This is a genomic window from Chryseobacterium flavum, assembly GCF_003385595.1.
In the GTDB taxonomy this organism is placed as follows: domain Bacteria; phylum Bacteroidota; class Bacteroidia; order Flavobacteriales; family Weeksellaceae; genus Chryseobacterium; species Chryseobacterium flavum.
On the sequence record NZ_QNUE01000009.1, the window covers coordinates 1 to 115,343 of the forward strand.

Annotated in this window: 92 protein-coding genes, 1 tRNA gene and 1 pseudogene (1 of these 94 running past the window's edge); 33 read left to right on the forward strand and 61 right to left on the reverse strand. The window is 36.2% G+C overall.

All coding sequences use genetic code 11. The annotated features are described in order from the left end of the window. From DRF59_RS12205 to DRF59_RS12235, 7 genes and pseudogenes are all read right to left on the reverse strand, one after another. Positions 1-642: pseudogene (locus DRF59_RS12205) on the reverse strand (T9SS type A sorting domain-containing protein); the annotation flags it as partial. 372 nt (positions 643-1,014) lie between these two features. Continuing rightward, positions 1,015-1,410 (reverse strand): hypothetical protein, encoded by a 396-nt coding sequence (locus tag DRF59_RS12210; RefSeq protein WP_115960696.1) that lies wholly within the window; start codon positions 1,408-1,410, stop codon positions 1,015-1,017. Positions 1,411-1,500: 90 nt separating this feature from the next. Then, the gene (bglX, locus tag DRF59_RS12215) at positions 1,501-3,828 is read right to left on the reverse strand and encodes a beta-glucosidase BglX (protein WP_115960260.1); all 2,328 of its coding nucleotides are present in this window, start codon (positions 3,826-3,828) and stop codon (positions 1,501-1,503) included. Positions 3,829-4,040: 212 nt separating this feature from the next. Next, a complete protein-coding gene (locus DRF59_RS12220; RefSeq protein ID WP_115960263.1) occupies positions 4,041-4,736 on the reverse strand; it encodes a carboxylesterase family protein in 696 nt (231 codons plus the stop codon). 84 nt (positions 4,737-4,820) lie between these two features. Next, complete coding sequence (locus tag DRF59_RS12225) at positions 4,821-6,206, reverse strand: glucoamylase family protein (RefSeq protein ID WP_115960266.1); 1,386 nt, start codon at positions 6,204-6,206, stop codon at positions 4,821-4,823. Positions 6,207-6,287: 81 nt separating this feature from the next. Next, positions 6,288-7,757: a RagB/SusD family nutrient uptake outer membrane protein gene (locus tag DRF59_RS12230; protein WP_115960269.1), complete on the reverse strand. Its 1,470-nt coding sequence runs from the start codon at positions 7,755-7,757 to the stop codon at positions 6,288-6,290. 4 nt (positions 7,758-7,761) lie between these two features. Continuing rightward, on the reverse strand, positions 7,762-10,617 hold the full coding sequence (locus DRF59_RS12235) for a SusC/RagA family TonB-linked outer membrane protein (protein WP_115960271.1): 2,856 nt from the start codon (positions 10,615-10,617) through the stop codon (positions 7,762-7,764). Positions 10,618-10,965: 348 nt separating this feature from the next. Between DRF59_RS12235 and DRF59_RS12240 the strand changes: the two genes are divergently transcribed. Next, complete coding sequence (locus DRF59_RS12240; RefSeq protein ID WP_115960699.1) at positions 10,966-11,634, forward strand: DUF4197 family protein; 669 nt, start codon at positions 10,966-10,968, stop codon at positions 11,632-11,634. 42 nt (positions 11,635-11,676) lie between these two features. Beyond that, a complete protein-coding gene (locus tag DRF59_RS12245; RefSeq protein WP_115960274.1) occupies positions 11,677-11,982 on the forward strand; it encodes a DUF493 family protein in 306 nt (101 codons plus the stop codon). A 168-nt stretch (positions 11,983-12,150) separates the two neighbouring features. Here DRF59_RS12245 and DRF59_RS12250 read toward each other — a convergent pair whose 3' ends face one another. The 15 genes from DRF59_RS12250 to DRF59_RS12320 all read right to left on the reverse strand — a co-directional run bounded on the left by DRF59_RS12250 (position 12,151) and on the right by DRF59_RS12320 (position 23,050). Further along, a complete protein-coding gene (locus tag DRF59_RS12250) occupies positions 12,151-12,501 on the reverse strand; it encodes an ArsC/Spx/MgsR family protein (protein ID WP_115960277.1) in 351 nt (116 codons plus the stop codon). A 77-nt stretch (positions 12,502-12,578) separates the two neighbouring features. Beyond that, positions 12,579-13,193 carry a deoxynucleoside kinase gene (locus tag DRF59_RS12255; RefSeq protein WP_115960280.1) on the reverse strand — a complete coding sequence of 205 codons (615 nt, stop codon included), beginning with the start codon at positions 13,191-13,193 and terminating at the stop codon, positions 12,579-12,581. Between the two features lie 23 nt (positions 13,194-13,216). Further along, on the reverse strand, positions 13,217-14,152 hold the full coding sequence (locus tag DRF59_RS12260; protein WP_241505587.1) for a hypothetical protein: 936 nt from the start codon (positions 14,150-14,152) through the stop codon (positions 13,217-13,219). Between the two features lie 284 nt (positions 14,153-14,436). Beyond that, positions 14,437-15,459, reverse strand: a complete 1,023-nt coding sequence (locus tag DRF59_RS12265; protein WP_115960286.1) for a glutaminyl-peptide cyclotransferase — start codon at positions 15,457-15,459, stop codon at positions 14,437-14,439. A 35-nt stretch (positions 15,460-15,494) separates the two neighbouring features. Continuing rightward, positions 15,495-15,878, reverse strand: coding sequence for a VOC family protein (locus DRF59_RS12270; protein ID WP_115960289.1), 384 nt, complete (start codon positions 15,876-15,878; stop codon positions 15,495-15,497). Then, positions 15,875-16,384: a GNAT family N-acetyltransferase gene (locus DRF59_RS12275; RefSeq protein WP_115960292.1), complete on the reverse strand. Its 510-nt coding sequence runs from the start codon at positions 16,382-16,384 to the stop codon at positions 15,875-15,877. The genes DRF59_RS12270 and DRF59_RS12275 overlap by 4 nt, the downstream gene beginning before the upstream one ends. Further along, positions 16,381-16,818 (reverse strand): SRPBCC family protein, encoded by a 438-nt coding sequence (locus tag DRF59_RS12280; RefSeq protein WP_115960295.1) that lies wholly within the window; start codon positions 16,816-16,818, stop codon positions 16,381-16,383. The genes DRF59_RS12275 and DRF59_RS12280 overlap by 4 nt, the downstream gene beginning before the upstream one ends. Before the next feature lie 180 nt (positions 16,819-16,998). Next, complete coding sequence (locus tag DRF59_RS12285; protein ID WP_115960298.1) at positions 16,999-18,612, reverse strand: Na+/H+ antiporter; 1,614 nt, start codon at positions 18,610-18,612, stop codon at positions 16,999-17,001. Positions 18,613-18,739: 127 nt separating this feature from the next. Then, a complete protein-coding gene (locus DRF59_RS12290) occupies positions 18,740-19,744 on the reverse strand; it encodes a bestrophin family protein (RefSeq protein WP_115960301.1) in 1,005 nt (334 codons plus the stop codon). A gap of 59 nt (positions 19,745-19,803) precedes the next feature. Beyond that, on the reverse strand, positions 19,804-20,481 hold the full coding sequence (locus DRF59_RS12295; protein ID WP_115960304.1) for a DUF2490 domain-containing protein: 678 nt from the start codon (positions 20,479-20,481) through the stop codon (positions 19,804-19,806). 110 nt (positions 20,482-20,591) lie between these two features. Next, entirely contained in the window at positions 20,592-20,984 is a 393-nt protein-coding gene (locus DRF59_RS12300; RefSeq protein WP_115960307.1) for a DUF1398 domain-containing protein, read from the reverse strand. A gap of 131 nt (positions 20,985-21,115) precedes the next feature. Continuing rightward, on the reverse strand, positions 21,116-21,565 hold the full coding sequence (locus DRF59_RS12305) for a VOC family protein (RefSeq protein WP_115960310.1): 450 nt from the start codon (positions 21,563-21,565) through the stop codon (positions 21,116-21,118). 55 nt (positions 21,566-21,620) lie between these two features. Further along, entirely contained in the window at positions 21,621-21,992 is a 372-nt protein-coding gene (locus DRF59_RS12310; protein ID WP_115960313.1) for a VOC family protein, read from the reverse strand. 119 nt (positions 21,993-22,111) lie between these two features. Beyond that, positions 22,112-22,582 (reverse strand): hypothetical protein, encoded by a 471-nt coding sequence (locus tag DRF59_RS12315; RefSeq protein WP_115960316.1) that lies wholly within the window; start codon positions 22,580-22,582, stop codon positions 22,112-22,114. A 12-nt stretch (positions 22,583-22,594) separates the two neighbouring features. Next, positions 22,595-23,050, reverse strand: coding sequence for a DUF1569 domain-containing protein (locus DRF59_RS12320; protein ID WP_115960319.1), 456 nt, complete (start codon positions 23,048-23,050; stop codon positions 22,595-22,597). A 234-nt stretch (positions 23,051-23,284) separates the two neighbouring features. On the opposite strand from DRF59_RS12320, the gene DRF59_RS12325 reads away from it, so the two are divergent. Continuing rightward, a complete protein-coding gene (locus tag DRF59_RS12325) occupies positions 23,285-23,794 on the forward strand; it encodes a hypothetical protein (RefSeq protein ID WP_115960322.1) in 510 nt (169 codons plus the stop codon). A gap of 91 nt (positions 23,795-23,885) precedes the next feature. On the opposite strand, the gene DRF59_RS12330 is transcribed toward DRF59_RS12325, so the two are convergent. The 5 genes from DRF59_RS12330 to DRF59_RS12350 form a co-directional block, all read right to left on the reverse strand. Beyond that, on the reverse strand, positions 23,886-25,151 hold the full coding sequence (locus DRF59_RS12330) for an ABC transporter permease (RefSeq protein ID WP_241505580.1): 1,266 nt from the start codon (positions 25,149-25,151) through the stop codon (positions 23,886-23,888). Positions 25,152-25,165: 14 nt separating this feature from the next. Further along, positions 25,166-26,122, reverse strand: coding sequence for an HlyD family secretion protein (locus DRF59_RS12335; protein ID WP_115960705.1), 957 nt, complete (start codon positions 26,120-26,122; stop codon positions 25,166-25,168). Positions 26,123-26,132: 10 nt separating this feature from the next. Continuing rightward, the gene (locus tag DRF59_RS12340; RefSeq protein ID WP_115960325.1) at positions 26,133-27,551 is read right to left on the reverse strand and encodes a TolC family protein; all 1,419 of its coding nucleotides are present in this window, start codon (positions 27,549-27,551) and stop codon (positions 26,133-26,135) included. Positions 27,552-27,883: 332 nt separating this feature from the next. Continuing rightward, positions 27,884-28,372, reverse strand: coding sequence for a serine protease inhibitor ecotin (gene eco, locus DRF59_RS12345; protein ID WP_115960328.1), 489 nt, complete (start codon positions 28,370-28,372; stop codon positions 27,884-27,886). A gap of 43 nt (positions 28,373-28,415) precedes the next feature. Then, positions 28,416-34,292, reverse strand: a complete 5,877-nt coding sequence (locus DRF59_RS12350; protein WP_115960331.1) for an alpha-2-macroglobulin family protein — start codon at positions 34,290-34,292, stop codon at positions 28,416-28,418. An 18-nt stretch (positions 34,293-34,310) separates the two neighbouring features. Here DRF59_RS12350 and DRF59_RS12355 point away from each other — a divergent pair, with 18 nt between their 5' ends. The 3 genes from DRF59_RS12355 to DRF59_RS12365 are packed head-to-tail and all read left to right on the forward strand — an operon-like array spanning position 34,311 to position 36,461. Beyond that, the gene (locus tag DRF59_RS12355) at positions 34,311-35,066 is read left to right on the forward strand and encodes a UbiA prenyltransferase family protein (RefSeq protein WP_115960334.1); all 756 of its coding nucleotides are present in this window, start codon (positions 34,311-34,313) and stop codon (positions 35,064-35,066) included. A gap of 3 nt (positions 35,067-35,069) precedes the next feature. Continuing rightward, positions 35,070-36,149, forward strand: a complete 1,080-nt coding sequence (gene recF, locus DRF59_RS12360) for a DNA replication/repair protein RecF (protein WP_115960337.1) — start codon at positions 35,070-35,072, stop codon at positions 36,147-36,149. 15 nt (positions 36,150-36,164) lie between these two features. Beyond that, entirely contained in the window at positions 36,165-36,461 is a 297-nt protein-coding gene (locus tag DRF59_RS12365; protein WP_115960340.1) for a hypothetical protein, read from the forward strand. Positions 36,462-36,529: 68 nt separating this feature from the next. Here the strand turns inward: DRF59_RS12365 and DRF59_RS12370 are convergent, their stop codons facing one another. From DRF59_RS12370 to DRF59_RS12380, 3 genes are read right to left on the reverse strand one after another with little or no spacing between them, the layout of a single operon-like run. Next, positions 36,530-38,560, reverse strand: a complete 2,031-nt coding sequence (locus DRF59_RS12370; protein ID WP_115960343.1) for a recombinase — start codon at positions 38,558-38,560, stop codon at positions 36,530-36,532. Between the two features lie 13 nt (positions 38,561-38,573). Next, positions 38,574-39,218, reverse strand: a complete 645-nt coding sequence (mtgA, locus tag DRF59_RS12375; RefSeq protein WP_115960346.1) for a monofunctional biosynthetic peptidoglycan transglycosylase — start codon at positions 39,216-39,218, stop codon at positions 38,574-38,576. Positions 39,219-39,264: 46 nt separating this feature from the next. Next, positions 39,265-40,311, reverse strand: a complete 1,047-nt coding sequence (locus DRF59_RS12380) for an ABC transporter substrate-binding protein (RefSeq protein WP_115960349.1) — start codon at positions 40,309-40,311, stop codon at positions 39,265-39,267. Positions 40,312-40,370: 59 nt separating this feature from the next. On the opposite strand from DRF59_RS12380, the gene DRF59_RS12385 reads away from it, so the two are divergent. Next, positions 40,371-40,447, forward strand: a tRNA-Arg gene (locus tag DRF59_RS12385). 240 nt (positions 40,448-40,687) lie between these two features. Here DRF59_RS12385 and DRF59_RS12390 read toward each other — a convergent pair. From DRF59_RS12390 to DRF59_RS12400, 3 genes are all read right to left on the reverse strand, one after another. Then, positions 40,688-41,182, reverse strand: a complete 495-nt coding sequence (locus tag DRF59_RS12390; RefSeq protein WP_115960352.1) for a CinA family protein — start codon at positions 41,180-41,182, stop codon at positions 40,688-40,690. A 52-nt stretch (positions 41,183-41,234) separates the two neighbouring features. Continuing rightward, the gene (locus tag DRF59_RS12395; protein WP_241505581.1) at positions 41,235-41,504 is read right to left on the reverse strand and encodes a heme oxygenase; all 270 of its coding nucleotides are present in this window, start codon (positions 41,502-41,504) and stop codon (positions 41,235-41,237) included. A 508-nt stretch (positions 41,505-42,012) separates the two neighbouring features. After that, positions 42,013-42,573, reverse strand: coding sequence for a helix-turn-helix domain-containing protein (locus DRF59_RS12400; protein ID WP_206606744.1), 561 nt, complete (start codon positions 42,571-42,573; stop codon positions 42,013-42,015). Between the two features lie 165 nt (positions 42,574-42,738). Between DRF59_RS12400 and DRF59_RS21195 the strand changes: the two genes are divergently transcribed. The 3 genes from DRF59_RS21195 to DRF59_RS12410 are packed head-to-tail and all read left to right on the forward strand — an operon-like array spanning position 42,739 to position 46,212. After that, entirely contained in the window at positions 42,739-42,870 is a 132-nt protein-coding gene (locus tag DRF59_RS21195; RefSeq protein WP_262510632.1) for a hypothetical protein, read from the forward strand. After that, the gene (locus DRF59_RS12405; RefSeq protein ID WP_115960358.1) at positions 42,871-43,899 is read left to right on the forward strand and encodes a glycoside hydrolase family 130 protein; all 1,029 of its coding nucleotides are present in this window, start codon (positions 42,871-42,873) and stop codon (positions 43,897-43,899) included. 45 nt (positions 43,900-43,944) lie between these two features. After that, a complete protein-coding gene (locus DRF59_RS12410; RefSeq protein ID WP_241505582.1) occupies positions 43,945-46,212 on the forward strand; it encodes a glycosyltransferase in 2,268 nt (755 codons plus the stop codon). A 1,474-nt stretch (positions 46,213-47,686) separates the two neighbouring features. Here the strand turns inward: DRF59_RS12410 and DRF59_RS12415 are convergent. Then, on the reverse strand, positions 47,687-48,784 hold the full coding sequence (locus DRF59_RS12415) for a calcium:proton antiporter (RefSeq protein WP_115960708.1): 1,098 nt from the start codon (positions 48,782-48,784) through the stop codon (positions 47,687-47,689). A 467-nt stretch (positions 48,785-49,251) separates the two neighbouring features. Here DRF59_RS12415 and DRF59_RS12420 point away from each other — a divergent pair, with 467 nt between their 5' ends. The 5 genes from DRF59_RS12420 (at position 49,252) to DRF59_RS12440 (ending at position 51,280) form a co-directional block, all read left to right on the forward strand. Continuing rightward, positions 49,252-49,470 (forward strand): hypothetical protein, encoded by a 219-nt coding sequence (locus DRF59_RS12420; RefSeq protein ID WP_047430084.1) that lies wholly within the window; start codon positions 49,252-49,254, stop codon positions 49,468-49,470. Positions 49,471-49,606: 136 nt separating this feature from the next. Beyond that, positions 49,607-49,945: a cupin domain-containing protein gene (locus DRF59_RS12425; protein WP_047420562.1), complete on the forward strand. Its 339-nt coding sequence runs from the start codon at positions 49,607-49,609 to the stop codon at positions 49,943-49,945. After that, positions 49,938-50,168 carry a hypothetical protein gene (locus DRF59_RS12430; RefSeq protein ID WP_076550606.1) on the forward strand — a complete coding sequence of 77 codons (231 nt, stop codon included), beginning with the start codon at positions 49,938-49,940 and terminating at the stop codon, positions 50,166-50,168. Before DRF59_RS12425 ends, DRF59_RS12430 begins: the two co-directional genes overlap by 8 nt. A 7-nt stretch (positions 50,169-50,175) precedes the next feature. Further along, positions 50,176-50,973, forward strand: a complete 798-nt coding sequence (locus DRF59_RS12435; RefSeq protein WP_123873680.1) for a hypothetical protein — start codon at positions 50,176-50,178, stop codon at positions 50,971-50,973. 43 nt (positions 50,974-51,016) lie between these two features. Next, complete coding sequence (locus DRF59_RS12440) at positions 51,017-51,280, forward strand: heme oxygenase (RefSeq protein ID WP_115960367.1); 264 nt, start codon at positions 51,017-51,019, stop codon at positions 51,278-51,280. Between the two features lie 680 nt (positions 51,281-51,960). On the opposite strand, the gene DRF59_RS12445 is transcribed toward DRF59_RS12440, so the two are convergent. The 5 genes from DRF59_RS12445 to DRF59_RS12465 form a co-directional block, all read right to left on the reverse strand. After that, positions 51,961-54,468, reverse strand: a complete 2,508-nt coding sequence (locus DRF59_RS12445; RefSeq protein WP_115960370.1) for a cation-translocating P-type ATPase — start codon at positions 54,466-54,468, stop codon at positions 51,961-51,963. 281 nt (positions 54,469-54,749) lie between these two features. After that, a complete protein-coding gene (locus tag DRF59_RS12450) occupies positions 54,750-55,271 on the reverse strand; it encodes a hypothetical protein (protein ID WP_115960373.1) in 522 nt (173 codons plus the stop codon). 16 nt (positions 55,272-55,287) lie between these two features. Then, on the reverse strand, positions 55,288-56,160 hold the full coding sequence (locus DRF59_RS12455; protein ID WP_123873681.1) for a C39 family peptidase: 873 nt from the start codon (positions 56,158-56,160) through the stop codon (positions 55,288-55,290). Between the two features lie 73 nt (positions 56,161-56,233). Then, a complete protein-coding gene (locus DRF59_RS12460) occupies positions 56,234-57,220 on the reverse strand; it encodes an HlyD family efflux transporter periplasmic adaptor subunit (RefSeq protein ID WP_206606745.1) in 987 nt (328 codons plus the stop codon). A 280-nt stretch (positions 57,221-57,500) separates the two neighbouring features. After that, positions 57,501-59,720 (reverse strand): peptidase domain-containing ABC transporter, encoded by a 2,220-nt coding sequence (locus DRF59_RS12465; protein ID WP_115960381.1) that lies wholly within the window; start codon positions 59,718-59,720, stop codon positions 57,501-57,503. Positions 59,721-59,831: 111 nt separating this feature from the next. Here DRF59_RS12465 and DRF59_RS12470 point away from each other — a divergent pair, with 111 nt between their 5' ends. Beyond that, positions 59,832-60,560, forward strand: coding sequence for a 2-C-methyl-D-erythritol 4-phosphate cytidylyltransferase (locus tag DRF59_RS12470; RefSeq protein ID WP_123873682.1), 729 nt, complete (start codon positions 59,832-59,834; stop codon positions 60,558-60,560). After that, on the forward strand, positions 60,544-61,740 hold the full coding sequence (locus DRF59_RS12475; protein ID WP_115960387.1) for a LicD family protein: 1,197 nt from the start codon (positions 60,544-60,546) through the stop codon (positions 61,738-61,740). Before DRF59_RS12470 ends, DRF59_RS12475 begins: the two co-directional genes overlap by 17 nt. A 262-nt stretch (positions 61,741-62,002) precedes the next feature. Here DRF59_RS12475 and DRF59_RS12480 read toward each other — a convergent pair whose 3' ends face one another. From DRF59_RS12480 to DRF59_RS12490, 3 genes are all read right to left on the reverse strand, one after another. Next, positions 62,003-62,461 carry a MaoC family dehydratase gene (locus tag DRF59_RS12480; protein ID WP_115960390.1) on the reverse strand — a complete coding sequence of 153 codons (459 nt, stop codon included), beginning with the start codon at positions 62,459-62,461 and terminating at the stop codon, positions 62,003-62,005. A gap of 239 nt (positions 62,462-62,700) precedes the next feature. Beyond that, on the reverse strand, positions 62,701-62,895 hold the full coding sequence (locus DRF59_RS12485) for a cold-shock protein (RefSeq protein WP_115960393.1): 195 nt from the start codon (positions 62,893-62,895) through the stop codon (positions 62,701-62,703). 49 nt (positions 62,896-62,944) lie between these two features. Then, positions 62,945-64,063 (reverse strand): DEAD/DEAH box helicase, encoded by a 1,119-nt coding sequence (locus DRF59_RS12490; RefSeq protein WP_167456678.1) that lies wholly within the window; start codon positions 64,061-64,063, stop codon positions 62,945-62,947. A 431-nt stretch (positions 64,064-64,494) separates the two neighbouring features. On the opposite strand from DRF59_RS12490, the gene DRF59_RS12495 reads away from it, so the two are divergent. Next, positions 64,495-65,448: a beta-1,6-N-acetylglucosaminyltransferase gene (locus tag DRF59_RS12495; RefSeq protein ID WP_241505584.1), complete on the forward strand. Its 954-nt coding sequence runs from the start codon at positions 64,495-64,497 to the stop codon at positions 65,446-65,448. Between the two features lie 143 nt (positions 65,449-65,591). On the opposite strand, the gene DRF59_RS12500 is transcribed toward DRF59_RS12495, so the two are convergent. The 4 genes from DRF59_RS12500 to DRF59_RS12515 all read right to left on the reverse strand — a co-directional run bounded on the left by DRF59_RS12500 (position 65,592) and on the right by DRF59_RS12515 (position 71,323). After that, positions 65,592-66,110: a DUF2911 domain-containing protein gene (locus tag DRF59_RS12500; RefSeq protein WP_115960399.1), complete on the reverse strand. Its 519-nt coding sequence runs from the start codon at positions 66,108-66,110 to the stop codon at positions 65,592-65,594. A gap of 35 nt (positions 66,111-66,145) precedes the next feature. Then, positions 66,146-67,837, reverse strand: a complete 1,692-nt coding sequence (locus tag DRF59_RS12505) for a sodium:solute symporter (RefSeq protein WP_115960402.1) — start codon at positions 67,835-67,837, stop codon at positions 66,146-66,148. Positions 67,838-67,944: 107 nt separating this feature from the next. Then, entirely contained in the window at positions 67,945-70,446 is a 2,502-nt protein-coding gene (locus tag DRF59_RS12510) for a PIG-L family deacetylase (protein WP_115960404.1), read from the reverse strand. A gap of 337 nt (positions 70,447-70,783) precedes the next feature. Next, positions 70,784-71,323 (reverse strand): hypothetical protein, encoded by a 540-nt coding sequence (locus DRF59_RS12515; protein WP_123873683.1) that lies wholly within the window; start codon positions 71,321-71,323, stop codon positions 70,784-70,786. A gap of 482 nt (positions 71,324-71,805) precedes the next feature. On the opposite strand from DRF59_RS12515, the gene DRF59_RS12520 reads away from it, so the two are divergent. From DRF59_RS12520 to DRF59_RS12540, 5 genes are all read left to right on the forward strand, one after another. Further along, a complete protein-coding gene (locus DRF59_RS12520; RefSeq protein ID WP_115960410.1) occupies positions 71,806-72,054 on the forward strand; it encodes a helix-turn-helix domain-containing protein in 249 nt (82 codons plus the stop codon). Positions 72,055-72,244: 190 nt separating this feature from the next. Then, the gene (locus tag DRF59_RS12525) at positions 72,245-72,766 is read left to right on the forward strand and encodes a hypothetical protein (RefSeq protein ID WP_115960413.1); all 522 of its coding nucleotides are present in this window, start codon (positions 72,245-72,247) and stop codon (positions 72,764-72,766) included. Positions 72,767-72,778: 12 nt separating this feature from the next. Continuing rightward, the gene (locus DRF59_RS12530) at positions 72,779-73,591 is read left to right on the forward strand and encodes a hypothetical protein (protein ID WP_115960416.1); all 813 of its coding nucleotides are present in this window, start codon (positions 72,779-72,781) and stop codon (positions 73,589-73,591) included. A 131-nt stretch (positions 73,592-73,722) separates the two neighbouring features. Continuing rightward, positions 73,723-74,583 carry a hypothetical protein gene (locus DRF59_RS12535; RefSeq protein WP_115960419.1) on the forward strand — a complete coding sequence of 287 codons (861 nt, stop codon included), beginning with the start codon at positions 73,723-73,725 and terminating at the stop codon, positions 74,581-74,583. Between the two features lie 120 nt (positions 74,584-74,703). Next, entirely contained in the window at positions 74,704-74,916 is a 213-nt protein-coding gene (locus DRF59_RS12540; RefSeq protein WP_115960422.1) for a hypothetical protein, read from the forward strand. Positions 74,917-74,928: 12 nt separating this feature from the next. On the opposite strand, the gene DRF59_RS12545 is transcribed toward DRF59_RS12540, so the two are convergent. The 4 genes from DRF59_RS12545 to DRF59_RS12560 form a co-directional block, all read right to left on the reverse strand. Further along, on the reverse strand, positions 74,929-75,600 hold the full coding sequence (locus DRF59_RS12545; protein ID WP_115960425.1) for a hypothetical protein: 672 nt from the start codon (positions 75,598-75,600) through the stop codon (positions 74,929-74,931). 81 nt (positions 75,601-75,681) lie between these two features. After that, the gene (locus DRF59_RS12550; RefSeq protein WP_115960428.1) at positions 75,682-77,076 is read right to left on the reverse strand and encodes a hypothetical protein; all 1,395 of its coding nucleotides are present in this window, start codon (positions 77,074-77,076) and stop codon (positions 75,682-75,684) included. Continuing rightward, entirely contained in the window at positions 77,077-77,763 is a 687-nt protein-coding gene (locus DRF59_RS12555) for an ATP-binding cassette domain-containing protein (RefSeq protein ID WP_115960431.1), read from the reverse strand. Between the two features lie 1,003 nt (positions 77,764-78,766). Continuing rightward, positions 78,767-80,536 carry a helix-turn-helix domain-containing protein gene (locus tag DRF59_RS12560; protein ID WP_115960434.1) on the reverse strand — a complete coding sequence of 590 codons (1,770 nt, stop codon included), beginning with the start codon at positions 80,534-80,536 and terminating at the stop codon, positions 78,767-78,769. Between the two features lie 438 nt (positions 80,537-80,974). Between DRF59_RS12560 and DRF59_RS12565 the strand changes: the two genes are divergently transcribed. The 6 genes from DRF59_RS12565 to DRF59_RS12590 all read left to right on the forward strand — a co-directional run bounded on the left by DRF59_RS12565 (position 80,975) and on the right by DRF59_RS12590 (position 92,118). Continuing rightward, complete coding sequence (locus DRF59_RS12565) at positions 80,975-81,526, forward strand: hypothetical protein (protein WP_123873684.1); 552 nt, start codon at positions 80,975-80,977, stop codon at positions 81,524-81,526. 421 nt (positions 81,527-81,947) lie between these two features. Further along, the gene (locus DRF59_RS12570; protein WP_115960441.1) at positions 81,948-82,472 is read left to right on the forward strand and encodes a hypothetical protein; all 525 of its coding nucleotides are present in this window, start codon (positions 81,948-81,950) and stop codon (positions 82,470-82,472) included. A 34-nt stretch (positions 82,473-82,506) separates the two neighbouring features. Further along, entirely contained in the window at positions 82,507-83,913 is a 1,407-nt protein-coding gene (locus DRF59_RS12575; protein WP_115960444.1) for a hypothetical protein, read from the forward strand. 46 nt (positions 83,914-83,959) lie between these two features. Further along, positions 83,960-91,096: a hypothetical protein gene (locus DRF59_RS12580; RefSeq protein ID WP_123873685.1), complete on the forward strand. Its 7,137-nt coding sequence runs from the start codon at positions 83,960-83,962 to the stop codon at positions 91,094-91,096. A gap of 199 nt (positions 91,097-91,295) precedes the next feature. After that, positions 91,296-91,736 (forward strand): helix-turn-helix domain-containing protein, encoded by a 441-nt coding sequence (locus tag DRF59_RS12585; protein WP_115960477.1) that lies wholly within the window; start codon positions 91,296-91,298, stop codon positions 91,734-91,736. A gap of 55 nt (positions 91,737-91,791) precedes the next feature. After that, positions 91,792-92,118, forward strand: coding sequence for a helix-turn-helix domain-containing protein (locus DRF59_RS12590; RefSeq protein ID WP_115960480.1), 327 nt, complete (start codon positions 91,792-91,794; stop codon positions 92,116-92,118). 698 nt (positions 92,119-92,816) lie between these two features. On the opposite strand, the gene DRF59_RS12595 is transcribed toward DRF59_RS12590, so the two are convergent. Genes DRF59_RS12595 through DRF59_RS12605 form a run of 3 tightly spaced genes read right to left on the reverse strand, consistent with a single transcriptional unit; the run spans position 92,817 to position 105,050 of the window. Continuing rightward, a complete protein-coding gene (locus tag DRF59_RS12595) occupies positions 92,817-93,332 on the reverse strand; it encodes a hypothetical protein (protein WP_115960483.1) in 516 nt (171 codons plus the stop codon). Beyond that, the gene (locus tag DRF59_RS12600; RefSeq protein WP_115960485.1) at positions 93,298-103,659 is read right to left on the reverse strand and encodes a SpvB/TcaC N-terminal domain-containing protein; all 10,362 of its coding nucleotides are present in this window, start codon (positions 103,657-103,659) and stop codon (positions 93,298-93,300) included. Before DRF59_RS12600 ends, DRF59_RS12595 begins: the two co-directional genes overlap by 35 nt. An 8-nt stretch (positions 103,660-103,667) precedes the next feature. After that, positions 103,668-105,050, reverse strand: a complete 1,383-nt coding sequence (locus DRF59_RS12605) for a T9SS type A sorting domain-containing protein (RefSeq protein ID WP_115960488.1) — start codon at positions 105,048-105,050, stop codon at positions 103,668-103,670. Between the two features lie 469 nt (positions 105,051-105,519). On the opposite strand from DRF59_RS12605, the gene DRF59_RS12610 reads away from it, so the two are divergent. The 3 genes from DRF59_RS12610 (at position 105,520) to rsgA (ending at position 108,698) form a co-directional block, all read left to right on the forward strand. Next, complete coding sequence (locus DRF59_RS12610; protein WP_115960491.1) at positions 105,520-105,885, forward strand: hypothetical protein; 366 nt, start codon at positions 105,520-105,522, stop codon at positions 105,883-105,885. A 151-nt stretch (positions 105,886-106,036) separates the two neighbouring features. Continuing rightward, entirely contained in the window at positions 106,037-107,155 is a 1,119-nt protein-coding gene (locus DRF59_RS12615; RefSeq protein ID WP_115960494.1) for a DUF4236 domain-containing protein, read from the forward strand. 487 nt (positions 107,156-107,642) lie between these two features. After that, positions 107,643-108,698, forward strand: a complete 1,056-nt coding sequence (gene rsgA, locus DRF59_RS12625; RefSeq protein WP_115960500.1) for a ribosome small subunit-dependent GTPase A — start codon at positions 107,643-107,645, stop codon at positions 108,696-108,698. Positions 108,699-108,862: 164 nt separating this feature from the next. Here the strand turns inward: rsgA and DRF59_RS12630 are convergent, their stop codons facing one another. The 3 genes from DRF59_RS12630 to DRF59_RS12640 form a co-directional block, all read right to left on the reverse strand. Next, positions 108,863-109,645 (reverse strand): GLPGLI family protein, encoded by a 783-nt coding sequence (locus DRF59_RS12630; RefSeq protein WP_115960503.1) that lies wholly within the window; start codon positions 109,643-109,645, stop codon positions 108,863-108,865. Between the two features lie 66 nt (positions 109,646-109,711). Further along, positions 109,712-109,954 carry a hypothetical protein gene (locus DRF59_RS12635; protein ID WP_115960506.1) on the reverse strand — a complete coding sequence of 81 codons (243 nt, stop codon included), beginning with the start codon at positions 109,952-109,954 and terminating at the stop codon, positions 109,712-109,714. Between the two features lie 116 nt (positions 109,955-110,070). Beyond that, positions 110,071-110,643, reverse strand: a complete 573-nt coding sequence (locus DRF59_RS12640) for a hypothetical protein (protein WP_115960509.1) — start codon at positions 110,641-110,643, stop codon at positions 110,071-110,073. Positions 110,644-111,229: 586 nt separating this feature from the next. Between DRF59_RS12640 and DRF59_RS12645 the strand changes: the two genes are divergently transcribed. After that, positions 111,230-111,451, forward strand: coding sequence for a hypothetical protein (locus DRF59_RS12645; protein ID WP_115960512.1), 222 nt, complete (start codon positions 111,230-111,232; stop codon positions 111,449-111,451). A gap of 293 nt (positions 111,452-111,744) precedes the next feature. Here DRF59_RS12645 and DRF59_RS12650 read toward each other — a convergent pair whose 3' ends face one another. The 5 genes from DRF59_RS12650 to DRF59_RS12670 all read right to left on the reverse strand — a co-directional run. Then, positions 111,745-112,098 carry a hypothetical protein gene (locus tag DRF59_RS12650; protein ID WP_115960515.1) on the reverse strand — a complete coding sequence of 118 codons (354 nt, stop codon included), beginning with the start codon at positions 112,096-112,098 and terminating at the stop codon, positions 111,745-111,747. Between the two features lie 27 nt (positions 112,099-112,125). Continuing rightward, complete coding sequence (locus DRF59_RS12655) at positions 112,126-112,419, reverse strand: hypothetical protein (protein ID WP_115960518.1); 294 nt, start codon at positions 112,417-112,419, stop codon at positions 112,126-112,128. 252 nt (positions 112,420-112,671) lie between these two features. Further along, the gene (locus DRF59_RS12660; protein ID WP_115960521.1) at positions 112,672-113,433 is read right to left on the reverse strand and encodes a RusA family crossover junction endodeoxyribonuclease; all 762 of its coding nucleotides are present in this window, start codon (positions 113,431-113,433) and stop codon (positions 112,672-112,674) included. A gap of 3 nt (positions 113,434-113,436) precedes the next feature. Next, the gene (locus DRF59_RS12665) at positions 113,437-114,609 is read right to left on the reverse strand and encodes a UvrD-helicase domain-containing protein (RefSeq protein ID WP_115960524.1); all 1,173 of its coding nucleotides are present in this window, start codon (positions 114,607-114,609) and stop codon (positions 113,437-113,439) included. Continuing rightward, positions 114,587-115,343 carry the end of an ATP-dependent nuclease gene (locus DRF59_RS12670; protein WP_115960527.1) on the reverse strand. Its footprint extends 899 nt past the window's final position, so only the last 757 of its 1,656 coding nucleotides appear in the window; the start codon falls outside the window, past its right edge; its stop codon occupies positions 114,587-114,589. Before DRF59_RS12670 ends, DRF59_RS12665 begins: the two co-directional genes overlap by 23 nt.

The window sequence follows — 115,343 nt, forward strand, 5'->3', positions numbered from 1 at the left end:
CATTTTCTCTACCTCATCCAGGCCTTTTCCTCCTAAAATAAGTTGTGATAGTTCTTTTCCATCTTTATCCAATCTGATGATCCAGGCATCTTTGGAACCATAGCCTTTGGGGGAGTTGTGTACGTTTCCTGCTACAAAAAAGCCTAAGTCAGTAGTCTGGATCACTGCCCTGGCTTCTTCATCTGAAGATGTGCCCAGGGTTTTCTGCCAGAGTTCATCCCCGAATTCATTCAAACGGATCAGCCAGATATCTGAACCACCTTTGGAAGCTTCTTTCTTATCCAGTCCTTTACCTGAATAGGAAGTCCCTGAAATTAAAAATCCACCATCCTGCGTGGCTACTGTTGCGGATAAATAGTCGTGGTTCTGGCCGGAAAAGTATTTCTCCCAGACTTGTTCTCCCTGCTGGTTCAGTTTCACCAGGTGGAAATCATAGCCGTTATTTTGCTTACTTCCCGGAGCCTGAAGCTTGTCGCTTTGAATGCTGCTTCCTGTAATTAAATACTGCTGGTCAATGGTCGTGGTTACCTGGCTCAAAAAATCCTGCGTGGAGGATTTAATGTCTTTCTGCCAGATCGTTTCCTGGGCAGACATACCCAGGGCTGTGCATAACGTCAATGCACCAAGATAAATTTTTTTCATAGGCATTTGAATTTTTTTTGAAAAAATAAATAGTTGAAATTAACGACTGATTTTACCCGCCATTGGAGAATACAGGTATAAATAGTGCACGGAAAAATGTGCGTGTATAGACTTCTTCATGTTAGTGTTTAATTTAAGTACAGTTATTATAATACCACAAAAATAAGTTTTTTAGTTCACAGTAAAAAGATTTATATCATTTTTATCTGCTGTTATTTTTAATCACAAAACCATGTAAATCAGGAAACTTTCTTTACAGGGCAAAGATAGATTCACCATGCGACAGAACTTGTCGTATATTATTCTCATTAATATATACCAACAAAAAAAGCCACCCTTTCGGGTGACTTTTCAATTATTAAAAAACTTATTTTATTGATAAATTACAACATTATCCTTTTTAAGCTGATATCCGCTTTTTTTAAAAGGAACCAGCACATAACCATCTTTTTTCCATGCTTTGGATTTCCCTGCTCTGGTAAGAATTATGCTCTCGGCATCTGTATCCTTAACAAAAACTTCAGCTTTTTTCATATCCTTACTGAAAATAACAGCTGCTATTGAAGTAGAACTTCCTTTCGGTGATACTTCTGTCAGCTTGATCTTCTGTTCAAAAACCCTTACACAGTCTTTTTTAATCTGCGAATAGGTGTAGCCCGCCGAACCTATGCATCCATGAGCATCTCTGTCCCCACCTAATATAGGCGTTTTCTGAGCGAATACCAAAGAACCAAGGAACATTGTACCGAGTAAAATTGTTTTTTTCATGTTTGTTATATTATTATGGTAATTATCGTGGGTATTATTAAAAACCATGCCAAAAAATACACAAAACACTTCTTTGTGAAAAACTTTTACTTATTTTGTCCAGTTAATCTTTGAATGCTTCACCTCATCAGAACTTGTTCCGATCATAATATCAAACTCTCCCGGTTCCCAGTCATACTTTAAATCCCCGTTATAGAATTTCAGACTTTCCGGAGTAATATCAAATGTTACTTTTTTAGATTCTCCTTTCTTCAGGAATATTTTCTGGAACCCTTTCAATTCTTTCACCGGTCTGGTAATACTTCCCACCATATCTCTGATATACAGCTGAACCACTTCTGCTCCGTCATAATTTCCACTGTTGGTTACCGTCACCGATGCCTGAACCGTCTGATTTCCTTTTGGATTGGTATTGGAGATGCTGATATCCGAATAATTGAATTTTGTATAACTTAATCCATATCCGAAAGGATACAGCGGTGTATTGCATTCATCCATATAGTTGGAACGGAACCTTTGATACTCACATTTATCAACAAGCTTCTGATCCAGAGGACGGCCTGTATTTTTAGCATTATAATAAATCGGTACCTGCCCAAGGCTTCTTGGGAATGTCATCGGCAGTTTTCCTGATGGATTTACTTTCCCGAATAATACATCTGCAATTGCATTTCCCGCTTCTGAGCCGGGGAACCATGCGTTTAATATAGCATCAGGCGTGTCTTTAACATTGGTAAGCGCCAACGGACGCCCCGTAAATAAAACCATTGCAATAGGTTTTCCTGTCTTCTTCAGTTCATTTAACAGGTCAACCTGCGACTGGGGAATGGTAATTTCAGTTCTTGAAGAAGATTCTCCGCTCATTTCAGCAGATTCCCCGATAGCAAGAACGATAACATCCGCTTTATTGGCAATATCTACCGCTTCTTTTAATAATTCTTCTTTAGAGCGGTTGTCCCTGTCGGTTTTTTTACCATGTGCAGCATAGATTTCTTCTAATTTTGCATCATAATCAATATTGGCACCTTTTGCAGAAAGGAATTTAACCTCTTTACCATAATTAGCCTGAAGGCCCTGCATCAAATTAACAGAGATGGCATGCTTGGTCGCTACACTCCAGGTTCCGGCCATATTCATTGAATTATTGACCAATGGACCGATTACCGCCACAGTTCCTGACTTCTTCAGGGGAAGTACCTGATTTTCATTTTTCATCAGTACCATCGACTGAGCGGCGACACTTCTTGCAACATTACGGTTTTCCATATTGTACACCTCTTTAGCCGCCAGCTTTGCATTCCCATGTTTATAAGGATTATCGAATAAGCCCAGGTCATATTTTGCTTCAAGAATCCTTCTTGCCGCCATATCAATTTCAGCCTGTGTTACTTTTCCTTCGGATAAAGATTTTTTTAATGTGGTCAAAAATCCTTCTCCTACCATATCCATATCAACTCCTGCTTTCAAAGCCAGGGCAGAAACCTGCTGAAGATCTCCCATACCGTGATCAACCATTTCATTGATCCCCGTATAGTCCGTTACTACAAAACCTTTGAATTTCCACTGGTTTCTCAAAACTTCAGTCTGGAGCCATCTGTTCCCGGTAGCCGGAACTCCGTCCACCTCATTAAATGATGCCATTACCGAAGCTACTCCTGCATCTACAGCTGCTTTATAAGGCGGAAAATATTCATTAAACATCCTTACATGGCTCATATCAACTGTATTGTAATCTCTTCCCGACTCACCTGCTCCGTATAAGGCAAAGTGCTTTACACAGGCTAATATATTGGTTCCGTTAGCCAGGTCTTTACCCTGGTAGCCATACACCATATTTTTGGAGATCTCACTTCCTAAGTACGGATCTTCACCGGAACCTTCAGAAACCCTTCCCCATCTCGGTTCACGGGAAATATCCACCATTGGCGAGAAAGTCCAGTTAATTCCATCTGAAGCAGCTTCCCTGGCCGCTATTCTGGCAGACTGCTGTACGAGGTTCATATCCCATGATGCTGCAAGTCCTAATGGAATCGGGAACGTAGTCTCATAACCATGAATCACATCCATTCCGAAAATCAAAGGAATTTTAAGACGGCTTTTCTCAACAGCCACTTTCTGAACGTTTTTGATTTTCTCAGCTCCTTTTATGTTGAACAATCCGCCAACCAACCCCTGCTCTATTTTTTTACCGATATCTGAGCTTTGAGCCTGCCCTGTGGTAAAATCTCCGGAAGTCGGAAGGTTAAGCTGACCGATCTTCTCATCTAAGGTCATCTTAGATAAAAGATTATCCACAAAAGCTTTCTTTTTTGCCTGATACTGAGGCGTCTGATAAGACTGTACGGGTTTATCCACCATTTCCTGTGCCGAGAATACCGGCGACAATGCCAAGGCAGCGAGTACGATTAGTTTTTTCATAAATCTAACTTCTTATTGTTCTGTTTTATTTAACGTAAAACGTTGTCTTTACTTATTTTTTCTACCAAATATATGTATACTCAGTAACATTCAGATATTTTTTCATTTATTGTCCCTAAAAAAGACAATAATCAAAAATATAAAATTTATTTAATGAATTCAGGTTTAGTATAAAGAATTATTCTTTATCAGACCAATGATCCATCTACTTTTTATTTCTTTTTTGATAACATCCATTCATACAGTTTAGGATCTGAATAAGCTGAATCCCATGAATTATGGTTGTCATTCGGGAAGATCACCAGTTCTGCAGACGGATTAACCGGATGCAGCTTCTGATAAAATTTAAAAGCATTTTCCGGCAATACAATATCATCCATTCCTCCGTGGAATATTTTCATATTCAGATTTTTATACTGCTGGATATTCGCCGTCATTACCTGATCTGTCGGCGCACAGATCGAAGCTACCGCAGCAAACATTTCCGGATGTTCCATGGCCAGTTTTAACGTTCCCCAGCCTCCCATAGAAAGTCCGGTAAGATAAATCCTGGAAGCATCAATTTTATATTTCTTCTGGATTTCCTTTATCAGATGATAGATCGTTACAGTGTCCCACCAAGAATCTGCAGGACATTGCGGAGCCAGAATGGCCACAGGTTCCTTAATCAGATCTTTGTAGGTAAAGGGACTATGTGCTTTTACCATTTCAAGATTATTTCCTCTTTCTCCTGATCCGTGAAGGAAAACAATTAACGGGACATTCCCTTTTACTTTTTGGGGATAATCCAGGATATAGGAAATTTTTTCAGTCCTTTTGATTTCTTTATTAAGTTCAGCTTTTATTTCCTGAGCGTTCATTGATAATGAAAACGGCAGAAGCAAAAAAGGAAGATGTTTTAATTTCATATTGTTTTTCAGGTTTGGGTATTAAATTATTCCGCAGATTTACCTGAAGTTAACTGATAAAATCTGGGGATCTAAATAGTAAGGTTACTTTATTCCATACTTTGCAGACTGAAAGCTTAATTTTTTAAGTCCTTGCTGTATTTCCGGAGCATTCATAAACAGTTTCCAAAGAAATCCTGACCTGTAATTTTCGATCATTGGCGCGATAGTCCCCTGGTCAATAGCCAGATACCTTGGAGTAAACCAGTCATTATAATGGATAGAAGTGGCATCATAAGGGCCTGCAGATCCGATAAACTGAGGTTTTTCAGTATAGATAAACCTTAGAAAGTCCATTGATTCTTTAGGAGTGTAGGGAAAGCTGCTAAGTGCTGCTGTCGGAGTTATAACCCCGTTATCATTAGTAGGCATATGGGCCGTATATCCTGTACTTCCGTTTTCATTCCTTGTATAACCTGCAGTAAGCCCCCAATAATCAGGCCCGAATCCTTTCCATTTTTTTGGGTTTTCGACACAATACTGATAGTCAATAAGGGTCTGATTTTTATTGAGTTCAAAATAATTTTTCACCAGCTTATCCGATAATCCTGTAGGATCAAGACCAATGTATGAGTACTGAGCCCAGAACAGCGGACCTCCATATTCTTCGGCGTAATTATGTTTTACATAAAGAGGAAGTCCGTATTTGGTTTTATCAGTAAGGTAGGTTCCGTTTCTGGTCCAGCCTTTATAATATGTCTCAGCATCTATAGAATAAGTAGGTGAAGAGGCGGCTAAAATATAGGTGATCAGACATTCATTATAACCTTCCAGGGGAAAATTCATTTCCCACTGATATTCAGGTGACCAATGCCAGTACAAAACTTTTTCTCCTCCTTTGGTATACCAGTTCCATTGAATTCCTTTCCACAGTTCATCACATTTTGCCGCTAATGCTTTTTCTTCCGGATTGCCGTTTTTAAAATATTCACGGACCATCAGTATTCCTGAAGTAAGGAAAGCAGTCTCTACAAGATCTCCTCCGTTATCTTTTTTACCAAATGGAACCGTTTTTCCGGTTTCTCCATTGATCCAGTGAGACCATGCTCCTTTATGACGATCTGCTTTCGCCAGAAAATTCATCATATGGGTAAGCCTTTTCACAGCTTCTTTTCTCGGAACAAAACCTCTTTCTACTCCTACAAGAATCGTTGCCAGCCCAAATCCTGAACCTCCGGTAGTAACAACATGCTTATCATTATCAGGATAGATGTTATCTTCATGATACCGCTCTCTGCCCAACATGGAATGAGGCTCTGCATACTCCCAAAAATATTTCAGTGCATCTTTTTGCACCCTGTCCATCAACTGCTCGTCTGTAATATTATTCTGTACCACTGCTTTCTGATCCGGCACTGGTTTAATTTGTGAATTTTTACAGGAAGCGACTGATATTGAAGCTATAGCAACTGATAATACGATCTTTTTCATAATTCAAATAGTTTTAAAATTCATTCCTAAAAGAAGAGGAGAACTCACATTCTCCTCTAAGTTTATCATTCATTTTAATATTTAATATCCCGGATTTTGCTGGGACAATCCTCCGGCTTCCATAATAAAGTCCTGAGGAAGCGGGAATAACTCATGTTTTCCAACCTTGAATACTTTCCCGCCATCAGCTGCCATGGCTGCCTGTGCCTGTCCTGTTCTTACCAGATCAAACCATCTGTCATGTTCAAAGGCCAGCTCCAGTCTTCTTTCTTTCCAGATCGCCGTTCTCACTTCTGACTGGGTAACAGCAGAAGTAGGAGCAATCTGGGCTCTTTGCCTTACCTGATTCAATAATGGTATTGCCGCTGCGGTCTGCCCCAATTCATTAAGTGCCTCAGCTTTCATTAAAAGTACTTCCGCATATCTTAGATAACGGATGTTAACGTCTGTAGATCCAGTGCTTCTGTAATCAGATGAATAGGCTTTATAATTGTAAAACTTATTTTCTACAAAAGGTCCTACATAATAACCATCATATAATGTCATATCTCTATGGATAATTGTAGCATCCCTTCTTTGAGTATCTCCTTCGGCAGTAAATGCATCATATAATCCCTGGGTAGGAGTAGCAAATCCCCAGCCCCAGCCTGTAGTACCTCTGGCTCCTTGTACCTGGCTATATTGCTGGATGGCTCTCCCTGCAGTTCCTCCGCTTCCATTAATCTCAAAAACAGATTCAGCATTATTTTCTCCCGAAACTTTATAGATGTCCTGAAAGACAGGAGTTAGTGAATATCCTGTAACTTTATTACATTCATCAGCTGCCAGCTGCCATTTTTTCTGATAAAGATAAACTTTAGCCAAAAGAGCGTGAGCCGCTCCTACTGAGGCTCTGCCAATATTATTTCCTGTATATGCAGACTTATCAGGCAGGCTTTCAATAGCATCTTTAAGGTCTTTTTCGATAAAAGCATAAATTTCCTCTTTTGTTTTTCTCGTAAGAGTCATTCTCCTATCTTCTTCAACACCGGAAACCGGTACGTGGTCAACTAGCGGAACTCCTCCAAATGAACGCACTAAAGTAAAATACATAAAAGCACGCAGAAACTTAGCTTCTCCTGCCAGCCTTTTACGCAATTCAGGGTCTGCTTTATCCAGAAGGGGAAGATATTTCAATGCTTGATTTGCTCTGTTAATACCCTGATAGTTTGAAGTAAAAAGCTCTTTAAAAGAAGGAGTAGATGGTGTAAAGTTCAATGCATCAAGAATGTCTTTATCTGAACCTGTATCTCCCGGGCTTGATCCCTTATCGGCATCATCTGATACAATTGAAGTTACTCCGATCCAAGCAAAAGTACTCATATCCCAATCAAGGAACTTTGCATAAATAGAAGTTACAAAACTCGTTGCTCCTTCATTATTATTATATACTTCTAAATTACTCTCCGGAATAGCTTCCGTAGGTGATACGTCTATAAAGTCGCTACTGCAGCTTTGGTTTACAGCACCTAAAATTAAAAATGCAGCTGCTATGATATATTTTTTATTCATTGTTTTAAAAATTTAGGTTAACACCAAATACAAAAGATCTTAAAGTAGGGTATGAATCCAATTCAATTCCTGCTCCTTTGTAAGGATCACCTTCCGAATTAGGATCCGCAGGATTATATCCTGACAACTCGGATGAATATCCTGAATATTTCTGGAATACAATAGGATTGATTGCACTTACATACAATTTTACTGATCTCAAATAATCTGTAACATCTCTAAAAGTATATCCTACAGAAATGTTGTTAATTCTAAAATAGTCTCCTTTTTCTAAAAAGAATGTGGAAGCAATCGGAATAGCAGTATTCGGTGCCGGGTTGGCAGCATTGGTATTGCTGGCCGTCCAATAATCATTTGCTACGGAAGCTTCGATATTTTCACCACTGATTCTTTGTGCTTTTTTACCATTATATACACTAAAGCCAAATGCACCATATCCGGTTAGAGCAAAATCCCAATTCTTATAAGTCATTGAAAAATTAACCCCAAGTGTGGATTTTGGAATATACGACCCTACGAAACGTCTGTCTCCTGCATCAGCACTTCCGGTAATACCATTTCCGTTCAGATCCTTGAATTTCATATTTCCGTTTGCATCATACCCGTCAAATTCCCAAAGAAAAAAGCTTCCCAAAGGCTGTCCTACTGTTTGTGCATTAAAGTATTTAGTATCCTGTCCATTTCCTAAATTTCCTCCTACAACTTGCGATACCGGTTTGGAAGTATTCATACTGGTGAGCTCATTCTTATTATAAGAATAGTTTGCACCTACTGAATATGTAAAATCTTCTCCAATTTTATCTGCCCAGTTAAGAGTGATCTCCGCTCCTTTATTTACAACACTTCCCATATGAGAATAGTTCACTTCAGAGATACCTGTTGCCATATATGGTTTTACAGCCAGAATAATATTCGTAGTCTCTCTGTTATATACATCAAATGAACCTGTTAATCTATTATCAAGAATACCGAAATCTAAACCTAATGATGCTTCTTCTGTAACTTCCCATCCTAGTTCAGGATCATATCCTTTGTTTACAGTTACTCCATTACTTACTGCAGAAGTTCCAAAGCCATAATTATAGGTTGCCCCCGATAATAATGGAAGATAATTTAACGGAACCCTCTGATTGGCAATTCTACCCCATCCTCCTCTAAGTTTTAAGGTTCTGAAAAAACCTCCTTTCATAAATTCTTCTTCAGAAATAATCCAGCCAGCACCAAATGATGGGAAGGTTCCCCACTTATGTCCATCTGCAAACTGAGAAGATCCGTCACGTCTTACTGTAGCACTTAAAAGATAACGATTCATAAATTTATACTGCAATCTTCCGAAGTATGAAATTGTAGTATTCCTGTCGCCCTGAATAGATTCAAGAGCCTTAGTTGTATTATCACTGAACAGGTATCCGTAATAGTCCGTATTTAAAGTATTCCAATAATTTGATTGAGCAGGAAGGTTTTTCCTATTCATAACCAATGTACTTAATCCACTGTTCACTGATGCTTCTGTACCCGCAACAATCTCGAAGTCGTGGTTATCTATCTTCTTGGTATAGGTTAAATAATTACTTAATACCCAATTGTAATAATCTATATTTTTATTTGTCAATCTGTTGATTGGTTCTGTAGAAGAATATTGAGCAACTGTCCTTGTAGGATCATTGGCTAACCATATTGCCCTGGTATCCACAAAATTATAGTACTTGGATGTTCCGTATTCACCATTAAACTGTGAAGTAAATTTCAGACCTGAAAAAATATCTGCATCCAATTTCAGACCTCCCTGAAGTATAAAACTTTTAGTTTTTTGGTTATCAAAGAACAGTTGTTGAACCGGGTTTCCAACATTATTGAAGCGACCTCCTGAATAGCTTATATTACCGTTACCATCATAGATTGGCTGTCCCCATTGTCCATTCGGATAATATACAGGTACCAGTGGTGATTGCTTATAAGCCGTAGTGAAAATACCTAATGATTTTGGAGTATCATTGGTAAATGTAGCACTTAAATTCTGTGAAAGACGAATACCTTTAGAAATTCGGTATTCATTATTTGTTCTTACTGTAGTTCTGTTATAGTTCGTTCCCTTCAGAATAGACTGTTCGTCATAATTACTTAAACTAAGGAAATATTTCACAGCATCAGAGGAACCTGAAATAGCTACATTGTGCTGATTATAGATACCGGTTCTGGTAATTTCTTTGAACCAATCTGTATTATAAGGCTGATTAGGATTTAGCAGCCCTTTGCCCTGCGCAGCAAGCCCAATATTATTATAAGGGATAAACTGCTGACTATCGGCCATTTTTACTGTTTTCAAAGGAGTTCTTACCCCAATTAGTCCATCATATGTTACATTTAACTTTCCTTTTCCTGACTTTGTGGTAATAATAATTACACCATTAGCAGCCCTGTTACCATAAATAGCCAATGCAGCTGCATCTTTTAGGATGTCATACGTCAAAATATCATTTGCATTGATATTGTTGATATTATTTGCATACATTCCATCCACTACATATAACGGTGTTCTTCCACCAAGCACTGTACCTAACCCTCTGATATTCACTGTAGGCGTAGATCCCGGCATATCAGAAGCAGTAACCTGCACCCCGGCCGCTTTTCCCTGAATGGCCTGAGAAGCATTTAAAACTTTTGTTTTTGTAACTTCTTCCGCACTGATAGAACTGATGGATGTTGTATTATCTACTTTCTTACGGCTACCATACCCGATCATGACTACTTCGTCAATCTTCTGGACTTTAGTGGAGTCGCTTGTAACCTGCGCATCCACATTCATACCGAAGTACAATACCGCGATGAGGCATGAATACTTTAAATTACTTTGTTTCATATAGTTTCAATTTTATTCGTACAATCAAATTTCAGCAAATGCCTTCTCAGAACAGATTTATATTCTCAAAAAAAGACATTAGTCAAAAATATAAAAAAAACTGAATGCTGTTAAATTATCTTAAAAATTAAAAAAAATTTACATTAGTTTGTACAAAAACAGCCAAAACATTGTATTTTATGACTTTTAAAACAGAATAATTATCAATTCATCATCATATTATTAATAGCGTAAACAGGCTTTTTCAGAAAAAATTCACCAAATAACTCCACTTCGCTTAATATTTTGTTAATATGAGAAATGTATTTACCTTTGGTGCAGTTTTTGAGAAATCAAGAAAAAAGATCAATGAAAAAATATATTGTTGCAGCCGCTATCATTATTGGGACCGGTGCATTTATCACCACATCCGTACAATCCTGTACCACATTGGCTACCTCCGATATGGGACTTTCTATCATTAAAAGAATCCTGCTTAACGGAATAAATAAAGGAATGGGCATTTATGCCAATAAAGAAGCTTTTCTACAGAATAATATGGTGGATAAAGCTCTTCCGAAGGAACTGAGAGATATCAATTCCATGCTTGAGAAAATTGCCCCGTCACTGGTTGCCAAAGAAAGAGATTATATAGCACAGGCCGCAGCATATACCGTCAACACTTCGAGACCCATTCTGGAAGGTGCAGTAAATAACCTGAATGCGCAGGATGTAACGAGAATCATCGAAGGAACAACAGCTACGCAGATTCTTAAAGAAAAAACCTCTCAGCAACTGGTAGCTGCCATCGCTCCGAAAGTGGATGAAAAATTAAATGAATATGGCATCGTTAAAACGATTAATACGGCTTTATCAGGAAGCAACTTCCTGGGAAATCTTTTAGGAGGAGGCAATACAGTTAATGCCGGCGGATTAAGCCAGCTTGCATCCGAACAACTGGTAAACGGACTTTTCAATATTATTGAAGATTATGAACATCAGAACTCCAGGTCTCTTCTGGGACCGTTTGGAAAATAGGAAAAATTTCGCTATATTTATATATTATATTAAGAATTGCAGATGGATATATTACAAGGAAATCAACACGCAAGCCCTGAGGACTTTTATCAGTCTTTAAGGGAAAAACTGGAAGATCACCATGATTTTCCTGAGGATTATTTATTTAAATTCATTATTCCTACAGACCAGTCAAAACTTACTGAAATATACAGGGTTTTTGATGGAATTAAATTTACACTGGGAAACCGTGAAAGTAAGAACGGAAAATACACGGCCTGCAATATCAACGCATTTGTTCTGGATGCAAATCAGGTAGTGAATATTTATAAAGAAGTAGCAAAAATAGAAGGCGTTATTCTGTTGTAAAAAAAATTCGGCTGACCATTAGGTTCAGCCGGGTTTGTTTATATCCATTTTCTTTATGCTTATGAAGACTTTTCAAGATCACCAGATCTGATCTTTACGTATCCAATTATAAATTAATTCAAGCAATATAGAAAGGCTGTTTCAGTGAAACAGCCTTTCAGGTTTTTATTATTTTTCAATAAAGAATTTAACATTTTCAATAGGTCTTCCCATCATAGCTACTGACCCTTTTATAAGAATAGGTCTTTGTATGAGGGACGGGTTTTCTGACAAAATCTTAATCCATTCTTCTTCAGAATAGTTTTTGTCGGCATAATGTTCCAGATACAGTTTATCGGTCTTACGGATAATATGAAAAACACTCTGATTAAGTTTTTTCAGTACTGTTTTAATTTCCAGAACACTTAATGGATCTTCAATAATATTAATGATCTCAAAAGCCACTCCGTTTTCATCAAGATACTCCAATACAGCATTTGATTTAGAGCAATTCCCGTTATGTAATACTTTGACCAGCATTTTAATTTATTTAAATAACTCTTACAAATTTAATAAGAATACGCATGAACTTCTCTTAATGTTATGATAAATGTTAGTTAAAACAGACCATGCAGTTCTGCTTCAATTTTTTCCAGAATAAACCCAAAGTCTTCAGGTTTTTCTACAAAATCAAGATCATCAACTTCAATAATTAAAAGCTTACCTTCTGTATAGTTGGAAATCCATTTCTCATACTTTTGATTCAGTTTGGAAAGGTATTCTATACTGATAGAAGCTTCATATTCACGTCCTCTTTTGTAAATTTTCTTTACCAGATTGGGAACATCAGATTTAAGATAGATCAGCAGATCCGGTGCCGATACAAACGACTTCATTAGATTAAAAACTGATGAATAGTTACTGAAATCCCTGTCTGAAAGAAGTTTCATATCATTTAAGTTCTCTGCAAAAATATGGGCGTCCTCATAAATAGTACGGTCCTGGATAATATTTTTACCACTCTCCCTGATCTCTTTTACCTGTCGGAATCTGCTTCCGAGAAAATAGACCTGCAATGCAAAGCTCCATTTGCTCATATCTGAATAGAAATCTTCCAGATAAGGATTATGATCTACGTCTTCAAATTGTGCATCCCATCCGTAATGCTTGGAAAGCATTGTTGTTAAAGTTGTTTTTCCTGCTCCAATGTTTCCTGTAACCGCAATATGCATATTTTTTCCCTTGTATTTACTGATTAATTGATAAGCTTTTCCACCCCTTCGGCCTGAACTTCGGAAACTTCTTCAAGTAATTTTTCCAATGCAAGATCAGAAGATTTACCCTCCGATGCTTCTTCATCAGGTTTTGCATCAGTACTATCTGCCGGATTTTCAGTAGATTTCAACGGTAGTTCCTGCTGAGATTCCGGTAGTTTTTCCTGTTGGGGCTTCTTTGCCTTTTCAAGGTTGTAAAGATAAAGTTTGTTTCCGCTGATATCAAAATAAGAGAGTATATTTTTATCCACAATTTGCGCTTCCGGATCTTTAAAAATAATATCCATTCCTTTTTCCGGAATATATTGCAAAATTGAATTGTCTGTAATGACTAAAATAATATCGTTTTCCCTTCTGAAACGTTTTCCGTTTTCTATAGCCTCCTCATATAATTTTTCAAATTTCGGGGTATAGATTCTGATGTGTTTTTTTGTTAAAATATAAATTTTATTTTCATAAACCAACAGATCCGTCAGGTCCTCAAAACTGATATCAAAAGGATAAGAATTAATGGTGGTATCATTTCTGAAATTATACTGAATGAGACGTTTTGTACTGTCATCCAATAACCACAACTGCTGCAGATCCTCTGCATATGCCATTCTGATAAAACCAAATTTGGGTTTAAAATCAATACGCTGAATCTCATTCAGATTCTGATCCACAAATTTCATTTCCTGTGCGTTTTCCGAAAACAAAGGTACATTTAACGGATTCTGTACAGATTGTACTTTGTAGGGAACCGTAAGCATCATTTTCCCGATCTGCTTCCCCAGCGAGTCATATTTGGTAAAGCTGAAATCCTTATTTTTATAGATGTATAGATTTCCGTAATCATCTGCAAGCATATCTTTAGCCTCCTTTAATTTCAGAGTATCTAAAGGAAGGACTTTTTGTGCTGCCAACGGGCAGAACACTAAAATCAATATTAAATATATCAGCCTCAAATTGTATAATATTAATGATAATTTTTCCTATCGGAATGTTGGCAATTTACATACTTTTATTCAAAATAAACGTATCTTTTTATAACCTAATGTATTTAACTACAACCTGATAGAGATTAGTTTTTCCAGCACTATATATTTTTCCTAAAAATGGGATCTGTTATATAAGATTTGTCCTTTATTAAATTCCAATTCTTATATAAAAAATAGCGTTCCATGAACAGGAACGCTATGTTGTATCGTTTACCGGTACATTATTTTATCTGAACTTCATAAATCTTCGGCCAGTTTTTACCAGTAACAAGCATATTGTCACCTTTGAAAGCAATTCCGTTCAAAACGTCGTCACTTCCTTTGGTATTCTGTTTGGCAATATCGGTAAAATCAAATGTTCCCACCACTTCTCCGGTTGCCGGATTGATCTTCAGGATTATGGGCTTTTGCCATACATTGGCATAGATGAATCCGTTATGGTATTCCAGCTCATTCAGCTGATCATACGCCTGGGCACTTCCCGCAACAGCTACATATTTAATTAATTTTGAGGGATCATTCGGATCCAGGAAATACAACAGCTTACTTCCATCGGAGGCAATAAGGTTTTTTCCATCATAGGTTAGTCCCCATCCTTCTCCCAGTACATTAGGATAAGCAAATTCCGAAAGTAATTTTAAAGAGTTCTTGTCATATACATAGCCTTTTTTGCTTTGCCATGTCAGCTGATATACTTTATCTCCTACAATTGTACTTCCTTCAGAGAAATCTTCCGGAGCCTGCTTGGTAGATGCAAGAGGAGTAGTTGTTCCCAGGGTATATTTCAGGATTTGTGAAGACCCGTTCTGACCATCACTTTCATAAATGGTATTTCCTTCAATCTGAAAACCCTGAACAAAGTTTTTAGGATCATGCGGATATTCGGCGACGATCTGATAAGAGATATTTTTTTCAGGATTTTTTGCAAAGACATTGATGGTTGCATCCTGGTTTAATACTTCACCTCCTTTTTTCTTAATATTGAACGTCACAGCATTATCTCCCAGGGTAAAAAACTTAGGATCAATCACTAAATCTGATGTTTCCTTATCTCCAAAGCTGATGGTAACGCTTTCTGCATTTTCGGTCACTTCTTTCGGAAGCTCAAGCTTATCTCCGAAGTGATATCCCTTTGTCTCCATTGCATTATTATAATTGCTTAATGTATCAAGAATTTCTTTATCCTTGTTACAAGATGCCAGTAATAAAATCGCTGCGAAACCTGCTATTATATTTTTCTTCATTGATTTTCTAAATATTTCCCCAAAAATAGCAAATTTTATTCCGTATTGCCAATATTATCCACAGATTCACCAAATTGTAATATATAACCATTGTTATCATAGATGGCAAATTCCCTCATCCCCCACTCAAAAGTTTCTATTTCATAGCAGATTTCGGCTTTTGTTTTAAGGTCTTCCCAAAGCTCATCCACATGGTCCACATTAAAATAAAATGAACCTGTAAAACCTATCCCGTGATTTTTTTCATGTTTATTAGGCAGGGAAATCATCATATACACTTCATCTTTTCGAAGAGTAGCCCATCCCCATTCATGATCTCTTCCGGCTAATGTAAAGCCCAGAACACGCATGTAAAACCCAATGGTATCATCAAGATTTTCGGTCCGGAGCATGGGGCGGAGTGCTGTAAATCTTATCATAATTCCTGTAATTCAAAAGTATGTTTATCCATTTTCATGTTGATTGACCGCCATGTATCTTCTGCTATTCTCACCTCGTTTGTAATATGAGGATCTATTATGAATCCTACTTTCTTATAGCATTCAATAGCCCCGTTATTCCAGTCATAAACATTCAGCTCTGCTGTTTGTTTATTAAAATGGCTGAATCCATATTTCAGGAGTTCTTTTACGACTTTCCTGCCATATCCTTTTCCCCTGTTATTTTCATCCCAGATCAATATCCGTCCTAGCAGAAATGTGTTTTCTTTTACATAAATCTGGGCATGTCCTATAGCATTCTGACTTCCTATATCAATTATTTTAAATAATATTCTGTTTTCGTCAGACAGATCTGCTTCCAGTTGTTTTTCATCCAACGGGAACTGATAGGCGGGGCCTGCAAACTGAAGCAGCATTCTCTCATCTTTAATTTTTAAGATCAATTCATGTGCATCTTCAATGCTGAAAGGCAATAATTGAATCATATCTTCTTTTCTAAATATTCTTTCAGGCTCTTCCCTATGATGGTATTCCAGCCTTCTGTAAAACTTTTCTCTGAAAAATTATCTCCCAATTCTTTAAAATTGTCAATTCCATCATGAGTGAGCCTGACCTGTGTTTCATGATCTCCATCCGGAAATAACTCCCAGGTTACAACAGTTTTCAGGGATGAGAAATCCGGATAAGCCCATGTATGTTTCAGTTTCCTGTCCGGAAGTATTTCTAAAATTTCACATTGATGATGGTATTTTCTTTCTTCTCCGGGTTCGTAGAAATTAAATTTTTTTCCTATTGCCGGTTCAAAATCCTGGATATCAAAATACCACAGTTTCATTTCATCCTTATCTGTTAATGCCTGCCAGACTTTCTCTGCCGGTGCATTTATTTTATACTGAACAGTAATGGGTGCATTATTCATTTAATTAATTTTTTGGAATAAGGTTTTATTAAGCAGATTTAAACAAAAAAGCCACAAGATCTCCCTGCATTCTTTAAGAATCAACTTGAGAATATAAAGTTAATCTTAATCTGAACCTCAGCCTAATTCTTTGTTTACTTTTTGTAATAAGTCTCTACAATATTATTGTAAATCGCTCATTTATCCATGTGAGAATCCTGTAATTTTTGCTTCATCAAAATCCAGCTGCATTTCAATTGCCCTCATCACATGATCATCAAATATTTTTTCTTTTTTCATCCTGTGCAGTTCGTTCCTCTGGGCCTGAATAACCTGCCTTAATACCTCTTTATTTTCGTTAATTGCGGTTACATAGTCGCCGGTTGAAGCCATACACTGGACCTTATCCGCCATGAGCATCATTTCATTTTCAAGTTTATGTTTCTGATGGCGCACCAGGCTGTTCTTTTCTGCCAGTTCTGCAAAATCATTATCCAGCTTATGCAAAGCTGTTTCTTTTAGTTTACGCATCAGGATTACTTCCTGTTTTTCTTCCGGAAGCTCACTTCCTGAATCTTTTATTTTCAGTAATTTTAAGATCGGTGCCAGCAATAATCCCTGCCCTACCAACGTGATTAATATAATAACAAACGTTACGAACAAAATAATATTCCGGTGCGGAAATGCTTCTCCATTAGGAAGAAAGGCAGGAATAGAAAGTGCTGCAGCTAATGATACCACTCCTCTCATTGCCGCAAAGCTGATAATAAAGGGCTCCCTCCAGTCCGGTTTGGGAACTTTCAGTCTCAGCTCCTTTGAGCAAAGTCTTGGAAAATACATCAATGCATAACTGTACAAAATCCTTGTTCCGATAATTGCCCCTCCAATCACCACGCTGTAGAATATTCCTTCAGAGAAAGTATAATCTGTCAATCCTTCCACAACAATTGGCAGTTCAAGGCCTATCAGGATAAAGATGATTGTATTCATCAAAAATATAAGAACACTCCAGACATTCCCCGATTGAATTCTTGAAGTATGACTTAAGTAACAATGTGAGTTATAAGACATCAGCAAACCTCCTGCAACTACTGACAGCACTCCTGAAAAATGAAAATGTTCTGCTCCTACATACATGATATAAGGAACAATAAGAGTGATCACCGTATCAATGTTGGAATTAGTAGGAATAACCTTTAGCAATGCTCCAAATAAAAATCCTACGGCAACCCCTACGGCAATTCCTCCGATTGCCATTGTAAAAAAATCCTGAACAGCATCCTTCCAGATGAACTGTCCTGAAATAACTGCTGCCAATGCAAATTTAAAGACGATCAAACTGGATGCATCATTGATAAGGCTTTCTCCTTCCAGAATACTTGTAATTTTCTTAGGAATTTTCATATGTTTCAACACAGAAGTGGCCGCCACAGCATCCGGTGGTGAGTTTACTCCTCCCAAAAGAAATCCCATCGCTACAGTAAGGCCGGGAATAATTGAAGAAGAAAGGTAAGCAACTACAACTGACGTTAAAAATACAAGTCCGAAAGCCATGGAGAATATCTGCTTTCTCCATTTATGGAAATCCTGCCATGAGGTGAACCAGGCTGCTTCAAACAGAATAGGAGGCAGAAAAATAAGAAAGACGAGATCAGGCTCTATCTCAATACGGGGCATTCCTGGAATAAGACTGATCAGTAGTCCTGCAATGACCAGAAAGATAGGATAAGCCACTTTCAGTTTTTGTCCGATCATTACCAATATCATTACAGACAACAGTACTGCAATAGATATTATAACATAACTGTGAATCATTTTGAGTTCGTTTTTTTAAGTGTTATTTTTAATCTGATGAGTAGATCTCCTGAAGATTATGCAGTGCAGATCTCTTTTTAACATTCTCATACCAGGATCCGGTCAGTGAGAAATAATCATCTTTAATTTAAAGTACAATATTATTCTTTGGAGTAATAGCCGGCGGAAGGTCATTCTCATCCAGCATATCTCTCATATCAATTTCAATGGTGCGGCTGATCTGGGTGATCGGAACGTCATTCGGGCTTCCTTCAAAAGGATTAACAGAAGCTTCCCCTACACTGTCCAGCGTGTGAAAGCACCAGGTCACCAGCAGTGAAAACGGAATATTGAACCAAAGCGTCCAGCCTTCCACCATTGTTCCATCTCCCAGTTTGTCAAATTCTTTCAACAATCCGAAGGGTACAAAAACAATAAACAACAATAAAAGATAGGTAGTAATGGAAGAAAAGTTCCTTGGATACGGAAAGTTTTTGATTCTTTCAGCTTTTCCCTGATGGTCTGTAAACTTTACCAGCTGCTGATTGATCTGGATCCATTGAAAATCATTGATCTCTCCTTTCTCATAAGCTTCAGATAATTCCTTACTTTGGGCAGCCATCAGTTGTGTAGCTCTGTTTTTTTTACTTAAGATATATTGAAGTTCTGATCCGGAAAGATATTTTTTCAATTCATCTTCCAGTTTGGTCAGCTTTTCGGGGACATCATACTTTTTGGCGTATTCATCAAACTGTGCCGTATTCATATTTTCCCAGGCTCTCGGCTCACGAAGCTGAAACCGTAATGCAGTCAGCCATGCATAATGCCGGAGAAACATCTCTTTTACAATGTGCGGATTTTTTAAGTTCAGGGAATCTCTCAGAATATATCCGAAACTTCTGCTGTCATTGATGATAGCTCCGTAAATCTGTCTCGCTTCCCAAAGCCTGCTGTAACTGGCATTATTTTTAAATCCTACTATAAAAGCAACGGCTGTTCCCATGATTGCAATGGGCTGCCATGGAACCGAAAGAAATTTCCAGCCAAAGAAATACAAGAAGGTTGGAATGGCTGATAATAAAGTTAAAACATAAATGCTCCGCCTTGTCCAGTTGATGAACTCACGGGCGCCAAATCTCTTTCCTGAATGCATATGTGTTTATTTAATGTGTTACTGATTATTATTATTTTAATCCATTCAGGTATTCAGCATTAATTTTTCGTAAATGGAATATTATTATAAAAACCGATCTGGACCTGTCCCCGGTTTTTATTTTCCTGAATCTGGTTCATATATCCGGCTTCAATCCTCATATTTTTATTGATTACATATCCTAATGCTCCATATACCCGGTTTCTGTCAAAGACAGAGCTGTTAAAATGAAGAAATATTTCATTATAAACAGATGCATATAGTGTTTTCGGCAGCATATCCTTTTGAGTGATCGGGATATTCAGTCCCAGCATATACCGGAATCTCATCCTGAAATCATCCTGCAGAAAACGTTCTTCCAGACGGTAACGGTGCTGAAAGTTAAAACGTCCGAATTTCTGTTTTGTAATAAACTGCTGGAAAATCCTGTGTTCTATATTCTCTTTTTTTTCCCCGTTTACGTAAGGTTGGCTGAGAATAAAACCATAGCCCAATAAAACATTATTGTTGTTTTCTGTCAGGTCATATCCAATTCCTGTACGAATTAACAGCTGCTCCAGATCTCCGGCGGCATCAAAATTCCTGTACTGGATTTCATTATGCAAGTTCAGCTTTTTACTGATCTTATTATTTCCAAAATACATATACCAGGCTCCCAGATCACTCTTTTGTGCAAATGTACATACAGAACCTAATCCTAGAATTGTGACTGCCAGCTTCGTTAACACCTTTCTCATACTTATCAATTACTATTATCTATCACTTTTAACAAAGTTAATATTTTTAATCAATAATCACAAGCAATATTTCAATAGCCGGTAGTTTGTGTAACGTGTGATTTCCTATATCAACCTGGGATATTTTCTATCAGGATTTCGGTTTCATTTGCATCAAAATAGGTACACGTCATCAGGTCCAGGTCCATTTTCCATCCCACAACTCCATTTTCTGCGCAGTCTTTACAAAAAGTCATATAATCTGTTTCTCCCTGCTGATGAAGCTTTAATCTTTCTTTAAAATGTTCAATATCCGCATTTTCAGCAATACTAAGATTTTCATATTTACCTCCGGTATGAGAAGGTTCATTATCAGCATCAAAATATTCTGTATTTCCGTCTGTTACATGGGTTATATAATGAGAGACTCCTAATTTTTTGATCGTCTGAATATATTCAGGAAAATCTGCTCCGCTTTTTACTTTTTGATGAGCGGACCTGATATCTTCAATTGTAAATTTCATCTTATATTTTTTTAGATTTTTCCGTACTGTATTCAAATTTAAAAAAAATTGGAATTGAAGTATATGATCCAATAAAAAACCGGCAATAATCTGCCGGTCTTCTGTAGTATAATATTATAATGCCTCTAGTCTTATGGATGCTGCTGCATTTTTGCAGGATCATCATAGTTTACCATCCAGTTGATCCCGAATTTATCCGTAAACATTCCAAAGTAAGCCCCCCAAAATGTGTCAGCCATTGGCATCGTGATCTGTCCTCCCGCAGAAAGTCCGTTGAATAATTTGTCTGCTTCTTCTTTAGATTCCGCATTGATAGAAACTGAAAAATTATTTCCTTCTTTAAAGTTAGATGACCATTCACCACCGGTATCACTTCCCATTAATACCGTTTCTTTAGAAATCGGGAGCGTTACATGCATGATCTTGTTTTTATCTTCTTCTGAAGTTTCTTTTCCTTCCATTGGAGGCATTTCTCCGAAAGTTCCGATGTACGGATACTCTCCTCCAAAAACTGATTTATAGAAATCGAACGCTTCCCTGCAGTTTCCATTGAATGTTAAATAAACGTTTACTGTTGCCATGATTGTTTTTTTATAGTTAAGTTTTATTTTGTTTTTAAGATCTGTTTTTCACTGATTACCTGTGCTGATCTATTAAAATCATATTACCATCAGGATCTTTAAGGTATATGTGTTCAGGTCCTGAAGTGGACTCGTCGGCCTCTCTTTCAATCTCAATTCCATTCTCTTTTAAATGTTTCTGAATACTTCTTACGTCATCAAAAGAATCAAGGTTTTGAGCATTTTCATCCCATCCCGGATTAAAGGTAAGCATATTTCCGTCAAACATAGCCTGGAACAATCCAATAAGGGTTGATCCGTTTTTCATAATAAGATAATTCTGTTCCGTATTTCCGGCCATGGAGGTAAACCCTAATTTTTCGTAAAAATCCCTGGACTTCTGAAGGTCTTTTACACTTAAGCTGATTGAAAATGCTCCTAATTTCATATTTTCTTGTTTTTAAAGCTAATGCAATGTCTGCAACACCGGATCCGGATCTGAGTTCCGGAAATCCGGAATGAGTGAGATATCGGATAAGTTACACAGAACCATGTGCCTTCATATACTTATTGATTTTTAAGATGGGTTTTAAAGTCAAGGATCCCGTCATAGCTTTTCCAGTTCCCGATCAGTTCAATATACTGTCCTTCTACTTTCTCCGTTTTCTTATTCCATCTGAAAGTATAGATAAATTTTCCTTTAAAAAGGCCGGAATGCTTTCCCTTATTTTCTTCGGCCAGCTCGTATTCTCCGAATACGGTTCCTTTTCTTTTAGCATCCCTATACTTTGTTATGGTAATTTTACCTTCAAATTTGGAATAGTTCGTATCTACGAGCGAGTATCCTGAAACAAAATATTCCTGGTCATTCTTCTTGTTCTGTTCAGAAATATTAATTTTCATTTTCAGGTCCTGCCCTTTATTCCCGATGGTTCCAATATAAGGTTTGCTATTATTCAGCCAGACTGTTGAAATATCAGGCATTTGCGCTGATACGAACTGGGCAACAAGAATAAAGAGTAATAAAAATTTTTTCATAGGTTTGTTTTTTTAAACACCAAATTGTGCCAGGTGATGATTCAGATGTTTGGCAAACATATTGTTCCATTCCTGAGCGTTCAGTTTTCCAAAAGAAAGGGATTCTTTACCATCGAAAGCAGAAGCTCCCAGCTGTTGTGTTTTCTGAATAAAGCCGATCAGCCTGGTTTTTTCTTCTTCAAAGTTTTTTCTCCCTGTAATCAAAAACTGAGGAGCAGTAGGAGAATCTCTGGGATAAGATTTCTCACCCACTACTTTAGGTTTTACAAATGTTTTCAGGATAAATTTGGCAATTGCTCCCGGCTTTTTATGTTTTTCAGGTTCATAGATCATTTCATAAGTTACACAGCAGTGGGCCAGCATCTGGTCAACAGTCATTTTCCCCCACAATCCATGGGTATCTTCCACGAGCTTATTTATCCTATCAATATAGTTCTGAGCATCTTTTGCGTCAAATACGTTTTCCATTTTTTTCTAATTTATCACAGACAAATATATCAGTTTTTTTGTTTGGTTTTATGTACATTTTAAAATACTGTTTACGATTGGTTAATGGCTTTTGGCAAAGAGTATTTCAATCCTGGACAACCCTCTTTTCTTTTTTTATTCCTGTTTTTTTCTATATCTTTAAGAGGCTTATCTTTTTTGAGTAATAACAGAAGGGAATAACAGGAATTTTCCAAACCCTGAAAAAATAAGAAAATGAATGACACAATAGAAGAGGTTTTACTGACTGAAAAAGAAAAACGCCGGCTTATGACAATCCTAATATGGAGATTTTTTATATTTTTCTTTATGATCATTCCTGTTTTAGCCGGATGCAGTTATATTGCTTTTCTGGCAGCTATAAGTTTTATTGAAGGAAAATGGGATCTCTGGAGCTTTATCGTTCTGTTCATGTATTTTATTTTTCTGTTACTGGCGAACAAATATATTTTCGTATTCTATAAAAATGCTTTCAGATACAGAAATATCACATCCAAACAGATTATCAGAACAAATGTTTTGCATATAAAACAAAAATACAGCAGCTCTATGAAATTTCAATTTGAAATTCAAACAGATTATACAACTGTAGACACCAGTAAGGATGTCATTATTTTTAAGGATGTTGATTTCTTCAGCCTGCAGGAAGGATCTACCATATACCTGCATATTTTACCCGGTGTAAAAAGTGAATTTTTAAGAATAACAGACGATCTGATAAAATAACAGTCAGATAGAAACTGCTATACAAATATCAGTAAATCCTGTAGTAAAAAACCATGAATACATTTTTACTATTTATATCAATACAAAATTCTTAATCTTCCTGAATCGTATTTTCTGAAGCTATTTCCTGAGGTTCTGCCTTTTTAAAAATAAGCCAGAGTTTGATCTTTAAAGCAATCCATCCCAGAACAGCATACACAGCCAGAAGAATGCTTAAATGTTTCAGATAAGGAAAAGTAAGCTCTACGGATCCTTTCTGAATCAGTAAAATTTTAAAGGCCTGTAAAAAGGGGGTAAGGGGAATAATATTGGCGATAAACTGAACAAAAGCAGGCATAGCGTTCAAAGGCCATGTGAAACCACTGATGATAAACGCCGGTGAAGCAATTACCATGAGAATCTGGGTTGCCTTTAATGCATCCGGAATTAATATGCTGATGAATACGCCTAAAAACGAAACAGATCCAACAAAAACCGCAGTCAGCAAAATAAAATTGAGTATTCCTTCCGGCATTGGAACCCTGAAAATCATGTGCATGAAATAATAGATCCCTACAATAAGGATAGAAAATACCCAGATAGGAATTACTTTAATCAGCATGGTCGGGAAAGCCCATCTTTTCATTTTAAGATATTCCTTCACAAAAGAGCCTCTTTCAAATTCTGCGGCAAAACTTACAGCCATAGCCAGCAGGATCACCTGTTGCAATACTACAGCGAGCATGGCAGGCCACATAAAAATAAGATAATTTCCGGTGGTGTTGAACAGGGTGATGTAATTGGCTTTGAAAGGTTCATATTGTGTAACAGCTTTTGCAGCAGGCATTCCGGCTTTCTGCAGTGCCTTGATGGAAGCTCCGGCAGAAAAAGTGCCAATCGTAAGCTGAAGTGCCTTGGAAGCAAAGTTAGCCGTCAGAACATTCCCGGTATTGATATACACATTCAGTTCCGGATATTTTTTCTGAAGCATATCTCCTTCAAACCTTGACGGAATAATCACCACGGCGGCCGCTTCATGCCTGATCACTTCATCCTTGATGCTCAGGGGCTCCTGAAGGTATCTGATAATTTTAATGCTTTTATTGTCATCAAGCATTTCCGTCAATTGGTTAGACAAAGGGGTATTATCCCTGTCAACCACCAATACAGGTGTATTCTCAACTTTTCCGCTTTTGTAGACAAACCCCAGCAGCGTAGCATAAAAAACCGGTGCCAGAAAGAACACAGTTCTTAAGGTAGAATTGCCGATAAAAAGTTTGAACTCACGTTTTAAAAGACGGAAAAATTCTTTCATCTGTTTATAGGTATATTTAATAATCCGGGCAGACTTCCATCTTTTAAGGAGATCATCCGGCATGCTGTTTCATATTATTATTTCAGAATCACATTGGCATTAACCAGGATATTTTTAGCCTTATTCATATCTTTAGGCCTTACTTTTATTTCATAAATTGCATCCTGCAGCTGGTAATCCGGATAAGCGGTTGTAATATCCGCATACCTTGTCAGCTGTTTTATGTATACAATATTTCCTTCAAGATTTTCTTTGTTATAAACTACCTGCATAGCTACCTGCTGTCCTTTTTTATATTTTGAAACCGCACTTTCAGGAACAGTGAACCTGAAATAGGTACTTTCCGGAATATATCCGTTAAACAATGCAAAACCGGCTGTTGCCAATTCACCTGTATTCAGGCTGATCGTTTCAACTTCCATATCATTGGTAGCAATAACATAGCGTTCCGAGTAGGCAACATTGGCTTCCTGTAAGGCTCCTTTAGCTTGTGATGCCTGGCCTGCTGCCATTTCCACTTTTTCAAAACGGGTTCCTCTTTTCACATCATCCAGCTCTGCTACCACTGCATCATATTGAGCTTTTGCTCCCTGAAGTTTGGCATATACTTCATCGTGAGCCTGAGGAGACATTAAACTGTCCCGGAACATATTATTAGCCCTTCTGTATGATTTCTGTGCAAATTCGTACTGCTCTTTCAGTCCTTTATATTTTGCCTGAAGCTGTCTCAACTGATCTGCCGTGGCCCCGTTTTTTGCCATTTGTTCCTGCGCCGTAGCTGCGTTTACCGCACCCTGAGCCTGGGCTATTTTGGCAGATACCTCGGGTACATCAAGTAATGCCAGTGTATCTCCCTTCTTTACGGTTTGTCCTTCCGAAACATAGATCTTTAAAATTCTTCCGGTTACTTTTGGCGCAAAAGAAATAACGTCTTTTTTAGTTTTTCCTTCATGTTCTGTTATCTTTTCATTTTTTTTGCCACAGCTCCCTAATAAAACCAGAGCAGCAAAGAGTATTGATATATTTTTATGCATCATTTTAATTTTAAGGGATTAAATAAAATTTGCTGATATCCAGCTCCTGTGTAGACCTCATCAGCTCTATTCCTGCTCTTCTCTGGTTAAAAATTGCATTCTGGTATTCAAGCTCGGCAACTTCCAGATCATTTTCGGCTTCAATAAGCTGAGAAGATTTACTCATTCCGTATCTGAATTCTTTTTCTGCCTGTACCAATGCGTTTTTTGCCAGCTCTTTCTCTTTAGCTTTTAATGAAATCTGTGCGGTAGCAATATCGTAATTGGTCTGGTTATTCGCCAGATTCAGGGTTAACTTCTTCAGTGCATCTTCTTTCTGATTCTGCAACACTTCTTTCCCAACTTTAGCTGTTTCTTCCGCGTGTTTTCCTTCTTTCCCGTCAAAGATTTCCCATTTAAAACCTACTCCTGCAGTAATCAGTGGGAATACATTGATATTATTTGGTCTCCAGTCCAGTTTCCTGCCTTCATATCCCAATAAAGGGACAGCCGGAATAATATTTTCAGAGGATTTGATACGATTCCCGTATAGTCCGATATAGTAGGCGGAAGCCATTAGCTGTACTTTAGGAATCATCCATGTTTTTTCTGCTTTTATTTTATAGTCAGCAGCCGAAATCCCATGTTCAAGGGCCCTGATCTCTGCTCTTTGTTCTATTCCTTTTTCCGGAGAAAGCAGGTCTACAGGAGATAGAACAGGGTCAATCATTCTGAGCCTCTCTTTATCAATACCTGTCAGTATATAAAGCTGGGTAAGGAGCAGTTCTTTTTTTCCTTCATACTCTACTACTTTTGCATTCAGGGTAGCCTGTGCCAGTTCAATTTTCTTATGATCATAGGGCGTAATCAGGCCATAGCCCAATGCTTTATCTGCTGTTTTTTTATTAATATCAAGCCTTTTCTTGCTTTCATCCAGTACTTTTTTAGACTGATGAATCAGTGCCAGCTGATCGTAAGCTCTGGATACCGTTGCTGCTACCTCATCTTTTGTTTTTTCCAAAAGGATATCCTCGGATTTTTTCTTTTCTTCAACTGCTTTTTTCAGGTACTTAACTTTTCCTCCGGAATACAGCAGCATTTTGGCATCAGCTTTAGCTATTCCTGAAAATCCTGAAACATTGAAATTATTATTGAAAGTCCCTTCGGGAATACTGATAAAAGGTGCCAGATTAATTTCCGGTGACGTAAGTCTTGCTGTTCCGTTCAGATATCCTGCTTTTCCGCTCAATTCCAGAGTAGGAAGAAAGATATCTTTCAGTTTGTGTTCATCAAGATCGGTAAGCTTATTTTGGGTGATCTGCATTTTAAGGTTTGAATCCCGTACCATAGCACTATCCAGAAGTTCCTTAAAATCCGGCGCGGACTGAGCCCAGCCAAAAGCAGGAAAAGCAAAAAAACTAAACGTAAAAATCAATAAATTGTTTTTCATGGTTTATGTTTATAACAAATATAGTGCAAAAAATGTTAAGACTCTCACAAATAAGTTAAAGAATTTAACGAAGTGAAAACCAGTTTAAAATATGTTTAAGCTCCCAAATCCCATAAAACAAACACCTGGCAAAATCGTTTAACGAGCAATTAAAATTGAAAAAAACTTAAAAAAAATCTATCTGTTGTTTATTTTTCTTTACATTAACAGAACCCAGAGAAGGCTTTAAAAATTTAAATTGCCTCAAAAAAACAGGTTCATGAGAAGCGATTACCCAAAACAAAAGCTCCCCACATCACTGTGAAGAGCTTTCTATTTATAATAAGCGATTGTTATTGTTGAACTGCTTTTTTCATAACAGCATCGGGACGTAAAACCCTGTAACGTACTTCTATATCTTTCGGAACATAAAACACTAATGGAAGTTTGCTGTTATATCTCACAATTTCCGGCTTAAGTGTCACAAACTTTTTCGTCAGCTTTTTATCCAAACACGCCATTAAAGTACCTCCTGTTTCTCCGTTAGATTCTATTTCATAATAGTTGTATCCCCAACCCTGAAGATCCTGGGTTTTCATTTCTCCCATCAGGAAGTATTTATTACAGTCTAACATTTTTTCAGTACCTACAAAAATTTCTACTTTTAAATCGTTTTCATTTTTTGCAACCGGCAGCTGAATATATACTTGTTTGTATCCTTCTTTAGCTTTTGGGAACATTTCAATCTGTAGTTTTTCAAACTTTTCAGCTTTCTTCTGAGCGAAAGCATTTACCCCTGCCATTAATACCAATCCTGTAATTAAAGTTTTTGAAAATTTCATTGTGTGTGATTTTAAATTTTAATTACTACCCAATAGCCAAAAATCATTCCAAAATCTGAATACCCGTTCCTTTTGTATGTGCATTCATCTGCGGGGCATAATAATTCTGCATGGTTGTAATCCCGTTAGAGAACTTTCCGGAAGCGTTTGCTACCACATCATATTCAAAGACATACTTCCCTTTCGGCATATACTGAATATAGAAATTGGCAGAGGCATCTTTCGTTGACTGATAGTAGCCTAAATTATTTTTCCACTGGTATCCTGATAATGCATCTACCGGTTCAAATCCTGCGGCACGCATATCCTTAATATGAATAAATTCCATTGCCCGGTCTGTATTCAGTATCATTCTTACGGTTACTTTATCTCCTACTTTCAATGGCGTTTCAGCAGAGATTTTCTGAAGCTCCTCCCCATTCACTGTCTTCACTTTTTTATACAGTTCTTTGGTTACGGAAATATAATTCTCCGAAGACTTTATTTTATCAAGATCTTCATAATACTGCCAGAATAATCCTCCCTGAACAATTCCGGGTCCAGGTTTGGTAACTGTAACCGTTGCTAAATCTTTATTGATCATTTCCGCAGTTACCGCAGATTTCACATATCCTGTCGCCTGGATTTGTGGTGCCAGATCTTTTCCTCCCCAGACAATGGTGGCTTTATCACTTTCTGGTCCCGTCCAGGATTTTCCTGAATTTAATAAGGTAAAGATCACTTCTGAAGTACCTCTTGAGCTTCCCCATGAGTTCACCTCTTTCTGGGTGACCAGCCAGATTTTCATCTCTTCAATAAACGCCTGATCTGCAGGTTTTAAGGTATTAAAGGCTTCCAATGCTCCGGCATGGTTCACTACTTTTGAACCAAACCATCCCCAGTCATTCAGATTCTGTTTCCAGTACACTCCCTGAGTTTTTGTACCGGCAGACGTTTCTTTAAGATACGTCATCAGCTTATCAGAGATGTCTTTTAAACCGTAATCATTCATCAGCAATGCGGCACGATGAAGTCCGAAGAAGGTGAAATCTGTAATTTTTGCCGTTTTGGCCTTTTGTTTTACCTGAAGTTTTAATGTGGCACCTTTTCCTTTTAAAGGGTATTGTTTTTCCCAATAGTTTCGGGTATCCAGGTAATCCAGCGCCCAATTGCTCCAGATGTTCTCTTTTTTAACATCTGCATATTTACTGATTTCACTATCTACATACTGAACCAGTTTTGCAATCAGCTCTTTTTGTTCCGTACCCTGATAATCTGTCACATGATCCTTTAACCACAAATTGATTTTTCCAAGGCTTTTGAGGATATATAAAGATGTTCCATATGAACTTGGATATCCGGCATACCAGGAGAACCCGCCATCAGGATTCTGCAGTTTCCTGAAATCATCCCAATCTTTATGTATTGAGTTTCTCATAGTGTTGGTATCAAACAGCAATGACAGTTTCTGCATCTGTTCTTTTTCATTTTTGCTCTCCAGTACCCAAGGGGTTTCTTCCAGCAAAAGTTGTTTCAGTTCCTGATTCTTTTCCAGGTTTGAGTTTAGCAATCCTTTATTCTGATACTCCTCAAAAACCGCTTTCATTTTCGGATTGGCCCGGAATATCTCGGAAGCCAGTACATCGGCAAACCATTTGTTGAAAATTACATCTGCAGAATTATTCTGATCGTTTTTAAGACCCGGAAGCGCAAACATAATTTCCCAGATCGGATTGGTGGTCAGCTCCAGGGTATTGGAAACATTAGAAGCTGTATTGGAGGTATTATTTTTAAGAGATTCTAAAACGAATGTTTTGGTTTCTCCCTCTTTTACAAATACAGGTAATGCATCGGTAACCAGCATCCTGTTTGGTAAAACAGCTATTGCCTGCTGCTCTCCGTCTGAATATGCTCCGGCTTTTGCCACTACTTTTACAATAATGGAAGATATATTATCCGGAACTTTGAGTTTCCAGGTGAGTGCCCCGTTTCCGTTTTCAGTTACATTGAAATTCTGAGTTGCTGATGTCACTCCAAATTGGGAAGAAATATTTTCATTGGTAAAGGCATCCAGAATCTGAAGTTCGGCAGAACCGCTTAATTTTTTATTGGTCAGATTTGATAATTTAGACTGAAGGTTCAGCTCATCTCCTTCTCTTAAAAATCTCGGATAATTTGGAGTAACGGAAAATTCTTTCTGGGTCACCACTTCTTTTTCCAGTGTGGCAGCTCTTGCATCCTTCGTATGGGCAAGGAACATCAGCTTCCATTTTGTCAGCGCTTCCGGAGAAGTAAATTCAAAACTTACATTTCCATCGGCATCGGTTTTCAAATCCGGATAAAAGAATGCCGTTTCATTCAGATTCTGACGCACAGGAACCTTTTCTGTTTTTTCTCCGGCGCCTTCCACATCCGCCACTTCAGCAGCAGCATCCTGGTTGCTTACTTTAGATGCAGACACTACCAAACCTCTGGTTCTTTTTTCAGCTCTTCCCATAGCAGCGGTTTCAATTGCTGCTTCTCTTGCAACGGGTGCCGGAAGAACACCTTCAATCTGTATCCTCTGATTTGTTCCTCCATATAAATTCCCGTCAAACCAGTTAAAGTTTGGTACTTCCACGTAATTTCCGTTAAAATACTTTATTCTTTTCTGATAGCTTTTCTGTAACAGATAACTTCTGATATCATACGATGTAAGAACGGTAAATGGAATGTATAGCTGGCTCCAGTTAAAGCTGTTCACCGCAAACTGATCCAGTGACATATCATACATATTGGCCAGAACTTCAGCATTTATTTTTTCTTTATCATTCCCTGTCACCTTAACCATCCATTTTTCTTTGGAGCCAGGTTCCAGTTTATCCCTGAATGTAATGGTTTCTATTTTCAAAGGCCGTTCCGTATCTTTTATCTTTAAAGTGGCGGTCTGTGTATTCACATCATTATACGCCACTATCTGGAACTGGATATTTAACTGGCTTATTCCTTTATCTTTAGGTATGTCTGCTGTATATTCCAACATTCCTTTTTTCAGCTGATGGCTTTCTGAAACTGTTTTTCCTGAACCATCCTGTACAAATACATTAACGATTGCATCAGGTATGGCAGAGTATACATAAACTTTTGCCTTTTCTCCTCTTGAAACTTCATCCTTTGGTGCTATAACGGTAAGGAATGTTTTCTGTACGGGCTTTAAAGAGTTTTTATCCCAAACACTGAAATACTGGGAAGATTTGATCGTGTCTTTTCCTTCAATATTAAATAACTCCAGCTGATAGTCTCCTGCTTCCAGTTTTCCAAGTTCCAGCTCAGCATTATCCGTTGATGGCTGCTGCCTTTCTGTTATGATCTTTTCTGTTTTCCAGTTTTTGATCTCATCATGCTTGTCAAACAGATCATGCGGGAATTTACTGATAAACTCCTGTTTTGAATATTCAGGACGATTCTGGATCTCTGCTTTAAAGTTATCTCTGAAAATCCTGTCCGGAGCCGAAAGTTTTGAAAGCTTAACCTGATAAGGTTTTTTAAGGATCTGTTCGTTGTAGTTCTTTGTCTCTACTTTTAGCTTAATATTTTCATCGCTGAAAGTATTCTTAATTTCATCAGCTTTAATATAGTGAGAAACAGAAGCTACTTTCAGCTGTGTATTGCCGGATTGTGTTTCACCATTGATATCGGTAACAGAGGCGTTAATCTCATAGTTGTCAATCTGGATTCCTTCCAGCTTTTCATCTTTTTTAAGGTCAAGACGAATAACAAATTCTCCTTTTTCATTGGTTCTGGCTTCTCCTAAAATGGAATTCTCATTGTCATTATCATGCGGGTACCACCAGAAATACTTCCATCTGATATTATGTTTTTTTATTTCATAATTAACGGTAGTATTGCTTAGGGCTACTCCCGAGAACATCATGGCTTTACCTTTCAGTTCAATAGTCTGCCCGTATTTATATTCATCTTTTACAGGATCAAAGGTTACTTCAAATTTGGGTCTTTTGTACTCTTCCACCCTGATGTCTTTGTATCCCTGTGTTTCACCATCTGTTCTCAGGTAGAATGTACCGTTCAATGTTCCTTTCGGGAGGATAAAACTTCCATGGTAAGAACCAAATTCATTGGTGGTAAAATCCTGGGAAGACAATTCCTGACTATTGGCATCCAATAGTGTTATTTTTTGTTTCAGCCCTGAAAGTACAGTCTCTGCCTCTTTATTCAGCTTAGTATTTATCACTTTGAAATATAAAGTCTGCCCGGGACGGTAGATCGCCCTGTCGGTAAAAATCTGGGCTGTAGCCCGGGGTTCCCTGTTAGGATTGTAATCTTCTACATCCCCTCTGTTCCCGTATACCTGCATGATCTGAAAATCATTCGTCTTAGGCTGATGAATCAGAAAAGTCCTGTAATACTGATTATTGGCAGTGGAAGGAAATTTAAATATTCCTTTTTCACTGGTTTTACCTTCCACTTTATTCAGGGTTTTATTGGCCACGAACTCATAAAATGTAAGAGTTTCATTGATGATGGGCTGTCCATTTTCACTTTTAACGAGTTTCAGATCATTCGAAAGCGGATTCCTGTCTGTTTTAGACTGGTAGATGATTTTGTTTCCGGATACCAGAAAATAAAAATTCTGGTTAGGATCAGGCAAAATTTTCGCCTCTTCTCCTGCCACTGAATATTCTGCCACATAAATTCCTGAAGGAAGGGGTTTGATCTCCAGTGACGTTTTATATGTCTGAAAATCTTTTGGATCTGAAAGCTGGAAAGTCTCTTTTCTGACCAGGTTCTTTTTTACTTTTTCAAAGGTATTTCCATATGAGTTCTGAATGTACTGCATAGCTGAAGAAAAGTCTTCTTTTACTTCATAAATATTCAGCGTAAATGCCGTTACATTCTTGTATTCTGCAATAAAATGAATAGGCAGGTTATTCTGGGTCTGCTGTTCGTATTTAATATTCAGCAGCGGATTGGTAATCTGATTTTCTTTATTTTTAATATTTTCAATAAATAACGATTTCGGATATTGTGCTTTAGCCTGAGCAGCCACGGCAAATGCTTCTTTTGCTTTATTTTTGGCAATCAGTTCATTCATAATATCTTCCAAGATCATCACCTTATAATCTCCTTCAACATCTGACTTTGCAAGATTCTGAAGCTGTTCCAGCCTGTCTTTGCATGCATTGAAATTACAGTTCTCCACCAGTTTTTCTTTCATGAAATACAGTTTCGGGTTTCCGTTATTCTGTGCAATAAGTTCGTCAAAAATAGCATTGATTGAAGTACGGTTCTCTGTGAGTTCATTTTTTGTAAACAGGTTATTATCTGATAAAAACCCGATTTTCTGAAGGGCATACCAATCAAATAAAGAGGGAAAATAGTCCAGATCCTTTGTCCCCAGAAACAGGTCTTTGTATTTTACAAGCGCAGTTTTTTTCATGTCCTGCTTCTGTTTGTCAAGCTCCTGATAGGTTTTGGTCAGGTAATTTTTAAAATCCAGTTTACTCCAGGTTTCAATCTGTGAAATATCCTGTGAATTCATATTGGTCCTTCCATTAATCTGCCAGTAATTCTGATTGAAATAATCCAGGAAAAAATTACTTAACAAAACTTTATATACCCACTTATCTTCTCCCTTTAGTTTTTCTTCTACATTCTGAAGTTTGCTGAAAAATTTTGAGGCTGCATCGTTCTTGTCGTCATCAACAGTCTGGTTTACAACACTGAACTCCGCTTTCAGGGAACGGATCAGCTGAAGTGCGTTATTTTCTTTCATGGCCTGGTTTTGTATCTCTAAAATAATGGGAAGATTTGACTTATAGCCTCCTTTCCTGCTGTTTTCAACAATTCTTTTCCATTGGTCTTCATAATATTTCTGTGCAAAGACGGGTGAAAAGCCCAGCATTAAAAGCAAAAGCATAAATATCTTGGAAAATCTTTTCATATATATTAATTTTGATAAATGAACTTCTTAAAAATACTGAAAAAATATATCATAGACAGTCAATTTTATGTCTCTCTTATGGGAACTCTTTTTGCAGTATTTTTCATGAAAGAGCAAAACACATTCCGTTTCCCCACTGTACTGCTAATTTTCATTACGTATTTCAGCGGTTATCTGTATACCAAATATCAATATACCAGACATTTTTATAAAATACTGGTTTTAAATGTCATAGCCGGAATTATCTGTGCCTTCCTGATCATCCATAACCATAATGAAATAAGACTGTTGAAATGGTTTATTATTGTAGTTCTCGGACTTCTTTATAACAGTTTTTTTCTTGAAGTTTACATCCGGAAAATTCCCCTGCTGAAAGTTTTTTATGTAGGGTTGGTCTGGGCCCTGGTCAATTGCTGGCTTACTCTCCCGGAATTCAACATTCCGATTTTCCTGACCAGCTTTTTCTTTATCACAGCCCTGGTACTTCCCTTTGATATCCGGGATATGAATAAGGATACGGTAAAAACCTTCCCTATTCTGATCGGGATTCAAAACACCAGATATATTGCCTATGTTCTTGTTTTTATCAGTTGCCTTATCGGGGCTTTCTATCTTAAAACCGACTATGCTCTTTCATTTTTTTTATCAGGGATAATTACTTGTATTCTTATTTATTTCTCTGATAATAAAAGGGATGACTCCTATTTTTCATTTGGAGTAGAAACTTGTTCGGCACTTCCTTTTTTATTTTTACTAATAATGGAGTATTTTTGACCCATGATTATCAAGAGACTTTCCCTTTACAATTTTAAAAACCATTCGGAGAAAAAATTTGAGTTCTCACCGCAGATCAATTGTTTTGTGGGAAATAATGGTGTGGGAAAAACCAATATTCTGGATGCTCTCCATTATCTGTCCGTTGGAAAAAGCTTTTTGGGAAATACCGATCTCAATAATATTAAAGCCGGAGAAGATTTTTTCTCAATTGATGCTGAAGTAGAGAATGAGGACTGCGATGATATTATCCGGATCACGCAGCCTAAAGAAGCCAAAAAAGTGATCAAAAAAAATGATAAAAGTTATGACAGGCTTGCTGATCATATCGGGTATCTGCCCAGCGTGATGATTTCTCCTTACGATTCCAATCTTATTTCTGATTCAGGGGAAAGCAGACGAAAGTTTCTGGATTCCATGATCTCCCAAACGGATTCTGAATACCTTTTTGACCTGATCCAGTACCAGAAAGCGGTTCAGCAGAGAAATGCCCTCCTGAAGTATTTTGCCAAAAACAGAACCTGGGATAAAGACTCCCTGGAAATCTATGATGACCCGATCACAAAATCCGGAACTAAAATTTTTAATAAAAGAAAAGAATTTGTAGAACAGCTAAACCCTATTGTCCAGAGTTTTTACCATATTATTTCAGGAGGTAAAGAAACGGTTTCTGTTATTTATGAATCTCACCTGCTTGAAAATCCTTTTGAAGAGCTTTTAAGGGAGAGCCTTGAGCGGGACCGCATGCTTACCTATACTTCCAAAGGAATACATAAAGATGACCTGCTCTTTGAAATGGATCGTATCCTGATCAAAAAAACAGGTTCCCAGGGACAGCAGAAATCTTTTCTGATTTCTTTAAAACTGGCTCAGATGAGCCTGGTGAAAGAGCTTACCCATAAAACCCCTATCCTTTTGCTGGATGATATTTTTGATAAGCTGGATGACATCAGGGTATCCCAGCTGATTGAACTGGTGAACCGTGAAAGTTTCGGTCAGATATTCATTACAGATACTCACAGAGAGCGTACCGAAAGTGTGGTAAAAAAGATCAATGAAGAAAGTATAATTTTTGAAATTTAGATCTATACACTTATTATGAAGAATAAAAAAAAACGGGAATATCAGTCCTCGGAACTGGTGAAATCTTTTGCCCGGATATATGGTTTTGAAGATAAACTTATTGCTTTTGAGATCAAAGATTTTCTTGAAGATTATCTTGATGAGAGTTTATTCAATGAAATCAGGAGTGTTAATCTTGAAAAGGGGAATATCATCATCAAAATTGATTCTCCTTTACTAAAACATGATTTCAAAATGCGCAAAAGTTTTTATCTCAAAAAGTTCCAGGATAAATTCGGAGCAGAGAAATTCAGTGATCTCCAGATTTTATAATTGAATAAAAATATAAAAATGCTACCTGTAGAGTAGCATTTTATGTTATAATATATTTCCGCTGTTTATTAATGTTCTTCAGATTTATTGGAAATCGTACTGCTCATCAGATCATCTGCCTTTTTATCCAAACCTGAGCGTAATGGTAAAAAGAATTTCAACGGATGCTTCACAAAATATCTAAAAATCTCCTTGTAGATTTCACTTACCTGTCCGAAATTCATTTTCCTTGAACGGAATGCCAGGAACATGGATAAAGTGAAGCTGATCAAAAAGTTAAAGAAACCGATCAGAAAAACTGTCAGAAAAGAAAGCCAGAAGGTATAGGCATCTACTGAAAAGTCTTTTCCGTACAATCCAAGCGCAAAGTTCCCCGCAGCAAAGGTAATATGCCTGATATCCAGATCAAGCCCGAAAAACATTCCTACCGGCGCTGTAGCTCCCAGGAAAACCCCAAACCAGAAATTTGAAATGATCCCCGGCCAGTTTTTAGCGTAATATTTTGACAATCCTTTGGCAAATTTCTTTCCGAAGAAACTTCTGATCGAAAGGTTTTTTGCAATCCTTTCCGGGATCTGGTAAAACACGGAATTGTTACCTATATTTCCTGAAATGATTCCTGAAATAAAGAGGTAAAAACCTGCAATACTTGCATGAAGAATGGCCTTGGACCGGAAAGGATCAAGATCTTTCAGCAATTTGTCTGACCTGTCAACAGCAAGATTTTGTGAGAAAAAGACATCTAAGCCATAAATAATGGCAAGCGCGATCGGGAAAGCAAGCAATACATTTCCTACAAAAGCAATGAACTGGCTCCGGAACAGTTTGGAAACCAGATGCGCAAATTCTGTATTATTTCTTTTATTATTTCCCTCTTCTGATAAGACTTTGGTCATGGTAGCGGCTGTCATTGCCGGTTGTTTTGTAGCCAGGGTAAAGCCCATCAGGTATATCATGACAAACCCCATCGCATAGTTCATTGAATACAGGAATGCATGGGAAAAATCACTTCCCGGAATATATCCGTACAGCATTTTCAGGACACATAATGCCCCTACAATAATTCCGCCACCACTTGCTTTATAGAACATGGTCATATATTCTTTACGCGTAGAAGTGATATAGTGCGTTCCGGTTTCTGCGGTATGGTTTGTAATAAGATGGGAAATCAGCCTCGTACTGTCATTGATAAGGTCTGCAATATTATTTTTATGGGATTTATAACTTAATATATTAAAGATCAGCTGTTTTGATTTTATGATCACATCTTCATCTGTATCAATCACGAGAAGCTGCACGATCTCATAAATCCTTTCGGTCTGCTGGCGGATTTTCAGCAAAGACTGGTTGATCTTTCCTGAAATACCATATTTGGCTGAGTTTTTAAAAGCAATGTTAACAAATTCCAGACATTGTTCCGCATAAATTTTAATCTGCTTATACCGGCTGTCTCTGGAATGCAGCTGCAGTTCAGGATCATTTGCCAGGTCATCTGCCAGTGTTTCCAGTTCGTTCTGAAGGGCAAGAAACGGGTTGTCAAGATTTCTGTACTGAGGTGCCATTCTTACCACTTCCACTTCCATTGCCATTCCGGTTACCCTCCATGAAAGGATGTTCATAGAGAAGATAAGCTCTTTTTTAACGTTCGGCCTGATGATAAAATCTGAGGCTCCCAAAATCGTTAAGAATTCATCAATCTCATTTTCGGGAAGATTATGGATGTAGGTAAGATCCTTTTTAGGTCTCAGACTTACATTATCAATCATATACCACACCGTTTTCTCATTTTCTACGGGTGGCAGTACTTTATTCAGGATTCTTTTTTTGAGTTCCGGAAAAAATGCATTTTCAGAAAGGATGTTTGCTTCTGTCAGGGACAGGTTAAAAGGTCTTCCTTTGAAAATATTGTGTATGTAGTATCTGAAGTTTTCAGCAAACCCGGGATTACTTCGGAGAAAATTGAGCACAGCTGTAAAATCCGCCCTCTTAATGCTCTCTAAAAACTCTGCAAAAGGTTCTAAAGAAAGGGTTTCGTTCTTAAAAGAAAAATATTTTTTAAGAACTGATTCAAAATTTGTGCTGGAATTAAAGAATTTCATTAGTACAAAGATACTATTTCAAACTCACATTCCTCATCTGTCTCATGATCCAGTTATGTTTCTTTCTCAGATAAGGGCTTGGATTCTTCGGGTCATACTTTTTTGGATTGGGTAATACTGCAGCAATCCAGGCAGCATCCGATGTGCTCAGGTCTTTGGACGATTTTCCAAAATAATATTGGGCAGCTGCTTCTACTCCAAATACACCCTGTCCCATTTCAATGGAATTCAGGTATCTTTCCAGGATAATATCCTTTGTCCACACTTTTTCAATGATAAAGGTATAGACGGCTTCCAGCCCTTTTCTTATCCAGCTTCTGCCCTGCCAGAGAAAGACATTTTTTGCCGTCTGTTGTGAGATGGTGCTCCCGCCTCTTATTTTTTTCCCTTTTTCGTTATACTTCATGGCCTTTTCAATAGCTGTATAATCAAATCCGTTATGATCAAAAAACTTCTGATCTTCGGAAGCAATCACTGCCTTTTTAACGTTATTTCCCATTTCATCATAGGAAATATAATCCCTGCTAAGTTTTCCATACTCCAAAAGTCCACCGATCTGCGTAATGGTAACAGGAGGATTGAAGAACCGGCCCCAGATAATGAAAGCCACATTCAGCAAAAGAATAATGAAGATCAGCTGTTTAATTTTTTTCCACATAACTTTTTTCTAAAAAGGAATTGCAAAAATAAGCAAATAGTCTGAGTTACTGCAATTCTTTCATGTAGGTCAGCTGATAACCCGGAAGAAGTTCAGGATGAAAGATCTTTATATAATCCTTCAGGATGAGGTCAGCCCTTACTGCACCGCTTTCAAAAAAATCATTGGCTTTCAGCTTTTCCTTTCCTGCAATGGTATACATTTTTCCTTTGGTAAAGACGTCTAATTTCCCATAGAAAGGATTCATCGCCAGCATTTCTTTCTTAGAAGCATGACTTCCTGCATTTACCCAGTACTGTACTCCTCCGGCTTTGGCATATACCTCTTCAAAAGTCATGGTCAGGGCCTTTTCGTCTTTATTATCTTTCATGATATAAGATGCATTGGCATCTGCAATATAATGGGCTACGGAAGTATTTCCTCCCGGAAGATACCAGACATCTCCATACATTTCATTAGCCAGCACAACGGGCTTTTCCTTTGCGGTTAAGGCCATCTGTTTCAGATCATCGTAGTTTTTCTGAATTTCTTTATACCGGGCATCTGCCTCTTTTTCTTTTCCTAAAAATTCTCCAAAAAGTTTAATGTATGCTGTTTTTTCAAGAGGTTTCTGCTCCTTATACTCGTCTAAAAATATTACCTGGATGCCATTATTTTTCAGAAGCTCATAAGTATTATCGAAGCTTGCAATATGATTGGTAAAAATAGCATCCGGTTTCAGGGAAATAATTTTCTCTACATCATACTTCTGCTCACTTCCCACATTCTGAATCTTTCCGTTTTCAAGCAATTGCTGAATTTTTTCAGAATAAATATATTCGGGGCTTGAGACTCCGATGATCAGATTTTCTGCTCCAAGCTCAGAAATATACCCTGCCATACTCGCATTCAGAAGGATAATTTTTTTGAATGGGATCTGATTTTGCTTAAAATGATAGGTGAATTTTCCCGATTTCAGCTCCAGTACTCCATCATGTTCTTTAAACTGAGTACGGGTTGAGATATTTGTCCAGTCAGAGGACGAATTTTTTGATTCTCTCTTACAGGCGATTAGCGAAAAAACCGTGAATAAAAGTAAAATTTTCTGTTTCATCTTTCAAAGAACGGAAAAAAGTGCTATATTTGCAAACCTTTAAACAACAAGGAAACAACGGCCTCGTGGCGCAACTGAATAGCGCATCTGATTACGGCTCAGAAGGTTACAGGTTTGAATCCTGTCGAGGTCACCAAAAGCCAAATGGCGCCAACTAAAGACAGTTAGCGCCATTTTTATTTTGCATAAGAATGAATAAATTTGTAAATATTGGATATAAATTATTCAAAAAATTTAGAATCGAATAATTTTTCAAGCATAAAATCAAATAAAGGGTTGACAAAGAATTTTACAGAGTTGGAAACTCGTAGAGATTTACATAAATAAAAGCGAAAAATTAAAAATCTATACTTTTAAACTGATGGTAAATGGTAAGTTAAATTAATATTTGATTCAATGCACTTTTATAACACCCTAAAATAAATTCGGTATAATACAACTGTGCATCCAGTGCCTGAGTCTTATCATGAAGCTCTATGCGTTTGGAAAGTACAATCTCTCCTTTGTAACTGAATGAACAGAATGAATACACTTTAAATCCCGAATTTCTTACAGATGCAGCATATCCAGTAGAAGCAATTCCCCAATCTGTTCCAAATGATTCAGCGACCTTTACAGCCATTGTATCAGCCATTTTTTGGGTTTCAAAACCATTTTCCTCAGCTTGAATTCTATTGATATCTAAAAAACTAACTTTTTCAGGTAATGTAAAAGTTGTTATTCCTCCTTTGTAAAAAAGTTTTGCATTAGCCATTTGGGAAAAAGCCAGCTGTATTAATCCCGAGGTTACGCTTTCTGCTATAGAAACCGTTTCATTCATTGTAATGAGTGAAGTACTGATATAATCAAGTAAACTTTGCTGAAATTTCATGGGTCTATTATTTATGTTGATCAAAAAAACTTTTATGCTGCTGAATCAATATTCAGATAACGTCATAATCATTCATGGTTGTTACAAAATAATGCTCAATCATTTCTCTGGCATTTCTGCACATTGACAAAAGATCTTCTCTGGTCATATCTTCAAAAATAAAATCATCATGAACTTCAATAATGAACTCAGTCACTTTTTCGGTGTTCATCAGATCATAGGACATTAAATCATTTAAATTATCTAATCTACATTCTTCCTTAAAAAAAGGAAGTTTCCGGGTAATGGAATTCTTAAACTGAAAAAGGTGTATTGTTTTCATGACTTCTGATGTTAAAGTGATAATAAGAAAGTCTGTTTTGTATTTAAACATGTTGTTTACTCATGAATGTTCAAATAGTTTTATGGACTCAGTTGATGAAAATTTTTATATATCTATCAATTCCTATAATATGGATGAAAAGGACAGAAACCATGGGTCTCCATCCTTGATTAATTAAACCCTTTCGAAAACATATCTACTATTTTATCGGGATTTAATATGCTCATTGTCAAAATTGAGAATCCTTAAGCCTACTAATTTTATATGTCGTATATTCGCTTTTTCACATCTTTCTTTACTACTACAATGTTTTCAAATACGGGAGAACAGCCTGTTGTTTGATAAATATTTTCAACTGTTCACTCTATTTCCTATCTAAAATTGCACTATTTATAGTGATACAAGCTTTATGGATTTTGTGAATTCCTGATTATTATACTACAAAGATGGCCGTTTAAGTGTTATACTAAGCTATATATATCCGGTATAATTTTACATATATCACACATTATAAGTCTTCCAGATTTCCAAGACGTCTTTGTTTCAGCTGTTTATAAAATGAAGGGGAAAGTCCTGTAATTTTTTTAAACTGATTGGAGAGGTGGGCCACGCTGCTGTAATTGAGTTTATAAGAGATTTCTGTAAGATTAAGTTCATCATATAACAGCAGTTCTTTTACCTTTTCTACTTTATTAATTATAATAAAATGCTGGAGTGTCATTCCTTTCACTTCTGAAAAGGTATTAGCCAGATAAGTATAATCATATCCTAATTTTTCACTTACATAGTCTGAGAAATTTTCTTTTGGGAATTCATCTGAATAATGAATCATTTCTATCACTACATTCTTTATTTTCTCTATCAGGATACTTTTTTTATCATCTAATACTTCAAGTCCTGTTTTAAGCAAATTTTCTTTAAGGATCTGTCTTTGTTCTGAGCTAATATCATCCAATAATTCTACTGTCCCTAAATCAACGACAGCATTTTTAATGCCCAATCTTTCCAGTTCCTGATGGACAACCATTTTGCAGCGCAAACTTACCATATATTTTATATACAACTTCATCTCCCTACTAGTTACATCCGTCAATTATTTCATTAACAGTCATTTATCCAAAGTTAGTCTATTAAATCGGAAATATCTATGATTTATACAACAAATTAAAAGACAATTGCAAAGCTTTCCTTTTTTAATGATTGAAATTTACAGGTAACAAAAAAATATTTCACAATGTCAAAAGAAAAAGACGGAAAAAAGAAATCAGATAAAACTCCACCCGCAAAATCTGCAAAAGAGAAACGGGAGGATAAAATGAGTAAACGAAGAGAAAGGGAAGAAGAAGCCCGAAATACCGGCAACTAAATGGTATCCTTGAAAAAAGATGGAATTATACTCAGAAAAACGACATTAGACTTTGAGAGTGAAGGAGTTCTAAATCCTGCTGTCATTCAGGATAACGGAAAAATACATTTATTATACAGGGCTCTTGCCAGAAATAACTTCTCGAGTATCGGACACTGTATATTATCGGATTATAAGACTCCTGAAATACGGCTCAGCAATCCGGTTATTATCCCTGAATTTGAATACGAAAAACATGGTGTTGAAGATCCAAGAATTGTAAAAATCGATCACTTATTTTACCTTACTTATACCAGTTATGACGGGGTTAATGCATTGGGTGCACTTGCCCTATCTAAGGATCTAATATCATGGCAAAAGCTAGGAATCATTGTGCCAAAAATTCCATACAAAAAGTTTAAGCTTTTAGCAGAATCTCAAGGTAAAATAGGAAAAAAGTACAGACGCTTCAACAAACTCCCGCCTACTCACAATAAGAATAAAGATGTTTTCCTATGGGACAAAAATGTGATATTTTTCCCACGACGAATTAACGGTAAGCTTTATTTTCTTCATCGCATAAGACCAGATATCCAAATTGTAGGGATAGAAAATATAGAAGATCTGAATCCTGATTTCTGGAAAGACTATTTCCTTCACTTTAAAGAACATATTGTATTATCTCCCAAATATGAGCATGAAGTAAGCTATATTGGCGGCGGATGTCCCCCTATAGAAACCGAACATGGATGGCTTTTAATCTATCATGGTGTGCATGATACCATTGAAGGATATATTTACAGCGCATGTGCGGCTTTAGTGAATCTTGACCATCCTGAAAAAGAAATTTCAAGACTTCCTTATCCTCTTTTCAAGCCTGATAAAGAATGGGAACAGAAAGGAGAAGTAAACAATGTCTGCTTCCCTACCGGAGCCATTGTAGAAGGAGATACGCTCCATATTTATTACGGCGCTGCAGATAAAAGAATAGCCGTTGTTTCTTTAAGCATCCCTGAATTACTGAAGGAATTACTACAGTGCACATCATAATTGATTATTCTCTATAGAATGTCAGACTTTAAAACAGATATCATCATGAATAAAAATATAAACCCAGACGTGGAGGGAAAGACAAAAAGACGATCTGTCCAAAATAAAAAAAACACAATTAACTATAAACCTGAAATTATCTTTATAAGTACTTTTCCTCCTAAGGTGTGCGGTATTGCAACATATTGTCAGGATTTGATAAAATCTCTTCAGCTAAAGTTCAAAGAATCATTTACCATCACCATCTGCCCAATGGAAACTGAAGATGAAAGCTACAGATACGAAGAAAACCCTCAATATCGACTCAATACATCCGATGCTATTTCTTATTTGGAGCTGGCTGATAAAATCAACAAAAATGACAATATTCAATTGGTTATGCTGCAGCATGAGTTTGGATTTTTCGCTGAAGCGAAAAACGGATTGCTCCTTTTTCTTCAAAATGTAGAGAAAGATATCATCATTACTTTTCACACCGTTCTGCCAAAACCGGATTGGGAATTAAAAGAAAAGGTAAAAGAAATCAGCAGTTTTGTAAAATCTATTATTGTAATGACCAGTATTTCTGCGGATATCCTCACCAATGATTATGATATTCCACCTGATAAAATTAAAGTGATACCCCACGGCACCCATTTACTGCCATTTATCGATAAAATTTCACTGAAAGCGAAATACGAATTTAAAGATAAAAAAGTTCTTTCAACCTTTGGTTTACTGGGTTCGGGGAAAAATATTGAAACTACCTTAGAAGCTCTGCCTGAAATCATTTCCCAAAACCCAGATGTGATGTTTCTTATTATTGGCAAAACACATCCTGGCATCATTAAATATGAAGGTGAGAAATATCGTGATTTTTTGAAGGATACTGTTAAGAGGCTCCATCTGGAAAATCATACTTATTTTATCAACCAGTATCTGCCTTTGGATGAGTTGTTGGATTATCTTCAGCTTACCAATATCTATCTTTTCACTTCAAAAGACAGAAATCAGGCAGTAAGCGGTACCTTTTCCTATGCCATCAGTTGTGGCTGTCCTATTGTTTCCACTCCTATTCCCCATGCTCTGGAAGTATTAAATGAAGACTTAGGAATTATTATTGATTTTGAAGCACCAAAACAGCTTGCTGCTGCCGTGAATACATTACTGAAAAACGAAACCACACAGGAAAAATTACGATCAAATAGTTTAGAAAAAATGGCTCCTACAGCCTGGGAGAATTCTTCTATTTCACACGCCCTATTATTTCAACAATACAGCAAAGATAAAATGACATTACATTATACATTCCCCAACATTAATCTCAGCCATGTCAAAAATATGACAACGGATTTTGGGATGATCCAGTTTTCTAAAATCAACAAACCTGATATCAATTCCGGGTATACTTTGGATGATAATGCCCGTGCTATGATTGTAGCCTGCAGACATTACGAATTGAGCAAAGATGAATCTGACCTTGATTTAATCTCAACTTATCTGAAGCTTATTAAGTTTTGTCAACAACCGGATGGGAGTCTCCTTAATTACATCAATCAAGATAAGGAATTTGCGCAGCAGAATTATGAGACCAATCTTGAAGATTCTAATGGAAGGGCTATCTGGGCACTGGGCTATCTTCTTTCTATAAAAGCTATTTTACCGCTGCAGTTTTCTGATGAAGCGGAATCAGTTATTGAAAAAAACCTTCCGTCTATTGATAAAATGCATTCTACTCGTGCAATGGCTTTTATCATCAAGGGATTGCATTATCAAAATGCTGAAAACAATATTCCATTATTGAAAAAACTCGCCAATCGTCTGGTGAAAATGTACCAGCATGAAAAACACAAAGACTGGCATTGGTTTGAAAGCTATCTCACTTACGGAAACGGTGTACTCCCTGAAGCTTTATTGTGTGCGTGGATTACCACCAAGGATGAAATGTATAAACAGGTTGCCGATGAATCCTTCAAGTTTTTGCTTTCTAAAATATTTATTAAAGGAGGTATCAAAGTAATATCCAACAAAGGATGGCTGCACAAAGAAACGGTTAAAAGCCCCGAATCAATTGGTGGTGAACAGCCTATTGATGTTGCCTACACCATACTGGCCTTATTTACATTCTACAAGGTTTTTAAAGACGAAAAATATTTGCAGATGATGAGGAATGCTTTTAGTTGGTTTTTAGGAAAAAATCATTTGCATCAGATTATTTATAACCCTGCAACAGGAGGGTGTTATGATGGTCTTGAAGAGAAAAATGTGAATCTCAATCAGGGAGCAGAATCAACGGTAAGTTACCTCATGGCAAGGCTCTGTTTTACTAAATAATTAGTTTACTTGTTTTTCAACCAGCAGCCAACCCTATGATAAAGACTCTGATATCAGTCATTTATCTGCAACTCTGTAATAAGACCTTAGGTTTATGATCTTTAAGATTTCTTCTTTTTCCAGCTCCAAATTTATACAATTATGGGCATAATCACAGATTTTTTCCCTTTTATAAAACATCACTCTCTCAGTAAGAAAAAGACTCCGGATACTAACAATGTGTGATAACTGCAATATAAAAAACAAGCTGTAATACATAGGTTATAAAAACACCACCTCGTACTGCAGCAATTAAGTTATATTAAATTCCACGTCAGGAACACAAATCATCATAAAGGTGACAAACCTTTCAAATTCCTGAAAACTGGAATTTACAGTCAAAATAAATTTATAACTTTCTTGCAAAGAAAATTAAATATTATCACAGAATTGACGCATTAAAAAGTTATGCTTAAAAAATACCCTAAGAGCGTTAAAAATAAATGTATTATTTCTACTCCATATACGACAATAATAAATAGAATCACATGACTTGCAGCATATTAATGTAATTTATTTAGATATACATTTACTGCTCATAATAGTTGTACATTCTCATTAGTACAATTAACTCTCCCCTAAAAAGGAGGGTTTTGTTATATACTCTCCTCCTAAGCATTAGAAAGGTTAATATCTGTAGGATATTAAATCGGACTGTAAAATTTACTATATAGTGTTTCCAGGATATGAGTGTGATTATACCTCTACAGAAATCTACTCATAATAGCGGGGATTTTTTATTTACACAGTTTTCGATTTTGCAAAATGTAATGACTTTTGTATGGGAAATTATAATTGCTATCTGAGGGAAGAATGATAAAGTATAGAAATGTTATGTTTTCTCAATAGCATAATTATATATTGTATCTTTACTCAGATATAAATACAATCTTGTCTTAAAAATTCCTAAAAATGTTTTTTTTTCTGTTCAGAGTACTTTTCAAACTTTTAAAGTATTGACTTAACCCAAGTTGTGAAGCAGTTTCTGTGTTATCTCATTAGTTTTTATTTGAAATTTCAATATTTGGGCAACATCTTTATAATCATATGATTTGTACTCATTACTTGTTGCACAGTCATAAAACAAAATATGGTTTACTGCAATAATTCCTAATAAGCAATAACTTTTAATTTCCAAGATCATGTTTATGGATTTCCATGATTTTATAGGTATAAGTATCTCATCTTTGATTTATATTTTCTATTTATTCTGTTATAATCAAAATTTTAGCTTTCTCTCCGTTTTAATGATTTCCGATAGTGAGAAATTATAAGAAAGGTCGGTTTGGTAAGGAAAAAAGTTCTTTTCATGATCCTTCAAACGTTTTTTTTGGATTCATGATGAAATATATTCTATATCAACCATCATATCATATAAACTAAAGATGGCCGTTTCACTATATATCAAGCTATATAATGCATAACTTAAATAGGTTTATGGTACAATTGTAATAAAAAGATAAATTAAAAAAATAGCGATCAATACAATTCCCTGCATGATATTAGTTCTGCCTGTTGCCAGTGAAACAGTAATAATAAAAAGAGACAGTCCTAAAAGTATTGTTGATTTGATATCTATCCCCAATGTCATTCTTATACCGGTTATTACAGATATAATGGCAATCGCAGGAATACTTAGTCCGATACTCGCTAAAGCTGAACCAAAAGCCAGATTTAATGAAGTTTGAATCTGATCACTTTTTGCAGCTCTGAATGCAGCCAGACCTTCCGGAAGTAGAACAATACCAGCAATAATGATACCTACAAGAGATTTAGGGGCACCCACAGAAACAACTATATGTTCAACATCCTTTGAAAGAAGTTTTGCTAGCAAAACGACTATTCCCAGGGATAAAATTAACAATATACAATTGATATACAATTGTTTTGTGGAAATTATTTTATTATTGATTTCTAGAGGCAAATTCTCGGATAATTTGTTTTGTGGAGAAATGAAAAAGCTTCGATGTCTAAAAGTTTGGATCATGGTAAATCCAAGATAAAGCCCTAAAGAAATCAAGGCGATAAAAAGCAGTTGGAGGGACGTGTATTCGCCTCCGAGGTGACTTACCGTATAATTGGGCAGAATAAGAACAAAAATAATAACAGAGGTCAGTGTAATCAGTGCCGTACTTACTCCCTGTAAGGTAAAGCTCTGTTCTCTATATCGTAAGGATCCTATGACAATACAGCTTCCAATGATTCCCGTAAGGATTATCATCACTGCAGCAAAAACCGTATCTCTGGCAAGAGTAATGGTTTCTAAACCTTTTGCTCCCATCATAATGGAAATAATAAGCCCTACTTCTATTACCGTAATGGCAAATGCCAAAAGCAAAGTTCCAAATGGTTCCCCCAAACGATGCGCAATAACTTCGGAATGGTACACCGCAGCTAAAACACTTCCTATTAAAAATAAAGTAAGAATCACAGAGTAATACCCTGAAGAAAAAACAGAATTTCCAACATAAGAGAACCATGCCAGGATAGGAATCAAAAATGTCCACATCCTTAAATATTTTTTTATAAACATAAAAACATTAATAATTTTTTTTACCATTGAATTCTCTCTTGGAGAGAATCAGCAGATTTATATTCTCCTTTTCAAAAACAGATTTATAAATGATTTGAAGGGGAACAGAGAGGTATGCCGGAAGTATTAAATAATGAAAGGAAAAGAAGTGAATACACTGGTTCTTAGAGTCCAGATTGTCAGTTCAATGCAATTATTCAGCAAGATACAAATAATTAATCACTTATTTGGAATTATTGAGCAGTATTTTAAGTTTGTAATCATTTCCTAAACTTAACCACCTCATTACTTTATAAGGAGTCATCAAACACTGCTTTTATGATCAACCACATTTCAGATGTCCAAAATAAGCTGGAATTTTATAAAAGTGTGATATGTGCAACATAAAAGAAACAATCTGTAATACAATAGATTAATAAATACCCAACTTTGTATTGTAGCAATGAAGTTACACTAAAACCTACTTTATGGACACAAACCACAACAAAGGCAACCAATCGTTCAAAATTCCGGGAGACTGGGATGTGCAATCAAAACAACTGAAAGAAAAATTTTCAACATTAACGGACCACGACCTGAAGCTTGAAGAAGGTAAAGAAAAGGAAATGCTGGAAAGAATCGGAAACAGATTAAGAAAAAACCGTGAAGAAGTTCTCAATATTATCAAAGAAATCAATCTTTCATAAATTGTTTTCAAGGACAGTTAAAACCTATGATGAACAATTTATCAAAAGCTTAACTGAAAAAAGGGATGGGATATTAGACAGTTCTATCCCTTTTATTTACAATACCATCTGCTATTTTTATGTTAAACCCACAGTGATGAATCATAGAGAACTTGAAAAATCGAAAGTATATATTACAAGCCAGATTGTAGATTACATTCCAAATTCTGTAGTCAGTAAAAATATACTTGAAAAACTGACCGGCAATATCAGTGTTTTATCTTTTGATGACAAAGAAGGATTATCTGAAAAGATATCTCCTTTCGATACTGTTGCACAGATCATTGAAGGTAAAGCTGAAATCATTATAGACGGAGCTTCTTACTTTATGGAAGAAGGTGAATGCATTATCGTTCCTGCCCATAAATCTCATTCAATAAAAGGGAATAAGCGCTTTAAGATGATAGTAACAATAATAAAAAGCGGTTATGAATAATCTAAACACTATATCTATTTTAACGAAAAAGATATTTAAAAAGACAGTTGAAATCCAAAAAGAATTTCCTGAACTGTATGAACTTCTAGATGAAACTCCATTATTTTTTTCTGAGAAAGAAAAAAATATTACGATAAAAGATTTAAGACAATATCTTGTTTCCCTTATCATACAACAAAAATCCTTTGAAAAAGGAACTATGAAGAAAAATGATCTACAATAAAATTCTAATGAAAAAGTTAATTAAGCATCCAAAGAGCAAATCGGGACTCAGAAATAAAAAAAATATTTCAAGAAGAGCCTATTATTCCCAGTTTACCTCTCTGTTCTATCTGCGAAATACCAACATCACCTTAGAAAGAGACGCTAAAGAAATTCTTAGAATGTTAAAAGAATTACAGCAGCTTATTAACAAATCAAGATTGATATTTAGCACATATTGCAGTTTAAGCCAGCATAACCTGTGGCAGTCTGTTTTAGAAGACCTGAGTGAGAACATAAAGAATATTAGAATCCAGTTTGAATATATACTGGGAAATATTATTAAAAAAAATAAAATCAATTCACTCATATTCTGGCAGCAAAACAAACTCTACACAGATGAAATGGAAGTAATCCATAAAAAACTTATTCTGTTGACTATTCAGGTTTTACCGGAAGAAGAAAGATTATCTTGGAAGGTAAATATTTATAATTTTTATGATGAAATTTTTTCTTTACTTACTCCACTTATCGGGATGTGCAGGCTTGAATTAGACTTTATAGAAAAATATTCACCTAAAACCTTTAACCAAAATGTTATGGATATTATTAAAGATATTCCAGAAAATTACACATTACAGGAAGCAAAGGAATATGAACACGAATACATAAAAATATTAACTAACTACAGTCATGAATTATGTAGGAAAAATAATTTTTGGGGCAGCTTATTGTATATCCTTTCAGGCGGCTTGTACCCATTACCATCAGAACGTACCTTAACTAAAAAAAGGATCTACAGAAAAATAAAAGATAAGCTTTCTTGACAAAGCCTCAACCTAAATTTTCCATCCTATTAAATAGTTTATAATGAAAACAATACATCTCTTTCGGTTTAACGATTCTATTTTCCGTAAAATTCCTTTCTTCAAAGAAGAAAATAGGCTGAAAACCGATGTAACAGAAATTGATTTAATGAATATTGAAATAGTAACTGAATATATTGTGAAAACACATGATGACTTTAGTTTCGACAACACATCAGTAAATGATCTTTTATCGATGTGCAAGAAAGCTCAAAAAACAATTGAACATTACTTTGTCATAAAATTAAATCATTATGATTTAGTTTAAAACTGTTATTTATTGTACTCAAGAGCTTTCTACTCAATAAAATTGTTGAGTTACTATAAAAGTGATGTCTTTACTAAATATCTTATTAAGATAGTTTTTAGAAGAAACAAGACAAATAAAACCAATTAAAGATAAACTAAGCCAAGTTCGCTTATGCTTAATTTCTGAAATTAAATTGTTTTGAGTTTATAACATTTTTATTCTAATAAAAGTTTCTTGATCAAAATAACTTTATAATCCCCCCTAATCTTGCTCAAACGAACCAAATCATCGATAAAAGTGTTTGAAGACACGCTCGTTAAGGTCACTTAAGGAGACAACTATTTGATAGTTGTCTCTTTTTTTTATCCATAAATATCTATTATCAAACTTTTGTAATTTTGTAATCTACAATTATTAAGTGTTCGAAATCTTCTTAAGGAAGTGATCATCTTCAAGATTTTATAGTCCAGGCTTGAATTTTAAAATATTTATAAATAAAATTCCGGCTAATTTTGCTTTGTAATTTAAAAGAAATGGCAAACATCGAACAAATTAGTTTAGCCATTTCAAAAGAGACCTTGAGAAAACTATTTTTTTGCATAACCATCAGTAATTAAAAACTATTCAGCAATTTAACTAAAAATCAATCAGCTTTTTCACGAATCAACATTATATAATTCTCTGTTATGAATAATTCATTATTTCCTAAAATAAAGCCTTTTTATGAATTTGTAAATCTCAAACCACAGTACAGAAACTGAAGCAGTAAGCAATGCCAGTCCAAGTTCTTTTATGCTGAGAGCCCTCACCCTGAAAAATCCCGAAACAGGAGCTACATAGAGAATGATCAGCAAGAGAATCACCACTAATACTGTGATCCCCGCAAGCAGAACGTTCCGGTTTTTAAAACTCTCCAGCATGCTGTAATAGAAAGAACGGTTCACCAGGCTCAGGAGTATATTGGAAAATATAAGTGTAGTGAAAACCAATGCCCTGGTTTTAGCTTCATCATTTCCATAGCTGACAGAGTACTGATAAAGCCATAATATTCCTATGGTAATGACCAGCCCCTGGATAATGCTTATTGTGAGCTCTCTCCAATTCAGAAAAGTATCTGTAAGTGCTCTGGGAGGTCTTTGCATAGCATTCTTTTCCATAGGCTCATTCTCATAAACAATAGAACACGTGGGGCCCATCACCAGTTCCAGAAAGATTACATGAACCGGAGTGAATATATGAGGAAATACCCAGCCCAGGAACAAAGGCAACGAAACAGTGAGAATAATAGGGATATGAATGGAAATAATATACTGTACCGCTTTTTTTATATTGGCATAAATTCTTCTTCCAGCGGCAACCCCAATCACTAACTTATCCAGGTCATCATTGGTAATCACCAGTGCGGCGGCTGATTTGGCAATTTCAGTTCCTTTATTTCCCATTGCCACTCCAATATGAGCCGCTTTTAAAGCCGGTCCATCATTCACACCGTCCCCCAGCATTGCCACTACGTGGCCTTGGGCTTTCAAGGCAGAAACCACTTCCAGTTTTGCTTCCGGAAACATCCTTGTAAATAAGGTAGTATTTTCAGAAAGTTTTATAAGATCTGCTTCAGAGCATGCTGCAATTTCACTTCCATTAACGGGCATTGTACTGTTTTTTATTCCTGCCTGCAATGCAATAGCTCTGGTGGTATCAGCATTATCTCCTGTAATGACTTTTACTTGAATACCCGCATCATATATATGCCTGAACACCTCTTTTATTCCTTTTTTGGGAGGATCATAAAATACAGTCAAACCTAAAAAGTCAAATTTAAAATCCTGCTGCTTATCCGGAAAATCATTTCCTTCAAAATGAGATCTTGCAACACCTAGAACTCTGTACCCCTGTTCTCCGAAATTCTTTATTATCTTTCTTATGTTATTTTTTTCATCTTCTGAAAGATTGCAAACACTGATAATAGCTTCCGGAGCACCCTTAGCGGCAATAATCCGGTCTTTCTGATCATTTTCAAAAAGATGGGTCATCATCGGCGGTTTTCCTTCCAGCGGGTATTCATGAAACAGCTGATACTTTTTCCTTTGATCGGGCTTCCGGGTCTGTTCATAGATCTTATGCAGGGTTATTTCCATGGGATCAAAAGGTACAGGCTCACTACTCCACATCGCATAATCAATGAGTTCTTGCAGCTCTTTTGTTCCAAACTCTGTTTCCTCAAAAGTTCTATCAGAACGGTAATCATAAAGATGTTTCAAATGCATGGAGTTTTCCGTAATCGTACCTGTTTTATCTGTGCAGATCACAGAAACGCTTCCCAGGGTCTCTACAATGCTGCTTCGTTTAATGATGATTCCTTCCCGCATCAGCTTCCATGCACCCAAAGCCATAAAAGTTGTAAAGGCTACGGGAATTTCTTCGGGAAGCACAGACATTGCCAGGGTAAGTCCACTTAATAAACTGGTCACAAAGTCACCTGTTTTGATAAAGCTGAAGATACATACCGCAAGAAAGATAATGATTCCGATAACAGCCATTCCCATTACAAAGTTTCTGATCTGAAACTGCAGAGGAGATATTTCTGTTTTTATTCCCAGTATAGATTGTCCTATTTTTCCTACTTTAGTTTCTTTTCCTATATTTTCGACCTCAAAAACGGCAAGTCCGGAAACAGTGATTGTCCCGCTGTACACCTTGTTATCTTCGGATCTGCTATCCTTGAAAACAGAAAAACTCTCTCCTGTCAGGGAAGATTCGTTAACAGAAAAATCGTTGCTGTGAACAATTCTTCCATCCGCATTGATGAGGTTTCCCTCTTCAGTAATGCATAAATCTCCGACAGCTATTTCAAAAGTTGGAATATTAATAATCTTTGAATTTCTGATTACCTTACTTAAAGGTTCGTTAAGTTTTTCAAGTTCTTCCAGCGCTTTTTTGCTCCTGTTATCCTGGTAAAAAGAAATTGCGGTAACTCCGACAATAGCAGCAAACATGAATAAAGCCTCACCATAATCCCGTGTAAGGACATAAATGAAGGAAACACATATAAGAAGAAGCAACATCGGCTCTTTCAGGATGTTGAGAAGTAGATCTGCCCATGATTCTTTTTTAACAGCTTCAAGGCGGTTATATCCGTATTTTTTTCTGGAATCGGCTACTTCAGGATCTGTAAGTCCTTTCAAATCTTCCGGTATATTGTAATTCATATGAAATGGATATGATATTAAATTTACGGATTGTTTTTGTTATATCAGAATACTATTTCTGTTTTTTACCCACCTGCTGTTCAATCTGTTTTCTCACCTCTTTCACCCATTGCTTTATTTCCTACTTTTGGGTCTCAGACAGCTTGCATCCTGATGAACAACGTTATAGGATGTAAGTGGCATTTCACAAAGCCAGTATTTCGGTCAGGAAAAACACTTACAGCATAATTGCGAAAAGCCGCCTCAAAGTGAGACGGCTGATTTTTTTAATTGTTTATAAACTACTTTATACGTAATTCTTTAGCTTTAGCAATATTTTTCTTTGACTTAGTAAATATATTAACAAGAACTAAATCCTGATTACTATCTGACTGAATATTTTCCGCCTTAATTTGTAATATATACTCCTTGTCAACATACGTTTTATCGAATTTACTCTCAATAGGTTTTCTATCAATAAAAATAATAAAATGCTTTAGATTTAAGTTAGTTTCTTTAAGCAAATCAATTAATGAAATAAGTTTAGGAGTGTAGCCGGTTTTTGTTTTTACAATTATTCTCTCCTCAGCGGAAGACATCGCTTTTCTACTCACTGATTCAATTCTATCAGGATCTAAGCCGCAAATTGTATTAGCTTCCAGTAATTTTCCATTCAACTCCAAAGTTTCAGGTAATGGTTTCTTGTTAATATTGTTAATTACTTTTGGAATAGAATCCTTTTGAAAGTCAATATAATCTATAGTAATCTGTGCAGTACAGAAATTAAATGACACAAGTAATGTAAATAAATATTTGATTTTCATTTTCTTTATTTATAAATTAACCGATAACTTCACCTGAAGCAGACATTCCACATCCGATCCACCAATCATTAGAGTCATTTCTATACTGATTTACGGTAGCATTATTCTGGAAACCCGAAATTGCAGATTGATTGACCATTGTGGAGGCATTGTAAGCAATGGTCTCTACTCCTCCCGGAGCCAACGAATTTGCAATAGTTACCATATTCGTTCCTGCATTAAACCCGATAATAACAACAGCGTGTCCTGTATTTGTTGCAGGATCTATTATGGTCGCTAATATCGGATGCCCATTGTCAAGATGGCTAATTATACTGGCGGTATCCCCTCCAAGGTCGGTATTTGTAAAAAATTCATCAACAAGTCCATTTAATTCGTCCATTGTTAACCCTCCATTTGGATTAATTAAAAATTCCATAGCGGCTTCACCAGGATTATTTAATCCTACAAATTGTGCAAAATCATCCTTGTGAATCCCCATTGCATCGCCACCGAAAAATTTTGAAATAACATCCAGAGCCTTCATAGTGCATTCACCAGTTGAGCCTAACTGCGTACATATCTGAGGTACCGGTTGTGGCAAATTATGCTGTTCAGGATCACTTGTATCATCATCATTCCCTGGGTCTTCTCCCCCTCCTGAAGGAAATGGATCGTCTCCATCGTCTCCAGGTGATGGATCATTATCGTCCCACGTCGGGGGATCTCCTCCGTCGTCATAGCCATCATCACCACCACCATCATCACCGCCTGGTGCAGGAATAATAACTTCCGGAATCTCATGTACATCACTCTGACCACCTTCAAGCCCTCCCTTGAAGGAATATAGTTCATGTTCGTTCAGCATTTCTAATGTGCTGTTTAGTTCGACAACTTGCAAATTTCTCATTTGATTATATTTAATGATTTACGATAATTCATAAAAATTATATGTTTTTAAGGTCCATAATCCAATACTTCATTTATGCTTTCTTATAAAAGGTTAGCAAAATTTTTTCTAAAACTCTTTCATAAAGTTTTTTATTGTTTGTCAAAATTTCACCTTCTCCACTGACTCCATCAGATAATAACACACTTCCCCCTGATGATAAAATTGCCAGATCGACCATATATTTTTTCTCCTCTCCATTAGCAGTCTTTACAGTATTTCCCACAAAAGAAATTTTCATAACTTTTGCTTCTATAACGCCATACTCTTCATGTGGAAAATTATTTAGTCTAATAAGAACATCTTGATTTTCTTTGATTTTACCTGAGCCAAAATCAGATATCATCATTTGCCCATTTACCTTATTTGAAATTGGGATAATTGCAAAAATTGGATCTTGATGATTTATATATTGATTATTTTTCAAAAAACTCAAATATTGTACTTTCCCTTCAATAGGGGCTGTAATTAAATACGCTCTCTTCCAGGCTCTTATTTTATTAATAAGGTCATTGTAAGAATTGTATAAGTCGGAAGTAAGTTTTTCTCTTTTTTCAACTTTTAAAATTTGGGTTTCCACGCTTTTACTTTTAGTACTTAAAATCTCCTGATCAAGTTTATAGATTTCCTGTTTTGTTGTATTATTATATTGTAATGAATTCAAATAATTCTGCTCTGTACTTTCGAATTGCTCCTGACTGATTATCTGGGCATTTCTGAGCAATGAATCTCTTTTAACCTTATTATAACTTAACCTGTCATTTTTATTGATCATGTTTACCTTTCCCCGTTGTAACTGTAACTGTTTTTCCTGCTTTTCTGCAAGGTCGTCCAGAAGCTTTTGCTGTCTGTCATATAAACCGTTGGTAGTAAAAAGAACGTATTGTTGTAAGGCATTTAAAAAAGTAAAGTAACTGTTGTTAATTTCACCATAATGAACAATTTTAGGAAGTGCATCGTAGTAAAATGCTAAATTTCTCTCACTGTTGAAACGTAAAGCTGTTTTCTCTAGTTCCAGCATTTCCCCGAAGGAAGCTTCATTATCAATATAGGCAACAATGTCTCCCCTTTTAACTACATCATGGTCCCTTTTCAAAATAATAATAGGCCCCTGATGATTGGCAACAACCGACAACGAAGGATTATCCGCAACAATCGTAACAGAACCTTTATAAGAATCAGGATATTTGATTGAAAAAAGCCCAATAATAAGCAACAATAAAATTATACTTATCAAAATTGAAATTCGGATGCTTATACTGCCCGGTATTCTTGAAACAAGAAATGTAATTTCCTCTGAATTAGTTTGCTGCAATCTCTGCGTGTGATCTGTCTGCTCCATTTAAAACATTTATTTGACTTTCAAAGAGCTTATAATATTGCCCTTTCTGTTGCATCAGGAAATTGTGATTACCTCTTTCTATTATTTTTCCATCTTTCATTACAATGATTTGATCTGCGTTCATGATGGTACTTAAACGATGGGCAACTATTACTACAGTTTTGTTAACAAATGCTTTTGAAAGCGAGTTAACAATATTCTTTTCGTTAATTGAGTCGAGTGCATTGGTTGCTTCATCAAGAAATATATACTTAGGGTTTCTGTAAAGAGCTCTCGCTATAAGGATTCTTTGCTTTTGTCCTCCGCTTATCCCCCTTCCGTTTTCTCCTATTTTTGTTTTGTACCCCAGTGGCATATTTTCAATTTCCCGGGTCATATTTGCTATTGCCACTACTTCTTTTAATAATTTATAATCAATAGTATTGGCATTAAGTACAATATTGTTAATTACAGTGTCATTAAAGATTTTTCCATTTTGAAAAACGCTTCCGCATTCATCCCTCCAGTTAGCAATGCTGATATGTTTATAGTTCATTTCTCCTACAGTAATATCACCTGAAGAAGGCTCATACAGACGAAGAAGCAACTTTAATATGGTTGATTTCCCGCTTCCGCTGTCACCTACAAAAGCAGTTGTCTTTCCTTCCGGAATAACAAAATTTAAGTTTTGTAGTACATAAGGCTGACGTGCAGAATACTGAAAATAAACATTTGAAAATTTTAATGTTCCTGAAGAAGGCAGGGTAATATTATTATTGTTCACATAATTATCTTCTTCGGACAGCGATCTTATTTCACGGATTCTGCTGAAGCTTAACTTTGCCATTTGGAAGCTCAAAAAAAATTGAACCAGCTGCTGAATCGGACCATTCAACATTCCAAGAATCATTTGAATGGACAACAACTCCCCCAGTGTCATTTTATTATTGATGACTAAAAGTGCACAATAAAATGTAATTGATACATTTTTAAGATTGTCAATTACCTGTGCGCCTACGTTCTGCCTGTTAGTAATCGACTGCATCTGTAAATTCTGTTTAAAGAGCTTTGCCTGTATTTCATCCCATTTTAACTTCCGGGAGGTTTCGTAATTATTTATTTTAATTTCCTGGATATTGTTGATGGTCTCTATCCAGAAACCTTGATCTTTTCCCATCAGTGCGAAATAATTCATATCAACCTGTTTTCTGGCTTTAAAAAACAGGAAGATGTAGGTCAGATAAATCATTGTTCCTGCGATAAAGATCAGGAATACAGGCACACTATAAACCAAAAGAACAAAAATGAATGCGGAAAACGAAAAAAGTGAGAAGATGATATTGAGTGAGTTGCCCATAATAAAACTTCTGATCCTTTCATGATCATGTGCACGCTGTAAGATATCTCCGGGATGCTTATTCTCAAAAAAGCTGAAGGGAAGTTTCAGCAGTTTAGATAAATAATCTGAAATAATATTTACGCTCACTCTGTTTGATACCTGCAATATAATCCAGTCCCGTATAATTGTCGAAAAAAAGGAACAGATGATAAGGGCTAAATTTGCAACAAGAATCATTTTAATGAACTGTAAATCTCTTTTATTGACCCCGATATCAATCACAGATCTTGAAATAAACGGAAGGAAAACATTTAATCCAGTGATGACAGCCATCACCAAAAAGAGCAGCAACAGAACTTTTTTATAATTTGTAAAATACTTAAAAAAGTCAAAAAGCATATTCTTCTGCTCAACGGTTTCTTCAATATGCAGGGTTTTAAAATTGTTTGCCGGCTCAATTAACAATACGACCCCCTTGCCATCGGATTTAAGCCATTTTTTCAAGAATTCATCCGACGTATAAATAATCTTACCCTTTGCCGGGTCTGAGATGTAAATTCGCTTACTTTTAATTCGATATATTACAACGAAATGACTTTCACCCCAGTGGAGAATTGCAGGAAAGTGAACCTGAGATTTCAAATCATTGAAAGAACATCTTACTGCATGTGATTTTAAGCCTATCTTATCAGAAGCATACACTAAATCTGCAAGGGATACTCCCTCTTTTGTCACACTACACAGGTCCCTTAAAAATTGTAAAGAATAATATCTTCCATAGTGTTTTGCAATTATCTTCAAGCACGTAGGTCCACAATCCATTTTATCAAACTGCCTTTCGTGCGGAAAGCTTTTAATCATTAGTTTTTTTTGCAAAATAAAAGCCTGAGGAAATATGAAAAAAGCCATAATTCAACAATTAATGAAATGTTCATAATCCCTTCATACTTGTGCAATATTTAAAATTTAGTTTTGGCAATAATTAAAATGGAAGGATTCATACAAATGAAGAAATATGTAATTATACTGGCGGCTGGTGAAGGAAACAGAATGGGAGCAGAAAGTGCCAAGCAATTTCTTCTCTTAGGCGGCAAACCGATACTGGTCCATACAATTGATAATTTTCTGAAACATCCCCATCATCATTTTGAAATCATCATTGTACTTAAGAAATCACATATGAAAATCTGGCATATGTTATGCGAAGAATATGATTATCTTAACAATTTGAAAATCGTGTTTGGAGGCAAAGAGAGATTTCATTCCGTTAAAAATGCCATTGACACAATACCTGATGAAGAATGTATCATTGGAGTTCATGACGGTGTCAGACCGTTTGTAAGTTCGGAGGTAATTAATACAGTTTTTACTGAGGCAATAATACATGGTGCAATTGTTCCTGCAATTGCAATGATTCCAACAATTAGAATGACGGATGGTAATAACAACCAAAGTAAGAATCGTAATGATTTCAAAGTTATTCAGACACCACAGGTATTCAGGTCAGAAATTATCAGGGCCGCTTATCAGACAGCATACTTACCGTTCTTTTTTGATGATGCAACACTTGTTGAGTACTGTGGTTACAAAATTGAACTGGCCGAAGGTAATGAAGAAAATATAAAAATAACACTCCCTATAGATTACATAACTGCAAAAGCTTTGCATTCAACAAAATTAAAACATGATATTTCATATTAAAGATAGAGCTATTACTTTTGAGAATGGCCATATGACGACCGATATTACATCTGATAAACTGCTATATGAAAATGACAAAACCTTCCACCTCGAAAAGTATGGTTTTGAAATGTCTCCAAGAGACATTCAAAATTATTCCGCCCACATATGTATCTGGGAGTATATTTTTATTCATAACATAACCAAACCATGTATTGTGATCGAAAACGATGTTGAGCTTATCAAAACATATGATGAAATTATTGAAAACGTTCATTCATTGGAAAATGAATGGGACCTTATCATTCCATACAATAAACTCGGTCAGGGCTCCTTTACAAAAAGTGAAATATTCCCAAGCAGATTAGGATACTATTGGGGTAGCTATTTTTATATACTTAATGCAAAGTATATTAAAAATATTCTAACCCTAAAAAACATCAAACAACCTATTGACGAAGAGCTATTGGAAGCATCATTTAACAATACATTAAAAACTCTTGTACTGGATACAGACTGGTTTAAATACGATGAGGCAAAATGTCCGGTATATAAGGATAGAGGATTATTTTTCTTAGAAAAAATCAAAGAAATAAATTTATGGGAGGATAGGCATAAGGAGCAGGCTATTTCTATTTTATTGTATTTAGCAGAAAAAGCGAAAGAACTTGGACTTAATCTTTTTGCACATGCCGGAACACTACTTGGTATTATACGGCATGATGACATCATGCCCTGGGACGATGATGTTGACCTGTGTATGGATGAAAATGAAATTAATATTCTTTTAAAAGCCGTTGAACAGGATAATACTCTTAAATATACTAAAAGGTTATGGCACAAAACGGGATCAGAATATTATAAGTTTTTTTACCAAGATGGCGAATATAAAGAAGGATATGATTACTCTTTTCCATTTGTAGATATATGGTTGCTCTTCAATAAACCGCAAAATTCATACTTAACTTCCGATGGTTATGAAGCTTTTAAAGATGATTACCTGCCAGGAAAACCATACAATCTTTATAATGCAGATATCTTTATCCCCAATAAACATGAAATTATTTTGAATAAAATGTATAACAATTGGGATAAGTATATTAAAATTTTTTCCTGGTCCCACAGGTTAAAAGAAAATTGTATCAGCAGCATAATCGCTCCGATCAAAACAAACAATGAAGGTAAACTTATCAGCCATTAACACAACCTTTTAAACCTCATGCATGATAAACTCATGTATTATAAGGTGCAGACAGGATTTTTAAACATAGAAACTATATGTAATTATAAGGTTCGCCTAATCTGCGGGCGATAACTTCGGAATGGTAAACCACTGCCAGAACACTACCAAGAAGTAATATAGTAAGGAAAAACGAATAAAATCCTGACGAAAATACACCACCTGCAAAATAGAAAATCCACGCTGGAACCGGGACAACAATTATCCAGCCGGAAAGATACTTTTATGAAAAATGATACAGGAATACCACATCTCCGGTATAAGCAGATTTTACCTGATCTTTAATCATCAGCTTAGCTCCCACCATAACTTTTACGGTTCCTTTAAGGTTCTGTACAGATTTAATTGTTGCCTCAAGACGTACTTTATCATTAGCTTTCACTGGTTGACCAAATCTAAAATTCTCTATTCCGTAATTGACTTCCATACTGATGTTCCTCACCTCTGCAATCTGCTTCCACAGATAGGGAATCAGCGAAAGTGTTAAATAGCCGTGGGCAATGGTTGAACGATAAGGACTTTCTTTTTTTGCCCTTTCCTCATTAGTATGAATCCACTGATCATCTAAAGTTGTTTCTGCAAATCTGTTAATTTGTTTTTGGTCTATGATATGCCAGTTGGAAGACCCAACCATCTGGCCTTCCAAAGATTTATATTCCATAAAATTGTTGATGATAATCATTCTAGTCTCTTGTTTTATATTAAGCTGATTGGTTTTTTTTTCTTGAAAAACCTCTCACATAATGTGAGAGGCAAATGAACATAATGGAAAATAAAAAGTAATTTAACTTACATCAATGTTCTATCAAACAATGTGCTCAAAATCCAGAGGTTACCGGACTTTGAATTGTAAAAAAATATAAAAATATAATACTGAAATTGAAAATAATTTTTCTTTCACACAATGATATTAAAGCTTAATTACGCTAATTTTACATTAACAGCATTTAAACCTTTATCACTCTTTTGTACTTCAAAAATGACTTTATCATTTTCACGGATTGCTCTTGTGTCTAACCCTGAAGAATGTACAAATATATCTTTACTCCCATCTGATGGAGTAATAAACCCGAAGCCTTTTGCTTCATTGAAAAATTTTACTGTGCCTTGTTGCATTGTAATTATTATTAAAAATTGTATAGTATGTTCTGTAACGTTACAGATTTTATTTATAAAAAGACCTGACCGGCATTGTAAAACCTATCAGTTTTTGAATATTCTTGAGATCTAGACGCTCATCAGTATCGCAAAATGAAATAGCAGTACCTTCTGCTCCGGCCCTCCCTGTTCTGCCAATCCGGTGAACATAAGTTTCCGGTACATTCGGAAGCTCGTAATTAACGACATGAGGAAGATCATCTATATCAATTCCCCTTGCTGCAATATCTGTAGCCACTAAAACTTTAATTCTGCTGCTTTTAAAATCATCAAGAGCATTCTGTCTTGCAGTCTGAGATTTGTTCCCATGAATTGCCGCAGCAAAAATACCAACACCTTCTAATTGCTGAACCAGCTTATTGGCAGCGTGTTTTGTACGGGTAAAAACCAGTGAACGCCTCATATTTTCATTTTGCAATAAATCAATCAGCAAACCGGTCTTATCCCGTTTTTCTACAAAATATACGGATTGCTTTATCCCTTGTGCGGTTGAAGACACAGGAGTTACTGTAACTTCTACAGGATTACTCAGGATCGATTCTGCAAACTTCCGTATACTCCCGGGCATAGTGGCTGAAAAAAATAATGTTTGTCTTTTCTGAGGAATTAGCTTCAACACTTTTTTTACATCATTAACAAATCCCATATCAAGCATTCTGTCGGCCTCATCCAAAACAAATATTTCTATTTTAGAGAGATCAATATGTCTTTGATTAACCAGATCCAGTAATCTGCCTGGTGTTGCAACCAGAATGTCAACTCTCTTTCTGAGAGCGGCAAGCTGGCCTCCCGCTGAAACTCCTCCATAAACAGAGAGTTGGGATAAAGGTAAATACTTGCTGTAAACAGCAAAATTCTCTTCAATCTGTATCGCTAATTCCCGGGTAGGTGTGAGTATTAATGTTCTTATCTCTTTATGTTCAGGGGTATGTTTTTTTAACAGCTGCAGAATAGGCATTGCAAATGCAGCCGTTTTTCCCGTACCTGTCTGGGCACATCCTATAATATCCCTTCCGGCAAGAATATGAGGTATCGCGGTATATTGTATCTCAGTAGGTTTGGAATATCCGGCTTCTGTGACTGCCCGTATAATTGGGTTGATTAAATTTAAATTTTTGAAACTCATCATAATTTTCAGGTTTCCTGATATTTTGTAAGCAAATCCACTTTTGGAATTTGAATTGTTGTATTTGGGATAAATAAAGAAATCTTTATTCATCATTTACTTGCTTAGCTTCCAATAAATTACCTCTATGGTATTCATGAGCCTGCAATAACGTATCTTTCTAGGATGAAAAGACTTATAAAGTATTTTCACATTCGAAACCCGATTGATAATTGGGGAGCTGAAAAAGCAAAAACTGAAAGAAAAAATTGTGAGTTTAAACTATTACAGAATAGCAAAGGCAGAAACCTGTTTTATAAATACTTTGCAAATGTACAATAAAATAGTTGAGCATCATTCAATTTAATTCATTGATTATCAAAAATATATTCGTAGCTTACGCACATAAACTAAATTGTTTGCCTTTGCGGATGATTTTAAATTTAATCCCTATGCAAACGTCGTTTCCCACTACCCATCCCCATTCCCAAACTTCAGATCTGCGTTCTGCTCCGCAGGTGAGAATTGCTTATTTTATCATGGTTCATCATAAACCTGATACGTTTAAAGAAATGTTTCAAAAGATTTATACGAGGGACCAGTTTTATCTTATTCATATTGACCGGAAAGCAAAAGCAGAATTTACGGAGGAAATACAATTATATTTAATACACTTTCCGAACGTATACATTTTGGAAAGCATGAATATTGTAGCCGGAGGGTTTAGCATGATCCAGGCTGAACTGAATGCAATGGAATATCTTTTGAATGTAAGCCATGACTGGGATTATTTTATCAACTTAAGCGGTGAAGATTTCCCTCTCAAGTCACAAAATATTATTCGTAAATTCCTTACCGTTAATAACGGAAGAAATTATCTTTTTTATTACGACCAGAAGTTTTACAGGCCGGATACACTTCGAAGGATACAAAATCACTTTACGGAGCTTACCCATAAAATATCATCATTGATTTATAAAAGGGATTTCATGGAAGGTGTCACACCTTATATTGGAGGTAAATGGTTTATTTTTACCAGAGATACCTGTTCTTTTTTAACCAATAACAAAAGAGTAATGGATTTTGAAGATTATTACTTACATACTCTTTTGCCTGCTGAATCTTTCTTCCAAACAGTTCTTATGAATACGATTTTTAAGGATATCATTGTGAATGATGACAAAAGAGCAACTATTGAAAAAACATTCTTTAATAAAAATTCGTATCATACTTCTTTTCTTGAATCATTAAAAAACAGCAATCAGCTTTTTATTAGAAAGATTAATAATGAGACCAGTCAAGCTATTTTAAAGTATATTGATGAAACATATCTACTTCCATTACCATATGTGAACGAGATAGAAAAAGAGATTAAAAGAGATGAACGTAATGATAAATGGTCTTAATAAATCTTTATTAAAACTTATAAGCCGGAGATGTCCGAATATTTTAAGCGTTTGATCAACAGTCTGAAATTGCCTCAATAGTAATCTTTGATACAGTAAACAAAAAAATCCCGGTTAATCCGGGATTCCTATTTTTCATAAATTTACTTTATCTCTACAGGAACTGAGATCTTATCCCAATCCATTGTGAATCCATTATCATTTATTTTGTACACTAAATTTTCCTGTCTGGTTTGTAAGGCTTTTGTTTTTACATCCACACGTAAAGCATCTTTAGCCTGTTCATATTTATAAGCGCCCCATTGTTTTGGCTCTTTGTTAAAAATGGCTGTCCAGGTTCCGCTTTCCTTAGGAATCAGGAAAAAGCTGTATTTACCTGCAGGCAGCGGTTTACCCTGAACGGTAATATTTTTATCTGTTTCAAAAGTTGTTGCTTCATTTGCACCCGCACGCCAAACTTTATCATAAGCTTCTAAACCGCCCCAGATGGTACGCCCTTTCACAGAAGGGCTGCTATAGTTTATTGTAATGGTTGCATCTTTAATTTTTCCCGTTGCAGTAGCAGGAGGGCTGGCTGGCTTTTTAGTGTCCTGAGCAAAGGCATTCAGGGAGATCGTCATGGTAGCAACAAGTACAGTTGCAGATTTAAGAATCGTTTTCATAATATTTTTATTTGCTTGTTTTTGTTATTGTTCGTTTACGAATTTACTGTTTTCTGCTTATAAAACAGCAAACCGATTGCAGAAAATACAATAACTGCTGCTGCCCCGATTACATTAAGCCAGAGGAAAGAAACAATATCGAACTGATACACGGCAATAACCGCAATTTCTGATAATATTGCAGCAATAAATACATTGGAGCCGGTGATTTTCTTATAGTAAAATGCGACAAGAAAAATCCCCAGTATCGGACCATAGAAAAGAGAACCCAATATATTAACCGCTTCAATAAGGGAGCCCATCTGCGTTGCAAACATGGCAACACCAATTGAGAAGATCCCCCAGGCTAAAGTGTGCAGGCGGCTATACTTCAATTCGGTTGCATCATCAGGAATATCTTTTCTGAATATCAGATGAACATCTTTTAACGAGCATGCAGCAAGGGAATTCAACGCCGCAGAAATTGAACCCCAGCTGGCCAGGAAAATGACAGCAAACAATAAACCGATCATCCCTGCGGGCAATGTATTTTTTACGAAATACAGGAAAATGTAATTGGTATCCGTTTTTTCCGCATTATAGTTTGAATTATTGATCGCCTCCTCTACCCTGCCATGAAGCGCTTTCACCTGGGTTTGTGTATTTTTAAAATCCTGAACTGCTTTTTGGAGTTGGGGAGAATGTGTTTCCTTCAACTTCAGAATTTCTTTCGATTCTGCATTGAACTTTACTTGTAAATCCCGGTGCTCCTTTTCAAAAACCGCAGCCTGTTCGGGTTTTGTTTCCTTTAAATATTGATAAGAGCGTTCGTTAAAATAAATCGGAGCCGGTTTCAGGGAAAAGAATGCAAAAAGCAAAGCACCGATCAGGAGAATCGCAAACTGCATCGGAATTTTAACCAACCCGTTCAGCAGCAAGCCCATTTTTGCATTGGTATTATCCTTCGCGGTAATATACCTCCCTACCTGGCTCTGGTCTGTCCCAAAATAAGAAAGTGCCAGAAAAAAACCGCCAATCAGACCGCTCCATATATTGTATTTGTCTTTCCAGTCAAATTCTGTGGTGATTACATTGAGCTTTCCGGATTTCCCGGCCAGGTAAAGTGCATCCTTAAAACCAATTCCTTCCGGCATATTCTGAATAAGCAGATAACCTGCAAAAGCCATTGTTCCAAGAATAATGAGAAACTGAATTTTTTGGGTATGAGCAATCGCTTTTGCACCGCCAACATAGGTATAAATCAACAGAATACCACCTGTTAAAACATTGGTTACATAAATATTCCAGTTTAGAACACTTGACAGGATGATACTCGGAGCGTAAATGCTGATTCCTGTTGACAAGCCTCTGGAAAAAAGAAAAAGCAGTGAAGTGAGTACCCTTGTTTTCTTATCAAAGCGGTTTTCCAGATATTCGTAGGCGGTGTAAACATTTAAGCGCTGAAAAATCGGAATGAAAGTAATACAGATCACAATCATCGCCAAAGGTAAACCAAAGTAATACTGAACGAAACGCATGCCGTCTGTATACGCCTGGCCCGGTGCTGAAAGAAATGTGATGGCACTTGCCTGGGTAGCCATAATGCCTAAAAGCACAATATACCAGGGCATTTTATTATCTGCTTTCAGGTATGATTCATTGCTTTTCTGGCCACGACCGGTAAATACGCCGTAAACAACCACTACAACAAGGGTAAAAATGAGAACTGTCCAATCTATATTACTCATGCCCAGAATTTAGTAAACCAATAATAAAATGCGATCTGGAATATTAATGCAGCTGCCAATAATATATACCAGGTATTCCAATTTTTAAGTTTCTTGTTCATCAGTTTTTAGTTTTTCTGTGCAGATAAAAAGTTTAAAAATAAACGTGCCGCCCCCACATTTCCTGCAGGCAGCTGTCTGAAAAATGCCAACGGTGTATAGATAAAATTACCCTTCCCGTATCTGGCATATAAAGTGGATCCCTGCAGAGGTTCTTCATCTGCATCGTGCATTTCAAAAAGCGGTTCATACGCTGCATCCCATTGAACAGGGAAATAGGCACCGCGCTCCTGTACCCAGCCTTTAAAATCATCCGCAGTAATTTTATTCGGAAAGTTCAGTAATTTATGATTTGGATTTAAAAACGTAACTGCCGCATTTTCTTCGGTAACCCGCTTATTGGCAATACTGAAAGGGTACATTCCCAATTGGTCAACGGTTGTATCCTGATTGGTATTGTACTGCATTATCAGATTACCTCCGGCTTTTACATAAGACCATAAAAAAGGCATCCAGCGACCCAGTCTTTTTTCGGTGTTGTTTGCACGGACACCAAGTACGATGGCATCATATTGTAATAGCTTGTTCTGACTGCCGTTTCCGGATTTATCTGTATTGCCATAAAAATCTTCGTCCTTCAGGATATCTGTCTGAATGCCTGCAATGCGAAGGAACTCAGGAATAAAGTCGCCCGCACCTTCTATATACCCTACTTTTTGAACCTTTGCCTGGATATCACCTTTCATTACGGTTACCGCTGCTGGTGCAAAATATTGTAAGGAAGGTAAATGCGGATATTGAATTAATATTTGTTTTTTATTGTAAGTAACTCCATCTGCAACCAAATTGGCATCCAACTGCAAGCGGGAGGAATTTATTGCGGCAAGCTTATTTTTTGGAACAGTGTAATCAATGGTAGTCTCTTTTCCGCTGAGCAAACTTACATCCGTACCGCCTAACCGCTCTCCGTTATACATCAGGTTTAGAATACCTTTATTGAGCTGTTTGCTAGAATTAACCTTAATATTTAAACCCAAATGTAAATCTTCATTTTCTTTAACCAGATAAAGGGGTTGTATAAATTTCAGTTCCAATGCAGGAACAATACGCAACGCTTCCACCACATCACCACGAACCGGATCCAGTTTCTTGAACGATAAAGGAAGTTTAACCTGAAACTTTTCCGAACCGATTCTTATATCAAGTAAAACATTCAGTGGTGATTCTGCTTCAGGCAGCCCGACTAAAGTATCATCCGGAACAGAGAAAGTTGCCGCATTTACGGCTGGTTTTGCCAGCCAGTAAGGTTCTGTAAGTGCTGCATCTGCAGGAATCTGAATGTCATGCTGAATGGTAATTAAAGAATCTTTTGATAGTTGCCTATTGAAACTTTCTGACTTACTTAACCATTTTACATTTTCTAAAACAACAGGGTTTGCAGCTCTTGAAACCAGATTTAACCTGAAATTGTAATGATCCCCGGCAACTGCTTCAGCCTGACTGGTAACCACTTCACCCATAAATCCGGCACAGCTTAAAATGATATGGTCAAGGGATTTAATTTTATCTCTTTTCAGATCTGCATCCTGCAGTGCCAGGACTTTTTTTCGCAAAGCAAGCAAATCAGGCAAACTAAGGTCCGGATTATTGAAATTGAAAGCGGAAATAATTTTATCTAATGCCTGGTCAATATCTGCGTTTCCTTGTGAAGTCCAGGTTTTAGTGACTCCGTCAAAAAGTGTTGTTTTTGCAGGTTCACCAACAACGTGGGCAAAGTATTCGGTTCTGGTGCCGGCTACAGATTGTGTTCCTGCACCCTGGCTTTTATGTAAGCTCCTGCTTAATCCCGCCAGTTCGCCATACCCCATTCCCAATTGCGCATCATATTGTCCAACGGTGACTTTCAATTGATTTTCAGCGGTTGTATTGACCCCGCCAAAGCGGAAGGTATTCCACAATACACGTTTTGGCTGCCACACATTCACATATTTCAGCTGATCGGGGAAAGCCGTTTTATCGCCTGCCAGCTTAAAAGCTTTTTCCGCCACCACCGCCGAAGCCGCATGCTGTCCGTGGCCTGCCGCAGCATTAGGAGGAAAACGGCAAATGATAACATCCGGACGGAATTTACGGATTACCCAGACTACATCTGCTATAATGCTGTTTTCATCCCATTGTTTAAAAGTATCGGTAGTATTTTTAGAAAATCCGAAATCAATCGCGCGGGTAAAAAACTGCCGGGCCCCGTCCAATTTTCTTGCCTCTAAAAGCTCATGCGTCCTGATTAAACCCAATGCAGCCCCCTGCTCTGTGCCTAATAAATTCTGACCGCCATCTCCCCTGGTTAAAGACAGATAGCCTGTTTCTACATTCTGGCCGTTGATTAACCAGGAAAGTAATCCTGTATTTTCATCATCAGGATGAGCCGCAAGGTATAAAACTTTAGGCAGCTGTTTAAGGGTTTTGAGTTCACGGTAAATGTCAGATGATTTTGAAGGCCGGACCTGCTGGGCCGAACAAAAAACCGTATAAAATCCAAGGATAAATACAGTGCTTACTTTTTTGAACATTTAATTTTACTTTGCAGAGCAAATATAAGTAAATCATCTTTCTTTCAACGATAAAAGAATCAGACTGTGAATTTCACAAAAAAACTGTTTAAATTAAACCACAAAGTCACAAAAGCTTTCTAAACACTCAAGTTATTTAAGATATACTTTGCGTGTAAGAAGTACACTTAAGTTGTATTGAAAATCAAAGATTTTAATCTTAAGTGAACTTAATTATCCGCTATTCCATAAACTTTCTAAAGTGTTCTAAAGTGTTTAAAAAATAAAAACTTTTGTGACTTTTGTGGTTTAATAAAAAGTCACAAAAGCTTAACGCAAGTTCATTACTAATTCCGTTTTAATTGGTTTCAGCCATTTTCTTTTCTCTTCTTCTCTGAAGAATAAGGTGCGCCGCATCCAGCATCTTAACGGTATGGATGTACGGCATTACAATATTCCTTTCAGGCAGATTTTCATAAACCCCCATTGAGAAATAGACGATTCCGGACATAAAATAATCATATTCTTTGATGCTGTATTCCCTGAATGCTTTTTTGAAAACCAACAGAGGATTCCGGTATTCATTCTCTGAAAGCAGGCCAAGAGCCCACGGAGAAATTTTTTCTGACCGGGTATCAACAGTCCATTTCCTTTCCTTCAGCATCATGAGATAGCCTGCCCGGACCAACGACCTCATCGACTGATGAAACCGGAAGATTACCGCCGGATCTTCACTGATCCAATTATTGCGCTGTAGCGCATAATTCATAATGCTGCTCAATATTTCTTTGGAGGCCTCCAGCTCATTGAACTGAAAGAAATTTTCCATCAGCTGCAGCCCGGAGCGCTTCTCGCCTGCCCAAAACCGTGGATCAAAATCTTTTTTTATCTTTTTCATAGTTTGTATTTTTAGAGTGTTTGAAACCATCAGCATACCGATGTACGCTGAGTTTATTGTAAATGATGAATAGAAATAAATTCTAAGTTCCCGTGAAAGCCCTGAAGCCGCAATGGATTGTACACTCCATTGTACCGTATCATGATACTTATGCAGTAAAGCGGCTTAGAAAGATGATTGTAGAAAAGCAGAACAGCATGAAATAAAATGGCATGGGACTCTACATTATCCGTCATTGAGGCACTGGTATACCCTGCACACAGATAAGAGAGCCCACGCCTAGGTCGTGAGCTTCCTGCTTATCCTCTTGTGTGTCTAAAAATTACCAGTTTTCAATGACAAGATTCTAAGCAATAGCTTCTATTATTCTTTGAAGTATCGCAAAGCTACTTTATTGTAGCTTATTTTACAAATGTAAGAAAAGATAATTTGTAAACCAAATGGATTACAAATATTTTTATCAAATAATTTAAAATTGTTAAATGAGCAAACTTAACAATGAAGATATTGAACTTAGAAATAAAATAACTCAAAGGTTAATTAACTTAAGAGAGTCTACCGGGTTGAGCCAAAGTGAATTTGCCAAACTTCATGATCTTGACAGACAGCAAGTAAACAGATGGGAAAGTTTTGAAAGTGAACGAGGAGTTACAATTTACACTATAAAAAGATTCTGTACACTTTTAAAAATTACATTACAAGAATTTTTTAATGATCCTTTATTTAAATAATCCTGACGAAAGTTGGGATTTTTTTATGCGAAATTTGTGAAACCTTCAAATTCCGTAAAAATACTGAGTCGATATTTTAAGATGATTTTTATATTCGCTTTTACGGAAAGTCGTTTTTTTAAAATTATGTATCATAATATTTTTGTAAAACTATAATTTTTCAAAAACTTAAAAAGAAAAAATTAAGAGAATGAAATATTTATATCAATTATTTTTAGCTTTTAACTCGACTTGGTTAATTGCCGTAGTATTTCTTGTAAAAGAAAAGTATGTATTTAGTTTTATTGAAAAATTTTCCATGTATTACTCTTGGGTTATATTTATTTTAATCCCAATCATCTTAACTGTTTTGAGTTTTCTAATTGCAATGAAATTACCAAAAGATAATTTACAAAGAAATTCAGTTATGGAAATTGAACTAGCAAATAACAATTTTTTACCAACTTATTTAGGTTATTTTTTTGTGTCTTTAGGTGTAAGCGATATTCCTACTCTAATTGTAGTTTTTTTAATCATTTACATTTTTACATTTTTATCACAAACACTTTATTTCAATCCTATTTTTTTACTTTTTGGCTATCATTTTTACTTTGTAAAAACATCAGCAAGTATTAAAATATTTTTAATAACTAAAAGAAAACTAAAAACTCCTGGTAATGATAATTTTAATAATTTGAGGAGAATCAATGATTATACATTTATAGAACTTTAAAACTTGTAGCATATGGCAACCTTTATTTATGGGAAAGTGAAAAGAAAACATAATATTTTCCGAGTAATTGAGACAGAAGAAGAAGTTTACAATACTTCACAATTAAATTTAGTCGGTGTTGATTATAATCCAAATACGCTCATTGAAAATGAAGAACTTTATAAAGTTTCGCAATTTTCTCAATCTAGTTTTTCATTTGATTTTATAACTAATGATTTGAACTCGGTCAATCATGATCAAATAACTAGAAACGATCTCACAAAACTATCATTTATTTGTACCGTACAGGATAATTTATTTTTTTTTCAAATTATTAATTCAAGTTTTTTTATTAGTAAAAAATGGTTTTCTATTGATGAGTTAAGAATAGAAACTGAAAAACCAATTATTACAGTAAATCCATTTGCTGATGCAATATATGATAAAAACTCTGACATACTATACTTCAAGAAATTACCTGCGGCACAAAAAATATTTAAAGGAATGGATCAACTATATAAAGAAGCAACTGCTTTAGAAACTGATTCCTTTTTACAAAACGATTTCCTGCAGGTTGATTCTAATTTTAGTAGTAGAAACGTTTCAGTACCTAACAGAAAAAGGATTGCATTAGTAATGGGAACACTAAATAATTTATCTGATACCGAAAAACAATCTGTGTATTCATATATTAATCAATATAGTCAAGTAGAATTTCGAGGTGGAAAGTTTAAAATTGAAACAGATGAAGATCTTAAATTTGTTTTATGGGGAATCGAACAAAGATTTTATACAACTCCAATAGGAGGTGAAAAGAGAATTGCAAACTCTATAATTAGTATTTAGTTGATTTCTTTAACTCTGCATTAAGTTAAGTTGTTGTTCGTGCTTTTCTGGAATATTCTTTCAATCTAAACATTTCTTAAATCATTTTATTTATAAATTTGTAATAATAGTCAATTACAAATGTTTAGGGTATGGAAATAGCATTTTACTATTCTTTCAAAGAATTTAAAAAAAATTATAATATTGATTTTAAAAACTGGAGTAACACTTACCCTGATGCTAATGAAATTGATTATTTGAATGAACTAAGAAATAAATATCAATTATTTTTTTATGAAAATAATTCCGATTTTATAATAAACTCAAATTGGATTTCTAGTGAATATCCTGAATATTATGAATTGTCAATTATATCATACCATGAGTTTATGCAAGGGAAACTAATAGATTATTTATATAGTAATGGATTTTCAAATTTTGATGGAGATTTTTTAGAAATTCCGTTCGATACTAATGTAATGGATTTTTGGGACGATTGCAATATTAGAACTAGAAAAAACAATGCAATCATTGACGACGAAAAACACAAATATTTAAAAGACCTATTTGTTTTTAACAATTATACACATCAATTAGATTTTGACAGTAAAAAATTCACAAATTCTAAATTTGCAACAAAGAAAATTTTAGAATTTCTAGATAAAAAATCTCAATTAATTATCTCAAAAATTAAATTTGAAAAAGAATTAGTTGAAGACAAGGATATTTTCTCTACATCACAAAAAATAAAAATTAAAGGCAGTCTTCAATCTATTGGCTATTTATTTTCTGAATTAATCGAAAAAGGGTTCATTGAAGCTCCAAAAAGAAACGGAAAAGATAATACCAGCGCTATATCTCGAATGATTTTAGATCATTTTGAATTTATAGATAAAGAAGAGCAACCAAAGCCTGAAGATATACGCAAAACTCTTTTTACAGAAAATAAACTTTCAGCTGATAAACAAAATCAATTTAAGATTCCTCAAAGTAAAATTATCAATACAGATTAAATGTAATAATTTAGTTTACAACCAATTATTATCATTTTTGGATAAACTGGATAATCATTTGGATAACACTCATACTCAACAATAATTAATCTTTGCAATATCAATTAATAAATACTGCAAATGAGTACAATTAACCCTATTGAAAAAAGTCAGACAAAATTTAATGAAGAAGTCTTAACAAATTCTTATCAAGAATACCAAACCAATGGTATTTTCAAAGATACTTCTGAAATACAAATCATAGCAGCTTTATACTTAGTTTTCAAAATGTTTCGAAAAATCAAAATGAATTTTGATATTAATTTGAGAATTTCTGGGAGAAACAAAAAGTAGTAATAAAACCACTTATCTCTTCCTAATTACCTCACTCGTAAGACTAATATAATTAAACATACAAAACGTCGCCACCGCTCCAAACGTATGCCATAAAAAGTGGGTTCCGAAACTGAACCATTCCCATTTATCAGCGATACGGAAGGTTAATGCAAAAACAAAGGACAATACAGCAAAGCCTACCCATTTGCCGGCTTTCCATTGGGTATACATCAGATACCTTAGTACCGAGAAAACTACAAATGAGGCCATGATTGCATAATTTACGTTGATAAAAAGAGAAGTGTTATCTGCCAGAATCCAGTTTCTCAGGGCAAACATGAGTACCACATATACGAGAACCATTACCACAGCATAATACCATCTGGTGCTCCGGGCTACAAAATAAAATCCGGCAGACAAACAGAGCAACATAATAGGCAGCCAATCCATCATAATAAATACCGACCATTGCCTGAAGGAATGGTAAACCGTTCCTCCTATGGCTCCAATATATAATAAAACCAGGCAGTAGGTTAAAAAAGGATATTCTTTGAAGTTACCCTTCAATTTAACCGTCCAGAAAATGGCTATGGCTAAAAATAATACAGCAGTTATTGCATTTAGCGGCTCAGGGAACAACTGAGCCATATCTGTTTCTTTATATAACATGCCTCCGTCCGGAGGTATTGGGTTTATCGGCATTGTCTTTTTTTATATTATATACTGATTACTTCTTCTTAATATAATTTCCACTTACCCAGGATCATTTGCAATACAAAAGGTTTAAAATTTATAACAGAGTATATCAATTAATGGAGATTTAGAAACGTAACTAATATACATAATAATCAAGACAATATTTGCGACAGTAGTATTTTTTAATAAATGAATACTTGCTAATTGGAAAATAGATATAACCGAAAAATTAAATATTAGTAATAAAATAATTGGCATTTCTCCGATACGAAGAAAATATGGTATAAGCAATAAACAATAAAAGCTTAAAACAATTATAAATTTTGATATAAAGTGTAGTATATATGGAAAACTATACAGTTTTTCATATATAAAAGTGTTATAAAAATAAGATTTACCTAAGAAAATATCATTGATCTTGGTACTTAATAACAACAGTATTACCAAAATAAAAAGGAAAAAATTCTGTTGTACAAAAAATGAAAGAATCCAAAAGAGGAAAAAAACCGATAATGATTTATTATTAATGCTAACACTGAGTAAAAAAAGATCTTTTTTTAAGTAACTAGTTAAAGATAAATCTGTTTGCTCAATACCAGGTATGTTTTCAATTGAAAAATCATTATTTTGAATATTTTTTGAAGAACTACTATTAGAATAACCTGAATCAGCATTAGTTATGAAACTTCTTTTAATCCTAATAAAAGACAGAAAATAAGTACTAATGAGAGTGAAAGTTATTAGTAATAATTTATAGTAGATAAAGTTTGGTTTTATAAAACGTTTTACTGTTATTAGATTTAATACTTTTTCTTTAGAGATAAAGCCAATTGCAAAGCTTTTCACCGGAACATTTAAATTCTTATAAAAAAGAAAAAGTTCTGAACTGCCTGTAATATACAAAAGTCTATCATCATAAATAATAAGTAGTATAAAAACAGAGTAATAAATAAAATATTTGATATACTTACTCCCTAAAAGATACTCTACGAAATAACATAGCGTGGAAACAAGTAACAGAAATGGAGCGCAAAAATATAGTATAGGTATAATAAATAATACAATATTAATATTTTGGATATTCGCTAATATTAACGATACGTTCAATACTAAAAGTAACAATAATGAAATCAGATATATTGCTAAAATTTTGTATAAATGTTTAAAAAAAGGATGTAATGGAGATAAATCTTCATTAATATAATAACCAGCAACAGCGTCTTTTTCCTTATCTCCTGCTACGATTAAGAAAAGTAATAAATAAATAATCAGATTGGAAAAAACACCTGAAAGATTACCAATCCAATACTTATTACTGACAATAGATGAGTTATTACAGTAAAAAGTGACGTAATCTGATGTTTCATTAGGGATTAGAAAAAAACCTAACAAGACTAATAATACAACACATAATAAAAATATTTTTTTATTAATTAAGTGTCTGAAATAGATTATGATTAATTGTGAAAAAGACGACAGCATTTAAAAATATTTTTTTATATCTAAATTTTTCATACTAGCAATACTCTCATTTAATGAAATATTACCGTCTTTCATTACTATGACCTTATCACAATACTTAATAGCTTCATCTATTAGATGGGTTGAAAATACAATTATAGCATTAGCACTTAATTTTTTTAGTAATTGATATAATTTCTCACGTTCTATTTCATCCAAATTATTAGTAGGCTCGTCCAATATCAGTAATTTTGGATTATTTATGATAGAAATAATTATTGAGACTCTTTGTTGTATTCCTCCGGATAAATTTTGAACCTTAATATTTTTAAATTGAAGTATACTAAAGGACTCTAAAAATAAATCTATTTTTACCTCGATCTCCCTTTTTTTAGCCCCTTTTAGAAGCCCAAAATACATAATGTTTTGATAAACTGTTAAATCTAAATATAAATTAGGCTGTTGGGGCATAAACCCTGTTTCTTTTTTTATTTGGCGATTTTTTTTTACACTTACCTGATTATATTGATAAATACCAGAAGTAGGAGATGTTAATGTACTTAACAGTTTTAAAAGTGTTGTTTTTCCGGATCCATTACTACCTATTAATATATGGAGCCCATATGATAGTTTAAAAGATATATTATTTAATATCTTTTTATCTTTTATTTTATAAGATATATTATCAAGTTCAATGTTTGTTGTCATTTTCAATTTTATACGTAAAGCCGGTCATTTTTAAGTTAATTTTCTGTGGATCAATCATTTGCCCCGAATTTTTTGCGATCTCTTTTTGCTTTATAATTGAATCTTGTGATACTATTGGATAATCACGATATATGGATTTCTCAGGAGTTACTTCCCTTTTTATTTTCGATAAATCCTCACTGGATTTATATGTTAATTCATAAAAAAACGATTTAGTGTAATTTGTGAGAATATTATTGATGAAAAATTTACTAAAATTATAGTGATAATTTTGTGAATATTATTCATGGTTTTTGATATTTAGTTTTTTTAATATTTCTTGTAACCTTGTTACGAGAGAAACAAAAGTAACAAATTATATCATCTTTAAGAGAAATAATTTCATTATTTTCAAAATTTTCGAGTCATTTACTAATATCTAAACTTATGGATTAAAATTTTCCTATTTTTTATTTTAATTACATATTGTTCATTAATCAAAAAATAAAATAATCATATTTCCCAAAGCTATTTTCGAGTCATTTACTAATATCTAAGCTTATGGACTAAAATTTTTCTATTTTCTATTTTAATACATGCTGTTTATTAATCAAAAAATAAAATAGTCACATTTCTCAAAGATGTTTTTTATGTGGACAACTGTCAGAAACTTCGAATTTAAAGTAATTATGTATAGAAGAATCAACTAACATTCCCTTTTACTTATAGTAATTTGTAATATAAAAAATCTACAAATGGTATAAATGAACAATCTCCATTTTTAGACATTTAATTAATGAATATTGTTACTGCAAAGATAAAAGCACATACAGCATGGAAGTAGCCAAAACAATGGTCGTTGTAATCAAAACAACGATAAAGCAATTTCAGTAAAAGATTTCAGCTGATGGTATTCTTGACTGTTAAACCTGGAATGTATACTATGACGTAATCAATGCCAATGATTCAGTTATCGGAATACTATATACTATTGCCTTAAGTTAAATAGCACATGGGCTGACTATTATACAGTAACTTTCAACTGCTCCACAAAATAAGAAGGAGTAAAACCTGTTTGTTGTTTAAAAGCATTGACAAACACCCTCGGCGTTACATATCCGCACTCTTCAGCAAGAGAGGCAATCTTATACTCCCTGTAAACCGGGTTTTCATAAAGCATCTTAATGATATAGTTAATGCGAAGTTCATTAATATAACTTGTAAAGTTATGATTCTTATAGGTCTTTATGACTTCTGAAAGATATTTTGTATTAGTACCCAAACTGCTGGCCATCCAGGAAAGGCTAAGTTCTTTTTTTAGATATTTTTTTGAAGCTTCAAACTTTTCAAGCTTAAGAAGTAAAGCTTTTAGTGTTTCGTCTGTAATGGTGACAGAGGGTTTTATTCCATTGCTTTCATTATTTTTTTCAGGTGTTGGTTTTATTTTACTATTTTCATTTTCATGATGTATTTTAGCAATCAGCTCTTCATATTTTTTATGAATAACCTTATTGCTCCTTCTCCGGTATATCAGCATTCCGCCGATAATAAGGATTAGAATAACCAAAGAAATAACAGTAATTTTCTTTATTTCTTTCTCACTACTGGTTTTAGTCTCTGAAATGATCTTTTTGACAGGAACTTCCACAGCCTGTTTTTCTTCGGAATTAATACTGTCATTTAATTTTGAAAAAAGGTCAAGATATTTTTGGGAGGTTGAATTATCCCCAATTCCCAGATAAGATTTTGCCAATACCATATATCCTACTCTCCTGTTATAAGGCATGCTGTTGGACTTTTCTAAAACCAGCATATTCTCTCCGTATTCTATAGCTTTCCTATAGTCTTTTTTCATGTGATAAAACTCCTGAAGTGCCTGGTATAAATCTATTTTTGTAGTTAGGTTTATTTCCCCGTTCACCAGATTAAGCTGTTTTAAAGCTTCCATAAAATAGAATTCAGACAGCTTACTATTTTTTGCTTTATTCTTAGAATCCCTGTAGTAAATTCCCAGGTTCATATTTACGGAGACCAGCATATCAATCTTTTTCTCTAAAGGTATATCTTTACTGTTACCTTTTATTTTCAAAGCTTCTTCCCTGCTTTTTTCCAGATAATACAAAACTTTTTCATCAGACCGTCCCTGATTATAAGCAGCCATATTAAAATAAGCCAAAAAAATATGCTTATGTCTGTTATCAGCCTCAGCAATCAGTTTTGCATATTTCAAAGAGGCTTCATATTCCTTAAAACTCTCATCATACAGGCCTAGATTTTCATACAATATTGCTCTGGTATTATATAAAGTAGATAATGTTATATAATTTTTCTGCCGAATTGCCAGATCTCTGACCTGATTTGATATTGCTAACGCTTTTTTATAATCATACATATGAGAATACACCAGCATGATATTTTTTAGCGTATTCAATTCTCCTTTTTCACAACCTACCGCCTTTGCCAGGTCATTAGCCTGCTGAAGCAATCCGAGGGCCTCTTTATTTTTTCCATCCCCATTAACAGCAATTGCTTTATCTATTAACTGATCTATCTTTTCATTTCCAGGACATAAAATTGTTTCAGCACTTGCAGTGGAGAAAGAAAAGAAAAACAACAAAAAGATAAAAACCGTGTATAATTTTTGAAGAAACGGATTGCGGACTTCCCAAACAACATATTTTAATTTCTCAACAATTTTATCTTTTATCACAGATTCAGAATCTATGTGTTTTATATTTTGAGCAAATATTAAGGAAAAAGGAAAGGACACGAAAAATAAATAGATTTTATTCATTTGGAATTAGTTTTTTAGAGCATAGATTAAAGATTATAATACAATTAGTAATTCACCTACCTATCAGGTCAGAGAAACTAAATTTAAAAGGGTTTATAAGTTCATTGATCCATTCATTTAAAAAAAAAACATAAGAATCAATCTTTGTTTCAATTCTTTATGAATCCTCATGAAATTGATCTTCCCATACTATAATTATTATTTATACAAATGTAAATGAAATATATATTTTAAAAACACAAATGCCTATTTGGGATTTTTTTTAATTATACCCAAAATTTCACAATATTTAATAACTAACTGAAATTCAGTATAGAAAATTTGTAAAACAGGTTAAATGGGAAATGAAACTTTCCGAATTATTCCTGTATTAAGTTTGTACAAACATTGTGGTAGTCATATTATTGCATCAAAATGATGACCGATTCTGAAAATAACATGATGAACCAACTCTTCTCTCTGCATTATATTGGAGGGGGAAGATTTTTCTTATTGGTATTACTGCTGATTAATTTTCAGATAATTCAGGCTGTTTGCAGACATGATGAAAGCACTTTATCAGAAACGACTCCATCCACTACCTTATTCATATCAGAAGGCACCACAATTTCCGGGATAGAAAAAATATATGTACCGGCAAAGGAAAAGATAAAGAAAAAACCGAAAAGAAAAGAGTCTTTCAAATCCGGCAAAGGAAAACAAAAGAAAAAGGAAAATATTTCCCAGCCTGTTAAAAGCCGTAGCAAAACCGTATTAATTTTCAGCAGAGACAATCAGTCAGAAAAATCCTTACTGGCTGTTTCAGATAGTGACAGGCAAAGTGTAAGACCCAGTCAGCATACCATGAAATTTTTTCTGTTTTGGAATGAAAACGAGCAGCCGGCATCCAGCCATCAACTGAAGCCTTTTCTGAAAAAAGCTTATAAAAAACATCTCCTTTCTCATTTAATTTTCTTTCAAAATTTCAACCGCCCGCCACCATCCTGCTAAGGACTATCATTTAACACCTCATCAGATAGTTTGATTTAACAAAAACTTCCGTATTTCAGATCTGTATTCGCCGGTTTTCCGAGCGAACAGGTAAAATCATTTCCTTATACAGGTAATGGAGAAACGTATCCTATCACAAAAAAATGGCTTATGTTCCCTTGCAGCCGGAAACTTCAGTATGGAAACTAAAAATTTGGTATACAGTATCAAGGGCTTCTCCGAAATTCCGGAATCACCTCTTTGGGCATCACAAAGCGTCAACAGCATCATTAAATGTAAACCCATAGACTAGCAAGGATATAATTTCCATCGGCGAAGGAACCGGAGCCCGGATTTTCTTCAAACGCAAAATGATTCTTTTTGGAAGGAAACAATATCAGGAAAAAAAAATTCATCCATATCAATAAACCTATTAAAAGTCATGAAAAAACAATTTCTGCCCATAGCAATTTTGCTTGCTGTAACGGGTACTGTAAAATCTCAGATTGCCATAGGAAAACCGACAGTCACCAATACTTCAGTATCTCTGGAATTTGCAGATACAGAAAACAGGGGATTGATACTCCCCTATGTAGAAACGAAGACAGGAATTACAGACAACGGTACTCTCATCTATGATACCACCGATCACAAAGTAAAATACCTGAAAGATTCCGGTACATGGACCGACTTAAGTGTTGACAACACAGGAACCTCCAATATTACAATCCAGACCGGCAAAACTGAATCTGCAACCGCAAAATCGGTCATTGGATCAGCAGCGGCCACAGACAGCACCCCGGGAATACTGGTTTTATCCGATACCAACAAAGCGATGATATTACCCAAAATGGCCAGTCCGCACCTCAACATCATCGACCCTGCTCCCGGAATGATGGCTTATGATACCGTCAAACGGCAACTCGCTGTGTATAATGGTAAAGTATGGACCTTCTGGAAACCATAGGCAATAACTAATTAAAAATCTAACTCTTCATAACATGAAAAAAAATACAATTCTAATAGTTTCTCTTTTTATTGGTTTCAGTGCATACGGCCAGGTAGGCATTAATACAGAATCTCCCAAGGCAACATTGGATGTTGTTGCAAAAGCTGCCGACGTGACGGTAACAGACGGCATTATAGCACCAAGGCTTACCGGGAATCAGCTGAGAAGTAAAACATATACAGCCGAACAGACCGGAGCACTGGTATATGTAACCGCTCCGGATACTGCTCCTGCAGGCCAAACTGTAAACGTAACCTCTATTGGGTATTATTATTTCAATGGTACCCAATGGATAAGTACAGCTGGGAATGATGTGAACATTTATAATGCCAATGGTACGCTTACTAATGCCCGCAGGATAACTTTGGGAGGAAACAGCCTGACGGTCCAGGGAACCGGCCAGTCTACCGTCTTCAATCCCAATACGGGGCTACTTCAGACAGGGCTTGCCACTTCAGCAACCAAACATGCCAGTGGAATTTTTACAGCTGCTGATAATAATGGTAACGCAATATCCTCCCGGTTAATCTTTCAGATCTATCCCGAACAGGCTGGTCAGATTATAGCAGATAATGATGCCAGAGCCCTGGCTCTTTCTACCCATCTCACTACGCAATCAGCTCCCATCACTTTTTCCACAAGTAGAGGAAACAGTACAGAAGGAACCGAAAAAATGCGTATTACCGGTGAAGGAAATATAGGCATCAACACCGGTACACCGACCGAAAAGTTCGATAACAATGGGATTACCAGACTTCGGAGCCTTCCACTCAGTGGTACAGCTAATGCCATTTATACTTTACCTGCCGGTAACGGAGCTTCTGCCAGTCAGGATCAAACTTTTACAGCAACCAGAACGGTAGTGGCTGATTCCAATGGAGTCCTGGGGTATGTAAATGGGTTACCTTCTACAGGAGGAGGAACTCCTCCTACAGGCAGTATCAACGTTGGGGAAACCATCTCACAGATCTATGCAGTACCATCCGCTGCCGCCAATGTGAATACATTCAATTTAGGAGCTTATGTATCAGCAAACGGTCTCCCGGCATTACCCGTTATCGATGGCTTACAGATCAATCTGCAAGGGGTGAACTCCACTTATTATGATCCAAGGATTTATAATATATCATCCGCACCACAGCTGATAAGCTTCCAATCCTTTGCTACACAAGTGAATGAAAACAGAACATCCCTTAACAATACGGTGGCAGCAGGAAATTACCTGCAGATGGATGCCAATAATATTGTGTTCTGGACTACAACTGCAGCAGAAGTGGAAACATCAAATGTCCAGGTACAGATTGATGCCAATACTTACAGATGGTATGAATTCAAATGGTGGTGTATGGAAATAGGTACAACAAAAAAGATTTTTCTGTCTGTAACCCGTAAAGCATAGAAATATAAAAGTTTCATCCCTGGAATTCTATTAAAAATCCTTTAAAATGAAAAAACAAATAACCTTTTTCTTCATATTCCTCATTATGGGCAATATGATGATTCCGGCACAGAACTGCAACATCAATGCAGGAGCCAATGCCGTCATTTGCGGCACTTCGACCAATCTGTCCGGAAGCCCGGGCGGCAGCACCTCAGGAAATCCTTTATGGACCCTGGTATCAAAGCCCTCCGGTGCACCAGACCCGGTGATTGCAACTCCCACAGGGTACAACACCAATGTCACCGGAATGACCTATCCCGGAAATTATGTGTTTCAGATTACACAGAACTGTACTACAGGAACGGCAACCTCAAAGGTAACCATTACGGCACCGGGGGATGTATCTGCCTTCACTGCAGGGCCTGACATTACCAATGTTTCCGCCATTACCGGAACTGCAACGCTGAATGCCGTAGTTCCTCCGGGATATACCCCATCGTGGACTTATTACAATATTTATAACAAAGAATATTATAATCAGACCACTACCACGAATGCAGCCATGTCTGGTACGACAACGGCAACTCCTACCCTTACCCTTACAAAGAAAGCAAATCATGACATCGATCCGGCTTATCGTGCGGTATTAAGGATAACCTCCATCAACAATCCGAACTGTTGGTACGAAGATGACGCCATTGTAAGATTCATTCCCAATCCGCAAATCAGTCTTGCTACCATCCACAACAGATGCTATCCCTCAACAGATACTAACCGGTATATCAGTCTAAATGGGACCTCTCCAATGTTTGCAAGCAATACAACGAATTCATCCGGAAATCCGGCATTTGGAACAACGGTTACCATGAGCGTCATGAGCCAGCCGGCAGGAGGAAATATTTCATTTTATCAAATTAGGAATAGTTCGGTTTATTTCAATGGAGTGAATGTTCCCGGCAGCTACGTATTTACCATGACTGTTACCAATGCAAACGGAACTTATACAACGCCTCAGATAACCTACAACTATAACGGAACCGATCCCAAACCCATAAGCTTTATTGATGCTGCATACCCTGAGCAAATGCAAAATTATTCTTCAAGTGGCAGCGGAGGTGCTGTGTATTGTAATATGGCAGGGAAAACAACACCTATTACCATCTATTTCAAGGTTGATCCCTCAGATGCAGCAACGCTTACCACCACAGCAGGTAATTCAGGTATTGCCCCTCCCGGAGGAAATCCTACTTTGGTCCTAAACGGAGCCGGGACTACAAACAGAAATATAGTGGCCACACCACCGGCCGGAGGCTGGCGGGTGGGAACCTACGTCATTAATATATCTGCCCAAAATGGTACCTGTGGTAATAGTCATAATTATTACATCCATATTCCAGATGGTAACCGTCCTAATGTAGCCGTGCCTAACACTACAATATGCTATACAGGATCAGGCGTTGTGACAGCAACAGTCCCTTTACCAGCTGTATACCAGGGAATAGTGAACAGCAGCTATCTTCAGGGATTCTCCGGCAGGTATGATTTTACTTTGGTTTCCAAACCGGCCGGAGCTGCCAATCCTGTTTATGAATCCAGTAATCTCAGAACATTTACCAATACTTCCACTACAATAAGTAACCTGGATAAGCAGGGAGAATATGTCTTTAAGATAAAGGCTGTTCCTAATGCAGGAGGAGTGGATTCTGGATTTATTGATAAGGAATACACCTGTTCAGGAACTTCTCAGGAGGGTACATTCTCCATATTCGTATCGCCTCAGATCAATGCCAATGCAGGATCCAATCAAACCTTGGAAATAGGAGCATCACAAGCTTCCCTCAACGGGAACAATCCGGGAGCCTCCTCAACAGGAGTATGGAGCCTGGTTTCAAAACCAGCCGGAGCTACGGATCCTGTGATCGTTAATCCATCTCTGTATAATACCAATGTTACAGGACTTACCAGCTCAGGAACGTACACTTTCAGATGGACTGTTACCACCGGTACCTGCAACAGCTTCAGCGACCTGACGGTTAATGTTTCGGCTCCATCTCCGGGAGGAATTACTGCAGCAGTCTGGTATAAAGCGGATGTTATTACATCCTCAGACAATACTCCTTTAAACCAATGGACTGATCAAATGGGAACAGGATACAACCTTTTACAGACTACCTCTACCCTGCAACCAACTTTTTCAAACCAAAACACGCTGGCAAATTTCAACCCAACGGTAACCTTCAGCTCAACGGGACATGCAACCACACAAGGAGGTTTCATGGCTGCCGATCCAGGGACTGGGAAGGAAATCATAGACCGTGCAAAGGGAAGTATCTATATTGCAGGCAAAATGAACACCTTGGGTGCAGCTGGGCTGGCAGGATTTGATCAGAGCATGGATTATCCGGGATTGCACATTTCCAATAATGCCACTACAGACAAAGTATTGTTCTATACGGCAGGAAGTGGCTACACTACCTTATCGCCTAATCTGTTTGCAGACAAGAAGCCTTTTGTAGCGGGATCTTCCTGGCTTAATGCTGCAGGGTCTACCACCTCAAATCCATTAGCTAAAGTTTGGCTGGATGGTAGTGAATCCGTTTACAATAATACGCTGAATAATGTCAATACAGGAAATACAGCCCGTATTTTTAGAATAGGCCGTGACACCAACTGGGGAAGCCATGATGGACAAATGAATGAAATCATTGTATTTGCCAATCCGCTTACAGCATCAGAAAAAAGTCGTGTAGATTCTTATCTGGCCGTGAAATGGGGAACGACCCTTACAGGTGACTATGTCAATTCTGCAAATAATATTGTCTGGAATGCCTCTCCTGTCTACCAAAATAATATTTTAGGTATTGCGAGGGATAATTTTTCGGCTTTATATCAAAAACAGTCACGAAGTGAGAATCCAAATCAAAAATTGGTTATCGGAGCAGGAAATTCCTTAGCGAATACCAACAGCACCAATACCAACAGCTTAGCGGAAGGCCAATTCTTAATTGCAGGAGACAATGGTCTTAAGCAGGATTTAAGAACATCATTAGCCTACACTGCTGGTAGTAACGGAGAGGTAAACTTCCGTTTTGAAGCGGTCTGGAAAGTACAGAATACCGGAAATGTAGGAACAGTAACAGTAGCATGGCCAAAAGGAATAAAAAACCTTTACCTTGTACAGTCCTCTGATTCTGCTTTTGACGGAACCGATACCTTTACCCCAATGACAACGGAGGTAACGGTAAACGGAGTGGTATACAATACAGCTAACGTAACACTAGGAAACGGACAGTACTTTACATTTGCAGGATTTGCTTATGCGCCGGGAGGTGTTGCCGGTTCAGGTTTCTGGGTAAGATCAGATGACGCGGGAAACATTGCTACAGCATGGAAAGATCATTCCGCAAATGCTGACGACATTCCGGCTGAAGGCACATGGACACTTTCGTCTGCCGACAGGGCACACAATTTCCATCCTTACACTACAGGTTACAGTACAACTAAAAATTTCCACAACCCAAATACACAACTAAATCCGAATGGTGGAACTAATCTTACTTCTTATTCTATATTTTCTGCAGTAAGGCCTACTACTTATGGTACAGGTCGTATCACAGGTATAGGCACAAATGATGGTGCTGGTTATGGGTCAAACCCTTCGATTGCAATGTTTGTTAGCGGCGGATTGGGATACCCTAATTTTTATGAATATGAAGCTACAGCAACAACCAAGAATTTTTCAACACCGTTTGCTTTAAATACTTCAAGTGTATTCTCTGCCAGTGCTACCAATGGAATAGCAAATGGTGGTGGTGCAGCTTATGCAGGTGGCGAAGTTAAATTAGGATTAAATGGTTTGTATGAAACCTCAAATGCCAGCAGTACCGCAAACAGATTCCAGTTTGACGGCCCCAATCTAAGAGTAGGTTACAGTACTTACGGGACGGGTGCAGGTGTTTTCTCCGGTGACATCATGGAAGTGATTTGGTACAAACAATTATTGACTCCTAATGAGCAGTCAAGAGTAAACACCTATCTTGCTCTAAAGAATGGAGTTACTTCAGCAGAAAATTATCTTGCTTCAAATAGTGATATTGTATGGGACAGAACGCTTAACAACGGTTACAATAACAACATTTTCGGTATTGCAAGAGACAATATTTCTGCATTACACCAAAAACAGTCAGGAAGTATAAATGACGGCCAGAAGCTTGTGATTTCCACAACCGGATTTGCAGACAGCAATGCTGCCAATGCCACAGGTATAGCTAATGACCTGCAATATCTGATGACAGGAGATAATGGTCTGGAACAAAAGCTTAAAACACCTTTTATTTACACTGGAGCTAATGGTGCGGTTAGTCACCGTTTCGAAGCCATATGGAAAGTTCAGAATACCAATGGGATAGGAAATATCACAGTAGCCTGGCCGGTAGGAATCGACAATCTATATCTGGTACAATCTGCCAATGAAACCTTTGACACCGGAGATACTTTTACCCCTATGAGTAATACCATTACCGTTAACGGCACTGACTATAACACCGCTACCGTTACATTGAGTAATGGAGAGTATTTTACCTTCGCAGGACGTTTACCTAATTATTGTGTTACCGGTGACTGTAATCCAAACACCTTTTTACACACCTCAAACCCCAACACTATAGAGTATGACAATGTGGTAAGTACCTTCCATAGTACTATGATACGTGATGCATCAACCGGAGCTTTGATGGTATGGGGAGAAAACATGGCAAACAATGGTTCAACCAGCGTATTGAGTCCTATTGAGGTCAATAATACTAACTATCCGGCACTTACCGGTGATATCCTCAAGTTTGCCGGCGGAAGTAGCAGCCAATCTAATGTTCAAAGAGTTGTTTTGACCACAGATGGTCTGTTTGCCTGGGGAACACAAGGGTATTTGATTTCGACAGGCCTTACAACCAGTGCAGCCTTCCAAAAAGTAAGCATAGGAACTTACGGAGTAAATGGCGGTGCACCAAAGGTAGACGGTTTACCTGACGGTGTGGCTCCTGGAGATGTCAAAATGCTGTTTGGTTCTTACAAAACATTGGCATTGACCACGTGCTCCGGCGATGTCTGGGTGTTAGCTCAAAATTCATCTCAATATGCTGATGGTGTAGCATGGTCCAGTACGACCGAACAGCTATGGCACCGGGTGCATATTAATGCATCTACTACGCTCGACAATGTAGTTGCCATACGTGGAAATGGTTCTCGGACACTGATGGCATTAACTGCCACAGGCGAGGTATATACCTGGGGGCAAATGACATGGTTAGGAGATGGTACCCCTCAAACAATTAAAACATTTGCTACAAAAATGGCCTTACCAGCGGGTGTGACTCCAAAAATGATAGGATCAACCGGTAGTACTAATCTTACCTATTACATTTTGGGGACCAATGGTAACCTCTATAGCTTGGGGACAAACAGCAGAAGACAACTCGGAAATTTTAGCACAACGGACAGCAACGTCTGGGTACAGGTACAGAAATCGGCAACGGCGGGTGATTACCTGACCAATGTGGCCTATATCAGTCCTAATGAACACGACTATCAAGGTTTTGGTTCCATCAATGTACTAACAGCAGATGGCAGACTATGGGCTTGGGGAACAAATGACACTAATATGATCGGCGGAGCAACTGATCCAATAAACCCAACCGAGATGCCGGGCAGTATTCCTGCTACTGATCCATACGACAATGGAAAATTGAACTGGACAGATAAGGTGATTGCTGTAGAAACCGGCGGGCATACCTCTATGATCGTTAAGGACAATAGCCAAAAATATGGCTATGTAGGACACAGGGTTAATGGAAGTATGGGAGATGGTACAAACACCAATACTGCTGAGAATAATTATAACTTTGCTGATACCCCGGAAATAAATCTTTGTGGAGCAATAGTATTACCTCCAAATCCTTGTACCGGTCCGGATACAGACGGAGACGGTGTTCCTGATATGTGCGATCTGGATAATGACAATGATGGTATTTTGGACCTTGATGAAAATTGCGGAGGCTATTATGCTCAAAATGAAAGCGGAGTATGGAAAGGAGATACCACTTCTAACCTGAATGTTACTGCTCCTAATACTTCTCTGCAGACTGCAAGCAATTTTAATGATAACCTAAATCATTTTTACGTTGACAGTAACGGGGCTACCAAAAGGATATTCAAATCTCATAACAATAACTCTGTAAGTTTAACGTATAGTTTTTCACCGGGAGTTCCAGCCAATGAACTTGCATTTTATATTGAAGACGTAGATGGACTTTCCAACGGCTCTGCATCAGCCAGTTATTCTCTGAAGGTTAATGGCGGAAATGTGAATGGCTGGCTGGTAAAAGATATGACAACCAACTATATGGCGGGCCTTTCTTCTGCTGTAATGAACTATGATCCGGTAACGGGAGCAATTTCTTCAGTAGGTTCTGTAAACGATCAATGGATCCTTCTGAGAGGAGAAGGAAATAATCTGGTTACTTCCATAACGCTGACCAGCAATAATTTTGGAGCGGGTGATGCCGTTGCCTACAGCTTGTTTGCCCATAAATCCTGTGATACGGATGGTGATGGAATCCCTGATTATTCAGACCTGGATTCTGACGGAGACGGTTGTCCGGATGCTTTGGAAGGAACGGGCGGCTTCACAACCGCTAATCTTGTAAATTCTTCTCTACCTGGCGGTAACACAGGACCCAACTACACCGGAACAGCAGGTCCTGTTATCCAAAACCTTGGTAATACTGTAGGTACTAATGGAATTCCAACTATAGCGAATACCGGACAGGCCATTGGAAGTTCACAAAATGCTTCTGTTTCAGCATGTATACTGCCGCTCTGCTATAAGCCGGGTATCACAACCGGAACAGCATTGAACACTAAAGTAGGAATCACTGCATTAGGCAGAGCAGGTACCGATTCCGATAACTGGCCTATGGTAAGAAAAGGAGGCTGGATTGTCCTGGAAGCGAAGACCAAAGGCTTCGTTCCAAACAGAGTTGCATTTGATGCTTCCGGAAATCCGGTTGGTATTCCTGCGGCCAATTTTGTAGAAGGAATGATGGTATATGATATCACAAACAAATGTATGAAGATCTATACCCTGAAAGAAGGGGAAACCTCTATGGCATGGCATTGTATTTCTACACAAACCTGCCCTGATTAAAAAAAACAGTTTTTCATAATTGATAGACACTTAGCTCCGGAAAGTATTGTACGGAACGGAGCTAAGCCTATCATCAAAACCACAACTTCAGAAAATGAAAAAAAAGTGCATTCAGCATTACCTTATAAAACCTTATTAACAAGTACTTATTAATTACGACAATGTCGTTTACCCTACCCTTTTAAAAGAAATATTACTTATGGATTCAAATTTCAAAAATATTCATATTGGAAAGCTCATACATCTGCGGGTTAAAGAGAATAATATAGATATGCCCCGCATCTGTAACTTCATGAAATGTACAGAAAGTGAAATAAATGAAATGTATACCCAGGAAAATCTATCCACTGAGATTTTACTGAGATGGAGCAAACTGCTCGAATATGATTTCTTCAGGATATATACCCAACACCTGATTCTCTATGCTCCGCCCTCCGCTCCTATGCGGGAATACAATACTTCAAAACTTCCTTTTTTCAGAAAGAATATTTATACCCAGGAAATGATAGACTTTATTCTGGAACTGATAGACAGGCAAGCAAAGACCAAACGCCAGGTAGCAGATGAGTACGGAATTCCTTATACCACCATATGCAAATGGATTGCAAAATATAAAATTGCGGAATCAAATCAGGAATAAAAACTAAAAAGTATCACAGCCGGATTCACCTCATCCGGATTTTTAAAATAATAGAATGAAAAAACAGAATCAACCTAACTATAAACGTATCTATTCAGACATTATTGATCAGAAATTCCCTCATAAAAAAGCAGAATGCAAAAAACTATTAGAAAAAAAAATGCTTACTGCGTTGGATATCATAGAACTGAATAACAGAATATTTGGCACCAAAAACCAAAACCTTCAAAAGATGAATCAAAAATTTCGTTCCTACAACGAAACTGATATTCTGCGTATTCTTAATTACCAGAGAAATCATAGAATGAATAATCTTCAGGTAGCTGAACTCTTCGGATTGAGCAAAAATACTTTGACCAAATGGAGAAAGATCTTTCAATAATAAAACGATCATTCATTTCTCTTATTTATAATGACTTCCGCATATTTGAAACAAATTATCTACTTCCTGATAAAAAAAACACATAATTCTAAATATTTTCCATAACAGCAAGAAGGAGTGGATATAATCATTTAAGAGACAGCATTTTGAGAGTTGTCTCTTTTTTTTGCATCCCATAAAAATCTGAACAATTATATAGCCGCCTATTCTATTTGATTATAGAATCAGATTGAGCACTGACGAGGTTTAAATACGAAAAATAAATAACGTTTTGTGATTTGATCAGACATACAGGTCAGAAGGTTTTTAATTTTCACTATCACAGTATTAGTTTTTCAATTAATTATACCAAATTTTGTAAAATAAATTTTAAAATCTTACAGTCAATGAGGATCTGTGCCTGGAAGTAAAGATGCTCTGATAATCTTTCCGAAATTGAAAAGAATAACCAATCGGACATCATTATTTTTCTTTGATAAAAGCTAAAATTTTAAAAGGAGTCAATCCAAAAAGTCTGGTGAACTTATCTTTTTACTTCACTCCTTTGTATTGTTTTAGCTTCTAATTTAAATTCTTGCTCTTTCATAATATAAGTTGATTAACTGTCAACATTTCAATACGGGACAAAAAAGCCACTGCAATTGCAGCGGCTTTTATTTTCTTCCACACGATTGCATCGTGCAGAGGTGAGAGATCTTTTAATATTCGATTTTATAATAATCTGTATTTGTTTTAATAGTATCAGTACTTAGGTTAAGCTCTATTTTTAAATGTTTAATCTTTTTTTTCTCTTTATAGTAATAAACATCATTTTTCAATATCAATTGGCCATTTCTCAAATGTATCAAATAAAATTTATTTGTCAGAGTATCAATATTATCAATTACAAATTCATTAGCATTATAATTAATTTTTCCTGAATTCTTATTATTTATCAATATTGTTTTTTCATTAAAAGAAACAATTTTATCATCAATATCTTTTTCATAAATAATACTTCTACTATCCTGATTGGTAATTTTATACCTTCTTAATTTCCATTTGTTTGATTGTAATACTTGAGATTGATTACTATTAATGGGGCCTCTTAATCCTAATGTTTCCTTTTTTTCAATTTCTTTTATTTCTTGTTTTTTACATCCACAGATGGACAAAAAAATAATACAAAGAAAAAAGATATTAATCAGGTTTACGAATCTTTTGATGATCTTCATTGGTTACTTTTTTTACGGTTCCTATTTTTTGTCTATTTTTATTCATAATCAAATCTTTGGAATTAGGCTTAGGACGGAAAAGCGTAGCATTTGAGGTAGACCCTTGTCCTACCGCCCATGAAGAATTTTCCTTCAAAACTTCTGATAGTGTGCCTTCAAAAACTTCATTAGTCCCCTGTTTTGATTGCCATAATATTCCTTTTTTACTTTGACCTGTAGCCTCTATAATATGGCCATCCCACAATAACATATCACCTACCTTATAACTAGTTCCTTTAGAAGGAGTTCCCATATTTGCATATCCATCTGCTGTCAGAAAATTAGAAATTTCTTTAGTAGATGCGTCTATAAAATACATTCCACCAGTAAGCGCCCAACCATAACAGTTAGAATTATAATTCTGTTGAGTTGCAGAATCAAGAGAATTTACAGCTTGCCAGTTTTGCCCACCATAGTTACCATTTTGATCTGGAGTAATATCATTAAGAAGAGCATATTGAGGATAAATTACTTTTAGTTGAGCCTTCATATTATTTGAACTCATATAACCTACTTGTCCCCTAAAGTTTATTGTCCCATCACCATTGTCATAATCAATTTTCTTATTTGTCCAGTTAACTTGCACCATTAAATTTTTCCATCTTGGTGGAAATGGCTCTCTTCCATCTGGGTCAATGAGATTTACCGGATTATTAAATGTATAAACATAAGGTGACCAATTCGGCATCTTCTCTGCCAACGGATCCACTCCATACCAAATACTCAATCTCGGGTTATAATACCTTGCTCCATAATAATACAGTCCCGTATCCTCATCCAGTTCTTTACCATTAAACTTATACGGATTATTGTATGATCCATCCATCTGCTCCAGCATGGTCTCTCCGAATGGTAAATTTAAGAAAAATTGTGTTGCATCTCCATGAGAGTTGGTAACAAAGGTTGCGGTTCCCAAATGGTCTCCATGCAGGTAATATAAGCCCGGGCTCTGATACATTTCTCTAAGCTCAACCGATACATTTCCTCCTAAATCTGTTTTCTCAAGATACTTTTTAAAATCCGCTTCTGCATCCGCTTTCTTTTCAGATGGCTCTGCAGCTGTCCTGCTGGTATATAGTACAGACGGGTCTTCAAATCTTGTGATACCATCTATTAACCTGCTTGCAAATCTTTTTGAGCCGTCAAAGTAATGCTTCGTATATTGCCCTGAAGAGCTTACAGTGATGTATGGGTTTGGATACAGCTTAAAGTCAATCAGCCTGACATCATCAAGACCTACCGGAGCTCCGTTCTGATACAGCAGTGCAGGAACTTCCAATCCATATTTAATGGCTCTTTCCCCGGTATCATCATAGGTATAATACTGGTACGTTCCTGTATTATCATTGTAGATTGCTCTCATACGATCCTGCTCATCCCAGAACATTTTTCTTGTTCCGTGCTGATCAGTATGCGCTACTGTATTTCCATTATAATCATATTCAAATACTTCATTATTTCCGGTTAAACTGTCATCTACATTCTTGAGTTTATGAGTTCCGTCTATATAATTATAATGGTTTTCATACGTATTTTCCGGTACAACCGCCTGGTCCCTTTCGTGATGCTGTCTTTTACTAATGATACCTCCTGCATTGTTATAGTGCATTTCAAGCTCATTCGTAGATGGTGAAAGATTAGAGGATGGGATAGGCTGCCCTTCCTTATCCGGAATAAGCTTTCCTGTTCTTGTTCCTGATAATCTGTTCAGGGTATCATAGCCGAAGTCAAAATCAAAAGCACCTCCCATACCATTCCCCAGAGGGTAAGCAACGTTTGTAATTTTTATGATATTTGAAAACTCATCATATTTGTATGAATTCTGAAGCATTGAAGTGGATGGGGTCATTAAATTGTAATAATCCAACCTTCTGTTATGCGGATTATATCCGTATGACTGGGAAATTCCGTTACCATAAACAATACTTAAACGCTGATCATGATAATCATATTTTGCATTGTTTATATAGATTTCTCCGCTGTTATTATCCACTGATTTAAGCATTCCTCCCTTATCATAGTGATAGAATACAATTTCATCATCAGGATATTTAATTTTCGTGATACGGTTCCAGCTATCATAGTTAAATGAAGTTTTAAAATACATTTCCGGAATATGGTATCCCCGTATTACCCTTACTTCCGACAGAACTTCTCCCATTCTTCCATAGGTATATTTTGTACTTCCGGAACCTTCATCTTTTACACGAAGCTTCCCGGCATTATTCCCCGGTGTAGAAGGATAATACTCATAGGTCACATTGTTTGGATTTGGATTCCCGGATGGTAAATCAGGTAAAACGATTCCTACAAGTCTGTTATAATCATAGTTATATTTAATAACATGGGTATTGATGGTAGGATCATTAACCAGATTTTCTGTTTCCAGTGTTACCAGATTTCCGGAAGGATCGTATTCATAAACCGTTCTGCCTTTATCCGGATGTATCTGCTCTACCCGTCTTCCGGCCAGGTCGTAAGAATACTGGGTTTTAATTCCTTCAGGGTCTTTTACCTCAACTAACTCTCCCACTGTATTGTATGTAAAGAATGTTGAAAGCGGGGTCATATCCAGATAGTCATTTTTCTGCACTACTTTTCCTTCTGCATTGGCATAGGTTTCTGATTTTTGACTGGAAATCTCCTGGGTTGTTTTGAATAAGCCCTGATCAATACTGTATGATGTTTTTGTCGTTACCCCATCTTCATCTGTAAAGGCCACCACTCTATCCCGGCTATCATACTCATTGGTGGTAGAAGCACCACTACTTGCGGAATTCAAAGCCTGATTCGTTACCGCTTCCATTACAGGATGAAACTGTCTCACTGCTCTTCCCAGGCCATCATATACCGTTCTTCCTGATACCGCTCTTGATTCATTTCCGGACCATTCAAAATCTTTCTTCGTTTGTACAATTCTTCCCAGGAAGTCTGAATAGGTGTCTGTCATGATGGTATTTCCTGAGCTGGCATATTCAGGGTCGTAGTTGGAAGTTGAAGCCCTGTACAATTGTACGGCAGAATCACTGTTGGCAATATCTGCATGGTCAAACCAGTATTTGTATTTCACTGTCGGAACTGTAGCGCCGCTTGCAATTTCATTAGGCCCCATGATCGTTCTCGTTCTTCCAAAGCCATCATACGTAAATACCATAGCATTCCCTCCTGTATCTACTTTTCTGGTTACAACATCGAAAAGAGGATTGTATGTTGCAGAGGATTTAATATTGAAAATATCTTTTACTTCCAACACATATTTACCTGTTACAGCATCATCATAAGTATAGTCAATGGAGTATCTCTGTACTGCACTGGTATTGTTATTTGGCGGATAAGTAATCTTTATAATGTTTCCTGCGGTATTGTACAGAAGATCCGTTGTGATATTATTATTTCCGTCAAATATATTATATCTTCCTACATCTCCGTTGCTCAAATTAATATTCTCCGCGCTTCTTTTTCTCAACAACTGTGAGTTGGTAGTTCCTTCATATACTTCAACAAGAGCAGGCACCCCGATTATATTATTATCAATCGCCTGGTAGGTGATTCTGGTATTATAAGATATGGAAGGACTTGTATACTGATACTTCTCCATAAGACCTTTTGTGGTATATGTAAATTTCTCCTGTGTAACAATACTTCCTCCTGATTCATACGCTGTTTTTATTTTTTCATCCAGCAGTGCAATGCCCATCTTTCTGCCTTCTCTTCCCCCGCTGTCGTAGTCAAAAGGTAAATCAGAATTCAGATTGATCAGTGTCGTACCATACATAAATTTTCTCAATTTATAATTATACTTCACATCAGATAAATAATTCCCGTTACCGCTTTGTACTGTGCTTTGTTTAATCAGGCCATTCAGCAGATAGGTATTGTTAAAGTATAAATCGGTAGAAATCCTTTCTGTTGAACCATTATTGATTTCCTTTTTAATCACCGTCTCAAAACCGAAATCTTCCCTTTCCCTTCTATCGTATTTTCTGTTGCGGAACTCATATCTGGTTTCCATTTTAGTTCCATTCTCCGTGGTATACCCTGAAGAAAATACATCCGGATTTAATACGCTGATGTCTTTTACAATTAATTTTGCATACGGATTATCATAATTTGCTCTGGAGATCTGGTAATCCATCACATATGTTCCTTTTGAGAAGCTATTGGTAATGGATTTCAGTTTATTTGTTCTTCCTATTTTTGAATAATTTACGATAAACCCACTGTTTGTATCCTGAACCAAATCTGTAAATCCGTCACCATTCATATCCCTGAATGTTTTTCTTGTTTCGGTAACGTTCATTCCCAGGTTAACATTGGCACCACCCCCTGCTTTAACCCAAAGGATCAGGATGACAACAGGTGGAATAAGGGTAATAGGCCCTATGTTGAACATATAGCTTCCTCCGAAAGAGAATGATCCGTTGTATGATTTTGTTTCGTCAGAGAAATCAATATTTCCGCTGCTTTTTACCAAAGGAACTCCTGTATCAAATTTATTTCCAAGATTGTATCTCACTGTTGTAGCACCATTGGCAGCAACTTCAAGGATATCGATCAGTCCGTCTCCATTAATGTCTTCATATACTACATCCGCACTTCCCGTTGAAGCGGAAGCACTTACCCCTGCACTGATCCCAAACCCGAAGCTGGATAAAGCACCCAGATTGGCTGAAGATCCAAGTCCTCCCCCTAAAGAAATACTTGCTGCTCCTTTTGGGTGGGAGCGATATGTAAGTATATTTGGGTAGGCTGAAGCTGAACCTATACTTTTACCCAGATTTAAAGCGACTCTCATATACTGGGTGTGCCCTCCTGTCACCCTGTCAGGAAGTCCGTCTCCATTAATATCCATCCAAAATGCGCCCCCTGCGTCAAACGAATCGTAATACTGATTAAGGCTGGCACCTACTGATGCGCTTCCGGACCATGGAATTCCGGTATCAGGCTGAGTCTTGGTCCCATTATTTCCATGTGCTCCGATTCTTCCCGTTACAGAGAATGTATTGTAAGAGAATCCGGCAGAATTATTTTTTTGGTAGCTTAAAGACTGGGTAGGCTCTCCATAAGAATTGGCCTTGATATCTTCCAGACTTCCCGTAGAGTTGGTAAATTGCATTGACCGTGGATATACTATATCAGGATATCCGTCTCCATTCATATCTGAAAACGTCTGATTTTCAACACTATAATTAAGATCAGTAATAGAGTTACCCCCACTTACAGGCCCCAGGCTTCCTCCCTGAGTTTTATTTCTTGACCTGCTCCTTTGATCTTTATCGATCGCCTTCATGGTAGTATCTACGGAAAGCTGGCCTGAAACATACGTTGTAGGAGATGTCGTTGGTACAGAAGGAACCGGATCTGTAAAGTAGTTTGCATTATCATACGTACTAAAACTAAATGGTGATGAATACTGGCTGGGTGCTGAACCTGCCCAGACCCCTGTATTTGATTTACCTATCCTTACATACGCCGGTTTCATAGACGTTACAGCTGACGAAATGGCATTATTACCCACGTTAGGATTTGGGGTTTCATTTAAAATACAATTAGCCAATGCCTCCTGATTATTGACAATATTCGGATTCTGGCATGCCGGATACGTATTCTGATTTGCAGTTGGTGTACCAAAAGCTCCAAAGTTAATAGGCCATCCGTACAGATAGTTTGAAAGGGATCCTGCTTTGTACACAAATTGTCCCCAGTTATTAAAAAAGAATGATTTAGAATTATACATTGCTGTATTAACAGCCGTTGCTGTGGTTGTACCATAAAAGTTTGTATTATCATAGTATACATTGAACGGCTTTCCTGAAAAATATTCCGAATATTTGTTAAATAGTGCATAATCTCCTGCAGTCTTACAGTATACTTCTACCGTTACCAAATGGTCCGTATTGGTAGCAAGAAAAGGAACTACTCCCGAATAGAAAACAACCGGAGCAACTCCGTTTACGGGTTGGCCAGCTATCATATCTTCTTCTATAAGAGTATTGTTTGTATGGGAAACAATAACTCTTCTTTTAGCCAGAACCTGATTTTTTTTCTTGATGATATAATAGAACGATCCTGTTGCCAGGCTGGAAAAATTGATATTTTTATTAATCTGCACTCCAAAATTATGAGTCCCCGATAATAATATATTATTGGATACATTATTAATATCCAATTGGGGAGCCAGTTGAGTCACTACAAACGATGGATATTCTGCAACACCCTGCCAGTTGACAACCGCATTACCAGTACCATAGTTTACTGAAGCGTTATAATTTACGGTAATCTGGCCATTCCAGTTAACATCTTTAAAATTGGTAAAAGAATCAGATTCTACAATAAATCTCAGATAAACCGGCTCTCCGGCATTTACCGTAAGGTTTAACGTGTGTGGCTGTGTGGTCAGATTTAACTGATTATAAATCTCCGGGGTAATTAAGTCCGTTATAGCTCCTGAATTTACTTTTTCAGTTACCACTCTGAATTTTATATCATCTGATAAATAAGGAAATGTAATAGATGGAATATTAATAGCAACAGTTCCCGGAGCATCCAGAAGAATGGGTGCAGAAGCATTATTAAGAAGAAAATTAAAGCCGTAAGGGCCGTTGCTTAACTGAAACTGATCCTGAGACAATTCAATGGTATTGGGTATATCATTGCCATGCTGGTCCACATAAGTAATGGTGGGATTTGAATTAACAACAACATCCTTAGAAATATTTTTATGCACTCTCACATAAATTTTTTCACCGCTTTTTACGAACAACCTGTCTGGATTATTAATTCCGTTCGGAACCCCATAATTAGAATCTACATCCACTAACTGCATTTCAGAATAGTGATCGTTGTACTTGTTTATGACAACATTTACATCCCCGGTGGGTGCCAGAATTTTCTGTAAAAATATTCTGGTATTAGTAAATGTATCCGTTGTCCCGCTCATCGGAGTAGGATTTTTGATCTCAACACTATAATACATTGAACCCGATCTGTCAAATGCGCTTGTTGCCAGTGAAACGGTATCCTCGAATCTTACATATCCGTCTCTAGGGGCTACCCACACTTTTACAACATCATTAATATTGATCGGGTTTTCTACCGGCTCATCCGGGCAAGGGTATGAGAATTCTCCCGGATCCCCGCACTCTCTTACCGGAGCCTGGATCGCTTTGGCTTTCACAACCATATTTTCCGTGTATTCGGAATGCTGGGTCATTTCAGATTTTCCGGAACTGAACCTGTTAAACCATACCTGGCCGTTGTTGACAATATCCATAAGACCATCGGAATTAGCATCAATCAGATACGTTTTTGTAGTACCCTGAGTCGAAGAACTTATCTCAGATTTACTGTAAATCATTGCTCCCATATCCCATCCGCTATTGCTGGTACTGGTTTCTGTGTAAGAAAAATCTCCTCCAGGATAATTTCCAATGCGTTCAGATTTATTGAAGCTCAGATTTCCTGCATCATCCAGCTTTCCGGTTCTCAGAAACAATCCTTCATCAGGAACCCTGTAGATCATATCCTGTATCCCGTCACCATTGAAATCTACAAGCTGCTGGGCATTCCTTGCTTTTGCGCTTGAATTTCCAAAAGGGAAACCAAACATCAAATGCCCGTACGCATCACTGGATGGGGTAAAGAAATTTAACCCTGCGGCAAGTCTTATATTAAATCCGGTCTCAGAGCTGATGTTTCCGTTAATTTTAGACGGCTTCACCAAAGACCTTACAAAACCGGAGTAAGCCTCTTTGTCATTCTCAAGGGCGATTCCTGTATCAGGGCCGAATATCCGTACATTCCCCTGCCCGTCTTTCACATCATTATAATATTCGAAAGTATAGCTGTCTGAAATTTCATTACAGGTAGGTTCTATACCGCCAGGTCCTCCGCCTCCGCCTCCGGATCCGTCATCCATATCCCTTTCCCTGCTTGTGGAACCCTGGCTTTCCATATTTCCACTTTCAGGCTCTTTATTTTCACCAGCTGATCTGGCCAGGGGAAGCGTTGTAGAACATGGATTATTCGGAACGATATAAATTCTCTTTAAAAGCGTTTTAAAAAACTCTCCTTCTACATAATCCAGTTTATAGGTTCTCACAAGCTCGGTTTTGTATTTAACCTCAACACTTTTTAACAAATAAGGTTCGGACCGTATCAGCCCTTGTTTTGCATTGGTAGTAATATCCTGTCTGGTAATGCTTGTTTCTTTGTTGAAGTTAACCGTATAATCCTTATTTTTTCCGTAAGCGATTTTTTTAATCTGGTAAAATGTACCTCCGCCTCCGGGTTCATTATAATAAGTGAACTCCATTGTATTACCATGAGCATCTTCTACCAGCCGGAGTCCCCAGTGGGCAATCCCTCCGGAACCGTAAAGAACAGAGTCTGATGATCCCCCGTAATATCTTTTGGTACCATCCGTAGACGTCACTTTCCAGGTATAATTATTAGGACTGGTCCCGATTCTTTCAATCAGTGTAAAATCATGATTTTTTCTCAAATAGAACTGTTTTACAGTATTATTAGTATAGGACGTCCTTAACTGCTTTTCTGTAGTAATAGCTGCATTATTTTCACTTACATCATTGTGCCTGTGGGGAAGATATTCATTAGGATATACCAGCATTTCGCCATCAAAAGAATACAGTTCGGTTTCTTTTGCCCCATCAAATAACGGAGTCCCCCATTTGGTATCAACCGTAATGGAAGACAAACCGCTGATGTTCCAGCCGTCCCCCATCCAGCCGTTTCCTCCTGCACTGGAATAGTCAATAGATACCGATGGCTGTAATCCCCCGATACCTGCCGGAACACGGATCGGATAACTGGCACTGGCATCGCCTTTTTGTGTTGCTGCCGGCACTGCCATCAATTGTAAACCTGCAGTAGGATCAGCGGCTTTTAATCCACTTATGCTTGTAGGGGCAAATGCATCCAGTTTTGAAGATTCCGGAACTGAAATAACCCCGTTAATATAATCAGTATCTCCCTTTGTTTCTACCGTAATGACTTTTTTCTCTGTGTCTACCTTACCTGTAGGATCTACTCTCCATTTTTTTAAGGTATAATCAAAATAAAAAGCCTTTATCTCCTTTGCAGATCTTGCTCCCAATTTCTTTTCATCATAAGGAAAAGAGAATCTCATTTTTTTGGTAAATTCTCCTGTACGGTTTTCCAAACGGTATGCTCCGGAGTTTGGCGTCATGTTTTTTATCTCCCCGGAAATGGCAGGAAAATCTTTTTTTCTCAATTTTAACACCTGAACCTTAGCAGTATTCTCTACAGAATTCTTTTCAATATAAAGTGTTGATTTTTCATAAGACCCGGTATGTTCCGTATCTTTTGAAACCGTAATGATAGCAGGAACATATTTTTCTTCACTCAATGTTTTGAATGAAGTTCTGCTCTCAGGGATTTTATATTCTCTTACTCCGCCCGGGGTAGTAATAGTCACAGATCCTTTTGCTTTATCTGCTTCTGACAGTTCAATTAAAGATTCGTATTCTCCTTTTACAGAGGATACGGATTTGTCATTAATATGTACAGGCCCGTTTTCAATCCCTTTTATATAAAGGCTATTGCCCGATAATAAAGATGAAATATGATCTGTTGATTTTAAATTATTTTCAAAAATAATTTTTACATTTTTCACCTTATATTTTACTCCATTCAGAGAAGACGTAAATAAGATTGTATTCTTTCCTTTTTCTAAAGAATTTAATGGGATCTCTTCTTTCTGACTGCTCCATTTGCTGCCTGCAACAATGATATTTCCTCCGAAAGCAATATTCTTATTGATCGATCTTGAAACAGAATGATAAGATTCCAATCCGAAAAGATCGTATACCAGATACGCCTTTATCCCCTGTTTTGCAACTTCAGGAATAGTGATGGTAAAGAAATTATCACCTGCGTTATCGGATTCATCATCAGAAAATTCCCCGATGATCCCCTGCTTTTCTTCAGAATTAAAAATATGGTCTGCTTCCTTATTTTCTGAAAATAAAACGTTGGATAAAGATTCCGGCCGGAGAACTTCACTGTTTTTTCTTTTTACAATATCAGGATTCTTATGTTCAGTATCGGCATGTACCGGGCTTTCTGATGAATTTATATTGTCTTTAGCCGGATGATAGACATATTTATCCATCATACGGAGTTTGAATGACCGCACTTTCTGCCGGTCTTCTTTCGTAAAGCTTGCAAATATGAACATACTTGCAAAAAAGCATACGAAGAGCACTGATCTTTTTGTAAAAGACTCTCTGTTAATATGTATTTTCATGGTTAGGCTTAGTCTACGATTAGTTTAAAAGTTTTTACAATTTTCCCGTTTTGAGTAAGATTGATCAGATAAGAACTCTGGACAGGAAGACGGCTGGTGAATGATCCCGCAGAACTGCTCACTTTTTCCAGCTTTATCAGCTTTCCTCCTGCATCATATATTGAAATAATCAAATTATCCATTTTAGGAAAAACAACCGTAAAATTCTGATCTTTTTTTACCGGATTAGGATAAAGATTGATGGAGCTATAATCCAGTGAGAGGTCTTTCTCTCCATGTAAATTTCCAGAATTGGAACCGGATCGCGGATCTGCTTCTTTTTTCTTCTGATCTTTAGGACCTACCGCAAAAGTAAAGTAGGCTTTATCTCCCGAATCAAAAGCATCAAGAAAATCTACCTTATTAAACAGAATATACTTTTCATTTTCTATACCCGGAATTCTCTGGATTTTTCCGTCATCTTTTTTAAGAAGCATCCAATAGGCAACAGGAAGTGATCGCGAATTGACAGCATTTTTTAAAATCCTTACGCTGTAATCTGTTTTCGGAATCTTGTTTCCTATAAAATCAATTTCCCAGTTTCTTTCCAAAACCTCTACATCTTTTTCTGTTTTCAGAGACATGGCTTTGTTATCATCCGACCAGATCACAAAATTATGATTGTCGAGCGTGGCAGAATTTTCGGAATTGGTTCTTGCAATGGTATTCATCCCGATGGTCAGAAATAAATCGGCCTGATTGGTGGACTGTTTCTGGTACAGCTCATTCCCATCATCTCTCCCAAGACCGGTGGGACGGTATTTGTAATCTTTATGTTTTTCGGGATCCCAGATTACTTTAGCATCACTTCTATAGTATTTTCCTTTTTCCAAAGAAATTCCATATTTGATGGAGAGATATGAATGGATTTTATTAAGATCCATTGCTGTTACTTTTCTCGTAAAGAAAAGCATTTCGTAAAGATTCTGGTCTTCAAATTTAATCTTCAGGCTATCGGTTTTTTCTTTCTGTTCTGCATTTCCCAGAAAAGAAAAAATACTCGGACGCTTTCTGAGTTCTTTAAGCTTTTTATCATTGGCATAGGAATTATTACTTAGAGAAACTTTTTTATCAACATTATTCCAGATGAGTTCATTTTCCTTTGATGCATGAACCAGGCTCAATGTATGGCTTTTGTTCCTGCTGTACTTAATGTATTTTTTAAGAAACCTGTCTTTTATACCGCAATGGAAATTTAACAGATTCTCATCTGAACAGCGGCTCGCTTCCCGCAAAGAAGGTTTTGTTTTTTCCCAGAGCTGGATGTCAGATCCAACCAATTGGGAATATGCAGAGAATGAGCACGACAGCATAGCCATCATGAGCATTCTCCTATAAGGGATCTTGTTCATATAAACGACGATTTTAGCAACAATGTCATAAGCCCTCCAAAGGGTTATATTATTGTCTGGTGATTATTTTTTCGATGAAATAATAATAGTTCTTACACTATTGTGAGCTGGAACAGCTAAGTTTCCGAAAGGTTCAGATATAAAATGTTTTTCATGAGTTTTTAGTTTTTGGTTTTTAGTTTACAGCAAATGTAAAAAAAAATCAACAGAAAATACTTAACATAATAAATTATATATTTTTTAGTTTAATACATTGCTGTATCCACAATATTCTCCATGAAAAATTTAAAGGAAAAATTTTATGAAAAAGTGGTCGAATAAAATCACACGATATTATCATCAGCGGCAAAGATTGTGACCTTAACCATTAATTCTCCGGATAAACAGTTCTATGATCTTTGCACAAATAATAAATACTTTGTAACTTTTGGAAGGATTTTAGCTAAAACATACCGTGTAAAAATAATATATGAAAAATAAAACCGGGTTAACAAAAGACACAGGCTGGCAGTTTGGAATCAGAAGAACCATACCACTGCCCCTGGAAAATGTTTGGAATATATTTTTTTCAGAAGAGGGATTAAAATATTGGGCAGCCGGTGTTGATCAAAACTTTTCGACCTATAAAGAATTCTCACATATCCGCACAAAATGGAAACATAAAAATTTCAATGAAAAAGCAAATTTGCAAATCAGATTCATTCCTTCTAAAACAGCCGGTAAAACTGCAGTTTCGATACATGTGGATCAACTACTGAATGAATCACAGCGTGAGGAAACTCAAAAACATTGGTCAGCAATAATGAAGGAGATAACCGGCTTGATAGCAGGTTAGCCCTCAAACGAGATGTAATGAAAAATGAGTTTTTCGGATAAAAACAATATAAAATAGGGGAACAATAATTTTCGCAAGATTACGGTTTCCCATAAAAACTCCTGCATATAGTACTTTAGATTTGTACCTACAATCATTTAAAAACTATATCATGGCTTGGTCATACAGAAAGAGAATCAAAATAATTCCTGGAGTACATTTGAATTTCAGCAAAAGAGGAATTTCAACAAGTATCGGAATTAAAGGTACAAGTTTAAATTTCAGTTCATCAGGAACAAGACTGAACAGCAATTTTTTAGGTTTTTCAAACTCTTACAGACTATCAGGTTCATCATCAAGTATTTCTTCACAATCATATCCTGAACCACAACCTTTCTACACTGAGTTATCAGATAACATTTTCAGTGCTGACGTTCATGAAATCACATCACAGAATATGGCAGGAATCAAAGAATCAATCCTGATTGCTCAACAGCAAAAAGCGGAACTGAAGACAGACCTTAAGAAGATAAAGAAATCATTAAGTTTTACGAAAACCAAGAAACTGGCAAGTTACATTTTCATTTATGGATTGGTAAATAAAAGTGTTATTCTGAAACTAAATAAGGATATTAATGCACAAAAAGAAGCGTTGAAAGAAACCCAGATTATTATTGATAACTCGGCAGTGAACATTGAAATACAGTTCGATGATCCCTCTAGAAGAAAGTATGAGCAATTACAGGATTCTTTTAAAAACTTAAGCACATCACAAAAAATATGGGATATTACCAGAGCACACTTTCAGGATCGTGTGGCAGCCCGATCAAGTGCCAGTACATTGGTCAACAGAAAAAATGCAAGAATAGGTTTCAAATCACTTTCTATTATCAGATCAAACTATGAAGCAATATATTTTCAAAATGTAAACGGAGCAGATTTTTATTTTTATCCTACTTTCATACTGATGTATAAAAATGATCAGAACTTCGCCATTATTGGGCTTGATGAGCTTAATATAACATTCTCTCCCGTAAATTTTACTGAAACCGGCACTGTTCCCCGTGATTCAAAAGTAATCAGGAAAACCTGGGCGAAAGTCAATAAAAATGGGACTCCTGACAAAAGATTCAAAAACAATTATCAGATACCAGTAGTTCGATATGGAAGACTTAGCTTTTCTTCCGGTAATGGTATTAACGAGGAATATCAAATAAGTAATTTTGAATTCGCTCAAGATTTTGCATACTTATTTCAGGAATACAAAAGTTTGTGTAAGGAATTACCATAAAGTGAAATCAAAAAAAATTCTAAAACCCTATTATCAAAGAAATAAAAAACCATACGATACAATCGTCCAGCGGTACGCCCTGTTAGAATATGATGATTAAGAAATAATTCTTACATTTGCCTTATAAAGAGTAATTTATGTTTACACTTTCCTTTACATCGGATCTGGTATAGGAAACAATCTGTTCTTTTACAGGTTGTTTTTATCGGTTTCTCCCGGATAGCTTTCCGCGGAGTCTGTTTTTATTCATACAATTCAAAGTTTAACGGTATACGGTAATGAAGACATTGTTGTGCTTCATGCGTATGCAATATACCATCATCAAAATGTGTAAAGCAAACAAAACACTATATTATTACGGTTTTAAATCAGCCGGCAGGCATTCCTGCAATCCTGATACATACGGTCCTACAGGTACCGGAGCAGCACCCAATGCTGTTAGCAATTATTTCCAGACTAAAAATTCATTTCAAAAAAAGGTAATGCTATGATCAATCTGAATTTGTACGGCTGGAATGAAGAACTGAACCAATCTAAACAGGAATCCATCTATAAAGCTTTGTTTCACGGGCGGATCAGCATTGTACACCGCACCTGCTATGAAGTTATTGCAGAAGATGGTACCTTCCAGTGCGAGCTCACAGGAAACCTGATGTTCGGAAAATCAAATTTTGACCTGCCCTGCGTGGGGGACTGGGTGATCTTCCAGCAATTCGACCACAATAAAGGGATCATCCTTGACCTGCTGCCCCGGCATCATGTACTCTATCGCAGGAAAAGTGGGTCTGTATCCGAAAAGCAGGCTATTGCTTCCCATGTGGATAAAGCATTTATTGTGCAGAGCCTTGATGATAATTTCAATCTCCGAAGGATGGAACGTTTCATGGTCCAGGTAGTACAGGAAGGAATCCAGCCTGTTTTAATCCTGAATAAAGCGGACCTGGATTATGACAGGGCCTTTATTGAAGAAGAAATCCGGCAGAAAGCCCACCAGCTGCCTGTTTTTTTCACGAGCATTCACCAGCCTGAAACCATCCTGCAGGTACGGAATACCATTGCAGAAGGAGAAACTGTTGTTTTTGTGGGATCTTCGGGGGTTGGCAAAAGCTCCCTGGTCAATTCCTTATGTGGTAAACCGGTCTTGCTTACAGGAGAAATCAGCACTTCAACAGGTAAGGGCAAGCACACTTCTACCCGCCGTGAGATGGTGATTATGGAAGGTGCGGGCATCATTATTGATACTCCCGGGGTTCGGGAATTCGGTCTGGCAGTTGATGATCCTGCTTCGCTTACAGAAATGCTGGACCTCTCCGGCTATGCAGAGCTGTGCCGTTTCAAGAACTGTACCCATACCAATGAGCCCGGCTGCGCTGTGCTGGAAGCATTGGATACAGGTTCTTTGCCCCAAACGGTTTATGATAACTATATCAAACTTCAGAAAGAAGCCTGGCATTTTTATACCTCAGAACACGAAAAACGGAAAAGGGACAAATCTTTTTCCAGGATTTTAGAGGAAGTAAAAAAGCGTAAACCGCGGCTGTAGCTTCATTTTTCACAGTGAGGGCATTCCGGGATTTCCGGAGTCCCTTCACGGGTTTCCCTATCCTCCTCTTCCCTGCCGGAACCTCCCGGAATTTATGTCCGTTCCAGATAACAAAACAGGTTGTCTCCGTTTTGAGACAACCTGTTTTTTATTTTTGTAAGAATCTATTTCAATTCTATCGGGTTATTCCGCTTACTCAGGTTTTTCTTAGCCTGCTCCATGCTTTCCGGGGCAATCGTCAGTCCGCTCATGGCGGCTTCATTGATCATATTGTCATTGATATTCTTCATGGCTTTATTATAGTCCTTTTTCGGCATTTCTTTATGTTGTTTCAAATACTTATCCGTGAATATAACATTATCAGGAAGGCTTTTTTTGCGGATGCTTATCAGCTCATACCTGTAATGCCCTGCGGTATCCTCTGCTTTCACGATCAGGCCGGGAAGTCCTCCGAATTTGTAGGGGCCATCCTGATACGGGAGATCAGTGGTAAACCATGCGGTCCATTTCCTGCCTCCGAATTCTGTGGTGGCTTTTTGCGTCCGGTATTCTCCGATCTGTTGCCGGTCAGGCAGAATCTCCCAGTGAAAATCCGGGGTTTCCTTATAGCTGAAATAATATTTCAGGATATTGTCATAGAACGTGATCGTTTTATTTTCCTTGATAATGACAGATTTAAAGCGGTTCTTCGGGGCCTTCGAAAAATTAAAGCTTTGTGTTTTTTCGAGCGATTTTAATATTGAGTCCTTCTTTAAAAAATTATCAGAAACAAAATAAGACCTGCCCTGAGCCATAAACAGGGTAAAATCCTCTACCCTGGTGTTCAGGACATCCGTGGAATCCGGGATAAACTCCAGCCTGTACCCGAAAGCATAGTCTTTCTGCTGAGCAAAAAAAGAGGAACAGGCAAAAAGGAATACCAGTAAAAATTTATATGGATGTATCATAATTATTCATATAAAGAAAAGCATTATCAGGTATAATGCTTTTCTTATTTTTAAATATACAAAATCTTAATCACAGAAAAAGCTGTCTCCACTCCATGCATTTTCCAGCATTTCCATTACAGTCTTTCCGCAGGCCCATCCTTTAATTCCACAGCTGTAGGTCACCGGGACACATGCATATGCAGCGGCTGACCGGCCGGTTTCTTTCTTTACCTCTGATTTTTTTTCTGCACTTCCCTGTGCTGCAGCGCTTTTTGCGCTCATTAATCCGGCAGTACAAAATGCTGCCAATACAATAATTTTTTTCATGATTTTTAAAATTTAAAATTAATTCTGTGACGACGTCTGATCACAAGTTTACAAATTGTTAAGTATTCACTATTGTGGGAATCCGTTTTTTAATTCCCTTTTTTACGGTATCTTTCTCAGGCAGTGGTCAATATTTTTTCCACCCGTCTTTCAAGGATAAGGTGTGCTGCATCCAGCATTTTAGTCAGGTGCATGTACGGACCTATCATATTGCTTTCCGGCACGCGGTCATAGATTCCCATGGAGAAATAGACTACGCCGGACATAAAACAGTCGAACTCCTCTACGCTGTATTCTTTGAATGCTTTTTTGAATACCTGCAGGGGATTCCGGTACTCTTTCTCCGAAAGCAGACCGGGAAGCCATGGAACGGCATTTTCCGGCCGGATATTGAAGTCCTGTTTCTTTTCCCTGATGCTGATGAGATACCCGGCACGCACAAATGACCGCATCGCCTGGTGAAACTGAAAGAGGACGGAAGGATCTTCTTTGATCCAGCGGTCACTTTTTACGGCGTAATGTGTCAGCCCGTTTAGTTTCTCTTTGGATCCGGCCAGGTCATTGAACCGGAAAAAGGTTTCCATCAGCTTTACCCCGGAGTATTTCTTAGAATCTGCTCCAAACCGGGTTTCAAAATCTGTCCTGTTCCTTTTCCGGAACCTGTATTTCAGGAATACGTTTCTTCTCATAATTTGGTTTTATTTTGATTGGGCATAGCTCTGATGTACCAAGAATGTTACATCCTGGCATAAGCTGGGCCTGATCTGGTTTTGTTGATTGTTTCTTTTGTTTTCTGCTATACTCTTTTACTGACCGTAAGAAGGAAGTCCTGCCAATGCCGGAACCTCCTGCGCATACAAGTTAAAAAAGTATAGATGTATTTGTGTTCCCGCGAAAGCTTTGAAGCCGCAATAGGTTGTACACCCTATTGTACCGTACGTGATACTTATAGTAAAGCGGGCTTAGAAGATGAATGTAGAAAACAGAACAGCATAGAAATAAAACGGCATGGGACTCTACATTATCTAAACTGAGGTACTGGTATACCGCGCAACAGATAAGAGAGCCCACGCCTAGGTCGTGAGCTTCCTGCTTATCCTCTCGTTGCTTTAAATTACCAGTTTTCAGTTTGAGATTCTAAGCAATAGCTTCTATTATTCTTTGAAGTATCGCAAAGCTACTTTATTGTAGCTTATTTTACAAATATAGTAAAAATCCTTTTAATTCGGATTTCGGTCCGAGTTTTTTTTGATAATAAGTAATTTATTTGTTTCTATGACGGAAGCAAATAGAAAAATTGTTGAATTTATAAGGGATGAATGGGTTATCCCCTTAGACAATAATAGTAAATTTGCTGTAGATCATAATGTAGATGAAAAAACAGTCCGAAGAATAAGAGATGATGAAAATTATCAAATTTCTCTTCTTACCATCATGCGAATTTGTCATGCTAAGAACTTAACTCTTGCTAGTTTTTTTAAAATGGTTGGAATATAAATATTCAAATCTGTTGTACAAATCCTTTCATGGTCTTGACATTATAAATTAAATATTCTCGAAAAACAATATTATCTAAAAGTTTTTTGACAAAATGTTATTTCTTCCCATTAATATACCAAATAGAGAAATTTGCTTTTTTGATTGCATTTCAATTAAATAATTGAATCTTGTGTTTACTCACGTTTTTCTTTTTCTTCTTGGTCTTTTATGGTTTGTAAAAATGATAAAAAACATTACATTATTAAGGATTTTTAAATTCTTTTAGTTGATATAATGCTAACTATTTGGTCTCAATAATTATTAATTACTTTCTCAATATCAGTGATCATAAATCTTAGCATATTCCAATTTTTTAGTTTTGTATCTTTATTATAAACATCTTTTCTGATACTTAATAGAAATTTGGCAAATTTTTTCATCGTCTCATTTGGATTTTCTGATGCTTCACCTTTATAAAAACCTTGCATCATTTCATTATATGCATTTACCATTGTTATCTTTTCTAAATGAGAAAAATTACCAAAATTAATAAGATTTATATTTTTTGTGATAAATGGACTAATTATAAAAATCTTTTTTGCTGATTTAAAAATTTCATTTAGATATTTTAAATGATTATCCCTAGTTAAATTATTTATTATCATGCAGGATTTTATAGAGTTTACAAAATTTTAAATATCATTTTTGAAATTTTCCTTTACAGTATCATTTAGGCTTAACCATTCCTGTAACACAACAATTACGCTTTTTAATAAAATGTAATTCCGAGATTCATCCTCTTTGTAATTACCGTTAAATTTTCCACCGTGAAATAAATTATTTCTGACATCTCTAATTGATAAAGAAAGTTTATTAATAAGTGGTTGGTTTATATCACGAACTCTAGGTTTCCATTCAAGGTTTCCATCTGAGAATATTTGTATTTTAGGTGGATTATTTTTTAGATAATTTACAGCTTCTTCCAATATTTGATTTTTAAAGGGGTTGAAATTTTCTCTTATTGATATTATAAACCCATCCCAATCAGGCTGAAGTTTAGTTTCCGACCTATTATGATAACCAGATTCTTTTAATGCACATTCAAACCTAGAGAAAATTAAAAAAAATTATAAATCAGATGTTGACCGTTCTTATCATAAGTATTGTTAACTTTTTCCAAAAAAATTTCAGTTATAGTTGGTTTAGCTTTTTCATTCATAAGTTATTAGAATTAAAGTTTATAAATTAATGTTCTTTAATGTGTTTAAAATACTAGAAATGTCAACATTTTTTTTATTACAAATTTCTTCAAAAGCTGTACTGGTCAAAATTCGATTTTTATCGAATCCTACAAGTCTCGTTCTGTGAAATTCATATTCAGAATAAATTAAAAGTCTTTCTAAATTAGCATTAGCATTTTTTTTAAACGAATCACTTAAATTTTTTTTAGCTTTCATGGTTCCAATGAAGAATTTCATTATTTGCAATTGATGCTCATTATCTAAATCAATATTCAAAGGCATGTATACGGCTAATCCAGTTTGAATAAAACATAAGTTTTCCTTCATTATTGAATAGTCATTATTGAAATTTATTATGATTTTGACTGTGTTTCCTTCGATAGTTCCATTTTTTGAAGTCCACGTTGAATGGAAAGAATTAATTTGAGAATCATCAATTAAAACCCCAGAATGCCCAGTCAAGGAATCTAAAAGAGGTTTGGTAATATTATCTAAATCTCCAATTTTATCAGTTTCTTGTTTTTCTACTGCATCAATAAACCAATGTATTTCAACTTGTACTTTACCTAAAATTAGCCATTTGAAATTTCTTAACTCATTTCGTATATCTTGTATAAGTATGTCTTGGGTTTGTTTTTTTGACTGAGCAGTAATGATTCTTTTAAAATTGAAATCGATCTCTATTGAACTATCTGCAAATTCTTCAATTAAGTAAGGAGATTCGAAGTTGCAATTCTTATTTACAATTTTAACATTCATAATTTATATCAATTTATAATGTTTAATTTGATTTCCTTCAGTTTCAATATTATTTACGATAGCAACACTATATCTTGCTCGAGTTAAAGCTACATAAAGCTTAGACCTGCTTGTTTCTGCTAACTCTGATTTATTATCCACAAGCCATGCTAAAAATGGTTGGGTAGGATAAATTAATACTCTATCAAAAGATAATCCCTTAGATTCTCCGAAGTTCATGACTTTGAAATTTTCATTAACAAGTTTTCTTTTATTATCTCTTAATTGCATAGGATTGAAATTTAATAAATAGTTTTCAACATCTTTTTCCTTAATAAAAAAAACACCATCATGTCCAGTAATAATTTCATTTCCAGACTCTGTTCTTTGAAATTTTGGAAATAAGTCATTTGATAGGTCGCAAATTGCTTTATTACATCTGTAATTTATTAATAATGATTTTTTATCAGTATTAATTTTCATTGTTTGATCTTGGAAGAAATGAACAATACTCGACTTTGTAAACTGTTTATTTTTTGCAGAAATGTTAGTAACATAAGTGCCTTGCCTAGGATCACCAACCATTAATATTTGAGATGAACTATTAAAAAGTAGTTTGAGCAATTCTAAATCGTAACCAGCCAAATCTTGAACTTCGTCGATGAATATATGAGAATAAATCTTAGAGATTCTATTTATTAATTTCCCTTTAGACTTTTCATTGCTTCGTATAACAAACTTTGAAAGTTTATCAGAATAAATTTTAGTTGATTTTGAAAAATAATGCTGTTCAAAATTTTTTTCCTCTGAAAAATATATAGGCTTTTTACATTTGGTACATTCTTCTTTTACGATGTTTTCCTTCTTACACTTTTCACAAGGACTTGAATATGCTTTCAACCCAGATTTACCATTTACTAATATAAGTCCATTAATTTTTTTTTCAAATAGTGCCCCTTGGTAAGGTTTTACACCATGTTTTAATAAAAAAGAGAACCAAGTTTGGACAGTTATATTTTCTGGAATGCATTTGTTCTTTGTCACAAATTTTCTTTTTATTTCTGACTCATTAGCTTGTGTGAAAGTTGTAATTAAAACCTTTTCTTTTTTTTGTTTAATCGCCTCATCTATTAGAAAGGTTGTTTTACCAGAACCTGCAGCAGCTATAATTAGTTTATTTTTTTGTTGTAATTGCATCTAAAATATATTGAGGATAATTTAATTCATCATGCGTTTCAAATATTTTTAATGCACATTCAGTTTTATTACTTTTCATATAAATATGCATTTCATCATCTGTCTTAAAGTCTTTTTCGAAAATCTTATTCAATTTTTTAAGATTATTGACTTTTAAAAATTTAGGTTCTAAGGTATTATAATTAAAATTTTTATCTCCTATTTTCAAATTTCCACTATCTATTACACTGTCAAAACAAATTTCAATCCCGTCTTTAGCTTTATCACCTAAATACGCCTTATACTTTTTATTTAATGCATTAACGTTACCATCATTATCAGTAACTACTGAAACTTTAATTCCTAGTTTTTCTGCAATCTCTAAAAATCTTAGAAAGGAAGTTCCCACTGAAATTACATCTACAGCAGATTCAATTGGAAGTTTTCCATTATTATTTACCATAAATGCTTTCTGTACGACTAATTCATCTGAATCCCCCTCAACTAATATGGCTTTTTTACAAAGAATTAATCGTAATGTATCATACCCAGATAATTTCTCGAAAAAAAGTTTTGTATCTGATGAAAGATCATTTAATCTTAAAGTCTTTTTATTGTTAAGTAATATTAAGTGCTCAAGCCCTAATTTATTTGCAACAAAACTACTATGAGTAGAAATTAAAATCTGTTTATCTTCATTATCGTTTTTTATCTCATTGATTAACTGATTTAATTTTGAATAGGATAAATGATTC

What these genes read in the sequence shown, in the direction of transcription:
- DRF59_RS12210 (WP_115960696.1), bottom strand. Translation starts at nt 1,410, where the DNA reads ATGAAAAAAACAATTTTACTCGGTACAATGTTCCTTGGTTCTTTGGTA.
- bglX (WP_115960260.1), bottom strand. Translation starts at nt 3,828, where the DNA reads ATGAAAAAACTAATCGTACTCGCTGCCTTGGCATTGTCGCCGGTATTC.
- DRF59_RS12220 (WP_115960263.1), bottom strand. Translation starts at nt 4,736, where the DNA reads ATGAAATTAAAACATCTTCCTTTTTTGCTTCTGCCGTTTTCATTATCA.
- DRF59_RS12225 (WP_115960266.1), bottom strand. Translation starts at nt 6,206, where the DNA reads ATGAAAAAGATCGTATTATCAGTTGCTATAGCTTCAATATCAGTCGCT.
- DRF59_RS12230 (WP_115960269.1), bottom strand. Translation starts at nt 7,757, where the DNA reads ATGAATAAAAAATATATCATAGCAGCTGCATTTTTAATTTTAGGTGCT.
- DRF59_RS12235 (WP_115960271.1), bottom strand. Translation starts at nt 10,617, where the DNA reads ATGAAACAAAGTAATTTAAAGTATTCATGCCTCATCGCGGTATTGTAC.
- DRF59_RS12240 (WP_115960699.1), top strand. Translation starts at nt 10,966, where the DNA reads ATGAAAAAATATATTGTTGCAGCCGCTATCATTATTGGGACCGGTGCA.
- DRF59_RS12245 (WP_115960274.1), top strand. Translation starts at nt 11,677, where the DNA reads ATGGATATATTACAAGGAAATCAACACGCAAGCCCTGAGGACTTTTAT.
- DRF59_RS12250 (WP_115960277.1), bottom strand. Translation starts at nt 12,501, where the DNA reads ATGCTGGTCAAAGTATTACATAACGGGAATTGCTCTAAATCAAATGCT.
- DRF59_RS12255 (WP_115960280.1), bottom strand. Translation starts at nt 13,193, where the DNA reads ATGCATATTGCGGTTACAGGAAACATTGGAGCAGGAAAAACAACTTTA.
- DRF59_RS12265 (WP_115960286.1), bottom strand. Translation starts at nt 15,459, where the DNA reads ATGAAGAAAAATATAATAGCAGGTTTCGCAGCGATTTTATTACTGGCA.
- DRF59_RS12270 (WP_115960289.1), bottom strand. Translation starts at nt 15,878, where the DNA reads ATGATAAGATTTACAGCACTCCGCCCCATGCTCCGGACCGAAAATCTT.
- DRF59_RS12275 (WP_115960292.1), bottom strand. Translation starts at nt 16,384, where the DNA reads ATGATTCAATTATTGCCTTTCAGCATTGAAGATGCACATGAATTGATC.
- DRF59_RS12280 (WP_115960295.1), bottom strand. Translation starts at nt 16,818, where the DNA reads ATGAATAATGCACCCATTACTGTTCAGTATAAAATAAATGCACCGGCA.
- DRF59_RS12285 (WP_115960298.1), bottom strand. Translation starts at nt 18,612, where the DNA reads ATGATTCACAGTTATGTTATAATATCTATTGCAGTACTGTTGTCTGTA.
- DRF59_RS12290 (WP_115960301.1), bottom strand. Translation starts at nt 19,744, where the DNA reads ATGCATTCAGGAAAGAGATTTGGCGCCCGTGAGTTCATCAACTGGACA.
- DRF59_RS12295 (WP_115960304.1), bottom strand. Translation starts at nt 20,481, where the DNA reads ATGAGAAAGGTGTTAACGAAGCTGGCAGTCACAATTCTAGGATTAGGT.
- DRF59_RS12300 (WP_115960307.1), bottom strand. Translation starts at nt 20,984, where the DNA reads ATGAAATTTACAATTGAAGATATCAGGTCCGCTCATCAAAAAGTAAAA.
- DRF59_RS12305 (WP_115960310.1), bottom strand. Translation starts at nt 21,565, where the DNA reads ATGGCAACAGTAAACGTTTATTTAACATTCAATGGAAACTGCAGGGAA.
- DRF59_RS12310 (WP_115960313.1), bottom strand. Translation starts at nt 21,992, where the DNA reads ATGAAATTAGGAGCATTTTCAATCAGCTTAAGTGTAAAAGACCTTCAG.
- DRF59_RS12315 (WP_115960316.1), bottom strand. Translation starts at nt 22,582, where the DNA reads ATGAAAAAATTTTTATTACTCTTTATTCTTGTTGCCCAGTTCGTATCA.
- DRF59_RS12320 (WP_115960319.1), bottom strand. Translation starts at nt 23,050, where the DNA reads ATGGAAAACGTATTTGACGCAAAAGATGCTCAGAACTATATTGATAGG.
- DRF59_RS12325 (WP_115960322.1), top strand. Translation starts at nt 23,285, where the DNA reads ATGAATGACACAATAGAAGAGGTTTTACTGACTGAAAAAGAAAAACGC.
- DRF59_RS12330 (WP_241505580.1), bottom strand. Translation starts at nt 25,151, where the DNA reads ATGCCGGATGATCTCCTTAAAAGATGGAAGTCTGCCCGGATTATTAAA.
- DRF59_RS12335 (WP_115960705.1), bottom strand. Translation starts at nt 26,122, where the DNA reads ATGCATAAAAATATATCAATACTCTTTGCTGCTCTGGTTTTATTAGGG.
- DRF59_RS12340 (WP_115960325.1), bottom strand. Translation starts at nt 27,551, where the DNA reads ATGAAAAACAATTTATTGATTTTTACGTTTAGTTTTTTTGCTTTTCCT.
- eco (WP_115960328.1), bottom strand. Translation starts at nt 28,372, where the DNA reads ATGAAATTTTCAAAAACTTTAATTACAGGATTGGTATTAATGGCAGGG.
- DRF59_RS12350 (WP_115960331.1), bottom strand. Translation starts at nt 34,292, where the DNA reads ATGAAAAGATTTTCCAAGATATTTATGCTTTTGCTTTTAATGCTGGGC.
- DRF59_RS12355 (WP_115960334.1), top strand. Translation starts at nt 34,311, where the DNA reads ATGAACTTCTTAAAAATACTGAAAAAATATATCATAGACAGTCAATTT.
- recF (WP_115960337.1), top strand. Translation starts at nt 35,070, where the DNA reads ATGATTATCAAGAGACTTTCCCTTTACAATTTTAAAAACCATTCGGAG.
- DRF59_RS12365 (WP_115960340.1), top strand. Translation starts at nt 36,165, where the DNA reads ATGAAGAATAAAAAAAAACGGGAATATCAGTCCTCGGAACTGGTGAAA.
- DRF59_RS12370 (WP_115960343.1), bottom strand. Translation starts at nt 38,560, where the DNA reads ATGAAATTCTTTAATTCCAGCACAAATTTTGAATCAGTTCTTAAAAAA.
- mtgA (WP_115960346.1), bottom strand. Translation starts at nt 39,218, where the DNA reads ATGTGGAAAAAAATTAAACAGCTGATCTTCATTATTCTTTTGCTGAAT.
- DRF59_RS12380 (WP_115960349.1), bottom strand. Translation starts at nt 40,311, where the DNA reads ATGAAACAGAAAATTTTACTTTTATTCACGGTTTTTTCGCTAATCGCC.
- DRF59_RS12390 (WP_115960352.1), bottom strand. Translation starts at nt 41,182, where the DNA reads ATGAAATTTCAGCAAAGTTTACTTGATTATATCAGTACTTCACTCATT.
- DRF59_RS12395 (WP_241505581.1), bottom strand. Translation starts at nt 41,504, where the DNA reads ATGAAAACAATACACCTTTTTCAGTTTAAGAATTCCATTACCCGGAAA.
- DRF59_RS12400 (WP_206606744.1), bottom strand. Translation starts at nt 42,573, where the DNA reads ATGAAGTTGTATATAAAATATATGGTAAGTTTGCGCTGCAAAATGGTT.
- DRF59_RS21195 (WP_262510632.1), top strand. Translation starts at nt 42,739, where the DNA reads ATGTCAAAAGAAAAAGACGGAAAAAAGAAATCAGATAAAACTCCACCC.
- DRF59_RS12405 (WP_115960358.1), top strand. Translation starts at nt 42,871, where the DNA reads ATGGTATCCTTGAAAAAAGATGGAATTATACTCAGAAAAACGACATTA.
- DRF59_RS12410 (WP_241505582.1), top strand. Translation starts at nt 43,945, where the DNA reads ATGAATAAAAATATAAACCCAGACGTGGAGGGAAAGACAAAAAGACGA.
- DRF59_RS12415 (WP_115960708.1), bottom strand. Translation starts at nt 48,784, where the DNA reads ATGTTTATAAAAAAATATTTAAGGATGTGGACATTTTTGATTCCTATC.
- DRF59_RS12420 (WP_047430084.1), top strand. Translation starts at nt 49,252, where the DNA reads ATGGACACAAACCACAACAAAGGCAACCAATCGTTCAAAATTCCGGGA.
- DRF59_RS12425 (WP_047420562.1), top strand. Translation starts at nt 49,607, where the DNA reads ATGAATCATAGAGAACTTGAAAAATCGAAAGTATATATTACAAGCCAG.
- DRF59_RS12430 (WP_076550606.1), top strand. Translation starts at nt 49,938, where the DNA reads ATGAATAATCTAAACACTATATCTATTTTAACGAAAAAGATATTTAAA.
- DRF59_RS12435 (WP_123873680.1), top strand. Translation starts at nt 50,176, where the DNA reads ATGAAAAAGTTAATTAAGCATCCAAAGAGCAAATCGGGACTCAGAAAT.
- DRF59_RS12440 (WP_115960367.1), top strand. Translation starts at nt 51,017, where the DNA reads ATGAAAACAATACATCTCTTTCGGTTTAACGATTCTATTTTCCGTAAA.
- DRF59_RS12445 (WP_115960370.1), bottom strand. Translation starts at nt 54,468, where the DNA reads ATGAATTACAATATACCGGAAGATTTGAAAGGACTTACAGATCCTGAA.
- DRF59_RS12450 (WP_115960373.1), bottom strand. Translation starts at nt 55,271, where the DNA reads ATGAAAATCAAATATTTATTTACATTACTTGTGTCATTTAATTTCTGT.
- DRF59_RS12455 (WP_123873681.1), bottom strand. Translation starts at nt 56,160, where the DNA reads ATGAGAAATTTGCAAGTTGTCGAACTAAACAGCACATTAGAAATGCTG.
- DRF59_RS12460 (WP_206606745.1), bottom strand. Translation starts at nt 57,220, where the DNA reads ATGCTGGAACTAGAGAAAACAGCTTTACGTTTCAACAGTGAGAGAAAT.
- DRF59_RS12465 (WP_115960381.1), bottom strand. Translation starts at nt 59,720, where the DNA reads ATGATTAAAAGCTTTCCGCACGAAAGGCAGTTTGATAAAATGGATTGT.
- DRF59_RS12475 (WP_115960387.1), top strand. Translation starts at nt 60,544, where the DNA reads ATGATATTTCATATTAAAGATAGAGCTATTACTTTTGAGAATGGCCAT.
- DRF59_RS12480 (WP_115960390.1), bottom strand. Translation starts at nt 62,461, where the DNA reads ATGATTATCATCAACAATTTTATGGAATATAAATCTTTGGAAGGCCAG.
- DRF59_RS12485 (WP_115960393.1), bottom strand. Translation starts at nt 62,895, where the DNA reads ATGCAACAAGGCACAGTAAAATTTTTCAATGAAGCAAAAGGCTTCGGG.
- DRF59_RS12490 (WP_167456678.1), bottom strand. Translation starts at nt 64,063, where the DNA reads ATGAGTTTCAAAAATTTAAATTTAATCAACCCAATTATACGGGCAGTC.
- DRF59_RS12495 (WP_241505584.1), top strand. Translation starts at nt 64,495, where the DNA reads ATGCAAACGTCGTTTCCCACTACCCATCCCCATTCCCAAACTTCAGAT.
- DRF59_RS12500 (WP_115960399.1), bottom strand. Translation starts at nt 66,110, where the DNA reads ATGAAAACGATTCTTAAATCTGCAACTGTACTTGTTGCTACCATGACG.
- DRF59_RS12505 (WP_115960402.1), bottom strand. Translation starts at nt 67,837, where the DNA reads ATGAGTAATATAGATTGGACAGTTCTCATTTTTACCCTTGTTGTAGTG.
- DRF59_RS12510 (WP_115960404.1), bottom strand. Translation starts at nt 70,446, where the DNA reads ATGTTCAAAAAAGTAAGCACTGTATTTATCCTTGGATTTTATACGGTT.
- DRF59_RS12515 (WP_123873683.1), bottom strand. Translation starts at nt 71,323, where the DNA reads ATGAAAAAGATAAAAAAAGATTTTGATCCACGGTTTTGGGCAGGCGAG.
- DRF59_RS12520 (WP_115960410.1), top strand. Translation starts at nt 71,806, where the DNA reads ATGAGCAAACTTAACAATGAAGATATTGAACTTAGAAATAAAATAACT.
- DRF59_RS12525 (WP_115960413.1), top strand. Translation starts at nt 72,245, where the DNA reads ATGAAATATTTATATCAATTATTTTTAGCTTTTAACTCGACTTGGTTA.
- DRF59_RS12530 (WP_115960416.1), top strand. Translation starts at nt 72,779, where the DNA reads ATGGCAACCTTTATTTATGGGAAAGTGAAAAGAAAACATAATATTTTC.
- DRF59_RS12535 (WP_115960419.1), top strand. Translation starts at nt 73,723, where the DNA reads ATGGAAATAGCATTTTACTATTCTTTCAAAGAATTTAAAAAAAATTAT.
- DRF59_RS12540 (WP_115960422.1), top strand. Translation starts at nt 74,704, where the DNA reads ATGAGTACAATTAACCCTATTGAAAAAAGTCAGACAAAATTTAATGAA.
- DRF59_RS12545 (WP_115960425.1), bottom strand. Translation starts at nt 75,600, where the DNA reads ATGCCGATAAACCCAATACCTCCGGACGGAGGCATGTTATATAAAGAA.
- DRF59_RS12550 (WP_115960428.1), bottom strand. Translation starts at nt 77,076, where the DNA reads ATGCTGTCGTCTTTTTCACAATTAATCATAATCTATTTCAGACACTTA.
- DRF59_RS12555 (WP_115960431.1), bottom strand. Translation starts at nt 77,763, where the DNA reads ATGACAACAAACATTGAACTTGATAATATATCTTATAAAATAAAAGAT.
- DRF59_RS12560 (WP_115960434.1), bottom strand. Translation starts at nt 80,536, where the DNA reads ATGAATAAAATCTATTTATTTTTCGTGTCCTTTCCTTTTTCCTTAATA.
- DRF59_RS12565 (WP_123873684.1), top strand. Translation starts at nt 80,975, where the DNA reads ATGATGAACCAACTCTTCTCTCTGCATTATATTGGAGGGGGAAGATTT.
- DRF59_RS12570 (WP_115960441.1), top strand. Translation starts at nt 81,948, where the DNA reads ATGAAAAAACAATTTCTGCCCATAGCAATTTTGCTTGCTGTAACGGGT.
- DRF59_RS12575 (WP_115960444.1), top strand. Translation starts at nt 82,507, where the DNA reads ATGAAAAAAAATACAATTCTAATAGTTTCTCTTTTTATTGGTTTCAGT.
- DRF59_RS12580 (WP_123873685.1), top strand. Translation starts at nt 83,960, where the DNA reads ATGAAAAAACAAATAACCTTTTTCTTCATATTCCTCATTATGGGCAAT.
- DRF59_RS12585 (WP_115960477.1), top strand. Translation starts at nt 91,296, where the DNA reads ATGGATTCAAATTTCAAAAATATTCATATTGGAAAGCTCATACATCTG.
- DRF59_RS12590 (WP_115960480.1), top strand. Translation starts at nt 91,792, where the DNA reads ATGAAAAAACAGAATCAACCTAACTATAAACGTATCTATTCAGACATT.
- DRF59_RS12595 (WP_115960483.1), bottom strand. Translation starts at nt 93,332, where the DNA reads ATGAAGATCATCAAAAGATTCGTAAACCTGATTAATATCTTTTTTCTT.
- DRF59_RS12600 (WP_115960485.1), bottom strand. Translation starts at nt 103,659, where the DNA reads ATGAAAATACATATTAACAGAGAGTCTTTTACAAAAAGATCAGTGCTC.
- DRF59_RS12605 (WP_115960488.1), bottom strand. Translation starts at nt 105,050, where the DNA reads ATGAACAAGATCCCTTATAGGAGAATGCTCATGATGGCTATGCTGTCG.
- DRF59_RS12610 (WP_115960491.1), top strand. Translation starts at nt 105,520, where the DNA reads ATGAAAAATAAAACCGGGTTAACAAAAGACACAGGCTGGCAGTTTGGA.
- DRF59_RS12615 (WP_115960494.1), top strand. Translation starts at nt 106,037, where the DNA reads ATGGCTTGGTCATACAGAAAGAGAATCAAAATAATTCCTGGAGTACAT.
- rsgA (WP_115960500.1), top strand. Translation starts at nt 107,643, where the DNA reads ATGATCAATCTGAATTTGTACGGCTGGAATGAAGAACTGAACCAATCT.
- DRF59_RS12630 (WP_115960503.1), bottom strand. Translation starts at nt 109,645, where the DNA reads ATGATACATCCATATAAATTTTTACTGGTATTCCTTTTTGCCTGTTCC.
- DRF59_RS12635 (WP_115960506.1), bottom strand. Translation starts at nt 109,954, where the DNA reads ATGAAAAAAATTATTGTATTGGCAGCATTTTGTACTGCCGGATTAATG.
- DRF59_RS12640 (WP_115960509.1), bottom strand. Translation starts at nt 110,643, where the DNA reads ATGAGAAGAAACGTATTCCTGAAATACAGGTTCCGGAAAAGGAACAGG.
- DRF59_RS12645 (WP_115960512.1), top strand. Translation starts at nt 111,230, where the DNA reads ATGACGGAAGCAAATAGAAAAATTGTTGAATTTATAAGGGATGAATGG.
- DRF59_RS12650 (WP_115960515.1), bottom strand. Translation starts at nt 112,098, where the DNA reads ATGATAATAAATAATTTAACTAGGGATAATCATTTAAAATATCTAAAT.
- DRF59_RS12660 (WP_115960521.1), bottom strand. Translation starts at nt 113,433, where the DNA reads ATGAATGTTAAAATTGTAAATAAGAATTGCAACTTCGAATCTCCTTAC.
- DRF59_RS12665 (WP_115960524.1), bottom strand. Translation starts at nt 114,609, where the DNA reads ATGCAATTACAACAAAAAAATAAACTAATTATAGCTGCTGCAGGTTCT.